104 protein-coding genes (2 of these 104 cut by a window edge) are annotated in these 114,029 nt (G+C 72.4%); 45 read left to right on the plus strand and 59 right to left on the minus strand.

Going from position 1 to position 114,029, the window contains the following annotated elements:
* Together J2S41_RS13785 and J2S41_RS13790 are read right to left on the minus strand one after the other, a co-directional pair.
* Positions 1-1,314: the 5' portion of a hypothetical protein gene (locus tag J2S41_RS13785; protein ID WP_310367623.1), read on the minus strand. 1,014 nt of this gene lie to the left of the window's left edge; only the first 1,314 of its 2,328 coding nucleotides appear in the window; its start codon is at positions 1,312-1,314; its stop codon lies beyond the left edge, outside the window.
* Positions 1,315-1,476: 162 nt separating this feature from the next.
* On the minus strand, positions 1,477-2,682 hold the full coding sequence (locus J2S41_RS13790) for an MFS transporter (RefSeq protein WP_310367626.1): 1,206 nt from the start codon (positions 2,680-2,682) through the stop codon (positions 1,477-1,479).
* Between the two features lie 65 nt (positions 2,683-2,747).
* Here J2S41_RS13790 and J2S41_RS13795 point away from each other — a divergent pair, with 65 nt between their 5' ends.
* Positions 2,748-3,746: an ArsR/SmtB family transcription factor gene (locus tag J2S41_RS13795; RefSeq protein ID WP_310367628.1), complete on the plus strand. Its 999-nt coding sequence runs from the start codon at positions 2,748-2,750 to the stop codon at positions 3,744-3,746.
* A gap of 58 nt (positions 3,747-3,804) precedes the next feature.
* On the opposite strand, the gene J2S41_RS13800 is transcribed toward J2S41_RS13795, so the two are convergent.
* Together J2S41_RS13800 and J2S41_RS13805 are read right to left on the minus strand one after the other, a co-directional pair.
* Positions 3,805-4,626 carry a nitroreductase/quinone reductase family protein gene (locus J2S41_RS13800; protein WP_310367634.1) on the minus strand — a complete coding sequence of 274 codons (822 nt, stop codon included), beginning with the start codon at positions 4,624-4,626 and terminating at the stop codon, positions 3,805-3,807.
* A 179-nt stretch (positions 4,627-4,805) separates the two neighbouring features.
* Entirely contained in the window at positions 4,806-5,201 is a 396-nt protein-coding gene (locus tag J2S41_RS13805) for an NUDIX hydrolase (protein WP_310367637.1), read from the minus strand.
* Positions 5,202-5,342: 141 nt separating this feature from the next.
* Here J2S41_RS13805 and J2S41_RS13810 point away from each other — a divergent pair, with 141 nt between their 5' ends.
* Positions 5,343-5,756, plus strand: coding sequence for a DUF6924 domain-containing protein (locus tag J2S41_RS13810; protein WP_310367639.1), 414 nt, complete (start codon positions 5,343-5,345; stop codon positions 5,754-5,756).
* Between the two features lie 49 nt (positions 5,757-5,805).
* Here the strand turns inward: J2S41_RS13810 and J2S41_RS13815 are convergent, their stop codons facing one another.
* Both J2S41_RS13815 and J2S41_RS13820 read right to left on the minus strand, forming a co-directional pair.
* Positions 5,806-6,552, minus strand: a complete 747-nt coding sequence (locus J2S41_RS13815; protein WP_310367642.1) for a class I SAM-dependent methyltransferase — start codon at positions 6,550-6,552, stop codon at positions 5,806-5,808.
* Between the two features lie 50 nt (positions 6,553-6,602).
* Positions 6,603-7,352 (minus strand): SDR family NAD(P)-dependent oxidoreductase, encoded by a 750-nt coding sequence (locus tag J2S41_RS13820; protein WP_310367645.1) that lies wholly within the window; start codon positions 7,350-7,352, stop codon positions 6,603-6,605.
* A gap of 101 nt (positions 7,353-7,453) precedes the next feature.
* Here J2S41_RS13820 and J2S41_RS13825 point away from each other — a divergent pair, with 101 nt between their 5' ends.
* The gene (locus J2S41_RS13825; RefSeq protein ID WP_310367648.1) at positions 7,454-8,302 is read left to right on the plus strand and encodes a helix-turn-helix domain-containing protein; all 849 of its coding nucleotides are present in this window, start codon (positions 7,454-7,456) and stop codon (positions 8,300-8,302) included.
* 428 nt (positions 8,303-8,730) lie between these two features.
* Here the strand turns inward: J2S41_RS13825 and J2S41_RS13830 are convergent, their stop codons facing one another.
* From J2S41_RS13830 to J2S41_RS13840, 3 genes are all read right to left on the minus strand, one after another.
* Positions 8,731-9,750, minus strand: a complete 1,020-nt coding sequence (locus tag J2S41_RS13830; protein ID WP_310367651.1) for an NADPH:quinone reductase — start codon at positions 9,748-9,750, stop codon at positions 8,731-8,733.
* Positions 9,751-9,854: 104 nt separating this feature from the next.
* Positions 9,855-10,412 carry a TetR/AcrR family transcriptional regulator gene (locus J2S41_RS13835; RefSeq protein ID WP_310367653.1) on the minus strand — a complete coding sequence of 186 codons (558 nt, stop codon included), beginning with the start codon at positions 10,410-10,412 and terminating at the stop codon, positions 9,855-9,857.
* Positions 10,413-10,655: 243 nt separating this feature from the next.
* On the minus strand, positions 10,656-11,747 hold the full coding sequence (locus J2S41_RS13840; protein ID WP_310367656.1) for a citrate synthase 2: 1,092 nt from the start codon (positions 11,745-11,747) through the stop codon (positions 10,656-10,658).
* Between the two features lie 67 nt (positions 11,748-11,814).
* Here J2S41_RS13840 and J2S41_RS13845 point away from each other — a divergent pair, with 67 nt between their 5' ends.
* From J2S41_RS13845 to J2S41_RS13855, 3 genes are all read left to right on the plus strand, one after another.
* On the plus strand, positions 11,815-13,002 hold the full coding sequence (locus J2S41_RS13845) for a citrate synthase family protein (RefSeq protein ID WP_310367659.1): 1,188 nt from the start codon (positions 11,815-11,817) through the stop codon (positions 13,000-13,002).
* Positions 13,003-13,056: 54 nt separating this feature from the next.
* The gene (locus J2S41_RS13850; RefSeq protein ID WP_310367661.1) at positions 13,057-14,805 is read left to right on the plus strand and encodes a hypothetical protein; all 1,749 of its coding nucleotides are present in this window, start codon (positions 13,057-13,059) and stop codon (positions 14,803-14,805) included.
* A gap of 208 nt (positions 14,806-15,013) precedes the next feature.
* Positions 15,014-16,486 carry a pectate lyase family protein gene (locus J2S41_RS13855; RefSeq protein ID WP_374728253.1) on the plus strand — a complete coding sequence of 491 codons (1,473 nt, stop codon included), beginning with the start codon at positions 15,014-15,016 and terminating at the stop codon, positions 16,484-16,486.
* 45 nt (positions 16,487-16,531) lie between these two features.
* On the opposite strand, the gene J2S41_RS13860 is transcribed toward J2S41_RS13855, so the two are convergent.
* Complete coding sequence (locus J2S41_RS13860; RefSeq protein ID WP_310367666.1) at positions 16,532-17,629, minus strand: hypothetical protein; 1,098 nt, start codon at positions 17,627-17,629, stop codon at positions 16,532-16,534.
* Between the two features lie 207 nt (positions 17,630-17,836).
* On the opposite strand from J2S41_RS13860, the gene J2S41_RS13865 reads away from it, so the two are divergent.
* Positions 17,837-18,583 (plus strand): dienelactone hydrolase family protein, encoded by a 747-nt coding sequence (locus tag J2S41_RS13865; protein ID WP_310367667.1) that lies wholly within the window; start codon positions 17,837-17,839, stop codon positions 18,581-18,583.
* Between the two features lie 265 nt (positions 18,584-18,848).
* On the opposite strand, the gene J2S41_RS13870 is transcribed toward J2S41_RS13865, so the two are convergent.
* Positions 18,849-19,991 (minus strand): right-handed parallel beta-helix repeat-containing protein, encoded by a 1,143-nt coding sequence (locus tag J2S41_RS13870; protein ID WP_310367670.1) that lies wholly within the window; start codon positions 19,989-19,991, stop codon positions 18,849-18,851.
* Between the two features lie 210 nt (positions 19,992-20,201).
* On the opposite strand from J2S41_RS13870, the gene J2S41_RS13875 reads away from it, so the two are divergent.
* On the plus strand, positions 20,202-20,975 hold the full coding sequence (locus J2S41_RS13875; RefSeq protein WP_310367674.1) for a phytanoyl-CoA dioxygenase family protein: 774 nt from the start codon (positions 20,202-20,204) through the stop codon (positions 20,973-20,975).
* Complete coding sequence (locus tag J2S41_RS13880; RefSeq protein WP_310367677.1) at positions 20,972-21,850, plus strand: TrmH family RNA methyltransferase; 879 nt, start codon at positions 20,972-20,974, stop codon at positions 21,848-21,850. The genes J2S41_RS13875 and J2S41_RS13880 overlap by 4 nt, the downstream gene beginning before the upstream one ends.
* Here J2S41_RS13880 and J2S41_RS13885 read toward each other — a convergent pair.
* Both J2S41_RS13885 and J2S41_RS13890 read right to left on the minus strand, forming a co-directional pair.
* Complete coding sequence (locus tag J2S41_RS13885; protein WP_310367681.1) at positions 21,775-22,350, minus strand: DUF4760 domain-containing protein; 576 nt, start codon at positions 22,348-22,350, stop codon at positions 21,775-21,777. The genes J2S41_RS13880 and J2S41_RS13885 overlap by 76 nt on opposite strands.
* Positions 22,351-22,396: 46 nt before the next feature.
* Positions 22,397-24,133: a DUF885 domain-containing protein gene (locus J2S41_RS13890; protein ID WP_310367684.1), complete on the minus strand. Its 1,737-nt coding sequence runs from the start codon at positions 24,131-24,133 to the stop codon at positions 22,397-22,399.
* 166 nt (positions 24,134-24,299) lie between these two features.
* Here J2S41_RS13890 and J2S41_RS13895 point away from each other — a divergent pair, with 166 nt between their 5' ends.
* The 12 genes from J2S41_RS13895 to J2S41_RS13950 all read left to right on the plus strand — a co-directional run bounded on the left by J2S41_RS13895 (position 24,300) and on the right by J2S41_RS13950 (position 36,768).
* On the plus strand, positions 24,300-24,668 hold the full coding sequence (locus J2S41_RS13895; RefSeq protein ID WP_310367686.1) for a hypothetical protein: 369 nt from the start codon (positions 24,300-24,302) through the stop codon (positions 24,666-24,668).
* Positions 24,665-26,185 (plus strand): caspase family protein, encoded by a 1,521-nt coding sequence (locus J2S41_RS13900; RefSeq protein ID WP_310367688.1) that lies wholly within the window; start codon positions 24,665-24,667, stop codon positions 26,183-26,185. The genes J2S41_RS13895 and J2S41_RS13900 overlap by 4 nt, the downstream gene beginning before the upstream one ends.
* Before the next feature lie 42 nt (positions 26,186-26,227).
* Entirely contained in the window at positions 26,228-26,632 is a 405-nt protein-coding gene (locus J2S41_RS13905) for an effector-associated constant component EACC1 (RefSeq protein ID WP_310367690.1), read from the plus strand.
* On the plus strand, positions 26,629-27,942 hold the full coding sequence (locus J2S41_RS13910; RefSeq protein ID WP_310367691.1) for a caspase family protein: 1,314 nt from the start codon (positions 26,629-26,631) through the stop codon (positions 27,940-27,942). Before J2S41_RS13905 ends, J2S41_RS13910 begins: the two co-directional genes overlap by 4 nt.
* A 16-nt stretch (positions 27,943-27,958) precedes the next feature.
* Positions 27,959-28,711 carry a PP2C family protein-serine/threonine phosphatase gene (locus tag J2S41_RS13915; protein WP_310367694.1) on the plus strand — a complete coding sequence of 251 codons (753 nt, stop codon included), beginning with the start codon at positions 27,959-27,961 and terminating at the stop codon, positions 28,709-28,711.
* 134 nt (positions 28,712-28,845) lie between these two features.
* Complete coding sequence (locus tag J2S41_RS13920; RefSeq protein ID WP_310367696.1) at positions 28,846-29,385, plus strand: hypothetical protein; 540 nt, start codon at positions 28,846-28,848, stop codon at positions 29,383-29,385.
* A gap of 524 nt (positions 29,386-29,909) precedes the next feature.
* Positions 29,910-30,452, plus strand: coding sequence for an SRPBCC family protein (locus J2S41_RS13925; RefSeq protein WP_310367698.1), 543 nt, complete (start codon positions 29,910-29,912; stop codon positions 30,450-30,452).
* Positions 30,449-31,687 carry a zinc-dependent alcohol dehydrogenase gene (locus tag J2S41_RS13930; RefSeq protein ID WP_310367701.1) on the plus strand — a complete coding sequence of 413 codons (1,239 nt, stop codon included), beginning with the start codon at positions 30,449-30,451 and terminating at the stop codon, positions 31,685-31,687. Before J2S41_RS13925 ends, J2S41_RS13930 begins: the two co-directional genes overlap by 4 nt.
* A gap of 388 nt (positions 31,688-32,075) precedes the next feature.
* Complete coding sequence (locus J2S41_RS13935) at positions 32,076-33,818, plus strand: TnsB C-terminal domain-containing protein (protein ID WP_310367704.1); 1,743 nt, start codon at positions 32,076-32,078, stop codon at positions 33,816-33,818.
* Positions 33,815-34,678 carry an AAA family ATPase gene (locus tag J2S41_RS13940; RefSeq protein WP_310367706.1) on the plus strand — a complete coding sequence of 288 codons (864 nt, stop codon included), beginning with the start codon at positions 33,815-33,817 and terminating at the stop codon, positions 34,676-34,678. Before J2S41_RS13935 ends, J2S41_RS13940 begins: the two co-directional genes overlap by 4 nt.
* A 19-nt stretch (positions 34,679-34,697) precedes the next feature.
* Positions 34,698-36,008, plus strand: coding sequence for a P-loop NTPase family protein (locus J2S41_RS13945; RefSeq protein ID WP_310367709.1), 1,311 nt, complete (start codon positions 34,698-34,700; stop codon positions 36,006-36,008).
* A complete protein-coding gene (locus tag J2S41_RS13950; RefSeq protein WP_310367712.1) occupies positions 36,001-36,768 on the plus strand; it encodes a hypothetical protein in 768 nt (255 codons plus the stop codon). Before J2S41_RS13945 ends, J2S41_RS13950 begins: the two co-directional genes overlap by 8 nt.
* Before the next feature lie 786 nt (positions 36,769-37,554).
* Here J2S41_RS13950 and J2S41_RS13955 read toward each other — a convergent pair.
* The gene (locus tag J2S41_RS13955) at positions 37,555-39,096 is read right to left on the minus strand and encodes a competence protein CoiA family protein (RefSeq protein ID WP_310367715.1); all 1,542 of its coding nucleotides are present in this window, start codon (positions 39,094-39,096) and stop codon (positions 37,555-37,557) included.
* Between the two features lie 218 nt (positions 39,097-39,314).
* On the minus strand, positions 39,315-40,091 hold the full coding sequence (locus J2S41_RS13960) for a hypothetical protein (protein WP_310367717.1): 777 nt from the start codon (positions 40,089-40,091) through the stop codon (positions 39,315-39,317).
* Between the two features lie 61 nt (positions 40,092-40,152).
* Between J2S41_RS13960 and J2S41_RS13965 the strand changes: the two genes are divergently transcribed.
* Positions 40,153-40,656 (plus strand): hypothetical protein, encoded by a 504-nt coding sequence (locus J2S41_RS13965; protein ID WP_310367719.1) that lies wholly within the window; start codon positions 40,153-40,155, stop codon positions 40,654-40,656.
* 152 nt (positions 40,657-40,808) lie between these two features.
* On the opposite strand, the gene J2S41_RS13970 is transcribed toward J2S41_RS13965, so the two are convergent.
* From J2S41_RS13970 to J2S41_RS13990, 5 genes are all read right to left on the minus strand, one after another.
* A complete protein-coding gene (locus J2S41_RS13970) occupies positions 40,809-42,407 on the minus strand; it encodes an ABC transporter permease (protein WP_310367721.1) in 1,599 nt (532 codons plus the stop codon).
* Between the two features lie 35 nt (positions 42,408-42,442).
* On the minus strand, positions 42,443-43,336 hold the full coding sequence (locus J2S41_RS13975; protein WP_310367724.1) for an ABC transporter ATP-binding protein: 894 nt from the start codon (positions 43,334-43,336) through the stop codon (positions 42,443-42,445).
* Positions 43,337-43,436: 100 nt separating this feature from the next.
* Positions 43,437-44,744 carry a Na+/H+ antiporter NhaA gene (gene nhaA / locus J2S41_RS13980; RefSeq protein ID WP_310367727.1) on the minus strand — a complete coding sequence of 436 codons (1,308 nt, stop codon included), beginning with the start codon at positions 44,742-44,744 and terminating at the stop codon, positions 43,437-43,439.
* Positions 44,745-44,847: 103 nt separating this feature from the next.
* Positions 44,848-46,134, minus strand: a complete 1,287-nt coding sequence (locus J2S41_RS13985) for a glycosyltransferase (protein ID WP_310367729.1) — start codon at positions 46,132-46,134, stop codon at positions 44,848-44,850.
* A gap of 51 nt (positions 46,135-46,185) precedes the next feature.
* Positions 46,186-46,848 carry a DUF998 domain-containing protein gene (locus tag J2S41_RS13990; RefSeq protein WP_310367732.1) on the minus strand — a complete coding sequence of 221 codons (663 nt, stop codon included), beginning with the start codon at positions 46,846-46,848 and terminating at the stop codon, positions 46,186-46,188.
* Between the two features lie 365 nt (positions 46,849-47,213).
* Between J2S41_RS13990 and J2S41_RS13995 the strand changes: the two genes are divergently transcribed.
* Positions 47,214-47,990: an alpha/beta fold hydrolase gene (locus J2S41_RS13995; protein WP_310367734.1), complete on the plus strand. Its 777-nt coding sequence runs from the start codon at positions 47,214-47,216 to the stop codon at positions 47,988-47,990.
* A 69-nt stretch (positions 47,991-48,059) separates the two neighbouring features.
* Here the strand turns inward: J2S41_RS13995 and J2S41_RS14000 are convergent, their stop codons facing one another.
* Positions 48,060-48,455: a response regulator gene (locus J2S41_RS14000; protein ID WP_310367736.1), complete on the minus strand. Its 396-nt coding sequence runs from the start codon at positions 48,453-48,455 to the stop codon at positions 48,060-48,062.
* 190 nt (positions 48,456-48,645) lie between these two features.
* On the opposite strand from J2S41_RS14000, the gene J2S41_RS14005 reads away from it, so the two are divergent.
* From J2S41_RS14005 to J2S41_RS14015, 3 genes are all read left to right on the plus strand, one after another.
* A complete protein-coding gene (locus J2S41_RS14005; protein ID WP_310367739.1) occupies positions 48,646-49,659 on the plus strand; it encodes a PP2C family protein-serine/threonine phosphatase in 1,014 nt (337 codons plus the stop codon).
* A gap of 620 nt (positions 49,660-50,279) precedes the next feature.
* Positions 50,280-51,413, plus strand: coding sequence for a tyrosine-type recombinase/integrase (locus J2S41_RS14010; RefSeq protein WP_310367741.1), 1,134 nt, complete (start codon positions 50,280-50,282; stop codon positions 51,411-51,413).
* A gap of 891 nt (positions 51,414-52,304) precedes the next feature.
* Positions 52,305-52,487, plus strand: a complete 183-nt coding sequence (locus J2S41_RS14015) for a hypothetical protein (RefSeq protein ID WP_310367744.1) — start codon at positions 52,305-52,307, stop codon at positions 52,485-52,487.
* A 244-nt stretch (positions 52,488-52,731) separates the two neighbouring features.
* Here the strand turns inward: J2S41_RS14015 and J2S41_RS14020 are convergent, their stop codons facing one another.
* Positions 52,732-53,421, minus strand: a complete 690-nt coding sequence (locus J2S41_RS14020) for a TetR/AcrR family transcriptional regulator (protein WP_310367747.1) — start codon at positions 53,419-53,421, stop codon at positions 52,732-52,734.
* 23 nt (positions 53,422-53,444) lie between these two features.
* Between J2S41_RS14020 and J2S41_RS14025 the strand changes: the two genes are divergently transcribed.
* On the plus strand, positions 53,445-53,882 hold the full coding sequence (locus J2S41_RS14025) for a nuclear transport factor 2 family protein (protein ID WP_310367750.1): 438 nt from the start codon (positions 53,445-53,447) through the stop codon (positions 53,880-53,882).
* A 91-nt stretch (positions 53,883-53,973) separates the two neighbouring features.
* Here the strand turns inward: J2S41_RS14025 and J2S41_RS14030 are convergent, their stop codons facing one another.
* The 4 genes from J2S41_RS14030 to J2S41_RS14045 form a co-directional block, all read right to left on the minus strand.
* Positions 53,974-54,162: a hypothetical protein gene (locus J2S41_RS14030; protein ID WP_310367751.1), complete on the minus strand. Its 189-nt coding sequence runs from the start codon at positions 54,160-54,162 to the stop codon at positions 53,974-53,976.
* Positions 54,163-54,211: 49 nt separating this feature from the next.
* Positions 54,212-54,604: a hypothetical protein gene (locus tag J2S41_RS14035; protein WP_310367754.1), complete on the minus strand. Its 393-nt coding sequence runs from the start codon at positions 54,602-54,604 to the stop codon at positions 54,212-54,214.
* A 17-nt stretch (positions 54,605-54,621) separates the two neighbouring features.
* A complete protein-coding gene (locus tag J2S41_RS14040) occupies positions 54,622-55,131 on the minus strand; it encodes a hypothetical protein (RefSeq protein ID WP_310367756.1) in 510 nt (169 codons plus the stop codon).
* Between the two features lie 392 nt (positions 55,132-55,523).
* On the minus strand, positions 55,524-56,390 hold the full coding sequence (locus J2S41_RS14045) for an SDR family oxidoreductase (protein WP_310367758.1): 867 nt from the start codon (positions 56,388-56,390) through the stop codon (positions 55,524-55,526).
* Positions 56,391-56,566: 176 nt separating this feature from the next.
* Here J2S41_RS14045 and J2S41_RS14050 point away from each other — a divergent pair, with 176 nt between their 5' ends.
* The 3 genes from J2S41_RS14050 to J2S41_RS14060 are packed head-to-tail and all read left to right on the plus strand — an operon-like array spanning position 56,567 to position 60,763.
* Entirely contained in the window at positions 56,567-57,175 is a 609-nt protein-coding gene (locus tag J2S41_RS14050) for a YdcF family protein (RefSeq protein ID WP_310376380.1), read from the plus strand.
* A 9-nt stretch (positions 57,176-57,184) separates the two neighbouring features.
* Positions 57,185-59,791 carry an Hsp70 family protein gene (locus tag J2S41_RS14055; RefSeq protein WP_310367760.1) on the plus strand — a complete coding sequence of 869 codons (2,607 nt, stop codon included), beginning with the start codon at positions 57,185-57,187 and terminating at the stop codon, positions 59,789-59,791.
* 57 nt (positions 59,792-59,848) lie between these two features.
* Positions 59,849-60,763: an SDR family oxidoreductase gene (locus J2S41_RS14060; protein WP_310367764.1), complete on the plus strand. Its 915-nt coding sequence runs from the start codon at positions 59,849-59,851 to the stop codon at positions 60,761-60,763.
* 228 nt (positions 60,764-60,991) lie between these two features.
* Here the strand turns inward: J2S41_RS14060 and J2S41_RS14065 are convergent, their stop codons facing one another.
* The 6 genes from J2S41_RS14065 to J2S41_RS14090 form a co-directional block, all read right to left on the minus strand.
* Positions 60,992-61,924 (minus strand): helix-turn-helix transcriptional regulator, encoded by a 933-nt coding sequence (locus tag J2S41_RS14065; protein ID WP_510183736.1) that lies wholly within the window; start codon positions 61,922-61,924, stop codon positions 60,992-60,994.
* Positions 61,845-63,725 (minus strand): ABC transporter ATP-binding protein, encoded by a 1,881-nt coding sequence (locus J2S41_RS14070; protein WP_310367767.1) that lies wholly within the window; start codon positions 63,723-63,725, stop codon positions 61,845-61,847. Before J2S41_RS14070 ends, J2S41_RS14065 begins: the two co-directional genes overlap by 80 nt.
* Positions 63,726-63,938: 213 nt before the next feature.
* A complete protein-coding gene (locus J2S41_RS14075; protein WP_310367771.1) occupies positions 63,939-66,233 on the minus strand; it encodes an FtsX-like permease family protein in 2,295 nt (764 codons plus the stop codon).
* On the minus strand, positions 66,230-66,904 hold the full coding sequence (locus tag J2S41_RS14080; RefSeq protein ID WP_310367774.1) for an ABC transporter ATP-binding protein: 675 nt from the start codon (positions 66,902-66,904) through the stop codon (positions 66,230-66,232). The genes J2S41_RS14075 and J2S41_RS14080 overlap by 4 nt, the downstream gene beginning before the upstream one ends.
* On the minus strand, positions 66,901-67,425 hold the full coding sequence (locus J2S41_RS14085) for a PadR family transcriptional regulator (protein ID WP_310367777.1): 525 nt from the start codon (positions 67,423-67,425) through the stop codon (positions 66,901-66,903). Before J2S41_RS14085 ends, J2S41_RS14080 begins: the two co-directional genes overlap by 4 nt.
* A gap of 627 nt (positions 67,426-68,052) precedes the next feature.
* Positions 68,053-68,715, minus strand: a complete 663-nt coding sequence (locus J2S41_RS14090; RefSeq protein ID WP_310367779.1) for a maleylpyruvate isomerase N-terminal domain-containing protein — start codon at positions 68,713-68,715, stop codon at positions 68,053-68,055.
* Between the two features lie 22 nt (positions 68,716-68,737).
* Between J2S41_RS14090 and J2S41_RS14095 the strand changes: the two genes are divergently transcribed.
* A complete protein-coding gene (locus tag J2S41_RS14095; protein WP_310367780.1) occupies positions 68,738-69,271 on the plus strand; it encodes a hypothetical protein in 534 nt (177 codons plus the stop codon).
* A gap of 3 nt (positions 69,272-69,274) precedes the next feature.
* Here the strand turns inward: J2S41_RS14095 and metH are convergent, their stop codons facing one another.
* From metH to J2S41_RS14125, 6 genes are all read right to left on the minus strand, one after another.
* A complete protein-coding gene (metH, locus tag J2S41_RS14100) occupies positions 69,275-72,877 on the minus strand; it encodes a methionine synthase (protein ID WP_310367782.1) in 3,603 nt (1,200 codons plus the stop codon).
* Between the two features lie 220 nt (positions 72,878-73,097).
* The gene (locus J2S41_RS14105) at positions 73,098-74,708 is read right to left on the minus strand and encodes an efflux permease Rv1217c-related protein (RefSeq protein ID WP_310367785.1); all 1,611 of its coding nucleotides are present in this window, start codon (positions 74,706-74,708) and stop codon (positions 73,098-73,100) included.
* Entirely contained in the window at positions 74,705-75,589 is an 885-nt protein-coding gene (locus J2S41_RS14110) for an ABC transporter ATP-binding protein (protein ID WP_310367788.1), read from the minus strand. Before J2S41_RS14110 ends, J2S41_RS14105 begins: the two co-directional genes overlap by 4 nt.
* A 28-nt stretch (positions 75,590-75,617) precedes the next feature.
* Positions 75,618-76,289 (minus strand): TetR/AcrR family transcriptional regulator, encoded by a 672-nt coding sequence (locus tag J2S41_RS14115; RefSeq protein WP_310367791.1) that lies wholly within the window; start codon positions 76,287-76,289, stop codon positions 75,618-75,620.
* A gap of 117 nt (positions 76,290-76,406) precedes the next feature.
* On the minus strand, positions 76,407-77,036 hold the full coding sequence (locus J2S41_RS14120; protein WP_310367793.1) for a carbonic anhydrase: 630 nt from the start codon (positions 77,034-77,036) through the stop codon (positions 76,407-76,409).
* 138 nt (positions 77,037-77,174) lie between these two features.
* A complete protein-coding gene (locus J2S41_RS14125; RefSeq protein WP_310367796.1) occupies positions 77,175-79,073 on the minus strand; it encodes an ABC transporter ATP-binding protein in 1,899 nt (632 codons plus the stop codon).
* Between the two features lie 261 nt (positions 79,074-79,334).
* Between J2S41_RS14125 and J2S41_RS14130 the strand changes: the two genes are divergently transcribed.
* On the plus strand, positions 79,335-80,441 hold the full coding sequence (locus J2S41_RS14130) for a serine/threonine protein kinase (protein ID WP_310367799.1): 1,107 nt from the start codon (positions 79,335-79,337) through the stop codon (positions 80,439-80,441).
* A 213-nt stretch (positions 80,442-80,654) separates the two neighbouring features.
* Positions 80,655-80,999: an RNA polymerase-binding protein RbpA gene (locus J2S41_RS14135; protein ID WP_306829562.1), complete on the plus strand. Its 345-nt coding sequence runs from the start codon at positions 80,655-80,657 to the stop codon at positions 80,997-80,999.
* Between the two features lie 54 nt (positions 81,000-81,053).
* On the opposite strand, the gene J2S41_RS14140 is transcribed toward J2S41_RS14135, so the two are convergent.
* The 7 genes from J2S41_RS14140 to kdd form a co-directional block, all read right to left on the minus strand.
* Positions 81,054-81,611 (minus strand): FxsA family protein, encoded by a 558-nt coding sequence (locus tag J2S41_RS14140; protein WP_310367804.1) that lies wholly within the window; start codon positions 81,609-81,611, stop codon positions 81,054-81,056.
* 107 nt (positions 81,612-81,718) lie between these two features.
* Positions 81,719-83,347 (minus strand): apolipoprotein N-acyltransferase, encoded by a 1,629-nt coding sequence (lnt, locus tag J2S41_RS14145; RefSeq protein ID WP_310367805.1) that lies wholly within the window; start codon positions 83,345-83,347, stop codon positions 81,719-81,721.
* A 494-nt stretch (positions 83,348-83,841) separates the two neighbouring features.
* Complete coding sequence (gene kal / locus J2S41_RS14150) at positions 83,842-84,207, minus strand: 3-aminobutyryl-CoA ammonia lyase (RefSeq protein WP_310367807.1); 366 nt, start codon at positions 84,205-84,207, stop codon at positions 83,842-83,844.
* Positions 84,204-84,923 carry a lysine 5,6-aminomutase subunit beta gene (gene kamE, locus J2S41_RS14155; protein WP_310367809.1) on the minus strand — a complete coding sequence of 240 codons (720 nt, stop codon included), beginning with the start codon at positions 84,921-84,923 and terminating at the stop codon, positions 84,204-84,206. The genes kal and kamE overlap by 4 nt, the downstream gene beginning before the upstream one ends.
* A gap of 70 nt (positions 84,924-84,993) precedes the next feature.
* A complete protein-coding gene (gene kamD / locus J2S41_RS14160) occupies positions 84,994-86,559 on the minus strand; it encodes a lysine 5,6-aminomutase subunit alpha (RefSeq protein ID WP_310367812.1) in 1,566 nt (521 codons plus the stop codon).
* A 15-nt stretch (positions 86,560-86,574) separates the two neighbouring features.
* On the minus strand, positions 86,575-88,086 hold the full coding sequence (locus J2S41_RS14165; RefSeq protein ID WP_310367814.1) for an amidohydrolase: 1,512 nt from the start codon (positions 88,084-88,086) through the stop codon (positions 86,575-86,577).
* Positions 88,083-89,087: an L-erythro-3,5-diaminohexanoate dehydrogenase gene (gene kdd, locus J2S41_RS14170; protein ID WP_310367817.1), complete on the minus strand. Its 1,005-nt coding sequence runs from the start codon at positions 89,085-89,087 to the stop codon at positions 88,083-88,085. Before kdd ends, J2S41_RS14165 begins: the two co-directional genes overlap by 4 nt.
* Before the next feature lie 104 nt (positions 89,088-89,191).
* Between kdd and J2S41_RS14175 the strand changes: the two genes are divergently transcribed.
* Together J2S41_RS14175 and J2S41_RS14180 are read left to right on the plus strand one after the other, a co-directional pair.
* Positions 89,192-90,529, plus strand: a complete 1,338-nt coding sequence (locus J2S41_RS14175; RefSeq protein WP_310367819.1) for a KamA family radical SAM protein — start codon at positions 89,192-89,194, stop codon at positions 90,527-90,529.
* A 9-nt stretch (positions 90,530-90,538) separates the two neighbouring features.
* Positions 90,539-91,699, plus strand: a complete 1,161-nt coding sequence (locus J2S41_RS14180) for a flavin monoamine oxidase family protein (RefSeq protein ID WP_310367823.1) — start codon at positions 90,539-90,541, stop codon at positions 91,697-91,699.
* Here J2S41_RS14180 and J2S41_RS14185 read toward each other — a convergent pair.
* Entirely contained in the window at positions 91,671-92,681 is a 1,011-nt protein-coding gene (locus J2S41_RS14185) for a hypothetical protein (protein WP_310367826.1), read from the minus strand. The two genes, J2S41_RS14180 and J2S41_RS14185, sit on opposite strands and share 29 nt — an antisense overlap.
* Before the next feature lie 869 nt (positions 92,682-93,550).
* Between J2S41_RS14185 and J2S41_RS14190 the strand changes: the two genes are divergently transcribed.
* Complete coding sequence (locus J2S41_RS14190; RefSeq protein WP_310367829.1) at positions 93,551-94,117, plus strand: histidine phosphatase family protein; 567 nt, start codon at positions 93,551-93,553, stop codon at positions 94,115-94,117.
* Here J2S41_RS14190 and J2S41_RS14195 read toward each other — a convergent pair.
* The 3 genes from J2S41_RS14195 to J2S41_RS14205 form a co-directional block, all read right to left on the minus strand.
* Positions 94,092-94,553: an Lrp/AsnC family transcriptional regulator gene (locus J2S41_RS14195; protein ID WP_310367832.1), complete on the minus strand. Its 462-nt coding sequence runs from the start codon at positions 94,551-94,553 to the stop codon at positions 94,092-94,094. The two genes, J2S41_RS14190 and J2S41_RS14195, sit on opposite strands and share 26 nt — an antisense overlap.
* A gap of 17 nt (positions 94,554-94,570) precedes the next feature.
* Entirely contained in the window at positions 94,571-96,850 is a 2,280-nt protein-coding gene (locus tag J2S41_RS14200; RefSeq protein WP_310367836.1) for a hypothetical protein, read from the minus strand.
* A 150-nt stretch (positions 96,851-97,000) separates the two neighbouring features.
* Complete coding sequence (locus J2S41_RS14205) at positions 97,001-97,978, minus strand: aldo/keto reductase (protein WP_310367839.1); 978 nt, start codon at positions 97,976-97,978, stop codon at positions 97,001-97,003.
* 72 nt (positions 97,979-98,050) lie between these two features.
* Here J2S41_RS14205 and J2S41_RS14210 point away from each other — a divergent pair, with 72 nt between their 5' ends.
* Entirely contained in the window at positions 98,051-99,187 is a 1,137-nt protein-coding gene (locus tag J2S41_RS14210; protein ID WP_310367842.1) for an acyl-CoA dehydrogenase family protein, read from the plus strand.
* A gap of 9 nt (positions 99,188-99,196) precedes the next feature.
* Here the strand turns inward: J2S41_RS14210 and J2S41_RS14215 are convergent, their stop codons facing one another.
* From J2S41_RS14215 to J2S41_RS14230, 4 genes are all read right to left on the minus strand, one after another.
* The gene (locus tag J2S41_RS14215) at positions 99,197-100,210 is read right to left on the minus strand and encodes a class I SAM-dependent methyltransferase (protein ID WP_310367846.1); all 1,014 of its coding nucleotides are present in this window, start codon (positions 100,208-100,210) and stop codon (positions 99,197-99,199) included.
* Positions 100,211-100,219: 9 nt separating this feature from the next.
* Positions 100,220-100,771 (minus strand): RNA 2'-phosphotransferase, encoded by a 552-nt coding sequence (locus J2S41_RS14220; protein ID WP_310367849.1) that lies wholly within the window; start codon positions 100,769-100,771, stop codon positions 100,220-100,222.
* Between the two features lie 85 nt (positions 100,772-100,856).
* The gene (locus J2S41_RS14225; protein ID WP_310367852.1) at positions 100,857-101,117 is read right to left on the minus strand and encodes a hypothetical protein; all 261 of its coding nucleotides are present in this window, start codon (positions 101,115-101,117) and stop codon (positions 100,857-100,859) included.
* A gap of 25 nt (positions 101,118-101,142) precedes the next feature.
* Complete coding sequence (locus J2S41_RS14230) at positions 101,143-101,331, minus strand: hypothetical protein (RefSeq protein WP_310367854.1); 189 nt, start codon at positions 101,329-101,331, stop codon at positions 101,143-101,145.
* A 228-nt stretch (positions 101,332-101,559) separates the two neighbouring features.
* Here J2S41_RS14230 and J2S41_RS14235 point away from each other — a divergent pair, with 228 nt between their 5' ends.
* Together J2S41_RS14235 and J2S41_RS14240 are read left to right on the plus strand one after the other, a co-directional pair.
* Positions 101,560-101,787 carry a hypothetical protein gene (locus tag J2S41_RS14235; protein ID WP_310367857.1) on the plus strand — a complete coding sequence of 76 codons (228 nt, stop codon included), beginning with the start codon at positions 101,560-101,562 and terminating at the stop codon, positions 101,785-101,787.
* Between the two features lie 33 nt (positions 101,788-101,820).
* Positions 101,821-102,702 (plus strand): helix-turn-helix domain-containing protein, encoded by an 882-nt coding sequence (locus J2S41_RS14240; protein ID WP_310367859.1) that lies wholly within the window; start codon positions 101,821-101,823, stop codon positions 102,700-102,702.
* 9 nt (positions 102,703-102,711) lie between these two features.
* Here the strand turns inward: J2S41_RS14240 and J2S41_RS14245 are convergent, their stop codons facing one another.
* Positions 102,712-103,884, minus strand: coding sequence for an alpha/beta hydrolase-fold protein (locus J2S41_RS14245; protein WP_310367860.1), 1,173 nt, complete (start codon positions 103,882-103,884; stop codon positions 102,712-102,714).
* A gap of 279 nt (positions 103,885-104,163) precedes the next feature.
* Between J2S41_RS14245 and J2S41_RS14250 the strand changes: the two genes are divergently transcribed.
* Together J2S41_RS14250 and J2S41_RS14255 are read left to right on the plus strand one after the other, a co-directional pair.
* On the plus strand, positions 104,164-105,480 hold the full coding sequence (locus J2S41_RS14250; RefSeq protein WP_310367861.1) for an immunoglobulin-like domain-containing protein: 1,317 nt from the start codon (positions 104,164-104,166) through the stop codon (positions 105,478-105,480).
* Positions 105,477-106,325, plus strand: coding sequence for a family 43 glycosylhydrolase (locus J2S41_RS14255; protein ID WP_310367862.1), 849 nt, complete (start codon positions 105,477-105,479; stop codon positions 106,323-106,325). Before J2S41_RS14250 ends, J2S41_RS14255 begins: the two co-directional genes overlap by 4 nt.
* Positions 106,326-106,658: 333 nt before the next feature.
* On the opposite strand, the gene J2S41_RS14260 is transcribed toward J2S41_RS14255, so the two are convergent.
* Positions 106,659-107,345, minus strand: a complete 687-nt coding sequence (locus tag J2S41_RS14260; RefSeq protein WP_310367864.1) for a hypothetical protein — start codon at positions 107,343-107,345, stop codon at positions 106,659-106,661.
* Positions 107,346-107,463: 118 nt separating this feature from the next.
* Complete coding sequence (locus J2S41_RS14265; protein WP_310367866.1) at positions 107,464-108,165, minus strand: TetR/AcrR family transcriptional regulator; 702 nt, start codon at positions 108,163-108,165, stop codon at positions 107,464-107,466.
* A gap of 114 nt (positions 108,166-108,279) precedes the next feature.
* On the opposite strand from J2S41_RS14265, the gene J2S41_RS14270 reads away from it, so the two are divergent.
* From J2S41_RS14270 to J2S41_RS14285, 4 genes are all read left to right on the plus strand, one after another.
* Complete coding sequence (locus J2S41_RS14270; protein WP_310367868.1) at positions 108,280-109,530, plus strand: saccharopine dehydrogenase family protein; 1,251 nt, start codon at positions 108,280-108,282, stop codon at positions 109,528-109,530.
* Positions 109,531-109,902: 372 nt separating this feature from the next.
* A complete protein-coding gene (locus tag J2S41_RS14275) occupies positions 109,903-110,448 on the plus strand; it encodes an alpha/beta hydrolase (protein ID WP_310367871.1) in 546 nt (181 codons plus the stop codon).
* Positions 110,445-110,945, plus strand: coding sequence for an HAD domain-containing protein (locus tag J2S41_RS14280; protein ID WP_310367873.1), 501 nt, complete (start codon positions 110,445-110,447; stop codon positions 110,943-110,945). Before J2S41_RS14275 ends, J2S41_RS14280 begins: the two co-directional genes overlap by 4 nt.
* Before the next feature lie 55 nt (positions 110,946-111,000).
* Entirely contained in the window at positions 111,001-112,158 is a 1,158-nt protein-coding gene (locus J2S41_RS14285) for an EAL and HDOD domain-containing protein (protein ID WP_310367876.1), read from the plus strand.
* A 113-nt stretch (positions 112,159-112,271) separates the two neighbouring features.
* Here J2S41_RS14285 and J2S41_RS14290 read toward each other — a convergent pair whose 3' ends face one another.
* The 3 genes from J2S41_RS14290 to J2S41_RS14300 form a co-directional block, all read right to left on the minus strand.
* Positions 112,272-113,402 carry an RNA polymerase sigma factor gene (locus J2S41_RS14290; protein ID WP_310367878.1) on the minus strand — a complete coding sequence of 377 codons (1,131 nt, stop codon included), beginning with the start codon at positions 113,400-113,402 and terminating at the stop codon, positions 112,272-112,274.
* Positions 113,399-113,806 (minus strand): YciI family protein, encoded by a 408-nt coding sequence (locus J2S41_RS14295; RefSeq protein ID WP_310367881.1) that lies wholly within the window; start codon positions 113,804-113,806, stop codon positions 113,399-113,401. The genes J2S41_RS14290 and J2S41_RS14295 overlap by 4 nt, the downstream gene beginning before the upstream one ends.
* Before the next feature lie 106 nt (positions 113,807-113,912).
* A protein-coding gene (locus J2S41_RS14300) for a Dyp-type peroxidase (protein WP_310367883.1) crosses the window boundary here: on the minus strand, positions 113,913-114,029 show its end. It continues 927 nt past the right edge of the window; the window shows 117 of its 1,044 coding nt (coding positions 928-1,044); its start codon lies off the right edge, out of view — the gene reads right to left on this strand; the stop codon is at positions 113,913-113,915.

Consider the following 114,029-nt stretch of genomic DNA (forward strand, 5'->3'; position numbering starts at 1 on the left):
GGCCGCGAGCAGCCCGCCCCAGACCAGCCCGGCGATGACCGCGCCGAGCAGCGACGGCCCGGCCTCCACGGACGCGAACGTGATCTCCGCCGTGACCCGCCCGGCGACGGCGAGGAGCGTGACCGATGCGGCGGTGAGCCCGATGGTCGCGGCGGCACTCGTGCGCGCACCGACCGGGCGGGCCAGCGCGTGCCGGACCGCCGCGACCAGCGCGGCCACGGCCGGCACGAGCAGCAGCAGGCTCCACCACGACGGCCGCGTGACCAGCGTCAGCCCGTCTACGACCTCCACCATCGAGGGTACGGACACGGTGACCGGCACGCCGAGCAGTACCAGCAGCGCCGACGGCAACGCGACCAGGCCACCGAGGACCGCCCAGTGCGAACCGGTCGCGGCCAGCACGACCCCGACCACCGCGGTGCCGAGCAGCAGCGCGACCGTGAACCTGCCCAGCAGCGCGGCCGCATCGGCCAGCGGACGCAGCGACCGTGGCGCCACGGCGGGCGTGACCGTCAGCCGAGCCGCCACGGTGACGGCTATGACGAGGGCGAACACGGGCACGGCGGTCGGCAGCGGCGCCAGCCCGGCGGTCACCCGCCCGTCCACGGACTGCACGGCGTTCAGCACGCCGGCGCCGGTGACCAGCGCGGTGACCGTGCCGGCGGTGATCGCGGTGCGGGCGAGCAGCGCCCCCCGCACCGGGGACGGCCGCAGCCGCTCGTCCCGGATCGCGAGCCCGGCCAGCGGCCCGGCGATCGCGACCGTGAGCAGCACCGGGAGCACCTGCAGGCGCAGGTCGGCGACCACGGCGACGCCGGGCAGCAGGTCCGCACCGGCGCTCAGCGAGCCGCCGAGCGCGAGCCCGATCAGCGTGACGGCGGCGGTCAGCCAGCCCGCGAGGTCGCTGTCGGAGCCCCGCAGCAGCGTGGCCGCGGCCGTGGCGAACACCGCGGTCAGTACGGCGCCGGCCGTCACCGTGACCGCCGCGCCGTGCCAGGCGCCGGAGAACAGGTCACGCCAGCGCAGCGCGGGCGTCGCCGCCGGCGGCGTGGACGCCGGGGCGGGCGTGGAGATCAGCAGCGGCTGCGGTTCGGGCTCACGGTCGACCGGCCCGTTCTGCCGCGAGGGCGGCACCACGATCCCGTCCAGTACCGTGACCGATCCGCCGCCGGCCTGCCCGGCGAATGAGCCACCACGTTGGGTCGCCAGCGGCGTGAACCGCCCCGGGCCGCGCGACGGGAAGCGGGCGCCGCAGTTCGCGCAGAGCACGGCGGCGTCGGCGGGTCGCGGCGACCCACACGCAGAGCAGGACATCTGGGGCACCTCGCGCGCTGATCCGGGGTTTCGCGCAACTGTCGGCACCCCCACCCCGCACCTGAGCGGAAACCGAACCCACCACCGTTCCCCGACAGGTGACGGGCAGCCGCGACGCGGAAGGGCGCACCCGGTGGACCGCGCCGCTCATCCGCGGCGATGTCAGCCGTGTGCATGACCGTCAGCCTGCGCCGTGCGCAGCCGTGGGACCGGCGTGCGGACCCGGGCCGCGACCAGCAGGGTCACCGTGATGGACAGCACCGCCATCACCGTGATCGCGGACGCCGCCGAGCCCAGCACCTCCGCGGCCACGCCCGCGATGCCAGCGCCGACCGCCTGCATGCCCATCATCAACGACAAGTGCAGGCCCAGCGCCTGGCCCCGCAGGTCGTCCGGGGTGAGGGCGATCAGCCGCTCCTGCAGCACCAGCGTGCCCGAGTAGCCGACCGACGCGACCGCGGTGAGCGACACGGCGAGCCACAGCGGGAGGCCGAGCGCGAACAGCAGGTAGGGCGCGGCCAGCAGCAGGCGCAGGAACGCGCCGGCCCGCTCGCGCCACGCGGGCGGCAGGAACCGGCCGGCGAGGATGTCGCCGGCGAGCATGCCGAGCGCGGCGGCGGCCAGCAGCACGCCGGCGTGCCGTGGCGCGTAGGGGACGAACAGCGCCTCGCAGCCGACGATCAGGCCGTTCGGTACGCAGAGCGCGACCAGTACGTACCGGCGGGGCACCGACGAGAACAGTCGCGCGTTGGCCCGCCAGGTCGCCGCCGGTGAGGGCCGTCCGGACGCGCGCGGCGGACGGGAGCGCAGGCCGAGCGCGGCGATGACGGCGCCGAACAGCTGGCAGGCGGCGGCCAGCAGCAGCACGCCGCGTGGCGGGACGACGGCGAGCAGCGCGCCGCCGACCGTGAAGCCGAGGATCTGCACGGACCCGACCGCCATGTTGAGCACCGACCGGCCCAGCAGGTAGCCGTCCGCGGGCAGGATCTCGGTGAGCAGGCCGAGCCGGGCGCCGCCGGCTACGGACGCGACCAGGCCCATCACGCCGAGCACGCCGAACATCGCGGCGATCGGCAGGCCCGGGATCGCCAGCACGGCCAGGCACAGCGCGGACCCGGCGGCGACGGACGCGAGCGCGGCGCGTGGCGGCACCCGGTCCGCCACGGACAGCAGCAGCGTGGCGCCGAGTAACTGCGCGGCCGCGGGCCCGAACATGCTGATCGCGCTGAGCAGCGGCGAGCCGGTTGCGGCGAACACGACCGTGGCGAGCGCGAGCCCGCCGATCGTGGTCGCGGACGCGCCGGCGCAGGCGACCGCGAACAGCGGCGTGAACTCGGACGTCCGGAAGAGCGCACCGTAGGTATGCATGATCGGCAGTCTCCGGGGGACGTCGTGACCGCCGTTAATCTTTCGCGGGGAGGCGAAACGACACGATGACGTGGTGGCAGATCGACACCGAGACGCTGGCCGGCGCCCGGTTCGTGATCTCGCCGTGCGCGGAGGCGACCGCGACGCTGCTGCGCCTGCACAAGCGGGACGGCCCGGCCGGGGACGCGTACCGCCGCATGCTGGAGAACCGGCCCGACCTGCGACTGGTGCTCGCGGCGGCGATGCGGCCCGGCTGGGTCGCCGACTTCGTGACTCCGCCGCAGGCGGAGACCGAACGCCCGCTCGCCGAGGAACTGGACCTGATCCGGCGCACCCCGGACGCGCGTGCCCGCGCCGACATCGCCCGCGCCCTCGCGCTCACCGGCGGTCCCCCGCCACCGGACGCGCTCGACGGCCTCTCGCCCGGCCCGCTCGTCGCCGGCCTGCTGGAACGGGTCTGGGAGACGATCATCGCGCCGGACTGGGCACGCCGGCGGCGGATCCTGGAGGCGGACGTGGTCGCCCGGACCCGGCAGGTCACGCAGGGCGGCTGGGTCGCCGCGTTCGCGGACCTGAAGGCGGACATGCGGTGGCTCGGCAACGGCCGGCTGCAGATCAACGCGGCCCGGTACCCGTCGCGCGACGTGTCCGGCACCCTGCTGTTCGTGCCCGTCACGGTCGGACCCGGCTGGGTCGCCTGGGACGAGCACGACCCCACCCGTCACGCTATCGCGTATCCGGCGTCCGCACCGCTGGCCGAGACCGGGCCCGCGCGGCCCGCACCGGACGCGCTCGCCCACCTGCTCGGCCCGGTCCGCGCCCGGCTGCTCACGCTGGTCGACCCGCCGAAGTCCACCACGCAGCTGGTGGCGCTGACCGGGTTGGCGCTCGGCAGCGTCGGCCGTCACCTGGGCATCCTGCTCGATGCCGGCTTGGTCCTGCGCCGCCGCGCCGGCCGGTCGGTCCTCTACTCGCTGACCGAGGCCGGCCGCACGCTGCTGCGGGCATCACGAGCATCGGCGGGTACGCCGGCGCGGGGCAGACGTCCGCCCGCCCCGCGCTGACGGTCACGACGTCGTGGCGGCCGGGCCGTTCGGCGCGACGGACCGGGCGCCACGCTGATCAGCCGGCGGCGTCCAGCGCCGGGATGATCATCTCCTCCTCGTAGCGCAGGTGCGCCTCCAACTGCTCGATCAGGCGCTCCACCTGCGGCAGCGGGTTCTCCGTGCGGACCGCGGTCTCCAGCTCGTCGATCAGCGTGGCGATCGTGGCGTGTTCGGTGCGCAACCGGTCGACGACCGGCTCCAGCTCCGGCGCCCTGTCCAGCACCATCGGGAAGATGCCGCCGTCCTCACCCCGGTGGTGGAAGTGCAGGCCGCCGCAGACCGCCAGGCAGTTGACCCGCAGTTGCGCGGCCAGCGTGGCACCGCCGGAGCCGGCGACCTCCGCGCGGACCAGCTTCAGCTCCCGCCGGAACGCGTCGTGGATCGCCAGCAGCATCTGGCCGAACGAGCCGCCCACCAGCGGCGGGCCCTGCTGGGCGTTGCGCAGCGCCACGACGGGCAGCACCCGGGTGGTCTTGCGCTGGTAGTCGGCGTACCCGGGCAGCACCTCGACGATCCGGGCGAAGAGCCGGTCCCGCTCCGCGCCGGTGATCACCTCGGCGTCGGCCGGGTAGGTGAAGATGCCGTCCTCCACCGTGACCCGCGGATTGGCCCGGAGGTTGTGGTACCACTCCGGGTGCCGGTCGCCGCCGCCCGCGGAGCCGATCACGAGCAGCCGGCCGGGCTCCTCGTCGGGCACGTACCCGACCAGGACGGTGTGCGGGCGCCCGGTGCGGGCGCCGGTGGTGGTGAGCAGCAGCAGCCGGGCGTCGCCGAAGAACGCGACCCGGCCCCGGTTCGCCTGGAACTCGTCAATGTTGCGAGAATTGAAGTCAGACACGCGCGCTGTATCCCCTGTCTGTTTCGCGGCGCTCGGATGTGTGGTCGAGGCGTGCGGTGCAGACAGGGAGGGGCGGGCCACGGGCCCGCCGAGGGATCACGCGCCGGCCGGGCGCCCGATCCGGTAATGGCCAAAGGCCGACCCGGCAGTCACGGTTGGTGACTCTAGCGGTGCCCCGGTCAGCTCAGCAACCCGCTGTCCCTAAGGTGACCGATGATGCGGCGGGTGGCCGCGGACGTCCGGTCACGATCGTGGTAGCCGAGCCAGGCCAGCTCCGCGATCTCCGCCGAGGGCGTGGGCGCGCCGGCGCAGTCCGCGGTGTAGCAGGTCATCCGCACCAGCACGTCGGACTTCCCGTCGGCCGGCGCGTCGAACACGCCGGCCGGGACCGCGGTCGCCGGGTCGATCACCACGGTCAGTTCCTCGGCGATCTCCCGGACCAGCGTGTCCACGTCGGACTCCCCCGGCTCCCGCTTCCCGCCCGGCACGTAGAACAGCTCCCTGCCGTGCGAGCGGGCGGTCAGCAGCCGCCGGTTCTCGATGTGGAGCCAGGCGACCTTGTCGATGACGCGCATGGCGCGATTGTGCACCCCGGACCCGAAAGGGTGTGGCGCGGCGGACGGTCCACCGAAGGGTGCGCAGCTCACCGCGTTGTAGTCTGGCGCCCGCCCCGCCGCGCGGGGTACGGCACCTGACCCGATTTCCCCGAGGACACGATGACCCTCCCGATCCCCCCGGACGCGCAAGGCCTGCTGCTCCGCACCGACTTCACGGACGACGCGGCCTGGGACACGTTCCGGAAGACGCTGCAGCGTCACCTGGACGACTACCGCGCCTCGATGCTGTTCGTCGACGACCGCGCCCACGCGGGCCTGACCCCCGGTGGCCTGGTCCGGCTGGCCGAGGGCGACGAGGACCTCGCGTTCGCGTTCCTCGCCGACGAGGAGGCGATCAACGACCCGGAGCACCCGGTCATCGCGGTCGATCTGGCCGACGAACCCGGCCGGGCATTCCGCGTGGTCGCGTCCGAGCTGTTCAGCGTGCAGACCAACCTGGACCTCGCCACCACGGACTTCGCCGACTTCGCCCGGATGGCCGGCCGTGACGGCGTGTACCGCGGCGGCGCCTGACCCCGGTGTCGGCGTGACCGTTCGGTGATCGAGGCCGGCGCCGGATCGGTCACGCCGGCCGGCGGGCCTCGAGGAGGAAACGCGTGGAGTGGGCGATGAACGCGCCGTCCGCCTCGATCCGGTCGTGCAGGGCGCGCAGGCGGTCACGGTAGCGGTCCACCGTGAAGCCGGGCACGGTCCAGATGACCTTGCGGAGGAAGACGATCACGGCGGCGACGTCGTGGAACTCCATGCGCAGGCGGGCGGCGCGCACGTCCACCACATCCAGGCCGCACGCGGTCGCCTCGTCCCGTAGGCGTGCCGGGTCGCGGCCCGTGCCGACCGGCTGCGGGCCCATCATGGCGTCGGTCAGCTCGCGCACCGAACCGGGCCCCACCTGCTGCGACAGGTAGGTGCCGCCCGGTTCGAGCACGCGCGCCACCTCGTCGAACCGGGTCCGTACCGGATGACGGCTGGTGATCAGGTCGAACGAGTCGTCCGGGAACGGCAGGTCCGCGTCCTCCCGGACACACACCACCACCGCGTGCGGCAGCCGGCGCTGCGCGAGCGCGGCGTTCGGCGCCCAGCCCTCCGTCGCCACCAGCACCGGCGGCGGCGCGGTCACCTCGGACAGCACCTCACCGCCGCCGGTCTGCAGGTCCAGCGCCCGCCGCGCGCCGGCCATCCGGTCCGCCATCATCCGGGCGTACCCCCATGGCGGTCGCTCCTCCGTGGCGCGCCCCGAGAACCAGGAGAAATCCCAGCCCTCCACGGGTACGCGGGAACCCTCCGCGACCAGTTCCTCGAACGTGCTCATCGTCCGAGTCTGGTCCGCGGCGCGGCGCGCCTCAACCGGAATAGCGGTGCTCAGAACGCCAGGCGGGTGCCGATCAGGCCGCCGTCGACGAGCAGGCCGGTCCCCTGGATCATCGCGCCCTCCGGCGAGGCGACGAAGCGGACCGCGGCCGCGATCTGCTCCGGCCGCACGTAGGTGCCCGCCGGCGTGTCCGCGGTCTGCCGTTCGATCATGGCGAGGGCCGCCTCGTTGCCGGGCGTGAGCGTGATGCCGGGCGACACCGTGACCACGCGCACGCCACGCGGGCCGAACTCGGCCGACCACGTACGGGTCATCTGCGCGATCGCGGCCTTCGTCGCCGTGTACATCGCGCCGGCCGGCACGCCCACGTGCGACATCCAGGAGCCGATGTTGACGATCACACCGTCGCCGCGCGCGGCCATCGCCGGTGCCAGCGCACCGGTCAGCACGTGCGGCGCCCGGACGTTGACCGCGAGCATCGCGTCCAGGTCCGCGTCGGGCAGGTCGGCGGTCGAGGTGAACGGGTAGATGCCGGCGTTGTTGACCAGGATGTCGACGTGACCGCCCAGCCGGTCGGTCGCCTCGGCCGCGAAGTCACGGATCTGCCGGTACGATCCGGCCAGATCGACCGGCACGAACGCGCCGCCGACCTCATCGGCCAGCTTCTCGCCGCGCACGGCGTCGCGGCCGCTGACCACGACGCGGGCGCCGGCCTCGGCCAGCGCGCGGACGGTGGCGGCGCCGATGCCGCTGGTGGAACCGGTGACGACGGCGGTGCGGTGCTGCAAGGTGTTGTTCATGCGGTCAAGTAACCGCTGGTCACGGCGCGCGTACCAGTTCCTGGTCAACCTGGGCATGACATGACCACCCGGCGTGCGCGCGCGGGCCGTACCGTCGAGGGGTGTCACGAGATCGAGCGGAGCTCGGCGCCTTTCTGCGCGCCCGCCGCGGACAGCTGACCCCCGCGCAGGCCGGCATCACGCCGTTTCCCGGACCGCGGCGGGTGCCCGGGCTGCGCCGCGAGGAACTGGCCGTGGCCGCCGGCCTGAGCCCGGACTACTACAGCCGCCTCGAGCAGGGCCGGCAGGCGAACATCTCCCGCGAGGTACTCAACGCCCTGGCCCGCGCGCTGCGCCTGGACGACGTGGCCCGTGCTCATCTGCACGACCTCGCCGCACCGGTCACGATGTCCCGGGCACCGGTCCACGGCGTGCCGCAGCGCGCCGACCCGGGCCTGCTGCGGCTGCTGGACGCGCTCGGTCACCTGCCCGCGCTGGTCCTCGGCTGGCGTGGCGAGGTCCTGGCCCGCACCGGTCTGCTGCCGGCGGTGCTCGGACACCCCATGGACGCGGGTACGTCGTTCATCCGCTACATGTTGCAGGACCGCGGCGCCCGGGAGCGCATCGTCAACTGGGTCACGTTCGCCGAGTTCATGGTGGCGGCGTTGCGCCGCGAGTCGTCCCGGCACCCGCACGACCGCTCGCTGCACCGGCTCATCGACGAGATCCGTGCCACCGAGCCGCTGGTCGCCGGCTGGTGGGACGATCATGGGGTGCGCGACTACAGCTCCGTCGCCAAGCACATCCGGCACCCGGTCGCGGGCGACCTGCACTTCGACATCGAGGTGGTCGGCGCGCCGCACGAGCCGCTGCAACGCCTGATCGTCTACACCTGCCAGCCGGACTCGCAGACGGCCCGCATGCTGCCCCTGCTCGCGTCGTGGAACGAGACGACGGTGGATGCCCGCTGAACCTGCCCGCGCGGACGGTGGGCTCTGTTCACCGGCGAAGACGCATCGACGGTACGTGGAAGGGGGTCGCGCTCGGGTGGCGGATGCGGTGGCGGCCAGTTTCGCCGGCGGCGCGTGCCCGGCGGCGTGGGGCCGCGGCCGCGCGGTGCCGGGGCGGATAGTGGGGTGCCGAGCCGGCGAGATCTGCGGGCGGCCGATGCCCGAGGCCGGGTGGGCTCGCGGCCGGGGCGCCGAGTCGCCGGAGGCTCGAATGTCAGGATGCCGGCGAGACGCACCGGCGGCGCGTGCCCGAGGCGGGGTGAGCCTGCGGCGAGTCGCCGGAAACCCGGGCATCACGATGCCGGCGAGATGCGTCGGCGGCGGATGCCCGAGGCCGGGTGGTGCCTGCGGCCGGGCGGTGGGGCCGCCGCGTCACCGCAGGCCGGGAGTCACGATGTGACGTCGACCAGGACCTTGCCGACGGTGCCGCGCTCCACGGCCCGGTGCGCGTCGGCGGTGTGGTCGAGCGAGAAGCGGTGCAGCGGCAGGCCGTGCTCCTCGCCCACCCGCAGCGCGCCGTCCTGAACCGCGGCGGCGACGTCCTCGACGGCCGCGGCGCGCACCTGCGGACCGGCGGTGTAGAGCACCACGAACTGCAGGCGCGCGTTGAGAACGAGGTTCCGCGGCACGTCCAGGTCGACCGGCTTGCCGCCGTCGTTGGCGTAGACCGAGATCGTGCCGCGTGACCGCAGTACGGCCAGGTCCAGCGCGAGGTTCGTGCCGAGCGCCACCTCGGCGACGATGTCGACGCCGGCCGGGGCTATCGCGCGGATCTCGGCGGCCGGGTCACCCTCGCGATAGTTGATCACGTGGTGGGCGCCGGCGGCGGTGGCCAGCCGGGCCTTCTCCGGGCCGCTGACCGTGCTGATCACCGTGGCACCGGCCCATCGGGCGAGCTGGATCACCGCGTGACCGACCGCGCCGGCCCCGCCCGCGGCGAGCACCACCGTGCCGTCGAGCGCGCCGGGCCGCAGGCGGCGCGGACCGTCCTCGGCGACCGTGAGTGCGCGGTGCGCGGTGAGCGCGGGGACGCCGAGCGAGGCGCCGACGTCGAATTCGGTCTCGTCGGGCAGCGGCACCGCGTGCTCGGCCGGCACGATCGTGAACTCCGCGGCGGTACCGGTGGGGCGGCCGGCGGCGGCCAGGTAGAGCCAGACCCGCTGACCGATCCGGGACTGGTCGACACCCTCACCGACGGCGTCGATCGTGCCGGCGCCGTCGAGGTGCGGGGTGACCTCGGGGAACTGCGTGGGCTGGTTGACGCGTGCGCGGGCCTGCACGTCGGTCGGATTGACCCCGGACACGGCGACCCGGACCCGCACCTCGCCGGGGCCGGGGGCGGACACATCCCTGTCGACGAGGTGGAGAACGTCGGGACCGCCGTTGTCGCGGTAGATGATTGCCTTCATGATCCGTCCTTAGAGGATGGTGGAGGAGAGGTCGGCCGCACGGCGTGGCGGTCTGATCGCGCCGCGGCCGGCACGGAACACGGCGCGGCCGGTGAACGTCGCGGTCACGACGGCGTCCCCTCGGCCGGTGGATGCAGGGCGACGCGCAGCAGCTCGGCGAGGTAAAGCGCCGTCACCCGCTCCGCGATCGGCGTGGCGAGCCGGCCGGCCTCGGCCGGCTCGTGGTGCTCGACCTTGACCAGCCAGGCCACGACACAGTCGTGCAGCATCGCGCGCAACTCGTCGATCATGTCGACGACGATGGCCCGGATGGCCGGGTCGGTGGTCGCCTCACCCCACGTCTGGACGGCGACCCGGGCCGCGGCCGGGTCCTTGCCCGCGACGAGCCGGGCGGGCAGTTCGTCCGGGTGGGGTGGGGTGTCGCCGGCGGTCCACTCACCGATGATCGCCGCTCGCTCGGCCAGCGCCGCCCGGGCCGCGGCCTGCACCAGCTCGGCCTTGTTCCGGTAGTGGACATAGATCGAGCCGGCCGACAGGCCGGACTCGGCGGTGATGTCGGCGATCGAGGTCCGCTCCAGCCCGCTGCGGCCGAAGCAGCGCACAGCGGCCTCGGCGATCTGAGCCCGTCGCAGTTCCTTGCGTGCATCGGTGAGCCGCGGCACCGCACCCTCCCACAAACAGAATCGTCGCTCTGCTTGACGGACACTGTACAACAAGAACCGCGATTCTGTTTGGTGCGGTGCTCGGCTGTATCGGGAACGGTGCGGGGGCCCGCTCCGCCGACGCCGACCGGCGACGAGGGCCGGCTGCTCGGCGGATCGACAACGACGACGCGAACGTGGCCAGAGGCGCCGCCGGGACGACGGCCCGTCGTGCGCCGGTCCCGGCCAGAGCGGCAGGCGCGACTACCGGCGCCAGCCGGGCACTTCGGCGGGGTCTCGGTCGGCGGGGCCGACGTACGCGGCCGAGGGGCGGATGATCTTGCCGAGGCGCTTCTGTTCGAGGACGTGGGCGCTCCAGCCGGCCGTGCGGGCGCAGGTGAACAGGGGCGTGAACAGGCCGGCCGGGACGCCGGCGAAGTCCAGCACTACGGCGGCCCAGAACTCGACGTTGGTCTCGAGGACCCGGTCGGGCTTGCGTTCGCGGAGTTCGGCCAGGGCGGCCTCCTCCAGGGCCAGCGCCGCCTCGTAACGGGGCGCGCCGAGGTCGCGGGCGGCGGCGCGGAGGATGCGGGCGCGGGGGTCTTCCGCGCGGTAGATGGCGTGGCCGAAGCCCATCAGGCGGCGGCCGGAGTCGAGGACCTGACGGACGTACCCGCGCGGGTCCTGGCTCTCCTCGACGGCCGTGATCATGTCGAGTGCGCGTGCCGGGGCGCCGCCGTGCAGCGGGCCGGACATGGCGGCGACCGCGCCGGAGAGCGCGGCGGCGACGTCCGTGCCGGTCGACGCGATGACGCGGGCGGTGAAGGTGGACGCGTTCATGCCGTGCTCGGCGGCGCAGATCCAGTAGCGGTCGATCGCCTCGACGTGGCGCGGGTCCGGGTCGCCCTGCCAGCGGATCATGAAGCGTTCGGTGACGCTGCGGCCCTCGTCGATGCGGCGCTGCGGGACGGCGGGCAGGCCGACGCCGCGCGCGGCCTGAGCCACGAACGACAGCATCATGGTGGACGTGCGCGCGAGGTCGGACCGCGCCTGCGCGTCGTCGATGTCGATGAGCGGGCGCAGTCCCCAGTACGGCGCCATCATCGCGGTCGCGGCCTGGATGTCGGCGCGGATGTCGCCGGAGTGGACGGGCAGCGCGAACGGCTCGGCCGGCGGCAGCGGCGAGCCGAAGTCGCCGTCCGCGAGCAGGCCCCACACGTCCGCGAATCCGGCGTGGCCGATCAGCCTCTCCACATTGATGCCGCGGTAGCGCAGCGCGCCGCCGTCCCGGTCCGGCTCGGCGATGCGGGTCTCGAACGCGATGACGCCGGCCAGGCCCGGCTGCACGGTAGTCATGTATTGACTGTCGACCTGCACAATCAACCTGTCAATGTTGATCCAGTCAATATGAGAAGATGGCCACATGCGCATGCTGAGCACCGACGAGGTCGCCCGCCGGCTGGGCGTCAAACGCGCGACCGTCTACGCCTACGTCAGCCGTGGGCTGCTGACCGGGCTGCGGAACGGCAAGGGCAAGGAGACGCTGTTCAAGGAGGACGACGTGCGTGCGTTCGAGGCCACGCGCCAGCGTACGTCCGACAACGGCGGCTCCCCGGTTGTCCACACGGGCATCACGTTCATCAGCGACGGCAAGCTCTACTACCGCGGCCACGACGTGGATCTGCTCGCCCGTGCCGACTCGTTCGAGAACATCGTCGACCTGCTGTGGACCGGCGAGATAACCGACATCGCGTTCCCGCGCGACCATCGGCTCCACCTGCTCGCGAAGGCGGTCACCGCGCCGCTTCCCGCCTCCGCCCGGCTCACCGACCGGCTGCGGGTCATCGTGGCCGCCGCCGGCGCCGCCGACCATCTGCGGTTCGACACCACCCCGACCGCGGTCATCGGCACCGGCCGCAAGCTGCTCGACACGATGGCCACCGGCCTGCCGCAGTTGGGGGAGCCGGTCAACTTCTCGCTCGGGGCGCTGCTGTGGAGCCGGCTGACCGCGTCGCCGGCGAACGGTGACGACTACCGCGCCCTGGAGGCCGCGCTGGTGCTGCTGGCCGACCACGATCTGGCCGCGTCCACGTTCGCGGTCCGGGTCGCGGCGTCGACGCGCGCCAATCCGTACGCCGTGGTCGGCGCCGGACTGGCCGCGATGGACGGCCCGCTGCACGGCGGCGCCAGCGGGCTGGCCGTGGAGATGCTCTCCACCGTGCTCCGCGGCGGAGACCTGCTCCGCACGATCTCCGACCGGCTGCGGACCGGCGCCGGCGTGCCCGGCTTCGGCCACCCGCTCTACCCGGACGGTGACCCCCGGGCCGTCACGCTGCTCAAGCTGATCCCGAGGACGGTCGTGTCGGACACGGCCGACGACATCGCCGCGGTGATCCGCGACCGGGCCGGGGTGCGGCCCAACATCGACCTGGCGCTGGCCGTGCTCACACTCACCTACGGCATGCCGCAGGACGCGGGCGAGACCATCTTCGCGATCGCGCGTACCGCCGGGTGGATCGCGCACGCGATGGAGGAGTACGCGGATCAGCCCAGTCGTTTCCGCCCCATCGGCCGCTACGCGGGCCTGCCGCCGCTCACCGAGGGTGCCTGATCGTCCACGATCGGCGGACGGTGGGGTTGCCGGCGGCGCCTAGCATCGATCGTCATGGTGAGAGTGCCGTGGCGGCGGGAGCCGTCGCCCGACGAAGCCGACCGTCTCGTCGCGGTCGCGGACGAGCTGGCCATGCTGCACGGGCCCGGCCCGGGGGCGAACCAGGCCGCGATCCGCGCGGTCGAGGCGGCCCGCAAGCTGGCCGCCCACGGTGACCGCGCCGACCGGGGCCGGCTGCTGCACGCGCTCGGCCGGCTCGGCGTGAACGTGGCGATGGGCCGCACGCCCGACGACGCCACCCCGGTCGTGCAAGAGGTGATCGCGCTCGCCCGTGCGCTGATCGCCGAGCCGGGGCCGGGCGGCGACGACCCGGTCCGCGCGGAGGCGGTCGTCCGGCTGGTGCAGTCCGCGCAGATCGTGGAGAACGCGGGCGGCCGGGCCCGCGCGCGGGACATGGTCGAGGAGGCACTCGCCGCCGCGCCGGACGTGGAGGCCGGGCCGCACGCGCGCCGGGCCCGGGCCGCGGTGCTCGCCGCGCTGGTCCAGAACCGGGTGGTGGACCAGGAGGAACGCATCGCACAGCGGCGCGAGCCGGTGGACGGCGCGGAGACGATGCGGCTGGCGATCGAGCTGGTCGACACCGCGCGGGCCGTGGCGATCGCCGACGAGGGACCCGCGATCTACGATCTCGCGGAGGCGCTGAGTTTCCTCGGCCGGGCCGCGTTGGTGGTCGACCGGCCGGACCTGACCGGTGCCGCGTGGGCGGAGCAGTTGTCGATCCTGATGAGCTTCGACGGTGGCGGCGCCAAGGCGCGGTTCGCGCAGGCCAGCCAGGCGATCGGCGCGCTCGGCAAGGCGTTCCCCCGGGTCGAGGTGGTCATCCCGGGCCCGGACGCGTGGCGGCGGACACCGTCCTACGCGGACCGCTGGCGACAACCCGGGACCACCGCGCCGTCGTACGTACGAGCCGATGGTCTTGAGGATTTCGACCGGCGGCTGGAGGAGGCGATCGCGCTCTCCCGCGGCGGTGCCCGGCTGACCGAGGCGGAACGGTCGCTGGACCGGCTGGTCGCGGAGGTCACGGTGTCCGAGGCCGGCGCGCGTGGCACGCCGGAGCACCCGGAGTTCCAGCGGGTGCTGGCCCGGGCGCTGTGGCGGCTGGCCCAGGTCCGGCACGCGGCCGGCCGGGCCACGGAGGCGCTGGAGCCGGCCCGGCTCTCCACCGTGTACGCCGCGCAGCGCCTGGACCGGCTGCTCAACGGCACGCCCGCGCGACAGCGGGCGGTGGCGGACGCGATCACCTACCTGTGTGACGCCGGAGAGATCGCGTTCGCGGCCGGCCACCCGGAGGAGCGGGTGGAGATGCTGCGCGACGCGATCCGCCTGGGCGAGCGGGCCTCGGACGCGCCGGTGCGGCGTGCGGTCGGCACCGCGCTGCACAACCTGGCGACCGCGCACGCGGCCACGCTGTCGCGTGGCGCCCGGGACGCGCAGCTGCGCGCCGAAACGGTCGCGCTGTCCGACCGGGCGCGGACGATCCGGCGCGGGCTGGTGGACGAGGCGGAGCCGCTGACCGTGTGGGAGTACGCGAACACGCTGGTCATGTGCGTGGGCGTGGCCGCGCTGGGGCAGCGGTGGGCGGACGGCGTGGCCCACCTGACCGAGGCGGCACCGCTGCTGGCGCGGCTCGGGCCGGCCGCGTCGGAGATGACCGCGCGGGCCCGGATGCACGCGCAGATGCTGGGGATCGTGGCGCCCCGGCTGGTGGCGGAGGCGCGCGCCGCCGGTCGCTGGCCGTACTGAGCCTTGCCTTTTGAATTGACCCTTCTCTATTCTGAGCGCTCGGAAAGCGCTTTCCAGGCGTGCTCGTCGGCCTCGCCCAGGGCCACGGGGTGCACGCCGTCCAGCTCGGAACGAGAAGGGATCGACTGTGAAACCACGAGCGGCTCTTGGACTGGGGACGGCCGTCGCCGTCACCGCGATCGGAGGTGCGCTGGCCGTCGCGCTGCCCATGCGGGCGAACGCGGCGACCGGCGGCGTCACCGGATTCGCCACGCAGAACGGCGGAACGACCGGCGGTCAGGGCGGGCAGGTCGTCACGGCCAGCACCGGCAGCGCCATCCACACGGCCCTGTGCAACCGGGCCAGCAGCAGCACCCCGATCGTCATCCAGGTCTCCGGCACGATCAACCACGGCAACACGACCAAGGTCTCCGGCGACAGCTGCAACACCGCCGCCGACCGGATCGAGCTCAAGGAGATCAGCAACGTCACCATCATCGGCGTCGGGTCCGGCGCGGTCTTCGACCAACTGGGCATCCACATCCGCGACTCCAGCAACATCATCATCCAGAACGTGACCGTCCGGAACGTGAAGAAGTCCGGCTCACCGGTCTCGAACGGCGGCGACGCCATCGGCATGGAGAGCACGGTCCGCAACGTCTGGGTCGACCACGTCACGCTGGAGGCGTCCGGCGGCGAGGACGAGGGCTTCGACGGCCTGTTCGACCTCAAGGACGACGTCGAGTACGTAACGCTCAGCTACAGCATCCTGCGCAACTCGGGGCGCGGCGGGCTGATCGGCTCCAGTGAGAGCGACACCGGGAACAACTACATCACGTTCCACCACAACGCGTACTCGAACATCGACTCGCGGACGCCGCTGCTGCGTGGCGGCATCGCGCACATCTACAACAACTCGTACACCAACCTGGTCGAGTCCGGGATCAACTCACGGGCCGGCGGCCGGGCCAAGGTGGACAACAACCACTTCAAGGACTCCACGGACGTCCTGGGTACGTTCTACACGACCGAGGCCGGGTTCTGGCAGGTCAGCGGCAACATCTTCGACAACGTGACCTGGTCGGCGCCGAGCGGCGACCACCAGCCGGCCGGGCCGAACCCGACGTCGAACACCACGGTGAGCATCCCGTACTCGTACACACTGGACGGTGCGAGCTGCGTGCCCAGCATCGTGGCGCAGACCGCCGGCGCGAACAAGGGCCTCCAGGTGTCCAACGGCAACTGTGTGCCCACCTCGCCGACCGGCGGTCCGGCCACGCCGCCACCCACCACCGGCGGGCCCACCACACCGCCGCCGACGACACCGCCGCCCTCCGGCACGAACCTGAGCCTCAGCGGCGGGGCGGACGGGTCCAGCAAGGCCTCCGGGACCAGTTACGGCAACGTCAAGGACGGGAGCATGACCACGTACTGGTCGCCGAGCGGCACCACCGGGTCGATCTCCGTCAAGTGGTCGTCGGCCACGTCGGTCGCCCGCATCAGCATCCGTGAGGCGTCCGGCGCGACCGGGCTGATCGGGGCGTACCGGGTGCTCGACGGCGACACCGGCGCGGTGCTGGCCACCGGCAGCGGCGCGGGCACGATCAGCTTCGGCGCCACGTCGACCAAGAAGATCACATTCGAGATCACCGGCGCATCGGGTACGCCGCGGGTGGCGGAGTTCGAGGCGTACGCCTCCTGATTCCGGTCGTGGACGGGGGTCGCCCCACCAGGCGGCCCCCATCGCTCAGGCCGAGACCGTCGCCCGGAAACCGGTGATCACGGTGGGCGCGGCGGCGGACGGCGCGATCACCTGGACGGACGTGGTGGCCGACACCGTGATCGTGACCCGGGTGACCTGGCCGGCGGCGACCTGAACGGGCACGTCGACCGGCGGCGCGTCGATCTCCGGCGTGATCCCGGGCAGCGGGAGCGCCGACCACCGCTCGCCGATCGGCGCCTGCGCGGGCGGGCGCGGCGTGATTCGCAGCGTGTGCGGGCCGGCCGTCAGGCGGTATCCCCAGGTGCGGTAGCCGAACGGCCGCGGGTGGCCGTCGACGGTCAGCGCGGGCGCGGGCACCCAGGCGTTCGGGTCGCTGTCGATCGGCACCAGGCCGGTGCGGCCGTTCCAGCGGTGGTCCGGTTTCAGCACGCACGTGACGACCAGGGCGCCGTGTGCGGCGTCGGCGAGGCCGGCGGGCGCGTCACCGTCGCCGAGGAACATCGCCTCACCCGGGGTTCCGGGCGGGGTTTCGCGTGCCTCGGCCGAGGCCGCGACCCGGTAGCGCTGGTCGATGACGCGCTTCACCCGGCTGACCGCCCAGGCGAGGAGGAACGGGCCGACGACGGCCGCGGCCGTGGCGAGCAGCATGACGGGTGCGTTCGTCTGTGGATCGGACCGCGCCAGCAGGTAGAACGCGCCGAGGACCAGGACGGTGCACCAGAGCAGCGCCGGTCCGGAGCCCATGCGGCGGCGGGCGGGCGCCGGGACCAGCACGCCCTGCGAGCCGCCGTACGTGGCCGGTGTCCAGAACTCGAACTCCGCCACCTCGCCGGCGCGCACCCGCACGGTGCGCGCCGACTGGACGGCGCCCCGGTAGCGCACCTCCGCCCGGTGCTCGCCCGGCGGGACGAACGCGACCATGCGCCCGATCCCGTACCACATCGGCGTGTCGTCGACGCCGACCACGTGCCGGTGCCCCCAGTAGGGCGGATCGATCAGCCGGTTGCGGACCCACACCGAGACGCCCGCCATGCCGGCCGGTGGCTCCGGCGCCGGGGTGCGCAGCGGCCACTCCGCGACCGGGGCGCCCTCGAACGGGATGGTTCCCCAGGGCGCGCTCACGACGATCCGTCCCGCTCGATCACCTGGCGATGATACCGACGATCACCGCCTGGATCGCGGCCGTGGCAGCGTGATCGTGGTAGTTTGTGCGTCCGCCGTGCGCCACGCACCGACCGAGGAGGTGAGACCGATCAACGTTGTGATGAGTCGGGCCTCCCTCCCCCGCATGGCCTGAGGGAGACGTCCGCACGCTGCGAAAGGGCAGTCATGCGTTTCCTCTCCGAGACGTCGGCCGACGGCGTCCGCGAACAGATCTTCTCCCTCGACGTCGCCTCCGGTGAACTGCCCGGCGTGCTGTGGACGCCGGACGGTGCGACCGGACCACGCCCGCTCATCCTGCTCGGGCACGGCGGCGGCCAGCACAAGAAGGCGCCGGCGATGCTCGCTCGCGCGCACCGTTTCGTGACCGGTGGCGGCTTCGCGGTCGCGGCCGTGGACGTGCCCGGTCACGGTGACCGCCCGACCGACCCCGAGTTCGACCGGATCGCCACGGAGAACCAGGCGCGCGTCGAGGCGGGCGCGGACCTGGCGTCGGTGATCGCCGAGTTCCAGGCGCTCGTCGCCCGGCGGACCGTGCCCGAATGGTCCGCGGCGCTCGACGCGCTGTCGCTCGTGGAGCACGTCGGGGCGGGGCCGGTCGGCTACTGGGGCGTGTCGCTGGGCTGCGGCCTCGGCGTGCCGTTCGTGGCGGCGGAGCCGCGGGTGCGCGCGGCGGTGCTGGGACTCGGGGGTGCGCTCGCGTCCGCGGACGAGGCCCGGCGGATCACGGTGCCGGTGGAGTTCCTGCTGCAGTGGGACGACGAACGGGTGCCACGTGAGCAGGCACTGGCGCTCTACGACGCCTTCGGCTCCACCGAGAAGTCACTGCACGCCAACCCCGGCCCGCACGCGGCGATCCTGCCGTCGTACGAACTGGACAGCAACCTGCACTTCTTCCTTCGGCACCTGCTGTGACCGCGGCGCCGGGCGTGATCGCGACGGTCACGCCCGGCGCTCATCGAACTCGCTGATCGGGAACCAGCCGTCCGCGCCCACGACAGCACGATCACCTCGATCGTGCTGTCGTCCCACCCGGCCACTCCGGTCAGGCGTGCGACCGCGGAACCGCCATGAGCCGATCAACCCCGAAGGGCCACCGGCACCGCCATGTCGACGAGGCCGAGCATCGGCACACGCCGGCGGGATCGCGGCGGCGATGGAAAGCTGAGCGTCGCGGCCGTCAGTACGTGTTGCCCGCCGTGATCAGGCGGGTCTCGCCGGACGGGAGCGCCGGGCAGCCGGACGGGCCGGGCCAGGTGGCGCCCTCCGGGCTCAGGTACCAGACCGGCAGGTTCGCGGTGCTGCCGGTCAGGTACGTGCCGAGGTCGTTGTAGGCGAACCGGTTGTGGTAGGACGAGCACTCGCTCGCGCCGACCTCCTCCAGGTAGTGCACCGCCGGCGTCGAGCTGCGCGGCCACGCGTTCGCGCCGAACGTGTTCCGCTCGAACGTGTTGAAGTTGCTGGCGTCGCGTACCTTGACCGGGTCACTGCTCACCCCGGTGACGTTGTTGCCGGCGAACCGGTTCGACGAACTCTTGTGCGTGATGTAGACCGCGTGGATGTAGCTGGCCTCGGTGTTGCGCAGGTTCACGAAGTGGTTGTTCTCGATCCGGTTGCCGGACGACTCGGTCAGCACCACGCCGCCGTACCCGCAGCGCGGGAAGTCGGCACTGTCGCAGGCGCCACCGGTGTACGCGTTACCGAGCGACGTGAACACCATGCCGAACACGGTGTTGCCGTCGAGCCCGCGCGCGGACGGCTGCCCCGGGCCGGACGACGGCTGGTAACCGCCGCCGCACGGGCCGGCGGAACCGTCGAGCGAGAGCCCGCCGCTGGCGTACCGCTGGATCTGGAGATAGTAGAACCGCAGCCCCGAGTTCCCGCCGCTGGACAGCGGCCGGCCGGCCTCCGGCGCGCACGCGTAGAACCAGTACCCGGGCAGGTAGCGCTGCGACCCGGAGGCGCGCGCGTTCTCGAAGACCGGCAGCGCGGCGATGCCGTCCCGGCCCTCGCCCACGGTGTAGTCGTCCGGCATGAACGAGATCGTGTGTCCCGGCCGGTACGTGTCCCAGGTGACGCCGCCGGACACGTACGTCCCGGCGTGGATGCGAACCTCCACGTCCTGGTCCGCCGGGCCGGCCGCGACCAGCTGTTGCACGCGGGCCAGCGTCCGGACCGCGGTGGCCGGCGTGGCGCCGGAGGCGGCGTCCGAACCGGCGGCGTTCAGGTAGATGGTCTGCACGGCCGCGGCCGCGGGTGCGGGTGCGGGTGCGGCCAGACCGGCGGCGGCGACCGCCATGACGAGTAGACGACCGATGCTCATCAGCTTTCCCCCGTGGACGACTGTGGCAAGGCCCTACAGATCTACCACGGTCGCTGTGCCATGTACATCGGCGATGTAGCGGCGGCTGCGCATCCCGGCCGACGCGCCGGTCCGCCTGACGGTGCACCTGCCGGAGGTCGACGCCGGATAACAGAAGCGGCGCGGAAACTGTCGGGCGCCCGCGGCCGGCGCCACCGCACGATGGGCGGCATGGATGACACCACGCTGGTAGACCGCTTTCTGCGCGACGGCTTCGTGAAGCTGGAGGGAGCCGTCGCGCCGCGGGTGGCCGCGGACTGCGCGCGGCTGCTGTGGCGGGAGACCGGCTGCGACCCGGACGATCCGGCGACGTGGACCCGGCCCGTGCACTGGGTGGGCGGCATGGCGCAGGGCCCGTTCGCCGCCGCGCCCAACTCCCCGCACCTGCACCGCGCGTACGACCTGCTGGCCGGCCCGGGCCGCTGGGAGCCGCGCTACTCGCTGGGCACGTTCCCGCTGCGGTTCCCGCACCAGGACGAGCCGGACGACGCGGGCTGGCACATCGAGGGCAGCTACCTGCCCGACGGGGAGAGCTGGTACTTCACGAACCTGCGCTCCCGGGACCGGGCGCTGCTGATGCTGTTCCTGTTCAGCGAGGTCGGCCCGGAGGACGCGCCGACCCGCATCCGGATCGGCTCCCACCTGGACGTGCCGGCGGTGCTGGAGCCGTACGGGGAGGAGGGGGTCAGCGGGCTGGCCATCGCACCGGAGCTGGTGGCCGCCTCGGACCACCGGCCGGTCGCGCTGGCCACCGGTTCGCCGGGCGACGTGTTCCTGTGCCACCCGTTCCTGGTGCACGCGGCACAGCCACATCACGGGGTACGGCCGCGGTTCATGGCCCAGCCGCCGCTGCTGCCGGCCGCGCCGTACGAGTTGTCCCGCGCCGGCGGCGACTACTCCCCCGTCGAGCGCGCGATCCGCCGCGGCCTCGGGCAGCCGGGGTGAGCGCGCGGGTGGACGTCCGCGACGCCCGGTTCCAGCGGTGGCAGGCGCTGCTCGGCAACCGGGCCGCGCGGCAGCGCTACCGCGAGTTCATGGTGCAGGGGGTACGCCCGATCAGCATGGCCGTCGCGCACGACTGGGAGATCCGGGAACTGCTCCACGACGCGGGCGCGCGGCTGTCCGGCTGGGCGCGGCGGACGCTGGACGGCGTCCGGGCCGAGCGGATCGCCGTGTCCCGCGAGCTGATGCACGAGTTGGGCGGCAAGGCGGAGGCGGTGCCGGAGCTGCTGGCCGTGGCCGGGATGCGGGCGGACGACCTGGCCCGCATCCCGGCCGGGCCGGGCCTGCTCGCGGTGGTTCTCGACCGGCCGGCCACGCCCGGCAACCTCGGCACGCTGATCCGGTCCGCGGACGCGTTCGGCGCCTCCGGGGTCGTCGTGACCGGCCACGCCGCCGACGTCTACGACCCGAAGGCGGTCCGGGCGAGCACCGGTTCGCTGTTCGCCGTGCCCGTGGTCCGGGTGCCCGGGCACCGCGCCGTGCTGGACTGGGCGGCCGGCGCGCACGCCGGGGTGCGCGTCGTCGGCACCGACGAGCACGGCGCCGTGGACGCCGCCGCGCACGACTTCACCGGGCCGGCGCTGATCGTGATCGGCAACGAGACCACCGGCCTGAGCGCCGCCTGCGACGACCTCGTCCGCATTCCCATGTCCGGCGCGGCCAGTTCGCTGAACGCGGCGGCCGCGGCGACCGTGGTGCTGTACGAATCGGCACGCCAGCGCGCCGCGGGCCCACGCTCTGGTCAGGCGCCCGCCGGTGCGTCCGGGGTCTGCGGCGACCGGGCCGGGGGCACGGCGGGCGGGCGCCGCGACGGGTAGCGGTGCAGCTTGAGCTTCGCGTGGACCGCGGAGGGCGGGTTGCGGGTGGTGCGGTACGCCAGGTCCTCCAGGTAGATCCACAGCCCGCTGCGGTTCTTGTGGCGCTCGGCCAGCACGTACGGCTCGACCGCCTCCCAGATGCGCCGCGCCTGCACCCCGTTGGAGCCGATCACCAGCTCCTCCTTGATGATCCCGTGCGCCACCAGCTTGCCGAGATCGTCATAGAGGCCCGCCACCATCCGCAGGTGCGAGCGGGGCTCGACCGGCAGGTCGTTGAACGGGATCGGCTGCGCGAAGTCCTGGTGCAGCTGGTAGAACACGTATTGCTGGGCGTCGAAGAACTCCTGCGTGCGGAACTGGCTGAAGACGTTCAGCACCACGGGCAGGGCGTATCCGTCGGACGCGGTGCGCACCTGCCGCAGCGCCAGTGACGCGGAGACGCCGAGCGAGACCACGGAGATCACGATCGTGCCGATCGCGGTCGCGGTCGCGGTGTCCACGGAGGCAGGCTACGCCCGATCCACGCGCCGCGGGGTCCCGGCCGGCTCAGCCCGCGGTCTCGGCGATCCAGTGGCCGACCCGGGCGTCGAGCACGTCGAGCGGGAGCGCGCCGTCGCGGAGGACCGCGTCGTGGAAGTCGCGGAGGTCGAAGCGCGCGCCCAGGGTGGACTCGGCGCGGTCGCGCAGCGCCTGGATGCGCAGCTGGCCGATCATGTACGCGGTGGCCTGGCCCGGCATGCCGATGTAGCGGTCCGTCTCCTTCTCGATGTCCGCGCGGGACAGCGCGGTGTGCGCGGCGAAGAACTCGATCGCCCGGTCCCGGGTCCAGCGCTTGGCGTGGATGCCGGTGTCCAGCACCAGGCGGCAGGCGCGCCACATCTGCGCGGAGAGCATGCCGAAGCGCAGGTACGGGTCGTCGCCGTAGAGGCCCAGTTCGTCCGCGAGTCGTTCCGCGTACAGGCCCCAGCCCTCCACGTACGCGCCGAGGCTGTAGTCGGTGCGCCGGAACGCGGGCACGTCCGGGAGCTCCTGCGCGAGCGCGATCTGCAGGTGGTGCCCGGGCAAGGCCTCGTGGTAGACGATCGCGGGCAGTTGGTACCGCTGCGCCTCCGCGATGTTCGCCAGGTTCGTGTAGAACCGCGCCGGCCTCGCCACCTCGACCGATCCGGGCTCGTAGAACGCGATCGGCGCGGTCGCGGCCCGCCACTGCTCCACCGCGTGCACCTCGATCGGCAGCACGGGCAGCGTCCGGAACACGCGCGGCGCGGCCTCGATCCCGGCGGCGACGTCGCGGCGCATGTCGGCCAGGTACCGCGCCCGCCCGGCGTCGTCGCCGGGGTAGCGGAAGCGCGCGTCCGTGCGTACCGCCTCGCGGAATTCCCTGGCCGTTCCGGCGAAGCCGGCGGCACGGGCCACGTCGCGCATCTCGTCGTCGATGCGCGCCACCGCGTCCAGCCCGATCCGGTGGATCTCGTCCGCGGAGAGGCCGGTCGTGGTCCAGCGGCGCAGCGCGGCGGCGTAGTAGGCGTCGCCGTCCGGCAGGCTCCACACGCCGTCGTCCGCGCGCGGCCGGTCCGCGAGCTCGTCGATCGCCGCGCTGTACCGGTCGCGGCCCGTGCGCACCTCCTTGGCCAGCGCCGTCTCGGCCGCGGACAGCAGCGTGCTCGCCCGCGCGCCGTCCAGGCCGAGCGCCTCGACCTTCGCGGTCAGATCCGCCAGCAGCGGGCCGTCCTCGTACGGCGCGAGCGTCCGGCGCAGGTGGGCGATCTCCCGCACGGTCGGCGTGATCCCCAGCCGGCGCTGCGTGTCCAGCCCGGCCGCCAGCTCCTCCAGCGCGCGCCCGGCCTCCCGCAGCCGGGCGACGTAGTCCTCCGCGTCCCGCGCGGACGTGACCGGATGCCGGCTCATCAGGAACCCCGCGATCGAGTCCGCGCCGCTGCCGGCCGTGGACGACGGCAGGATCTGGTGCCGCGACCAGGGTGAGAGGTGGTGGCGCCACGGCTTCAGGTCCCGCACCCGCTCGACCCGCGCGGCGAACAGCTCCGCGTCCAGCCGCTCGGCCGCGGAGAGCGTCTCCGCCGGGAAGCGCTCGCGAAGCCGGCTGAGCTGCGTCTCGAGCAGCTCGGCGTGCCGCAGCCAGCCCGCGTCGCTGTGATCGTCCAGCCGGCTCCGGTCATGCTCCATCCCGAGCGTGGCCGCGGCCTGCGGACTGAGCGCGACCTCGTCCTCGAACGCGCTTCGCAGGAACGACCGAAGCCCTTTGCCGCCCACCGGATCATCCATTGTGTAACGCTCCCCTGCCGCTCTCCGACCGAATGTACACGGCGTCGTTCTGCCGGATATCCGCCACTTTCAGCACAAAGGTTTAAAAGCCGCAAACAGGTCATTCGGCCGTACGCTGGCCACGCGGTGCCGCCCGGCCCCGCGCGGCACGTCATCGGAGGCCGACATGCCCCCACTGCTCATTTCCATCGGTACGGACCCGAGCGACCCGCAGGACACGGAGGAGGCGCTGCACGCGCTCCGCCGCGAACTGGACGACATCGACGTCCCGGCCGCACCGCTGCCGGCCGGCCCCGCACCGCTGCACACCCGCGGCGCCGACGTCGCCGCGCTCACCGCGCTCGCGGTCGCGGTGTGGCACCCCGAGGTGCTGGCGCCACTGATCGAGCTGGTGCGGTCCTGGGCCGGCCGCCAGGGCCGCACCGTGCGGATCGAGATCGACGGCGACGTGCTGGAGCTGAGCCGGGCCGACGCCGACCAGCAGCGGCGGATCGTCGACGAATGGCTGCGCCGGCACGGCGGGGAGGCGCGATGAGCGCCCGCCGGGAAGCGCTGATCATCGCGATCGACGAGTACGCAGATCCCGGCCTGCGCCGGCTGCGCGCGCCCGCGCACGACGCCGACGAACTCGGCGCGGTGCTGGCGGACCCGGAGATCGGCGGGTTCACCGTGCGGCGACTGCGCAACGCCCCGGCGCACGAGATCAGCGAGGTGCTGGAGGAGTTCTTCGCGGACCGTACCAGCGACGACGTGCTACTCGTGCACTTCTCCGGGCACGGGCTCAAGGGCGCGGACGGCGCGCTGCACCTGGCCGCCACCAACACCAAACTGAACCGGCTCGCCGCCACCAGCGTCGCGGCGGAGTTCGTCAACCGGCAGATGACGGCCAGCCGGTCCCGCCGGATCGTGCTGCTGCTGGACTGCTGCTACGCGGGCGCGTTCGCGCGCGGGCTGCTGCCCCGGGCCGGCGCGGCCGACCTCGGCATCGAGGAGCAGTTGGCCGGCCGCGGCCGCGCGGTGATCACCGCGTCCAGCGCGGTGCAGTTCGCGTTCGAGGGCGACGCGGCCACCACGGTACGCCGTCGTCCCTCGGTCTTCACCGGCGTGCTGGTCCAGGGCCTGCGCAGCGGCGACGCCGACCGGGACGGCGACGGCATCGTGACGCTGGACGAGATGTACGACCACGTGTACGCCGGGGTGCGCGCGGTGACGCCACACCAGACACCCGGGAAATGGGTCTTCGACATGCAGGGCAGCCTGCCCATCGCCCGGCGTCCGGCCACGCCCCGCCCGGCGCCGTCCGCCCGGGTCCGTCCGCTGTCGCGGGTGACCGCCGCGGTCCGCCGCTCGCCGGGGCGGGCCGTGGCCGCGGGCCTGGCCTGCGCGCTGGCCGCCGGCACGCCGCTGCTGCTGACCGAGATCCGGCCGACCCGCGGCACGCCGGTCGACGCCGCCGCGACCACCGGCCGCACCATCTTCCGGGACGACTTCACGTCCCGCGCCAACCGCTGGCCGCACACCGGCGCGGCCGGCCCGCACGGCGGTTACTACGTGAACGGCGCCTACCGGTACGGCAGCCGGACCCCGGGTCAGACCTGGTGGGCGGTGCCGTCCACGCCGTCGGAGGTCTACCCCACGGCGCCCGCCAACCTCCGGATGAGCGTCGCCGCGCGGTGGACGTCGCCGGACGACGCGGCCTGGTTCGGGCTCGTCTGCCGGGCGAACGGCGACGAGGACGCGTACATCTTCACGGTCGCGGAAGGGGTGGCCCACATCGCCAAGATGAAGAACCGGATCTTCGACGAGCTGCGCGGCGAACCGCTCCGCGGGGTCGACCTGCACGCCGGAGTGACCCTGACCGCCGACTGCGCGACCACCGACGCCGACCACACCACGCAGCTGTCGCTGGCGGTCGACGGAAAGACCGTGGTCCAGTACCGCGACACGGCCGAGCCGCTGCCCCCGGGTGCCGTGGGCGTCACCGTGGAGATGTCTCCCCAGGCGACCGACGCGGAGGCCGAGTTCACCGGTTTCGCCACGTCCCGGCTGTGACGGCCGTTGCTACGATCGGGCACACACCATGGAGGTTCGTCGATGCACGAGGACATCCTGCTGTCGGTGGACGCCCGCAGCGACGACTACGATCCCGACGACGAGCGGTGGCGGCGCCAGGTCGCCGGACTGCACACCGAGCTCGACACGGTCGCCGACGTGCGGCGTTCCGCCCGGCCGGTGCCCGGCACCCGGGGTGCGGTGGAGCAGGTGATCATCGCGCTGGGCGGCGCGGGCGCGTTCACCGCGGCCGTGGAGTGCCTGCGCGCCTGGCTCGCCCGCGACCGCGGCCGGCGCGTCGACCTGCGGTGGAACGATAACGGCGTCGAGCGGTACGTGACGCTCACCGGGCAGGACGTGGACGCGGAGGCGGTCCGGGAGCTGTCCCGGGCGGTCTCCCGGCGGCTGGGAGGACCGGGATGGCCGGCCGATACCGAGCCCTCTTGATCGGCAACTCGACCTATCCGGCCGACGAGCACAACCTGCAGCCGCTCAAGGGGCCGGTCCGGGACATCGCCGCGCTGCACCGCGCGCTGGCCGATCCGCGCACCGGCATGTTCGCCGACCTGGACGTGACGCTGCTGCCGGAGGCGACGTCCGGCCGGGCGATCCGCGCGCTGGGCCGGTTCTTCGGCGCCGCGACCCGCGACGACGTGCTGCTGTTCTTCTTCAGCGGGCACGGCAGACTGGACCGCGACGGGCGCCTGCACCTGTGCATGCAGGACACCGACTCGACCGACCTGCTGGCCACGGCCGTGAGCAGCGCCCGGATCAACGAGTTCGCCGACGCGTCCCGGGCCCGGAACATCGTCATCATCCTGGACTGCTGCCACGCGGGCGCGTTCCGCGGCGGCGACGTGCCGGACGCCGTGGCCGGCCCCGGACGGTACGTGCTGACCAGCTGCCGCGGCACCCAGCTCGCCGACGACGCGACCGTGGACAACGGCACCAGCGTCTTCACCCAGCACCTGGTCGACGGCCTGCTGACCGCGGCGCCGGACCACGACGGCGACGGTTACGTCGGCTTCTCCGACCTCTACACCTACGTCGACCGCCGCATGCGCGCCTCAGCCAAGCAGATCCCGCAGCGCCGGGTCGACGGGGACGGCGACGTCCGCCTCGCCCGCCGCCCGGAGGGCGCCGCACCACCGGCCCCGCCTCCTCCCCCACGCGCCCCGGCGCGCCGATGGCGGACGCCGATCATCATCCTCGCCGCCGCCGGCGCCGTCGTGGCATCGCTCCTGATCTGGCGGTACGGAACGACGCCCACCGACGCGGACTACACGGCCACCGCGCCGTGGCGGCTGCGGATCGAGGGCAACCAGGTCAGCGACGGCTGCACGGTCACGCTCACCGACGCCCGGACCGGCGAGGAGATCCCGCTGCCGGACGACGTCTACGGCACCCGGACGTACCAGATCCACCACACCGGCTCGTTCCGGTGGCAGGCCAACGACGCGGCCTGCCGCATGATCCCGCTCGCCGGATCGGGCGGCGCCACGCTCCCGTTCGCGCTGCTGCAGAGCACCGGCGACAGCGACGTCTTCGCCGCGCCCGGCCGGGTCTCGGTGCAGGTGCGCGACTTCAACTCCAACCCACGGTGCGACATCAGACTCCACGACCCGGCCGACGGCGCGGCCGTCGACGTCGCCACCGCGGAGCCCGGCGCCGCCACCGTGGTGCTGGACCCGCGCGGCCGAGACCGGGTCTACGTCGGCGACACGTGGTGCGGTGTGCTGATCTCGGTGGCGCCGTAGCGGCATGCTTGGCCGGGTGACCACCACCGTTCAGGACCAGCGGCCACTGCCGCACCCGGCGCTGCGCCTCACCGCGGCCGGCGCGACCGCGACGGGCAACCGGTACCCGGCCAACTTCGACGTCCTGCACGTCGGCGACCGGCTGCTCGCCGTCGCGGACGGGATGGGCGACGGTGAGGGGAGCGCGGCCGCCGGTCGTACCGCCGTGGCGGCCCTTGTGGGTTCCGCCGGCGACGCCGGCGCGGCCACCGCGGAGACGTTGCGGGACGCGGTCGCCACCGTGCAGCGAGAGGTACGCGCGGCCGGCCGGCGGCTCGGCGGCCCGCTCACCGGCGCCACGCTCACCGCGCTGGCCACCACCCCGACCGACCTCGCGTGGATCGTGCAACTCGGCGACTCCCGCGTCTACCGCCGTCGCGGCACGCTGCTGGAACTGCTCACCACCGACCACACCGCGGCCTGGCTCGGCGCGGTCCACGGCTGGTACCCGCACGACTCGCCCCAGGCGCACGCGGCCCGCTACCACCTGCACCGGTACGCCGGCCACCCGGACGAGCCCGAGGCCGACCTCCTCGCGGTCACGCTCCGCCCCGGCGACACCTACCTCCTCTGCACGGACGGCATCGCCGACCAGGTCGACTACGCACGCCTCGACACCCGCCTGCGCGACCCCGGACCGCTCGACGGCATCGCCCGTGGCCTGGTCGAGGACTCGCTGGCGCGGGGCGGCCGGGACAACGCCACGGTCGCGCTGCTGCGCGTCGGCTAGCCGCCCGCTACGAAGCCGGACGTAGCGACGGCTACGCGGCGTGGCCGACGCGAGCCGGCGGCCGGACGGCGACAGTGGACGGCAGCGGATGACACACCGTCGCCGCATTCGTCGAGGCACAGGGAGGCACAGTGATGGGGCACATCAGAAACACCACGGCGGTACGCCGGTGGGCGACCGTCGCGGCGGGCATGGCGGTGGCCATGGTGGTGACCGCGCCGGCCGCTCAGGCGGCACCGGCGTCGACCGGCGAGGAGCACTGCGTGGTGGTGCTGGACAAGCTGCGCCCGGGTGAGACCACGTCCCGCGTGGTGTCGCGGCAGTGCGCGGACACCCCGGAGGCCGCGCGGCAGAAGCACCAGGAGGCGTACGCCGGAGCCGCAGCGGCGACGCTGCTGCTGACCCTCTACGCGGACATCAACTACGGAGGTGCCAGCACCGTCCTGGAGGGTAACGCCGGCGCGTGCGACACCGCCGGATACGGCTTCCGCGATCTCGGCTCCTGGCGGAATCGCATTTCGTCGTTCAAGCGCTTCAACTGGTGCCAGCGGGTCCAGGGCTTCGACCTGGTGAACTACGGCGGCGCCGCGTACGGGCCGTGGACCACGGACACCCCGTGGGTCGGCTCGGCCGCGAACGACCGCATCGACTCGCTGCAGACCCGTCGGCTCTGAGTACACCACGCACCACCGCCGCCCCTCAGCATCGCTGAGGGGCGGCGTCGCGTTCTCCCGATTCAGCGGGAGCGCTCCGCCAGTTCCGCACGGCGGACCAGAGATCCTGCGCCGCGGCGGATGCGGGGACCGGTGCCGCGAGCACGGCGGCCGGCGGCGATCGCGAAACGTCTCACAGACATCTCCGGGAAATTGAGGGCACAGAGCGCCGATCTCCGATAACCGGAGACCGCAGAAATGGCATAACCGTTGCGGGATCGGCACACGCGGATTGCGATTCACCTTTACGGCCGCGACGACATCACCGCCCTGGACAGCGTCACGGAAAGACCGGCACTTGGACGCTCATCAAATCCGAGCGGTGTACGCGCACCGTTTCAGCAGTTCCACCAGGGGTACGCAACAACGACCTAAATAGCCCTCGCTGCCATCGGCTGCCCGGCTTCACGCTGTGGGACCTCTACCGCGACGCCCGCCGGAAACGGTTCGGTGCCGTCGGCGCGGGCGTGAGCAGAGGAGTACCCATGGAACTGACAGCCGCCACGACCATTCGTAAACCCGGGACGGACGTGTACACGTTCTGGCGCGATCTGGAGAATCTGCCGACATTCATGGCGCATCTCGAACAGGTCCGCGTCACCGGTGACCGGACGAGCCACTGGGTGGCCGACGCCCCGTTCGGCAACGATGTCCAGTGGGACGCGGAGATCGTCGACGAGGTGCCGGGCGAGAAGATCGCGTGGCGCTCGACCGGAAACGCGGACGTGCCGAACGCCGGGACGGTGTGGTTCGTGCCCGCCCCGGACGGGGCGAGCACCGAGGTGCACGTCCTGCTGACGTACGACATCCCGGGCGGCACGATCGGCAAGGCGGTCGCCAAGTACTTCGGTGAGGAGCCGCATCAGCAGCTCGACGACGATCTGCGTCGGCTCAAGCAGGTGCTGGAGACCGGCGAGGTGATCCGCTCCGACGGCGCCCCGTGGGGTAAGCGGGCTCGCAAGGAGTTCCCGCAGCGCCCGGCGCAACCGCTGTCGGACGCCGAGCTCGCGAAGGGGGCGGACGCATGAGGGCGAACACCTGGGCGGGCCGCAACAAGGTCGAGGTCCGTGACGTACCGGATCCGAAGATCTTGAACGGGCGTGACGCCATCGTGCGAATCACCTCCACCGCGATCTGCGGCTCGGACCTGCACCTGGTCGACGGGTACGTGCCCACGATGCAGGACGGCGACGTCATGGGCCACGAGTTCATGGGCGAGGTGATCGAGGTCGGGCCGGACGTGCCCGCGGACCGGCTGCGGCCCGGCGACCGGGTGGTCGTACCGTTCCCGATCGCATGTGGTGCGTGCGCGGCCTGTGCCGCCGAGTTGTACTCCTGCTGCGAGAACTCCAACCCCAACGCGGGCATCGCGGAGAAGATGTTCGGGCATCCGCTCGCCGGAATCTTCGGCTATTCGCATCTGACCGGCGGGTACGCCGGTGGCCAGGCACAGTACGCCCGGGTGCCGTTCGCCGACGTGGGCCCGCTGAAGATCGATTCCGATCTGACCGACGAGCAGGTGCTATTCCTGTCCGACATCCTGCCCACCGGCTACATGGGCGCGGAGATGTGCGACATCCGGCCCAGCGACGTGGTGGCGGTGTGGGGCGCCGGCCCGGTCGGCCAGTTCGCCATGGACAGCGCCCGGGTGCTCGGCGCCGCGACGGTCATCGCCATCGACCGGGAGCCGTACCGGCTGCGCATGGCCGAGCAGGCCGGGTACAAGACGATCAACTTCGATGACGCCGACGTGCGGTCGAGGCTGCTGGAACTGACCGGCGGGCGCGGACCGGACAAGTGCATCGACGCGGTGGGCATGGAGGCCACCCACGGCAGCGCGCACATCGGCGCGTACGACCGGATCAAGCAGGCCGTACGGTCGGAGACCGAACGCCCGCACGCCTTGCGCCAGGCGATCCTGTCCTGCCGCAGCGGCGGCGTGGTCTCGGTGATCGGCGTGTACGGCGGCTTACTCGACAAGTTCCCCGCCGGCGCCTGGATGAACAGGTCGCTGACGCTGCGCACCGGCCAGTGCCACGTGCAGCGGTACATGAAGCCGCTGCTGGATCGCATCGAGCGGGGTGAACTGGATCCGACCCGGATCATCACCCACACCCTGCCGCTCGACCAGGCCGAGCGCGGCTTCGAGATCTTCAAGAACAAGCAGGACAACTGCGAGAAGGTCGTCCTCAAACCTGTCAAACGACATCGACACTTCAGCAAAAACGACAATGGATCTTCGGCCGGCGAGGTCGGGATCTAGATAACCATGTGCGCTGGCATGATCAAAGCCCATCGGTGGTCCCGTGGCTGAAGATTTTTGGCGTACCCAATGAGGGCTTGATGTCGCATTGACTGAAGATCTTTGTCGGATTGCGTGCTCCTCGGGAGGACGAAATAGTGCTTCCTACAGAAAGATCTTGTCTCATACGTTGCGTGCGGGGTCGTTTCTCTGTCAATCTATCGCCGGTTCCGGTGTCTCAAGCTGATCTGCCGGGAGGGTTGCGGCGTGGATGGCGGTACGAGCGACGAGCCGACTGGGCGCGATGCGCCGCCGCTGAAGGCTCACTCTCACGAGATCGCGGTGGAGTGTTCGATCGACAGCCGGACTCGGGTCATCAGGACGGTTGGGCCTTGGCGGGATCTGCGACATGGCTCGTCCTAGCCGGGAGCAGTGGCGGGCGGCGCTCAACCAGTTACGCGAGGCTAGGGCTGCGGGTCAGCTCACTTCTGGCAAGGTCCGGCTCGCGGCCGGTGGTCTAGGGGTTTCTGAACGGGCCGTATGGTATCGCCTTCAGGCGCCCGAGAGTCCCGAACACGGGAGGGCTTTTTGTCTGTCGGACGCCGATAGAACGGCCTTCAACGATTTTCACGGCAATGTTGCTGCGGTATATCGAGCCCGGACCGCCGCTATTCTAGGGCGGGATAAAGCAACCGGCGCTCCGATTGACCGGGAGTTGCTTGACGGGTGGAAGGGCGCTGCTCTGGTCTCATTGAGGACTTTGCAGCGGGCGTTTGAGAAGGAGTTCACACCGGCGGCCGCAGCGTGGGTAAGGGGCGGCGACCGGGCACGCCGGGCAAAGCTGACGTACTTGAGTCGCCAGGCAACCCGACGCAATGAGGTCTGGGAGGGTGATCACAAGCAGTTACCGGTGCTCGTCCTTCCGCCGCGACGAAAAGCGTGCAAGCCGTGGGTGACCACTTTTATTGATGATGCGACCCGAGCGATTGCAGGGTGGGCGATCGCTGATACGCCGCACGAGGGGACGGTTCTAGCCGCGTTGGCCAGGGCGATCATGCACGACGCCAGTGGCCCGGTTCATGGCCTTCCTGGACGAATCCGCTTGGACCGAGGCCTGGAGTTCGCGGCGAAGGGTGTGCAGTCGGCGGCAGCCACGTTCGTCGTCGATCTTCACGTGCTTCCGGCCTTCGCCTCCAATCTCAAGGGCAAGGTCGAACGCTCGAACCTCACCATCGATCAGATGTATAGTTCTACGTTGCCGGGTTACACGAAGGGCCGCCGCGACCTTTCCGGCAGGCTTTCCGGACCTCTGGATGATCGTTCAACGGCGCGTGCCGCGTATGAGGAAGCCGCTGCGGCCGGCGCAGACCCCGGCGAGCTGCCCATGTCATGGAAGACGTTCGTCGAGCATTTTTCGGATTGGGTTCGCTGGTACAACACCGAGCACCTTCATAGTCGCCTTCAGGGGTTGACCCCGACAGAGGCGTGGAACGCTGATCCGACGGCAGTGCGCGATGTATCGCCGGAAGATGTGCGGCACCTCTTCCGGTATGGCGGTACCAGGATAGTGAACAATGACGGAATCCATTTTGATAACGGCGTGTTCACCTGTCCCGAAGGGCTTCTCCGCGAGATCGGTGGTGTGACCGTAGAAGTTCGGTTCATGCCCCATGAAGACCGATACATAGACGTCTACCGCCACGGTTCGTTTCTTACCCGCTGTTATCTAGTGGACAAGCTCACGGAACAACAGCGTGACGACTACTACCGGTCGGTACGTGAGAGCGACCGTAAAGCAGCAGCGGTGAAGAGATCGGTGACAGCCCGGACCCGGCGAAGGCTTGCGGTCATGTCGCGCCCTGACGACCCGGTCGAGGAGGCCCGAAGGATCCAGCCGGCGGACATGGCCGCGACGCAGCGCCAGAACTCCGCTGCATCCGCGCAGCGGAGTCGGCCACGTGAATGGTCCACCAGCCTGCTGGGTATCGGTCCGGTCTCGGCGGTCGAGGAGCCGTCGGCGGAGCTGGACACGCTGTTGAGTGAACCGGGTAGTCCAGCGTTCGCCATCGATGAGCCGCCGGTCGTGCTGGACGACATCCTCACCGACCCTCCCGGCGGTGGCTACCTCGCCGGGGAGGAGGACTCCTGGTGAGACGCCGGCCGTCTCAGGGCCCACCAGGGGCCCGTCAGATCTCCACGGAGCAGTTCCAACGCGCTCAGCAGATCGTCGCGTACACCGCGCGCCACGAGGCTGTCAGCGTTATCTACGGCGACACCGGCCTCGGGAAGACCTACGCCATGCGGCGCGGCGCCAGAAAGCTGCTGGAGGCCAGAGCGCGCGGCGACCGGACCGAGGTCACACTCACTCAGTTCCCCATGGATTGGACAAGACTCCAAATCGCGAAGACGCTGCTGAAATCCATCACCGGCGAGGATTTTGTGGGAAACAACGGGAAGGCGACGAACCGGCTTCTCGACGTCCTCACCGCTACGCCGCGGCTGCTCATCGTCGACGAGGCTCAGCAACTCAACGAGAAGAGCATCGAGTTTCTCCGGTTCCTACATGATCACGATGAGACGAGGTTCGGCCTCCTCTTCGTCGGGGGTAACGGATGCTGGAGGGTGCTGTCGAGCAAGCCCATGCTCCGGTCCCGGATTTCCCAAAGGCAGGAGTTCAAGGCCCTCCTTCCGGTCGAAGTGCCATCCTTGATGCGTGCATACCACCCGCTCTACAGGGATGCCGATGACGACCTGATCACCTACGTCGACGAGTCGTATGCCAACGGGCAGTGGCGCTCCTGGGCAATCTTCTCCTTCAACGCTGTGGAGGTGGCGCAACGTGTCGGGCGTAGCCACATCGACTGGGAGATCGTCGAGAACACCTTCGCCATGAACCCGCCGGATGAGAGGCCCTCACACACCAGACGCAGACCTCCTGCCCGAACGGAGACCGCGGCAGAGCCCGTCGGCACCATCCTCGCCTCGCGCACGGCTGACGATGCCGCCCGGTGACCGGGCCCGCACTGTTCTGGTGCGCGACGCGGACGACAGTGTCATGACTCGACGGCTGCTCGACATCGTCGACGACATCGACCGAGGTGTCATCGTCGTAAGACCCATACCGGGTGAAAGCGACCGTGAGACCTTCGCGCTCTCAGTACTCTACGCGCTCGGCAAACACGTTGACCAGAAGGCCGCGTTCTCACTGCGAGGGCTCTGCTGGTGGTTCGCCGAGACCTGGCTCGCCGGGCACAGGATCACAACGGCCGTCGTGGACCGGGCTCACACTCTGTCGCGCGGGCTGCTGGAGGACCTCATCGCGATGGCGCGCCGCGCCGGGACCGATGTCTGGCTCCTGGACGCCTCACCGCGCTCCACCGCGGCGATGACCCGCCTCGCCGATGAGGTCCTCGACATGCCGGAATATCTCAGCAAGCTGGCGGCCCTCGAGCCGAAGTCAGCCACCAGAGGGCATGAACCCGACAGGCTGCAGATCCTTGACATCCACCTGCCCGACACGGGGTTTCTAAGCTTCCGCGCGGACTGCGCGCGACAACTGTCCGCCGACGTCTTCACCCAGGTGGACGCAGCCTGGCGGGAGACGTTCGATGCGATGTTCGGATGGAAGGAACGAGGCTATCGCGTGTTACGCGAGGCGCACCCGGGCGTGGACGACATCGGACTGCCCCACCTCGCCTCCAAACTGAGTGTCGATCTTGCCGACCTGATTTTCAGCGCACACAACCAGTCAACGGCGCTACTGCGGATCCGCGCCACCCAGGCGGCGCTCTTCCACGACGGACTGGTGCTGCATCATGAGCCCGCCGCAGCAACGGTCATGGCCCGCGAACTTCACTATCCCGTGAACGGCACCGCGCTTCAGCTCCTCAGCCGGGCCGTCTCGCCCAGCCTAGCTTTCTGGGCCCTCGATTACATGATTAATCCGATCATGAGCGTTCCGCTCAGGTATAGGCCGGCCGAGATGTTTCCCGGGACGGATCCCGAAGGCCTTTTCCTGACCACCCAGTACGGCCAGATATCCGTTCCACCCGGAGCCCGTCCTATCCTGCGAGCTCACCTCTACGACTGGACGCGAAGACCCGATGACTTCCCGCAGAACTCCGGCCGCGAGGCCCGCCGAAGAGACTACGAACGAGGCGAGAAGATCCACCTGCTCGCCCCGTTCCCGCAACGGTCACGAGCCGGCGTAGACATTCGACGGCACCGCTCGTACCTCCCGGCCCTCGGCTCAGAATGGATGCGGCAGAGAGGTTTGACACTCAGCCGCATCGAGGACCTGGCGCCGCGGCGCCCCATGACCGCGGGAACCGCCGATGCATGAACCCGACGCCACCACCTTCGGCGATATGCTCCTGAACCGGGCCCGTGAGCGCGGTGTCCGGCACGATCTGCTGCTCAGCCTACTGGGCATGACACCCCACCAGATTCGCCGCCTTACTCAACCGCGCGACCTCGCCGACTATCCGCTGGACGTCATCCGCCAACTCGCCGAGCGACTCGGACTCCCGTGGCCTGAATGGCTGGCCACGGGCACGGCCGAGCCGACGGCGACGCCCGAACCGAACGACGCCGCCATGGTCGACGCCGTACTCAGCGCCGCCATCGGCCTAACGCTGAGCTTCAGCGAACTCGCCTACATGCTCGACTGGACCATCGACCGTGTCCAGGTCGCAGTTCATCACCTGAAGAGGCGCACGCGGACTCCCGGGACACAGATCGTCGTGACCGGCGACTCCGTCGTGCGGGAACTGACATCCCGACTGCTGGACGATGACACCCGGCGGCGCCTCAACATGCGCCTGCACGCTCACGGTATCGGCCCTTCGCCCGATGTGCTATATCTCGTATATCATCTGATTAGCTCCGATTGGGCGGCTATCCAGCAGGCCGGACTGAATCCTGAGCAGAACGCCGACCTGTACGAGGAAGCCAGAGCGTACGGGTTAATCACATCACATGAGAGTTATGGCTTCATCCACGCAGACCTCACCCGCGACGTTCGGATCAGCCTCGGCGTACGAGGCTACCTACACTCCCGCGTGACGTACCTCGATGTACATGCGGACGATGACGACCCATAGCGGCCGCCGGCGTGTTCGAGCGCGGCGCGCAGCGCCGACGGCGGTCTGTGGCCGCCAGGCAAGGCCAACGATGTCGCGTTCGCCAGCCAGGCCAACGCCGGCCGTCGGCCGACTGCGAGGTCGCCGGCCCGCTCGGTGATCGGGCTCAACCCCTCGCCAGCACCCAGTTCAGGGACCGCGTCCCCCGAGCGAACCCCTACGCACGCCACGTTCGCGTGCACGGCCGAGGCGTACTTCGTTGCCGACGGCGCCACCGACGCCCGAGCTGACCGCTCGACCCCTGCAGGGAACCGCGAGGAACCTCGCCGCGGCGAGGTTCCTCGCCGCCTACGGTGTGCACGGGTGACGTGCGGCCTTCGCGCACCGGCGCGGCACGTGGCCGTATCCGGGCCGGCCGGTCGGATGGCGACGCGGCGTCTGCGGCGCCCCATGCTCCGGTGTGCCCTTTCGGCCCACGGCGCGGACCGAGCTCGCCGCCAGCGCCAGTCGGGTGCCGGAACAATCCGGCCTTGACTCGTTCCGGGCCGCTGTCTCGACCAACGAGCTCCTGCTGCGGTTGAACGACCGGCAGCCCGGCGAGCTCCGGGCCGCCATCGGCCGCGGTGCTGGCATCGATGCCCGCTACCGGCCTGCACCCGGATTCCCGATCCGTACCCGCCTCCCACGACAGAACGAGCTGCCCGCAGACCAGTGGGAGGTCTGGCTGCCAGGCACCGCCTCCCCGCCCGTCTTCTCGGGCGCGGCGGCGTGAGAGCCGACACGACTCCGACCGTCGGCACCTACGGATCAGGACGGCCACTGCGAGGAGAGCGGCACCGCAGCCGTGGCCGCGATGTCCCACCACCAGGGATCGCCGTTCACGATCACGCAGGGCGGTGAGTCGTTCATACGGCGGAGCTGGCCGAGGCCGTCGCCGGGCATCAGGATGGTTTGACTGTGGCCGTTGACCACCAGGGTCCATCCGAACAGGCCGTCCTGGTCGATGGACGGGTCCCGCATCGGCCTACCGACCGCGACGGGGTACATGCCGGGCCTGCCATACGCCCGCGCGCGGGTCTCGGCCTCCAGTAATGCCCGGTCGCGCACCTCCTCAACGAATACGTGCATGTTCGCGATGGCCACCTCCAACCGGACGCTGGCGGTCCGAAACCCGGATATGACCGGCTGGACGGCGTGATCCGGCCCGGCCGGAGTACGGATGTCGGCCAGGTCGCTCGGGCGCGGCAGCTCGGGACGGCCGCCATGTGCGTCGGCCGGCCGGGTGCCGGTGGACGGCTCGCAGACGCGAGCCGTTGACCGGTTGCTGGTGGCTACCGGGGGCGGCCGTTCCGCCGTACCGACATCGCCGCCGCGTTCGGTGACCACTTTGTCGTAGTCCTCGGCGGGGATCCACGTGATCCGGCGAGGCCGGACCGGGTAGGGCCGCCAGGTGTCGTTGAGGATGCCCTCCAGCAGGTGGTCGAGGTGCGGCGCGGCGACGCAGGGGAACCGGGCGTTCGGGTCGGGCCGGTAGGCGTGCGGGTTGAACGTGGGATACAGGTGTCTGCGGCCGCACGTCGCTAGTCGCTTGGTCACGGGACAGCGGGTGGTGCCGCTCCACACGTCGGTCCATCCGCAGCGTTGCTCCTCGAAGAGCGTCCAGCCGGATATCACCTTCAGCTGAGGGCTGCGATGCTGCCGGTACAGGCGGTGGTCATCGAGCGCGGGCACCGCGAGGTGGGGCACCATGCGGAGGAAGTCGACATCGGCGGAGTCGCGGTCGGTTGTCCATACGACGCGGTTACCGGCGCCGGCGAGCGCTTTCTGCCGGCGGACGACGTCCTTGGCCGGGAGAGTGGTGTGCTGGATCTCCCCCGCCACGGTCAGCCGGGTGCCGACCGCCAGCACGTCGGGGCGGCGCCTCGCGCGGGGACGCCAGGTCTCGACGGTGACGGCGGTCGCGCCCGCCATCTCCCAGGTGCGGGCCTCACGCTCTTTCAGGGCTTTGTGGATGTCGCTTTCGGGCATGTGTTCGGCGTGCGGGGACCGGCAGTTCTCGTGCCGAAACGTCGGCCCGTACCGACCGTTGACGAAGGTCATCCAGACGGGTGCCGGTGGTCTGCCCTGTTCAGCGTTCACGCGCATGCACAGCAGGCAGAGCAGCTTCTGCCCGCTGGCGCCGTGTGGCCGATCGTCGGCTACCTGCTCGCGCAGGCCGGTGCGGTCGGGGTGGCCCCAGTCAGATTCCCTGGGCTGGATTTCGATGCCGGCGGGGAGGTAGAAAACACCGTCAGAGAACTGGCGCGGGTCGATATCCCAGGTGGTGCGCGGCGAAGAGACGGCGGACACGTTCCTCCTATGAGGTGCGTGTTGCGGCGTGGGCGGCTTCGGGAGCGGGAACGGCCACGACTGTCTCCCATGGTGGCACGCTGATGCACCGCGTGCCGGGGCGTCGTCGGCGTCTTCGGATAGCGGTGTGGTCGGTCGGTCCTGCGTCCGTCAGCGCGGATGCAGGACCGGCATCACCAGATCGACGCGGCCCTGCCTATCGGATCCGGGGCCGCCGGTCAGCGGTACATCGACATCATCTCGGCGGCCTGGGCCGCCTGCTGGGCGGCCTGCGGCAAAGTCCGGCTGACCTGCGCCAACTGGCCGGCCACGTCCGGCAGGCTCAGCGAGCTGAGGATCTCCGCGGCCTGGGAGAGCCGGGTCGCGCTCGATGGCAGGTTGATGAGGCTGAGGATCTCCGCGGCCTGGGAGAGGGTCAGGGCGGTCTGCCGGTCGGGCGCGCCCGCGGTGTCCTGCATAACGGTGATGATCTGCTTGAGGTCGGCGAGGTTCTGGCGGGTCACCGTGCCGGTCCGTTCGAGCTGGGTGGCGAGGTCTTCCAGGCGTTTGAGCGGCGGGGAGAAGACCTCGGTGAGCAGGTCAGTAAGGTCGTCCTCGTCGATGCTGCCCAGGGCGGCCAGAGCTTGCCGGTTGCCGCCCTCGTGGAGGCGTTTCCAGTCGAGGAGGGTTTCGGGCGGGAAGTCACGCTCGCCGGTCTTCTTGTCGTCGACCAGGCTGTGGTGCGGGGTGCAGAGCAGCAGCAGGTACTTGAAGGAGTCCCGGTCCGGGATGTTCTCCCGGTACCGAGGCGCTTTCGGGCGTACGCCGTAGACGTGCGCGACCTGCGCGTTCTTCTTGTAGATGCCCGGCATGACCTCGACGACGACCGGCGCGGTGCAACGGGGCGCGTAGCAGACGCCGTTGCTCAGTGCCCAGACGGCGGCTTCCGTGGCAGCGGCGATGGCCTTCCGCTTGCCGTCCGGTGCCGGCGTGGACGAGAGAGGTGAAGTAGTCATGCTCGCGAGTATGTACGGAGGGTATGACAAAACCGCCCCCAAGATCACTTAAAGTGATCGTTTGGGTGGATGCCCGGCCGCCGATGACGATCAGCGCGGCCCTCGGCAGGCGTCAGAGGGCCACGTCTGGTACTGCGCCGTCCCGGTCGCCCTCGTCCAGAGGGCACATCGCGCGTACCTGCACGCCGCCGACGCGGTCCTCGCCGCCCGGCACCCGCACCAGGATCCGGCCGATCCGGTCACGGCCCGAGTCACGGCCGACATCTACCTCGCGCTGCCCGACAGCGAACGCGACGCCATCACCCACACCGTCGCCAGCCGGCTCGGCGACGACTGGCTCGGACCCCGCCACAGCAACGCCGACACCCTGATCACCGCCCCGGCCTACGCCGCACACCTGCACACCGCACTCGTCGAACGCTGCCACCTCCTCTCCGGGCCCGGCCCGGTGCCGCTGCCGGTGCCGACTGCGCCCGTGGTGGCACCGCGTGCGGCCCGGCAGATCCAGGTGGCCGTGCCGATGGAGCACCAACAGCCGCAGGCCGGCGTCCACCTCACCTACTGAAATCAGCACCACCCGGACCGGGGGTCACAGCACCGCGGCATCAAGCCGCGCCGTTCCACCGTGCCCGCGACATCGGCCCGCGCCGCTCACCTCCCTGACGGGGGCCTGGATCACCAAGTCGCTCCGCGTTCAGCACGCTGGTCATGGCGGTGTCAGAGGCGCAAGTCCCGTCGACGGTAGGCGATCGCTCCTGCAGTAGTCATGACCACCGCGATGCCGACCATCACCAGTGTGGTCGGCCAGGACGCGTCGCTGAGCGGTACGGGTGCCAGGTGCGCGAACGGTGAGATGTCGCGTATCCAGGTCGGTGCTGCGACGCTTTCGGCTACGACCAGCAGCAGGAATCCGCCGACGGTGGGAATGCCGCCGAGAGGTCCGGTCCAGCGGGGCGCCCAGCCGGCCGCGAACACCGCCGCGCCAAGGCTGAGCAACACGATCGGCAGCACGTTCCAGGTGCCGCGCAGCGCGTCGTTGATGGGCAGCTCGCCGCCGATCGCGGTGACTCCCAGCCAGGTCGCCAGGCCGGTGCCGGTGATCAGAATCGCCGCGGCTGCGGCGGTGACGGCGATCTCGGCACCGATCAGCCGGATTCGGCTGATCGGCTGACTGGCGAGCAAGGTCAGCTGCCGGTCGGACTCGGCCGCTACGAAGGCGGTCATCCGGGCGGTGACGAAGCCACCGACCGGCATGGCGAGGATCGCGAACAGTGTCGCGGTGAACCCGGCGATGCTGCCCAGCCCGTCGAAGCCGACCTGTGAGGCCTCGCCGGCCAGGGCCGGGTTGTCACGCAGGAAATCGATGACCGATACCGCGGTCAGCCCGATCAGCAGGTAGTAGGCGCCGATGCCGATCATCCAGCCGGTCAGCGGCCGCAGGACCCGGCGTACCGCGAACAGCGCCACATTCCCCAACAGCAGCGTCCGGGGACGCCGTCCCGCAGCCGTAGCGAGCACCCCGCCGCGGGCGTCGCGCCGGCGGGCCACGGCGAGCGCCAGCACCGTAACAAGCGCGGTCGCGGCGGCCAGCAGCAGCAGCGGCACGACACGGTCGTGGACGTAGGGCCCGCTGAGCGACAGCAGCCCGAACGGTGATAGCCATTGCAGCCAGCCGAGCGCGGTGACCCCGTCTCCGATCATCCGGGCCAGCAGGCCGACGCCCAGGACCGCCACGGCTGTCCCGGTCGCGGGCGGGCGGGCGGGGAAGACCTGGGCGGCCAGCGCGGCCACCGCGACGAAGAACATCCCGAGCAAGCCGGTGCCGGCGCCGTGCACCACCGCGCCCGCCGGTGCGGTGCCGGACAGCAGCAGAACGGCCGTGATGGCGGTTCCGGTGGCGGCCCCGACCGCCATCAAGGGTGCCAGGTGGCGCAGCAGGACGGCGGGGCCGGGTACCCGGCCGGACAGCAACAGATCCCAGCGCCCGGCGTCCTCCTCGCCGCGGGTGATCCGGGTGGTCGCCAGGATCGCCCAGGCGCCGAGCAGGACCGCGATGACGGTACCGACCCGCCACACGGTGAACCCGCCGGCGGTGTCGAGCCCGATCGGTACGCCGAACAGTGTCCGGATCGCCGGGTTGCCGGCCAGAGCCTGCAGACTCCCGGCTGCCGCCGGGTCGGCCATGACCTGCGAGTAGGTGGCGGCGACCATCGCGGTCATTCCGGCGGCCAGCCCGGCGACGATGAGGGCGCCGCGCCGGATCTGACGGACGGCCAGCCACGTGACAGCCCGGCCCGGCGCGGGCTGCGATGTCATCCGGAACCCAGCCGGGGCGGGGCGGGTGCTGAGGCTCATCGGGCCGTCCCCGTCCCGTAGTAGTCGAGGAAGATCTCCTCCAGGCTGGGCTCCCGCATGGTCAGGGCGGTGACCTCTGCGGCGGCGAGCGCCCGCAGCGCGGGAGCGGGCTGGCCGGTCAGGGTGAACCGCAGCCGTCGTTCTCCGGCCGCCTCGATCGTCTCGACGCCGGGGATCATGCTCAGATCGGGTGCGCTGCCGGTGTAGTTGATTGTCACTTCGGACCGATGCAGACCTCGTAGGTCGCTGATCGTGGAGACGTCGGCGAGCCGGCCGGCGCGCAGGATGGCGACCCGGTCGCAGACCGCCTCGACCTCGGCGAGCTGGTGCGAGCTGAGAAAGACGCTCTGCCCGCGCCCGCGCGCCTCGGCGACCGCGGCCCGGAACTGCTGCTCCATCAGCGGGTCCAGGCCGCTGGTCGGCTCGTCCAGCACCAGCAGCGGAGCGCGGGTGGCGAACGCGGCGACCAGCGCGACCTTCTGCCGGTTGCCGGTGGAGTAGGTACGCGCCGGCCGGGACGGGTCCAGATCGAACCGTTCGACCAGGGCGTCGCGGTAGGCGATGTCGGTGCCCGGGCCGGTGCGGGCCAGCAGGTGCAGGATCTCCGCGCCGGTCAGCTGCGGCCACAGCGCCACGTCAGCCGGCACGTACGCCAGGTGCCGGTGCGCGCGGGCGACGTCGGCCGCGTCGACGCCGGCGATCAGTGCCCGTCCGGCGGTCGGGCGGGCCAGGCCGAGGATCATGCGGATCGTGGTGGATTTCCCGGCGCCGTTGGGGCCGAGGAAGCCGAAGACCTCACCGGCGCCGACGTCGAGGGAGAGGTCGTCGACGGCGGTCAGCCGGCCGTACCGTTTGGTGAGGTTGATGGTGCGCAGCACGGACTCGTCCATCGGAGGAAGCCCTTCGGTCGCAAGCGGATCATGACCGCCGACCAGACTTCCCGGCACACCTGTTGCTCACCGTACTCCCGCCCGCACCGGCGGGGAAGTGTCAGGACCGCGACTCGCCCTGGTACACGTCCGGGACACCGTCGGCGTCGGCGTCGCGTTCCTCGATCTCGTGCAGTCGCCGGTGGTGCCGGTTCCGTACGCGCAGCACCACGGTCGCCAGCAGCGCCGAGAGGAACGAGCCGGCCAGGATGCCGATCCGGGCGTGCTCGTCCTTCACGCTGCCGGCCCCGAATGCCAGCTCACCGATCAGCAGCGACACCGTGAAGCCGATCCCGGCCAGCAGCGACAGGCCCAGCACGTCCCACCAGCCGAGCTGGTCGCCGAGCGTGGAGCGGGTGAACCGCTGCACCAGCCAGGTCGCGCCGAGCACGCCCACCGCCTTGCCGGCCACCAGCCCCACGACGATGCCGATAGTGACCGGGTCGCGCATGGTCGCGCCGAGTCCGCCCGCGCCGGCGACCGAGACGCCGGCGGCGAAGAACGCGAAGGCCGGCACCGCCACGCCCGCGGAGAGCGGCCGCCACCGGTGCTCGAAGTGCTCGGCCAGCCCCGGACCGTCGCCGCCGGCCCGGCGCACGACCGGGACGAGGAAGCCCAGCAGGACGCCGGCGACGGTGGCGTGGACGCCGGAGGCGTGCACCAGCGCCCACGCGGCGGCGGCCAGCGGCAGCAGCAGCCACCAGGAGCGGACCCGGCGCTGCACCAGGAACCCGAACAGCCCCAGCGGGACCAGCGCCGCCGCCAGCGGCAGCAGCTGAAGCGAGCTGGTGTAGAACACCGCGATGATCAGGATGGCGAGCAGGTCGTCGACGACCGCGAGGGTGAGCAGGAACGTGCGCAGCGCGGCCGGCAGATGCGAACCGACCACGGCGAGGACCGCGAGCGCGAACGCGATGTCGGTCGCGGTCGGCACCGCCCAGCCGGACAGCGCGCCACCGTCCGTGGTCGCGTTGATCGCGGTGTAGATAAGCGCGGGTACGGCCATGCCGCCGACCGCGGCCGCGATCGGCATGACGGCGCGGCGCGGGTCGCGCAGGTCACCGGCGACGAACTCGCGTTTGAGTTCCAGCCCGGCGACGAAGAAGAAGATCGCCAGCAGCCCGTCCGCCGCCCACTGCGCCAGCGTGAGGTCCAGGTGCAGCGCGTGCGGGCCGATCGTGACCTCGCTCAGCGTCCGGTACGCCTCCGACCAGGGCGAGTTCGCCCACAGCAGCGCCAGCACGGCCGCGCCCAGCAGCAGCGCGCCGCCGACTGTCTCCGCGCGCAGGATCTCGGCGATCCGCCGGGCCTCGGGCCAGCTGCGGCGGCCGAACAGGTGACGGGCGGGACGTGGCGGCACACCGGACATGAGACTCCCTCAGGAAGGCACGACGAAACCCATCGCCGACCAGCCTTCCCGGCACACCTGCCCCCAACCTACCGTGACCGGCCGGCCGGTGCAGCGGCACAGATCACCGGCGCACGCCCACGACCCGCTCCAATGCGTCGACAGCGTCCGCGGCACCGTTCTCCGCCCGGATCCGCTCGCCGAGCAGCCGCGCCGCCTCCGCCATCCCCGCGTCCCGGGCCGCCTGCCGGATCGCGGCGCCGAGCGCGGCCGCGTCCAGGCGGGTCTGCGGCACCGGTGGCGGGGCGACACCGAGCCGGTGCATGCGCCGGCCCCAGAACGGCTGGTCGGCCACGAACGGGCAGATCACCTGCGGGACACCGGCACGCGCGGCGGCCGCGGTCGTCCCGGCACCGCCGTGATGGACGATCACCGCGCACCGCGGGAACACCACCTCGTGCGGCACATCACCGGCGACGAACGCATGCCGGTCGGAGACGAACCGTTGCAAGCCGCCCCAGCCGCCGGCCACGATCCCGGGTACCCCGGCCAGGTCGAGGGCCTCCAGCACGGTACGGGTGACGGCGGCCGGAGCCGGGCCGGCCATGCTGCCGAACCCGACGAACACCGGCGCCTGCCGGCCGTCCAGCAGCGCCCGCACATGTGGTTCGACAGTCCCGCCGACGGTGGTGGCGGCCGGTGGGGTGAACCAGTAGCCGGTGACCCGCGCCGTGGCGGGCCAGTCCGCCGGTCGCGGCAGGACCGCCGGGCTGACCGCGTGCAGCACCGGCGCCGGCCCGCCGTCCGGGCGCCGCGCCGGATCGTGCCGGCCACGCCGCCGCGGCAGGCCCAGCCCGGCACGCCACCGGTCGACGGTCCGGCCGAACATCAACGCCGGCGCCTGCATCCCGACGTAGGTGGCCCGGTTCAGCCAACCAGGCAGCCGATCCGAGACGTCCTGGCCCGGCCACGGGAACTCACGGGTCGGCACGTACATCGGCAACGGCAGCCCCAGAACCGCGGGCACGCCGAGTTTCTCGGCCACGTGCTGCCCGGCGATCACCTGACCGTTGTGCACGACCACGTCCGCGCCGGCACCCTCGCCGGCCGAGGCCACCTGCCAGCAGTCGTCGAGGACCCGGCCGAACATCGCCGGCATCCGCCGCATGAGCGCCGCCTTCCCCCGGATCCCGCCCTTGGCGACGTCCTCGACGCCCGAACCGTCGTCCAGCACCCGCAGCGGCCCGTCGTCGAGCACAGCGAAGGGCACGGCGTGGACGGCGGCCAGTGCGGCGAACCGCGCAGGTGCCGCGACGAGCGCCTCGTGACCGCGGTGCCGCAGGTGGTGGGCGAGGGCGATGAACGGCTGCACATCGCCGCGGGTGCCCAGCGTCAGCATCAGAACCTTCATGGGTGAGCCCTTCGTCGCACGCAAAATGTCGCGCCGACCAGACTTCCCGGCTCACCGGCCGTCAGCGTACGCCCACGACGACCTGTCGCGCAGCATGGCGGCGCTGACCCAGCACAGTCCGCACGCCATCGACAGCAGTTCCAGCAGCCCGGCCGGCCCGGTGCCGATAACGTCGCGCTGCATCAGCCGGAACACCACCCCGGCCGCGACCGCCAGCCCTGTCACCGCCCAGGCCACTACCACGCACACGGTCGCCCACCGGAGGCGGCCGTGTCGCCGCGCGTTGCGGGCGGCGACGACGGCCGCGGCGATCGTCCCGACGAACAGCATCGTGCCGCCCACCTGGTGTGCCGCACCGGCCGCGCTGATCGCTTCCGGGGCGCCGGGCGGGTATCCCAGGGCCGGATCCGTCGGAAACACCCCCGCGACGACCAGGCCTACCGCCACCACACCCAGCAGACGCCACTGCCATACCGGTCCCGACACGGGCCGGCGGCCGGTCATCAGCACCGCCGCCAGCAGCAGCGCCCCGCAGATCGCGAACAGCAGGCGGATCATCATGCCGCCGTCACCCAAGGTGAGCTGGCTGACGCCATGACGCATCTGGTCATAGTCGTCTCGGGTCGCGCCGGCCCAGCACAGCCCGGCGAGCAGCAGCAGCGGACATACCGCACCGCAGACGAAGATCGCTCTCATCATCGTGACCGCGCGCATGGGAACTCCGACGCCGACCAGACTTCCCGGCACACCACTAGACGACATCGATTGCCGTGCACAGTAGACCAGCCGGGTGTGCCTTGTCACGACGCAGCTCACCGACGTCCCGGCCGGCGTGCGGCGGGCCGTCCGGCTGTGCGGTGTGGCACCCGTGTCGCGCACGACCGACCGCCGCCCGGGCGGCCGGTGGCAGGACGCCACGCTACGGTGAGGGGCAGGTGTGCCGGGAAGTCTGGTCGGCGTTCGATGACGCGACGCCACGACCGGAGACTGTCATGCCGGACCTGCACCGACCGACTCATACCATCCTTCTCCCTGACGGCGAGGTCGAGTACCGGCTGGAACGACGAGGCGTAGAGGTCGTGCTGGTGTTTCACGGCGGGCATGCGCGGGCCGGGCTGGCGATGGGCGAGGACGTCTACGCCGGCGCCGGCTACAGCATCCTGGCGCCGTCACGCCCCGGTTACGGCCGCACGCCGGTGTCCACCGGCCGGTCGGTCGGCGCGTACACCGATGTGGTCCGGGATCTATGCGCCCGGCTCGATATCACGCGGGTCGCGGCCGTGGTCGGTGTCTCCGGCGGCGGGCCGGTCGCGGCGACGATGGCCGCCCGGCATCCCGATCTCGTGGCACGCCTGATCCTCGTCAGCGCCGTCGGGTTCCTGCCGTACCCGGACCTCGGCACCCGGCTCGGCGCGCACGTCGCGTTCGCCTTCCCGGTGGAACGGCTGACCTGGGCCGCCGTCCACACGCTCGCGCGGCTCGCCCCGGACACCTGTCTGCGGCTCATGCTGGGACGCCTGTCCACCCGGCCGGCCGGGCAGGTGCTGGCCGCGCTGGACGCCAGCGCCCGCGCGGAGCTGCTAGACCTGTTCGCCCGCATGCGCTCGAGCCGGGGTTTCGTCAACGACCTACGCCCCGTACCGGATATCACCGACCGGATCGTCCAGCCCACCCTCGTCATCGCCACCCCCACCGACGGTGGGGTTCCCTACATCCACGCCCGTGCCCTGGCCGCCTCCATCCAGCGTGCGGTCCTGGTGCCCAGCATGGCGGACAGCCACTTCGTCTGGCTCGGCGCCGACTGGCCCGACATCACCCACCGGATCCGGGCGTTCCTGGCCACGAACGAGAGCTGACCACGCCGCCACGTCACATCGCCGCTCGCCCGTAGCCTTGGTCGAGCGGGCGTCCGCCACCGCGCATGGTCAGCTGCACGTAGATGTCGTGCCCGGCTGGTGCCCGGCCGTGAGGGCCCGTGCGACGCAGTTTCTCAGTTCGGTGAGGGTGAACGGCTTGCGGAGGCAGCTGGTCGCGTCTACCCGGACCATCCGTTCGTCGCCGGGGATGATCGAACCACTCATCAGGATGACCGGCACCCGTGCGAGTCGCGGGTCGGAGCGCAGCTTGGCGCACAGTGACAACCCGTCCATGACCGGCATGTCGATGTCGCTGACGAGCAGGTCGGGTGTCTGCGCCGCTGCCGCCTCCCAGGCCGCGTGGCCGTTGGCCGCGGCGGTGCAGCTGTGGCCGGCGCGGTGCAGACCGGCCATGACCACCATGCGGACGTCGTCATCGTCCTCGGCGACGAGGATCGAGGCCATGACAGAGTCCTTCCTCCGTTTCGTGCGGGCGGTCAGTACCGGAAGCCGCCGACGAGGGTGTTGAGGTCGCTGGACATGCGGGCGAGCTCTGGGCAACCTCGGCTGGGGCGAAGCCGACCTGGTCACCGGCCAGATCACCTGGTCGGACGAGCTGTACCGTATCTACGGCAGAGATCCCGCGCTCGGACCGATGCCCAGCGAGGAACAGAACGCGCTGACCGTGCCCGAGGACGAACCGATCCGCCGGCAGGCCGCCGAGGCGTTCGGCCGCGGCGACACCGTCGATGTCATCTACCGGGTGAGTATCGCCGGCCGGGTCAAACATCTGCGCACCATCGTCGACGCCGTCCGTGACGTGCAGGGCCGGCCGTTGAAGGTGTACGGCATCGTGCAGGATGTCACCGCCGTGGAAGCCGGCCGCGCGCGCCTGGCCCAGGTGGAACAGCTGCTGCGCGACCGTCAGCACGAGCTGGCCGCGGAACATCAGCTCGCCGTCCGGCTGCAGCAGATCATCCTGCCCGTGCCCGCCGAGCCGTTCGACCTGGCCGGGCTGCGGGTGGCGGTGCGCTATCTGCCCGCCGAGCAGGCCAGTCATGTCGGCGGGGACTGGTTCCACGCCGAGGCCGCCGCCGACGGCACGGTGGTCCTCGCCGTCGGGGACGTGACCGGGCACGGCATCCACGCTGCCGCCACCATGGTCCAACTGCGCCAGGCCCTCGCCGCGCTGACCGCCCTGACCACCACCGACCCCGCCCAGCTGCTGGCCTACCTCAACCGGCTGGTGCGCCGTGGCGGGCCTGCTGCTGACGCCGCCACTGCCGTGATCGCCCGCTATCATCCGGAGACCTGCACCTTGCAGTGGGCCCAAGCCGGCCATCCCGCCCCGCTGCACAGTCGCGCCGGCACCACCACTGAACTGGACCGCCCTCGCGGCATCCTGCTCGGCGCTGCACCCGACGCCACCTACGCCACCGCCACGACCACGATCGGCCCCGACGACGTGCTGTTGTTCTACACCGACGGGCTGATCGAACGCCGCGGCCGGTCACTCGCTGACGGCCTCGCCCCGGTCACCACCACCCTCAACCGGATCACCGGCAGCGGCACCCGCCAACCCCTGGCCGACATCCTCGGCCAGCTCGACCGGGCCAACCCCGACGACGACACCTGCATAATCGCCATTCGGCGCCTGCCCACCAACTGAGCCGGCGGCTGTCGCGGGCAGCCCGCTCGGTCAGCGCTGAAACACCCTGTTCGCGCGGTTACGACGCTCGACGCGTCGCCTGGCGTGATGGCACGGTCCTTGAGTCCCATCCATGGCCGGCGGGCGGTGCGGCCGACGCCGCACCGCCCGAGAAAGTACCGTTCAACACATGCTGCGATGGGATAGTCCAGCAGGTTGCCGCGACGTACCACCGTCATAGGGCACCGTGCAGCGGGTACGGTCACCTGCCCACATCCGCGATCGTGACGCATGGCCCGGCGCCCGAGATCATGATGGCGCGCATCCGACGGCCCGCCCTTGGCATCGGCTTTGTCGTGCCGTCGGCCAGCGAACCGCGGGAACGGTCGGGCAGACACGCGGCAGCAGCGTCTGCCCGGACGGTCGCCGCACCCGTCTCCTATGCTCACAGACGTGTCGCCGCAGCATGCCGCCCAGCCCGCCGCGACGGCCACCGGAATCGGCGCGGACCGCCGTTGCTGCGGGCGCAGCGGAAGGCGACAACCGCTGGCCGTAGCGCCGGGCGGTCGCGTGGCACCCGACGGGCGACACAGCGCGCACCGGACGCCAGTCCTCCGCACACCGACCGCGGGAGTCCGACCATGACCGACCTGCAGCCGACCGGCCAGCATGTCCCCGTGCCCGGGCAAGCCCGCCAGTCAGCGCTGGCGGACCGGATGCACCGCGTCGCCACGCTGGTCGCCGCGCTGCCCGGGCTGCCCGCCGACGACGGCACCCGCTACGGGGTGCGCCGGCTGACCGCGGCATGGCTGCTGGAGGCAGAGTCCCCGCACACCGAGAAGGCCTACGGCCGCGACCTGAGCACCTTCCTGCACTGGTGCGCCACCGAGCGACTGGACCCACTGACCGTTCGGCCCACCGACCTGGGCCAGTTCCGGACCTGGCGCGCCCAGCACGGCTACGACGGCCGGCCGGCGGCGGCCAGCACCGTCGCGCGGGCGCTAGCGGCGGTCGCCAGCTGGTACACCCACCTGATCGCCAACAGCGACGGGCTGGTGCGGCACAACCCGGTCGCCACCGTGAAACGGCCCAAGGTCAACCAGCACACGTCGCCGACCGCCGGGCTGACCATGACCGAGGTCGACGCGCTCCTGGCCGCCGCGGACGCCCAGGCAGCCAGCCGGGCCCCGGTCGCCGGCCGCACACCGACCGGACACGCCCGCTACCTGGCCGCGCTGCGCGACCGGGCGCTGCTGCGGTTACTGGCCGACCTCGGCCTGCGCATCAGCGAAGCCCTCGACCGTAACCTCGACGACCTGAGCCACAACGCCGGGCATCGCACCCTGCGCTACCGCGGCAAAGGCAACCTGCCCCGGGAACGGCCGCTGCCAGCCCACACCCTGCAAGCGCTGGATGAGTACCTCACCGCACGGGCCGCCTGCGCCGGCACGAGCACCGACCGGCTGACCGGGCCGTTGTTCGCCACCACCGGCGCCGCCGGCGACGGACGACTCGCCGAACCGAACGTGTTCCTGACCATCCGCCGCCTGGCCGGCCAGGCCGGTATCCCATCGGCGGGCCGGCTGTCCCCGCACTCGCTGCGGCACGCCTTCGCCACCGGCGCCCGCGACGCCGGCGTACCGCTGGAGGACGTGCAGGACGCCATGGGACACGCCGATCCGCGCACGACCCGCCGCTACGACCGGGACCGGCACAACATCGACCGGGACCCGGCGTTCCTGCTGGGCGCCCGCCGGGCCAGCCGGACGGCGTAACCGGTCAGCCCGACGGCACCAGCCCAGCAGCTGGCCGGCTGGCAGCGAACGCGAAGTTCTCCAAGTAGCGCACCAGCCGCACCAGCGGACCACCGGCAAGAAGGTTCCGAGCCGTAAGCGCGGGCTGGCGGTCAATACGCTGCGCTGATCATCGCGGTGAACGTGACCGCCCGAGAGCGCTCAGAAAACCAGCCGAAGTGATGCTTGATCATCCGTCGGAAACACACCACTGAAGATTCTTGACGCATGCTCACTGAAGTTTCACGTCGTGCTCACTGAAGTCTCGTGACCGCTGCAACTGCAGAAGCAGTGTCGTTCGACAAAACCCTAACGATCACCGCCGCATGCCCTGTCCGGGCCGTCAGCCATGCGCAGCGGTCCGGACAACATAACTGTCATTATGGTGTGATGAGCCTGGCGCCCGTTATGTCCGTTTCTGCGAGCCGGTCGGTATTAATGAATTATCGGAAATTGCAATACCGTAATCACGGCGGCATTGTGGGGCCGGACTGTCGGAGCTCGGTAGGCCCGCCCGTGGTTTCCAGACCAAAACAACGCAAGCAGTTGATCTAGGGCATCACCTGGGACGACTTCCTTAAGGCAGCCGGTTTGCCGGGCGCCGTTTTCCGTGGTCCCGGTCGGTGGGAGGCAAGGTCAGCGGCGGTGCTCGTCGTTCTCGGCGGTGATGCGGGCGGAAGTTTCCTAGCCGGGCCGGACGTAGATACCGAGGGTGGCCAGGTGCCGGTGGCGGGACTTGGCCTGCAATTCGGAGGCGCTGCGGCCCTTAGCTGCCAGGGGGTCAGCCCGGAGTGGCGCAGCTGGCGCCGTGCGGATCGTGGAGCTTGGACGCCTGCTTGAACAGGAACTCGGCGCGCGGGTAGGACCGCGCAGATGCTGATCCGGGGCGGGTGTTCATTCTGGGCCGGGCTGGCCGTCGACGCCACGGTGGCCCCGGTGTGGGGCATCCTGCCGGAGAAGTTCACCGCCCGCCCGCAGTGGCGCCGCACCATGCAGCGGGTCTCCGCCGTCGTGTCCGGCGGCCTGGCCGCCCGCTTAGTGATCGAAATCAGGTGACGGCCCGGCAAAGCTGGTGACCAGCACCGACGAAAACCGACGCCGCCTCGGTGCTCGCAAACGGATTCGCCCCGCGCCCAGTCCGGTCGCAGGGCGGATCCGTTCAGGCCGGTCGTTCGCCCGTGCCCGATCCCGCGAGACGTCGCGACCGGTGGCTGGCGGCGGCGAGCTGACGCAGTTCGTCCTCGACCTCATGGCTGGTGCGGCGTAAGCAAGCCATGTCGAGGCCAGATGTTTCTGTGGATCAGCATCGCTCCTCAGCGGATGGTTCACGAAGTGCGGCCAGCACGACGCCGTCGATGATCGAGAGCATGAACTCCTCGTCGACGACCTGCTGCATGAAGAACGCGCGGTAGGCCGCCATCGACGGAATCACCCGCGCCAGAGCGTCAAGGCTGTGCGGCGGGGCGTACTCGCCCCGATCGACGGCCCGCTGGATCAGGAACCGGTACGCGGCCGTCGACGGGTCGACGATTGCCTTGATCACGGCGTCCACGGCCCCGGGAGTGCGGGTGATCATGGCCGAGACACTGCTCAGGATGCGCAGACGCCGCTCGCTGCCGCCCATCCAGTTCGGGTCCAGCAGAGCCAGGAAGTCCGAGCGCAGTGTGCCGGTGTCCGGCAGGCCCTCCGGGCCCAGGTCGGCCGAGTCGGTGCAGGCGATGGCGGCCAGGATCAGCTCGTCCTTGCCTTCCCAGCGGCGGTAGATGGTGTGCCTTCCCGCTCCGGCCCGAGCCGCGACCAACTCGATGGTGACGTCGGCGTAGTCCGTCTCCGCGAGCACGTCGAGGGTGGCCTGCAGGATCTGCGCGTCTTTCTCAGGGTCGCGCCGGCGTCCGGCCTTGCCCGCCGTGGGAGTGCTGGTCATCCCGTGATGGTACGCACCATCGATTGCGGCACTGATCAGTGCCGTATTAGCGTCGGAGCGTCCCACCGATCCGATCCAGGAGAACCTTCATGCCCAGCAACGACGTTCAGGAACTGCTCGACCGCGCCGCCATCACCGACACGCTGTACCGGATCGCCCGCGCGATGGACAGCAAGGACTGGGACCTGCTCGCGGCCGGCTACACCGAGGATGCCCAGGGCGACTACGTCAACGCGGCCGCCAGCGGGCGTACGGAGATCGTCGAGGGCACCCGGGCTTTCCTGGGGTCGCTCGATGCGACCCATCACGCCGTGCACAACATCGAGGTCAGCATCGACGGCGACGTCGCCACCACCCACGCCACGATGACGGCCCAGCATGTGCGGGGTGGAGAGCAGTTCCTGCTGGGCGGCACCTATGACGACACCTTCCGGCGCACCGAGCAGGGCTGGCAGATCAGCAACCGCCGCATCCGGGGCCTCTGGAGCACCGGGGACCCGGCCGTTCTCACGGTGCCTGTCTCCTGAGTCGATCGGTGCATGAGGGCGTGTTCGGCGGACCACGACGCTGGCCGGTGGCGGTCCGCCGAACACGTCCTACGTGGCTGGTGAGGGACGGTCAGCTGCCCGCCCCGCCGGTCTCGGCCATCCGCAGGGGCCGGTAGCCGTCGGTGTCAAGCTGGGCGAGTTCGCCGCCGATGTCGACGGAGTGGGTGCCGTAGAAGTGCACGTTCTCGTGGTGGGTCGGCCAGATGCGCGCCAGCACCTCGCCGTCGACCTGGCGGCCGGTGCGGCGCAGAGCGGCCACGCCGAGGCCGTGACACTCCGTGGACCAGCAGACGCCGCCGGCTACGAGGCTAGGGCGCCCGCAATCCGTCCAACGGGACCGTGAATTCGATCGCCAACGGGAGGATCACGAACTCGGCGACGGAACCGTCGGGAATGCGCGTGCCGAAGCCGCGAAAACGAACGGTCTCGAAGACGCCCCGCTTGGTGATTTTCTCGCTGACCGATCCGGCGATTTCGGGCCCGTCGCCGGCACGCGCCGTCGCGCGGACGGGGAATTCCTCGCGCGCCATCAGGTCCCACGCCGGATCGGTCAGGAAATCGTGTCCGCTCCTGGAGGAGACCTCCAGGAGCGTGACGAGGTCACCGTGGGGGCTCAGCACGAATCCGGAGTGCCACACCAGAAAGCCGTCACGATCGTGCACGGTCTGTGGAGGCGCTGCCATTACCGGAGCCGATTCCACGGGGCGAATCGTACTCCTCAGTCAACGTCGCAGTCGAGGAGCACCTCGCCGGAAATGGCGGTGGCGGTGCCCGCGCCGCCCCGGGCGAAAGCGTTGACGACCACGCGGATCTTCCGCTGGTCGTTGTCCACACAGGTGTCCGCCTCGGCGACCCGCACGACACGGGTCAGTTCCTCCCAGGCCGGGCTGCGCACCTCCGCGTCCGTGTTGAAGACGATGCACCAGGACTGCGGGCAGGTCTCTTCGAGCTTGACGACGATCCAGTGTGGGCGGTCGGAGGGGTTCTCGCAGGTCTGCTCCGCGCCCCACTCCAGCCGGTTGTTGACGACCCTGATCGGGGCGAAGTTGCCGGAACAGTAGGAGATGCTCTCGGCGAGGGCGTCTCCCTCCGCTCCGCTGGAGGTGATCTCCCAGTCCGCCGCGTTCGCCCCGGCGTCCGCATGGGCCGGCGTCATGGCCGACGCGGCGAGCAGTACGGCACCTGCGGCGACGGTCAGCGACCGCCGAATCCACGATGACAGCAACACGCTTCTCCTCCGGTGCGGCGCGGCAATGATATGCACGCGCATCGATGGAACATCGTAGGGATCGGCGCGGACCGGATCGGTGAATCGAAGGTGAAGCCTCACCCAAGGACAGAAGCCACGGAGGCGGCACTCGCGATGATTGACGTGAGTCGGCGAAGCGTGAATCCCGCCGGGCCCGCCCGCGGTCCTCCCGGCACTCCCCTACGCGCCCGGGCCGGCCCCACCTCTGAACGAGTTCGGCGGGCACGGACCGGGAGGTTCCTACGACGCGGTGGCCGTGCGGTCCGGCGCAGCGGTACCTGTCGCCCGACCACGCGGCCGGCTGGGTGGAGGACCAGCCGGACGGCGACTTCGCCTCCACCTACCTGTACGACCTGCACCCGACCGGGCGGTCACCAGGTGGGCGCGGTGTCCCGCACGTACTCCTCGTACGTGCGCGGCGGCCGGCCCAGCAACTCCGTGATCGCGGCCACGTCCCGCGGCGCCGTGGGCACCGCGATGCGGGAGATCAGCCGGTACGTGTTCGTGAAGTCCGCCAGCTTCTGGCCGGACAGGCCGCGGGCCAGCGCGGCCCGCCACTCCGCGTCGCCGGCCCGGTACTCGACCTCGCGCCCGAGCGCGCGCGACCAGGTCTCCGCCGCCTCCCGGCCGCTGACCGAGGCCGGGCCGACCAGCGGGCCGCGGTAGCGCGGCAGGTCCGGCCCGGTCAGCGCGCGGGCCAGCACCTCGCCGACGTCGCGCAGATCGATACGGTTCACGCCGCGCGGGTGTGAGGGCAGCGGGTAACGACCGGCCAGGATGTCCGCGCGGACGATCTCGTCGTTCTGGTAGAAGTTGGTCGGCGCGCCCACGAACGCGCAGACCGGCGACCGGTGCGCGCGCGTCCCGACCCGGATCTTGCCGCGATAGTGGCGGGCGAAGGCCGTGTAGAGCAGCCGGGTCGCGCCGCGCTGGAACGGGCCGCAGTAGACCAGCCGCACGCCCTGCCGCTCGCACGCGGAGATGAACGTCTCGGCGAGCCGCTCCTCGTCCGGGTCGTGCGGCGTGACGTACAGTGCGGCGCTCACGCCGGTCAGCGCGGCACGCACCGCGTCCCCGTCGCGCAGGTCGCCGACCGCGGCCGGGACGCCGACCGGCAGCGCGGCGGCCCGGGCCGGCGTGCGGACCAGCGCGCGCACGCTCGCCCCGCGGGCCAGCAGCGCGGACGTGGTGGCGGCGCCGACACTGCCGGTCGCGCCCATAACCAAGATTTCGGACATCTGTTGTTCCTTCGCCGGATGGTCGTCCAGGTACCGGGCCATATGACGTGCGGGACCACGAACGGTTCACCCGGCGAATCGATGGCGCGACAGGATCAGGAGCACAGGTGCGACTCGGCGTGACCACCCCGCGGATCGTTCAGGACGATGACCTCGACGGAATCCCGGCCGGGCGGATGCTCGACGTGATGCGGGCGATGACCGGGGTGCTCAGCCTGCCGCAGGCCGCGGCGGAGCGGGCGGACGCGCTGGTCGTGCCGAGCGGGCAGGGCGAGGAGTGGCGGCTCACGCACGCGATCCGGCTCTGGGAGCGGCACCCGGGGCCGCGGCTGCTGCTGGTCGCGAACGGCAACCCGGCCGAGGCCACCTACGACGAACTCAGCCTGGACCACCTGCGCGGGCTCGGACTGTGTCGCCTGGAGGGCGTGCACGTCCAGGCGGAACCGGCACCGAACACCGCGTTGCAGGCGGAGTGGATCGCGGACCGGGTCGCGGCGCTCGGGATTCGCAGCCTGGCGCTGGTCGTGTCGCCGTACCACCTGGTCAGGGCCTATCTGACGGTGCTGAAGGCGCTGGACCGGGCCGCGCTCAGGGTGCCGATGTGGCCGGTGCCGGTCGCGGTCGCACCGGACACGCCGGTGCCGGAGACCGGCGCGGACGCGTACCGGCTGCTGCCCGGCGAGGTCGCGCGGATCATCACGTACGCGGACCGCGGCTGGCTGGCCACGACCGGCGAACTGCGGGCGTACCTGCGCTGGCTGTGGGCCCAGCATCCGCCCGGCTAGAGTCATCCGGTGCACCTGGGAGTCGACTTCGGAACGTCGAGCACCGTCGCGATGTTCACCCGCCCCGGCGAGGCGGCCCGGCCGCTGCTGTTCGGCTCGTCGCCGCTGCTCGACTCCGCCGTCGCCGCCGCGGCCGACGGCACCATCCTGACCGGCGCGGACGCGGCCGCCACCGCCGCCGGCACACCCGAGGGCTTCGAGCCGCACCCGAAACGCCGCGTCGACGACGGCACGATGTGGCTCGGCGGACGCGAGCTGCCGGTCGCCGTCACCATCGGCGCGGTCCTGCACCGCGTCGCGTCCGAGGCCACCCGGGTGCTCGGCGCCGGCCCGCGGCAGGTCACGCTCACCCACCCGGCCGCGTGGGGCCCCGCCCGCGTCCGTGTCCTCGCCGACGCCGCCGCGTTCGCCGGATTCCCCACGGTACGGATGCTGCCCGAACCGCTGGCCGCCGCCGCGTTCTTCGCCGCCACGCTCGGCCACACCGTGCCACCCGGCCACGGCCTGGCCGTCTACGACCTGGGCGCCGGAACCTTCGACCTCAGCGTGGTACGCGCCGACCCGGCCGGTTTCGCGGTCGCCGCGTCGGACGGGCTCGTCGACGTGGGCGGCCTCGACCTGGACGCGCTGGTCGTCGGCCTCGCCCGGCGCCGGCTGGCCACGCGGGCACCGGCCGAGTGGTCCCGCCTCGACCAGCCCCGCACGATGGCCGACCGGCGCTCCCGGTCACTGCTGTGGCAGGCGGCCCGCGCCACGAAGGAGCAGCTCTCCCGGCACGACGACGCGCCGCTCTACGTGCCCCTGCTGGAGACGGAGATCCGCATCGCCCGCCCCGAGTTCGAGGCGGAGGCGGCACCGCTGCTCGAGCGTACGGTCGCGCTGACCCGCGCGACACTCACCCGCGCCGGCGGCCTGCCGCTGTCCGGCCTGCTGCTGGTCGGCGGCGCGAGCCGGGTGCCGCTGGTGGCGTCGCTGCTGCATCGGGCGTTCGGTGTGTGGCCGATCGCCACGGAACAGCCGGAGCTGGTGGTGGCGCAGGGCGCGCTGGCGGCTGTCCACCTTCACGGCGCCGCCGGCCCACCGCCACCGTCCCCGGGCTGGCCGCCGCGACCCGGCGTCCCCGCACCGGCCGGCTATCCGGCGGCGCCGCCCGGCATGCCGGTCTCCGGCGCTTCCGCACCACCCGGTTTCCCGGCGCCCCCGCCGGTTTCGGGCGTGCCCGCGGCTCACGGCCCTGTGCCACCCGGTCCGGCTGCCGGTGCTCCGACACAGCCCGGCTGGCACGGCGGACCGGCGCAGGGCCCGGTGTCCGGCCCACCGGTTCCGCACGGATGGCCCGCGCCCGTACCGACGCCGCCGAATTCGCAGCCCTGGCCGCCCCAGCAGCCGGTGTCCGGCCCGCCGGTTCCACCGGGATGGCCGGCGCCGGCTCCGCACACTCCGATGTCCGGCGGGCCGGGACAGCCGGGTCAGCAGACCTGGCCGACGCACGGACAGCCGCCCGGGACATCTGCTCAGCGGGGATGGTCGACGCCCCCGCATCCGCCTTCCGGTTTTCCGCCACAGTCTGGCTGGACACCGGCACCGGCGGCCTCGCCTCCGCAGCCTGGCGGCGGATCGGTGCCGGAACCGGCGGCGCCACCGGCCTTTCCCCAGCAGCCCGGCCGGCCGCCGGTCCCCGGCGCTCCAGCGCCACCGGTCCCCTATCCGCAGCCCGGCCGGCCGCCGGTCTCCGGCGCTCCAGCGCCACCGGTCCCCTATCCGCAGCCCGGCCGGCCGCCGGTCCCCGGCGCTCCAGCGCCACCGGCCCCTCCTCTCCAGCCCGGCCGGCCACCGGTCTCCGGCGCTCCGGCGCCATCGGCCTATTCCGCACAACCCGGTTGGGCGCCGATCCCCGGTGCCCAGGTGCCGCACGGCCCTCCCTCGCCGCAGGGCTGGACGGGACCCGCCTCTCCCACGGCACCGGTCGGGTGGCAGCAGCCCGGGCCGCCGCCTCCGTGGCAGCAGACCGTGGCCTATCCGCCGGCCGCCGTGCCGATGTCCGGGCACGGTTATCCGCGGGTCGAGCCGGTGGAGATCGCGATCGGGGGGACTGCGGGGGTGACGCTGCGCTGGATCGAGCTGGCGCCGGACGGGGACGGCGGCGGTGGCACGCACGAGGAGCCGATGTTCCTCGCGGCGGGCGGGCGCCTGCAGCTGTTCGAGTCGGCGGACGCGCTGGTCGCCTACGTGCGCGGCGGGCCGGCCCACGATCTGGCGGCGCGTCCCGGGTGGCCGGAGTTCGCGCGTTGGGTGGTCCCGCCGGTGCTGGTGCCGGCGCCGGAGCACCGCTACGAACTGGATCTTGTCGTCGACAACGTGGTCGGTGGCCGCGACGCCTGGATGCCGGAGTTGCTCATCCCGGCCGGGGTCATCGCCCGCGACCTCGCCTACGCGCTGCGCCTCACCGTGTGGCGGCTGCTGGAGCCCGGCTCGCTGCTGGACACGTTCGACGACGCGCTGCGGCAGAACAACAAGCGCCGCCTGCGTGGCCTGGACTTCAACCGGCTGATCTACGAGTGGCGCACGGTCGTCGACGCGCTCGCGGAGGCGGTCGACATCCACGCGATCCAGTAAGCCCCCGGAATCCGTACCCTGCCATGGGTTGTCAGGTTTTCCTGCGACCGTGACCGCATGGAACGAACCCTGGAAGGAAAGGTCGCGCTGGTCGCCGGCGGGACACGCGGTGCCGGTCGCGGGATCGCGGTCGAGCTGGGCGCGGCCGGCGCGACCGTTTATGTCACCGGCCGCAGCACCCGGGAGTCACGATCGGAGATCGACCGCCCGGAGACCATCGAGGAGACCGCGGAGCTGGTCACCGCCGCCGGCGGCACCGGCATCCCGGTGCGTGTGGATCACCTGGTCCCGGACGAGGTGCGGGCGCTCGTCGCCCGGATCGACGCGGAGCAGGGCCGGCTGGACGTGCTGGTCAACGACATCTGGGGCGGCGAGCTGCTGTTCAGCTGGAAGGACCGGCTGTGGGAGCACTCGCTCGACGACGGCCTGCGCATCCTCCGCCTCGCGATCGACACCCACATCGTGACCAGTCACTGTGCGTTGCCGCTGCTGCTGCGCCACCCCGGCGGGCTGGTCGTGGAGATGACGGACGGCACCGCCGACTACAACCGGGACACGTACCGCGTCTCGTTCTTCTACGACCTCGCGAAGACGTCCGTGCTGCGCATGGCCTTCGCCCAGGCCAAGGAGATCGGCCCGCTCGGCGGTGTCGCGGTGGCGCTCACCCCCGGCTGGATGCGCTCCGAGATCATGCTCGACCACTACGACACCACCGAGGGTACGTGGCGGGAGGTCCTCGACCGTGTCCCGCACTTCGCCATCTCCGAGACCCCGCGCTTCACCGGCCGCGCCGTAGCCGCCCTCGCCGCCGACCCGGATCGTGCCCGCTGGAACGGCGCCTCCCTCTCCAGCGGCGGTCTCGCTCAGACGTACGGCTTCACCGACCTCGACGGCAGCCGACCCGACGCCTGGCGCTACCTCGTCGAGGTCCAGGACCCCGGCCACCCCGCCGACGTCACCGGTTACCGCTGACCGCACATTCCACCCGCCACGCGTCCGCGCGCCGGCAGCCGCCGGCGCGGCCGGGGTGCCGGTGACGCCGCGCGGTCCGGACCACCGCGGGACCGGCTCCGATGCGGCGTCGGAGCGGCGGCGGAGGCGCCGCGAGGTTGGCCCGCGGGAGCGTGCGGGCCGCGACCACGCCGGGAGCGGGAAGAACAGGCTCTTGATCTTCAGGCTGACGGTGTGGCGGGGTCGCGGTCAGCGGTAGAGCGCGGCCATCCGATTCGCGGCCGTGCGCATCCGTTGCCGCAGGCCGGGCGGGGACAGCACCTCGACCAGCGGGCCCAGCCGGAGCAGTTGCGTGTACGCGACGTCGATCGACTCGACCGGGAGGTGGGCGCGGGTCCAGCCGTCCGCGTCGGTGCCGATCACCCGCAGGCCGGTGACGGCCTGCGGCTCGACGGCCCAGCGCAGCGCGCGCATGCCGTCGGGGTGCAGGCGGATCGTGACCGATTCGGCGAGCATGCCGCGGACGAACTCGTCGGATCGTTCGGCCCAGGCGCGGGCCAGTTCGAAGCCGGTCTCCCGGGTGAACGGCTGATCGGTCACGGTCAACGTGGTGATCCGGTCGACGCGGTAGACGCGCAGATCGTCACGGACGCGGCCGAGCAGATACCACACGCCGGCCTTGAGGACCACGCCGTACGGGAGGACGCGCCGGTCCGCGGTCCGGTACCGCAGGTCGACCGCGAGGTCGCGCCAGACCGCGGAGGCGAGCGCGGCCAGCAGCGGCGGCGCGGCCCGGTCGTCGAACCAGCCGGGCACGTCCAGGTGGAAGCGCTGCACCGCGCGGGCCGACGCGGGCAGCGCGGCCACCACCTTGAGGTGCGCGGCCGTGACGAGTTCGCCGAGGCCGAGGTCGCGGGCGGGGCCGGGCAGGCCGAGCAGGAACACGGCCTCGGCCTCGGTCGTGGACAGCCCGGTCAGCCGGGACCGGTATCCGTCGACCAGCCGGTAGCCGCCGGCCCGGCCCTGCTCCGCGTAGACCGGGACGCCCGCGCCGCTGAGCGCGGTGACGTCCCGGTACACGGTCCGCTCGGATACGCCCAGCTCAGTCGCGATCTGGGCGGCGGTCAGCGTGCCCCGCGCCTGTAGCAACAGCACCAGGTTCATCAGCCGGGACGCGCGCACGGTCCCGATTGTCCCCGAGGAACCCGCCGGACTGCCGCGCCCACAGGTGCGCGTACAGGCCGCCACGTTCCAGCAGCGCCGTGTGCGTGCCCTCCTCGACGATCCGGCCCTCGTCCAGGACCACGATCCGGTCCATGCGGACGAGCGTGGACAGCCGGTGCGCGATCGCGATGACCGTGCGGTCACGCATCACCTCGTCCAGCGTGTCGTGGATCGCGGCCTCCGCCTCGGAGTCGAGCGCGGACGTGGCCTCGTCCAGGATCAGGATCGGCGCGTCCCGGTAGAACGCCCGGGCCAGCGCGATCCGCTGCCGCTGCCCGCCGGACAGCTTCACGCCACGCTCGCCGACCTGCGCGTCCAGGCCGCCCGGCAGCCCGGCGACGAACCCGGCGGCGGCCCGGCGCAGTGCTTCCGTGACGCGTGCGTCGTCGGCGTCGCCGGGGCCGGCGACGTTCTCGCGGATCGAGCGGTGCAGCAGCGTGGCCTCCTGCGCGACCATGGCGATCCGGGCGCGCAGGCTCTCCTGCGTCACGTCCGTGATGTCGGTGCCGTCGATCGTGATCGTGCCGGCGTCCGCGTCGTGGAACCGCACCAGCAGGCCGGCCAGCGTGGACTTTCCGGCCCCGGACGGCCCGACGATTCCGACACGTTCTCCGGCGCCGATCCGCAGGTCGAGCCGGTCGAGCCCGTGAACGTGACTGATCCGCCGGAACGTGATCGCCCCGCCCCGTACCCGCAGCGGGGTCGCCTGTGGCTTGTCCGCGACCGCGAGGGGTTGCGCGATCGTGCGCAGCGCGCGCCGGAGCGCGCCCACGGCCCCGAACAGCGACGACACGGCGTCCAGCAGCCACTCCGCGGTCGCGGTGATCCGGAAGCTGAGCGCCAGCGCGGCCGCGACCAGACCGAGCGGTGCCGCGTCGGTACGCCACAGCGCGATCCCGTATCCGACCAGCCCGACCAGCAGCGCGCTGCCCAGCGCCGTCATGGTGCTGTTGATCGTCACCTCGACCCGTTGCAGGTCCAGATGCGCGCGCCGCGCGCCGGCGAACACGTCACGATCATGCCGCCGCTGGGCCGCCCGGTCGCCGAGCAGCGCGAGCGTCTCGACATTCGCGTACGCGTCGACGAGCAGCCCGGTCAGCGCCGACTCCGCGTCCTGCAGCCGCTCGGACGCGCGCCGGTAGCGCGGCACCGCCCACAGCATGAGCAGCAGGTACGCCACGATCCACGCGCCGAGCGGCAACAGCAGCCGCACGTCGATCGCGGACATCACCCACACCGACCCGGCCACGTAGGCGGCCACGTAGATGATCGTGTGGAGCACGCTGTACGCCGCGGTGGCGGCCGCGTCGCCGCCGTCCCGCACGTAGGAGGCGACGCGCCCGGCCAGGTCGTCGCGGAACCAGCCGACCGACTGCCGCGACACGTGCCGGTGCGCCCGCCAGCGGGCGAGCGGCCGGGCGTTGGCGCGGAACGCGATGTCGTCCAGCGCCTCACTGACCGCGTTGATCGCGGGCCGGACCAGCAGCGTGAGCGTGCCGACCGCGATCAGCTCGGTGCCGTGCACGGCCCAGAACGTCTCCGGGGTGCCGGCCGCGAGTGTGTCGACCAGCCGCCCGGCGTACGCGATGAGCCACACCTCCAGCACGGCACACAGGATCGTGGCGGTGACCGAGGCCGCGACGACCCAGCGCAGCGGGCGGAATTCCTGAACGATGAACTGCCGCGCGCCCCGCGGCGGGGTCCGGCTCTCGTGGTGGATGGGGAACGGATCAGTCGGGTTCTCGAAGAGACGTAGCACGAAGCGCCTTTCCGGCGGTGGAGTCGAATCGGATACCGGGATGACCGCCGGGCGTCCTCATGATCGATCTCCTTCCTTCGCACGGTCGTCTCTACCGCGAGGCTAGACACACCCCGCCCTCGAACGCGCGGCAATTTCTCCGCTCGACCGGCCGGACGCAGACACCACCATCCACGGCGCCATGATCCGATGCCGGGGCGACGACCCGCGGGGTCACTCGGTGCGCAGGCCGGTCGGCTTGGTGAGGCGCCAGAGCAGCGGCAGGCTGGCGATCGTGGCGAGCAGGATCACCAGGACGGCGGCGCCGGAGGTGAGGGCGATGCCGGGCCAGTCCAGGCTGACCGGCGCGCCGGCCGCGGTCTGCAGGATGACGCCGAGGCCGGCGCCGGTGAGGATGGCGAGCACCATGCCGAGCAGCACCGGGATCGCCACCTGGTAGAGGATGGAGCCGGTGAGCGTGGCGCGGCGGGTGCCGAACGCGACCAGGACCGCCAGCGGCCGGCGGCGCTCGGTGAGCTGCTCGGCGACGGTGACGACCAGGCTGGCACCGATGAGCAGCAGCAGCGCGGTGGCGAGCACGAGCAGTGCCTGACGGATGCCGGTCAGCACGGACTCGATCACGCGGTCCTCGATGAGCGAGACGCCCGCGGTCGGGTCGATGCCGGTGGCGGTGTTGCGCAGGCGCTCGATCGCGGCCGGGTCGCCCGGGTCGAGCGCCACGTAGTACTCCACGTTGTACGGCTCGAACGCGACCCCGGTCAGCGCGCCGGGCGTGGCCAGCAGCACGGGCGGCGTGGCGGTGAGCAGGCCGGGGATCGGCGCGACCGCGGGCACGTCGGCGGGCAGCGTCCACCGTGCGCCGGTGCCGCCCAGGTCGTACACACCGCCGGGCGTGACCTGGACGCCGGTGGCCACGAACGCGTCGCCGTCCGCGCAGGTCTCGATCGACGCGAACTGGCGCAGCACCGTGCAGTCGCCGATCTGGAGCATGGCGTTCTCGCTGGTGGAGGTGTCGGTGGCCATCACGACGGTCTCGGTGGAGACGGCCCGCACGCCGGGTGAGTCGCGCAGCGCCGGCAGCCAGCGGCCGGTGTCCAGGTCACTGGGCCAGACCGAGGCCTGGAAGTCGCCGGTGCCGCGGCCGGTGTCGTGCGCGTACTGCGCCTGGACCGCGACGAGCAGCCCCTGCAGCGCGATCGCGCCGGCGACGGAGACCGCGATGCCGGAGACCGCGCGCACGGCGGTGCCGCTGTCCAGCTGGAGCCGGCGGATCGCCAGCTCCCAGGCGACGCTGCCGCCGCCGAGCCGCCGCACGGTCGCCTCGACCCACCAGGGCAGCAGCAGCGCGACGCCGACCAGCAGCGCGATCAGACCGCCGAGGATCTGGATCTCGAAGCCGGCGTCCTCCTCGCCGATGCCGTCGTAGAGCGGCTCCAGCATGATCAGCCCGAGGATCGGCAGGACCAGGCGCCACCACAGCCGCCGGTGCCGGTCCGGGTGCAGCCGGACCACCCCGAGCGGCTCCACCACGACGCGGCGCAGCGCGGAGAGCGTGACCAGCACGGCCGCGACCGGGACCGCCAGCACGGTCAGCACCGCGAGCGCGGGGACCGGGCGCGCGTCGGCCGGGTAGAAGCTCATGCCGGCCGGCACCAGCCCGCCCGCGGTGACGGCGGCGAGCAGATAGACCAGGCCGCCGGTGAGCAGGCCGAGCAGCGCGGCGGTGAGCGTCTCGCCCGCGGCGATCCGGCGGGTCATGCCCGCGTCCGCGCCGACCAGCCGCACCGCGGCGAGCCGCCGGTCGCGGGTCTCGCCGCCGAACCGGACGGCGGTCGCGACGAACACGCCGACCGGAACCAGCAGCGCGGCCAGGCCGACCGCGCCGAGCAGCACCAGCACCGGGTCGAGGCCCTCGTCCAGCTCGGGCCGGCCGAACCGGTCGGCGCGCTGCGCGGTCTCCTCGGTGAGCCGGTCGGTGCCGAGGTACACGACCAGCTCCGCCGGCCCGGCCAGCCCGGCGGGGCCGATCTCGCCGACCACGCGCGCGTCCCACCGCTCGCGCAGCACCGCGCCGTCGCCGGAGTCCATCAGCGCGGCCAGCGCCGGGGACACCACCATCTCGCCGGGCGCGGGCAGGACGGTCACGCCGGGCGGCAGCACCGGCCGGGTGCCCTCGGCCTGGAGCAGCCGCCCGTGCACGGACCGGCCACCGAAGTCGGAGTTCGCGACCGCGACCAGCACGGTGGTGTCGCCCCGGCGCACGGTCTGCTCCGCCGAGACCGGCTCGGCCCGCTCGGCGAGCCGGGCGCTGCGCGCGGCGACCAGCGTGGGGATGGTCGCGGTGATCAGCAACATCGCCACGCCGAGGCCGACACCGACCGTGATCAGGCCGAGCCGCGTCCAGCCGGCCCGCCCGCCCGCGACGGACAGCCGCGCGCCGAGCGCCAGGTCGGCGGCCCAGCGGCGCACGGCGGACCGCCGCCGCGGCGAGATCGGCGGCGGCGTCATCGCACGAAGGCCTGCTCGCGCACGCGGCCGTCGCGGACGATCGCCTCCCGGTCGGAATACGCCGCGACGCGCGCCTCATGCGTCACCAGCACCACGGCCGCACCGGTCTCCCGCGCCGCCGCGGTGAACAACTGCATGACCCGCTCACCGTTGAGCGAGTCGAGCGCGCCGGTCGGCTCGTCCGCGAACACCACGCGCGGCCCGGTGACCAGCGCCCGCGCGACCGCGACCCGCTGTCCCTGACCGCCGGAGACCTGGCCGGGCCGCTTGTCCGCGACGTCGGCGACCTCCAGCCGCTCCAGCCAGCCCGCGGCCGCGGCGCGCGCCTCCCTGCGGCGGGCGCCGTTCAGCCGCAGCGGCAACGCCACGTTCTCCAGGCAGGTCAGCTCCGGCACCAACTGCCCGAACTGGAACACGAACCCGAAGGTGGTGCGCCGCAGCGCGCTGCGCTCGGCGTCGGACATGGCCGCCAGGTCACGCCCCTCGAACTCGACCCGCCCCGACTCGGGCGCGAGGATGCCGGCCAGGCAGTGCAGCAGCGTGGACTTGCCCGACCCGGACGGCCCCATCAGCGCCAGCACCTCACCGGCGCGCACGGTCAGCGAGGCGCCGTCGAGCGCGGTCGTCGGCCCGAACGTCAGCCGCAGGTCGCTGGCGGTGAGCAGGGTCATCGCGCGATCCCCTCGGCGAGTTGGTCGAGCCGCGCCGCGGTCAGCTCCAGCCAGCGCAGATCCGCCTCCAGGTGGAACAGCGCGTGGTCGCAGATCAGCGCGTCGGCCAGGTCGCCCCTGGTCTTGCGCTGGGTCAGCTCGCGCATCAGCCGCAGGTGCTCGTGCCGCTGCGTGTCGAGCAGATCGTTGGCGTCGCGCCCGGTCATCAGCGCGAGCACGACCTTCGTGAACAGGGTGGTCTGCAGATATGGCTCCGGCTTCTCCGGCCGGCCCAGCCACTCGGCCACGTCCGTGATGCCGGCGTCGGTGATCGCGTACCGCTTCCGCTCGGGCCCGTCGCCCGGCTCGGACTCCACCTCGACGAGCCCGTGCTTGAGCAGCCGCGCCAGCGTGGAATAGACCTGCCCGTAGTGCAGCGGTGCCCGCCCGGCCCCGAAGCGCTCGTCATATGTCCGCTTCAGGTCATAGCCGTGCGCGGGCCCGGCCTCCAGCAGCCCCAACAGCGCGAAACCAACCGACATGCCCGCCACTATACACACCGTTTATAGGTGCGGTGTCCACGAAGAAAAACCGACATTCCTTGCCCGCTTCCGGCGCGGTCGCGATCCGCACGCTCCCGCGGGCCAACCTCGCGGCGTCTCCGCCGCCGCTCCGACGCCGCATCGGAGCCGGTCCCCGGGCGGTCACGGAAGACCCGCGACGTCCGTCGTGCTGCTCACCCGCGGCGCGTCGCGGGTGAGCAGCGCCAACCCGGTGGCGCCGCGCCCCCACCACGGGCAGGTGCTTGTCGTTCCACGGTACGGCAACACCGAGGTAAGCAGAGCAAAGCGACCGCGCCGCCGGGCCACGGCCGGCACGTCAGCAGTGCAAAGGGGCAGCGCCGCCGGGCCACGCCCGGCATGTAAGCAGTGCAAAGCGACGGCGCCGCCGGGCCACGGCCGGCGAGGTAAGCAGAGCAAAGCGACGGCGCCCGGACCACGCCCGGCACGTAAGCAGAGCAAAGCGACGGCGCCGCCGGACCGCGACCGGCGAGGTAAGCAGAGCAAATGGACGGCGCCGCCGGGCCACGGCCGGCGAGGTAAGCAGAGCAAAGCCGGCGGGGACGCGGTCCCGGGATGCCGGGTGAGCAGTGCGAAGGCGCACGGGTGTCAGCCCAGCGCGAGCCAGCGCACGCCGTGCCGGGCGGCCGCCTCCCGCTCCCCCGGGGTGATCTGGGCCCGCCCGGTCGCCTTGCGGATGAACGTGAGGTGGTCCCAGCCCAGTGGCACCGCGGCGTCGCCGAGGAGCAGGGTGCGGAGCGCGTCCGCGGCCTCCGTGGTGAGCCAGGGACGGCGGTCGAGGGCCGCCGCCAGGTCGAGGCCGTGGACGGCGACCTCGACAACGCGGGTCAGCAGGAAGTCGGTGAGCAGCATGGCGTCGCCGTGGCGGGTGCGGACCAGCCGGCCGGGCGGTTCGCGGCGGCACAGCTCCTCCACGTACCCGCTGGTGGTGGCGAACTCGGTGACCAGCGACGGGCCCGGCAGCGCCGCGCGGTCGCCGCCGGCCGCGATCCGGGCGGCGTTCGTGGCCGGGGAGAAGCGCGCGTCGGGCCGGTAGTAGCCGGCCGCGTCGACGGTCGCGGCCGATGGGGCCGCGCCGTCGATCATCGCCGGCACCCGGCCGACGGTCACGATGACGTGGCCGAACAGGCCGGCCACCGTCCACGGCGGACACGGCGAGGGCAGGTTCCAGGACTGCGCGGGTACGGCCGACATGGCCGCGGTCAGCGCGGCGGCCTCGGCCGCGAAGGCCGCGAGCACACGATCTTGCATAGTCGGCGAGCATAATGCGGGCATGGGTACGCGTGTGCTGTCCACGCTCGCCGCGATCTTGCTGACCGGCACCGGCTGCACCGTCACCGTCGACAACGCACCACCGCGTCCGACCGCGTCCGCCGTGCCGGGCAGCGTGGTGCTGGACACGACGATCCCGGGCTGGACCGTCGAGGCGTGGCTGACCGATTCGTCCGGCTTCTGCGTGCGCGCGATAGACCCGCGCCGGTTCGAGCAGGGGTCGGCGTGCCGTGGGCTCGGCGCGCTCGCCGAGGACGGCCCGCCCGCGCTGGGCGGGAAGCCGGCGCCGCAGATGACGCCGCACGACTACGACCGGGACCGCATGCTGATGGTCGGCACGGTGCGCGGGGAGATCGCGGAGGTGACCGTGACGATGTCCGGCCACGCCGCGACCGGCGCGGTGGTGCCACTGACCGCGTCCCGGGTCGGCGCGTACGCGGTGTGGCTGCCCGCCGGTGACGGGGTCGGGTCGGACCACATCACCGGCGTGGTGGGTTACGCCGCGGACGGCACGCTGATGACCGTGCTCCGCTGAGGGTTACGCCGGGTCGTAGGCCAGGTTCGGCCGCAGCCAGCGCTCGATCTCCTCGACCGGCATGCCGCGCCGGGCCGCGTAGTCCTCCACCTGGTCGCGGCCGATCCGCCCGACCGTGAAGTAGCGCGACTGCGGGTGGGCGAAGATCAGGCCGGAGACCGCGGCGGCCGGCGTCATCGCGAACGACTCGGTCAGCCCGATGCCGATCGATTCCGCGTCGATCAGGTCGAACAGGTCGCGCTTCTCGCTGTGGTCGGGGCTGGCCGGGTAGCCGAGCGCGGGCCGGATGCCGCGGAACCGCTCCGCGTGCAGGTCGGCCAGGTCCGGCTGGGCGTCCGGCTCGAACCACTCGCGGCGCGCCTGGAGGTGCAGGTACTCCGCGAACGCCTCGGCGAGCCGGTCGGCCACGGCCTTCACCATGATCGCCTTGTAGTCGTCGTGCTCGGCCTCGTACGCCGCGGCCAGTTCCTCCGCGCCGTGGATCGCGACCGCGAACCCGCCGAGGTGGTCGCCGGCACCGGCGGGCGCCACGTAGTCGGCGAGGCACCGGTTCGCGCGGCCGTCCGGCTTCTGCGTCTGCTGGCGCAGCATCGGGAACGTGACGCCGGCGTCCGGGAGCACGATGTCGTCGCCGTCGGAGTGCGCGGCCCAGAAGGCGTACGCGCCGGACGCCCGCAGCGTACCCTCGGCGATGATCTTGTCGAGCATCGCGTTGGCGTCGTCGTAGAGCTCGCGCGCGACCGGCTGGTCCAGGATGGCCGGGAACTTGCCCTTCAGCTCCCAGGCCAGGAACAGGAACTGCCAGTCGATCATCTCGCGGAGTTCCGCGATCGACGGCGTGACGCGGCGCAGGCCGGTGAACGCGGGCGTGGGCACGTCGTCGAAGGCGACGCGCTCGCGGTTGTCTCGGGCGGCGGCGAGCGTGAGCAGCGGCTGGGAGTGCCGGTTCTCGTGGGCGACGCGCAGCCGCTCCTGCTCCTGCCGGTTGGCCGCGTCGAGCGTGGCGGCGCGGCCGGGGTCGAGCAGGTCGGAGACGATGCCGACGACCCGGGACGCGTCCAGCACGTGCACGGTCGAGCCGGCGTAGGCGGGCGCGATCCGTACCGCGGTGTGCTGCTTGGAGGTGGTGGCGCCGCCGATCAGCAGCGGCATGGTCATGCCGCGCTTCTGCATCTCCTGCCCGACCGCGACCATCTCGTCCAGCGACGGCGTGATCAGCCCGGACAGGCCGATCGCGTCCGCGCCCTCGGCCAGCGCGGTCTCCAGGATCTTCGCGGCCGGCACCATCACGCCGAGGTCGATGACCTCGTAGTTGTTGCAGCCGAGCACGACGCCGACGATGTTCTTGCCGATGTCGTGCACGTCGCCCTTGACGGTGGCGAGCACGACCTTGCCCTGCCCGCGGCCGGACGCCTTCTCCTTCTCCATGTACGGCTCCAGGTAGGCCACGGAGCGCTTCATCACGCGCGCGCTCTTGACCACCTGGGGCAGGAACATCTTGCCGGAGCCGAACAGGTCGCCGACGACCTTCATGCCGTCCATCAGCGGGCCCTCGATCACGTCGAGCGGCCGGGGCAGTTCCTGCCGGGCCTCCTCGGTGTCCGCCTCGACGTAGTCGACGATGCCGTGGACCAGCGCGTACGACAGCCGCTCCGCGACCGTGCCCTCGCGCCAGGAGAGGTCGACCTCGCGCTTGGTGCCGGAGCCGGTCACGGTGGACGCGAACGACACGAGCCGGTCGGTGGCGTCCGGCCGCCGGTCGAAGATCACGTCTTCGACGAGTTCGAGCAGGTCGGCGGGGATGTCGGCGTAGACGGCGAGCTGGCCGGCGTTGACGATGCCCATGTCCAGGCCGGCGCGCACCGCGTGCAGCAGGAACGCGGAGTGCATGGCCTCGCGGACCACGTCGTTGCCGCGGAACGCGAACGACAGGTTGGAGATGCCGCCGGAGGTGCGCGCGCCCGGGCACCGCTGCTTGATCAGCGGCAGCGCGTCGATGAACGCCTTCGCGTACCCGTTGTGCTCGGAGATGCCGGTCGCGACCGCGAGCACGTTCGGGTCGAAGATGATGTCGTCCGGCGCGAAGCCGGCCTCGTTGACCAGCAGGTCGTAGGCCCGCCCGCAGATGTCGACCTTGCGGGAGGTGGTGTCCGCCTGCCCCTGCTCGTCGAAGGCCATCACGACCACGCCGAGCCCGTAGGACTTGATCACCCGGGCCTGCGCGAGGAACGCCTCCGGCCCTTCCTTCAGGGAGATCGAGTTCACGACCCCCTTGCCCTGGACGCACTTCATGCCCGCTTCGAGCACGGAGAACTTCGAGCTGTCGATCATGATTGGGATCCGGGCGACCTCCGGCTCGGTCGCGATCAGGTTGAGGAACGTGGTCATGGCCTTCTCGCTGTCGAGCAGGTCCGCGTCCATGTTCACGTCCAGCAGGTTCGCCCCGCCGCGCACCTGCTCCAAAGCCACGTCGACCGCGGCCTGGTAGTCCTCGGCCTCGATCAGCCGCCGGAACTTCGCCGAGCCGGTGACGTTGGTCCGCTCGCCGATCATGACGAAGCCGGTGTCCGGCCCGATCTCGAACGGCTCCAGGCCGGAGAAGCGGGTGGTCGGCTTCGGCGGGTTGATCGCGCGCGGCGGGAACGACCGCACCGCGTCCGCGATCGCCTTGATGTGTGCCGGGGACGTGCCGCAGCAGCCGCCGACGATGTTGACGAACCCGGACTCGGCGAACTCCGCGACGAGCGCGCTGGTCTCCGCGGGCGTCTCGTCGTAACCGCCGAACGCGTTCGGCAGGCCCGCGTTCGGGTGCGACGACACGTACACGTTGGACAGCTTGGCCAGTTCCGCGACGTGCGGGCGCATCTGCGTGGCGCCGAGCGAGCAGTTCACGCCGACCGCGAGCGGCTCGGCGCGCTCGACGGAGCGCCAGAACGCCTCCACGGTCTGGCCGGACAGCGTCCGCCCGGACAGGTCGACGATGGTGACGGAGATCCACAGCGGGATCTGCGGCGCGACCTCGCGCGCGGCCGAGATCGCGGCCTTCAGGTTCAGCGTGTCGAAGATCGTCTCGATCAGGAAGATGTCGACGCCGCCCTCGACCAGCGCCGACATCTGCTCCGCATAGGTGGCCTTGACCTGGTCGAACGTGACCGCGCGGTAGGCCGGGTCGTCAACGCGCGGGGACAGCGACAGCGTCACGTTGAGCGGCCCGACGCTGCCGGCGACCCACTTGTCGCCGACGGCCTCGTCCGCGGCCTGCCGGGCGAGCCGCGCGCCCTGCACGTTCATCTCCCGGACCAGGTGTTCGAGGCCGTAGTCGGCCTGGGCGATGCTGGTCGCGGTGAACGTGTTGGTGGTGGTGATGTCCGCGCCGGCCGCGAGGTACTGCCGGTGCACGTCGAGGATCAGGTCGGGGCGGGTGAGGATGAGCAGGTCCGGGTCGCCGGCGACGTCCTTCGGATGGTCGGCCGGGATCATCGGGCCGTGGTAGTCCTCGGGGGCGAGCTTGGCGGCCTGGAGCATGGTGCCCCACGCGCCGTCGAGGACCACGATCCGCTCGCTCAGCAGCCGCTTCAACGCATCGATGCGCGTGGTGTCACTCACTGTCGACCCCCTCCGAAGTCTGTCTCGGAGGCGCCCTTGTCGAAGTCGATCCAGGTCGAGCGTGGCGGGGGCCGGCCCCGTCGCAGCGCCTCTCGGCCCGGTGGTCAAGACTACCCGACCCGGCATCTGCTCCGGCTCCCCGGTTCGGGCCCCGATGTCCCGCCGGAAAAGCCGCAAACCATGACCAGGGGGTACGGCCGCGCGACGCGGCCGTACCGTCTCAGTGTCTGAGATCCCGGCGGGTGAGCCCGGCCGCGCCGACGAGCAGTCCCCCGGCGGCGAGGATCAGGCAGGCGGTGACGCCGGTGACGTCCCAGTCGCCGACCATCGGCCGGCCGAGGTGCGCGGTGAGCGCGATCTCGCGCACCCAGTCCGGCATGTCGAGCGCGGGCGCGACCAGGTCGATCAGGTACGTGACCACGACCGCGATGCCGGCGACCGTGCCGGCCGCGGACATCCGCGCGAGCCCGCCCGCGGCCACGCCGACGCCGACGACCGCGGCGGCGAAGAGGCCGAGCACGCCCGTACCGGCGGTGGGTCGCAGGATGTCGGCGCTGCCGGCGGCGACGGCGCCGAGCGCGACCCCGGCGGCGGCCAGCCCGGTGACGACCGCGACCGCGCCGAGCAGCCCGAGCCCGCCGCGCAGGATCAGGCCGGCGCGGGTGACCGGCGTGGCGAGCAGCATCTCCATCCGCCCGGTGTCCTCGTCCGCGCCCCAGCCGCCGAGCAGGCTCACCGCGGCGAACCCGGCCAGCACGAACATGAGCTGCATGACCAATTGGAGGAATCCGCCCGGTGTGCTGACGTCGAAGTCCGGGAACATCGCGCCGAACGACTCCGCCAGCGACGGCGACCGGACGAACTGCTCGGCCATGGTGGCGCTGGACGCGGCGAGCACGAAGCCGAGCACGGCGAGCCCGCCGCCCCAGCCGAGCGCGGCCGGCAACCGGTCCGCGAAGACCCGCCCGGCCACGCCGCGCACCCCGAACGCGGGCGGCGAGACCCGGGGCAGCGACAGCACCGCGCCGAGATCGCGACGCGCGAACGCCTCCACGCCCGCGCCGAGCAGCAGCACGCCGGCCAGCAGCGGCCAGGCGAGGGACGCCCAGTCCAGCCGGCCGGCCAGCGGCAGGTGCGCGTACGTCCAGTCCCACGGGGTGAACGGCGCGATCGCGTCCAGCACCGGGCTGAAGTCCCGGTAGCCGACCGCGACGAGCCCGCCGATCAGCAGCGCGCCGGCGATCCACGCTCCGACCGCGCGGCCGAGCCACTGGGCGAGCGCGAACGCGAGACCGCCGAACGCGACCGCCATCGTCCACAGCCAGGCGCCGAGCCCCGCCGCGTCCGCGACCGGCACGGCGTCACCGGGCAGCCGGGCGAACGCCTGCCCACCCAGCCAGGCGCCGGCCGTGGCCGCGGCGCACCCGGCGGTGAGCACCGCGAGCAGCCCGCCGAGCTTGGCGAGCGCGAGCCGGCGCCGGGACAGCGGGGTGGCGGCGAGCACGTCCAGGCTGCCGCGGCCGGCCTCACCGGCGAGCGTGCCGGTCAGCGCCAGGATCGCCCAGATCCCGGCGATCACGACGAGGACGGTGCCGTACTTCCACTGCACGTAGCCGCCCATGGTGCCCACGTTGACCGCGGGCCCGGTCAGGCCGGTGGAGGCGGCGCCGAGCGACTCGGCGATCCGGGAGATCTCCGTGCGGGCCGCCACGGTCGGGTAGGCGGACGCCACGCCGCCGAGCACGGCGAAGACCAGACCGCCGAGCAGGATCAGGAGCGTGATCAGCCCGCGCCGGGCGTCCCGGAGCGTGTGCCGCACAACCATGATCATGACGCCGCCTGGTACGCGCGCAGGAACGTCTCCTCCAGCCCCGGCTCCCGGGACTCGAAGTCGAGCAGGTCGTATGCCGCGGCCGCGCGCACCACCGGCGTCATCGGCCCGCCGACCCGCAGCCGCAGCGTCCGGCCGGTGACCTGGACGTCGGAGACACCGGGGAGGTTCTCGAACGCGGCGACCGGCACGTCGCCGGCGAACCGCAGCAGCACCTGGTGGTGGGCGAGGTCGCGCAGCGACTCGACGCTGCCGGTGCGCACGATCCGCCCGTCGCGGATCAGCGCCACCCGGTCGCAGACCGCCTCGACCTCGGACAGCACGTGGCTGGAGAGGAACACGGTGCGGCCCTCGTCGCGCGCCTCCCGGACCAGCGCGTGGAACTCCTGCTGGACGAGCGGGTCCAGCCCGGACGTGGGCTCGTCCAGGATGAGCAGGTCGGGCCGGTGCTGGAACGCGACGACCAGGCCGACCTTCTGCTTGTTGCCCTTGGACAGCTCCCGGAACCGCCGCCCCGGGTCGACGCCGAGCCGTTCCATCAGCCGGTTGCGGTAGCCGCGGTCGACGCCGCCGTACAGGTGGGCGAAGTAGTCGGCGGTCTGCGCGCCGGTGAGCCGGTCGTAGAGGCCGAACTCGCCGGGCAGGTAGCCGAGGCGGCGGTGGATCGCGACCGGGTTCGCGGTCACGTCGTGCCCGAAGATCCGGGCGCGGCCGGCGGTCGGGCGCAGGTGGCCCAGGAGCGTGCGGATGGTGGTGGTCTTGCCGGCGCCGTTCGGCCCGAGGAACCCGAAGATCTCCCCCTGGTCGATGCCGAGCGTGACGTCGTCGATGCCGCGGCGGCGTCCGTAGCGCTTGGTGAGCCCTTCCGTTTCGATGATCATTGCTGCCCTCTCTCAGCCCCTGAGGTGATCAGGCGATCGCATCGAACCATTCCCGGACGGCGTCGAGCCGCCGGTCGAACCGCAGCGCGCCCGGCGCGGCGCCGAGCACCCGCTCGAACGCCGTGCCGAACGCACCGAGCCGGTCGATGACCTGCTCGTACGTGGCGTGTTCGCCGATCAGCGCGGTGGTGGCCTCGTTCGCGCCGAGGACCATGGCGGCGAACACGGCGGCGGTGGCGTCCGGGTCCGTCACCGCGAAGACGCCCTCGGCCGCGCCCTGGCGGATGATCTCCGCCAGCACCGGCGTGATCGCGGCGATGGCGCGGCGGCGGAAGTGCTCCCGGACCACCGCGTTCTCGTCGGACATCCAGACCCGGATCATCGCGACGATCAGGTCCTTCTGCCCGGCCTTGAAGTCGGCGAGCCCGCCGAACACCGCGTCCAGCCGGTGCAGCGCGCTGCCGCCGGGCGGTGGGAACCGCGCCGCGCCCTGGTCGACCATGCGGGCGACGATCGCGTCGAGCAGCGCGGCCTTGCCCCCGAAGTAGTGGTAGAACGCGCCCTTGGACGCGCCGGTCGCGTCGAGCACGTCCTGGATGCTGAGCGCCTCGTAGCCCTTGGTCTGGATGATCCGCTGCGCCGCGTCGAGGAACGCGTCCCGCCGCGTCGAGTGCGCCACCGGGTCCACCGTCCGTGCCACGAGTCCTCGCTTCATAACCAGACCGACCGTCGGTCTGACAATACGCCGGTCCGGGGCCGCGCACAACGACAACCGCCCCCGGCCGGTGGGCCGGGAGCGGTCTCCGCGAGGTGAGGGTCAGCGCGGGTCGGGCGTGACCAACTGGGCGCGGCCGGCGCCGAGCTGGTACGACATGCCGACGATCGCGCAGGTGCCGGCGTAGACCGCGGCGGCGAGCGGGGCCGAGTTCGCCCGGAGCCGGTCGACCGTGTTCTGGATGTGCACGTCGACGATGCCGTCGACGTCGGTGACCCCGCGCGCGGCGGACAACTGCACGCTCGGGATCAGCGCGTCGACGACCGCGCGCAGGTGACCGGTCGGGGACGCGCCGGTCGCGTCGGCCTCGCGGGCGGCCTTGACGGCACCGCACGAGTTGTGGCCGAGCACCACGATCAGCGGCGTGCGCAGCACGGACACCGCGTACTCGATGCTGCCGAGGACCTCACTGCCGATCACGTGCCCGGCGGTACGGACCACGAACAGGTCACCGAGCCCCTGATCGAAGATGATCTCGGCGGCGAGCCGGGAGTCGGAGCAGCCGAACAGCACGGCCTTGGGCGCCTGCGCGTCGACCAGCGTGGCCCGGCGTGCCGCGTCCTGGTTGGGGTGGACGCTGACGCCGGCGACGAAGCGCTCGTTGCCGGCGATCAGATCGTCGAGTACCCCGGCCGGGGTACGGAGGGTGTCGGGTGCCGTCACGTCGCTCACGTCCGCCTCCGCCGGTGCGATGTCATGCCGCCCGGCCCGCCACACACCAGGGCCGGAAGTCCTGAGAGTGGCAGACCGCGCACATACTGTCGCGCATACGCTCCGGTAACGGCAGGGAACGTGACGCTGACCACGCGCCTACGCGGGCACGGCGGCCTCCTCGGGGGCGTCGCCGGTCGCGGAGGCGAACTGGGTGCGGTACAGCTCCGCGTACCGCCCGCCGGCCGCGAGCAGTTCCTCGTGCCGGCCGCGCTCGACGATGTCGCCGGCCTCCACGACCAGGATCTGGTCGGCCGCGCGGACCGTGGACAGCCGGTGCGCGATCACCACGGCGGTCCGCCCGGCCAGCGCCTCGGCCAGCGCGGCCTGCACCGCCGCCTCGGACGTGTTGTCCAGGTGCGCGGTCGCCTCGTCCAGCACCACGACGCGCGGGCGGGCCAGCAGCAGCCGGGCGATGGTCAGCCGCTGCCGCTCGCCGCCGGACAGCCGGTAGCCGCGCTCGCCGACGATCGTGTCCAGCCCGTCCGGCAGCGAGGCGACCAGGTCGTCGAGGCGGGCGCGGCGCAGCACGTCCCACAGCTCGTCCTCGCCGGCCTCGGGCCGGGCCAGCAGCAGATTCGACCGTACGGACTCGTGGAACAGGTGCCCGTCCTGGGTGACCAGGCCGAGCGTGTCTCGCAGGTCGGCGAAGGACAGGTCGCGCACGTCGACGCCGCCGATCCGCACCGCGCCGGCGTCCACGTCGTACAGCCGGGGCAGCAGCTGCGCGATCGTGGACTTGCCCGCGCCGGACGAGCCGACCAGCGCGACCATCTCGCCGGCCGCGGCGGTGAACGACACCTCGTGCAGCACCTCGGTGCCGCCGCGGGTGTCCAGCACCGCCACCTCCTCCAGCGAGGCCAGGGAGACCTTGTCCGCGGACGGGTAGGAGAACCGCACCCGGTCGAACTCGACGGACAGCGGCCCGTCCGGGACCGGGCGGGTGTCGGTGCGCTCCTCGATCAGCGGCCGCAGGTCCAGGATCTCGAAGACCCGGTCGAAGCTGACCAGCGCGCTCATCACCTCGACGCGGGCGGACGCGAGCGCGGTCAGCGGCGCGTACAGCCGGGTGATCAGCAGCGCGAGCGAGACGACCGCACCGGGGTCGAGCTGGCCGCGCAGCGAGTAGAAGCCGCCGACGCCGTAGACGACCGCGAGCGCGAGCGTGGAGACGAGCGTGAGCGCGGTGATGAACGCCCACTGGACCATGGCGGTGCGCACGCCGATGTCGCGGACCCGGCGGGCGCGCGCGGCGAACTCGGCCGACTCGTCCGCGGGCCGCCCGAACAGCTTGATCAGCGTGGCGCCGGGCGCGGAGAACCGCTCGGTCATCTGCGTGCTCATCGCGGAGTTGTGCGCGGCGGCCTCCCGCTCCAGCCGGGCGATGCGGCCCCCCATCCGCCGGGCCGGGAGCACGAACACCGGCAGCAGCACCAGCGCCATCAGGGTGATCTGCCACGAGATGCCGATCATGACGATCAGCGTGAGGATCAGCGTGACGGTGTTGCCGACCACGCCGGACAGCGTGTCGGAGAACGCCCGCTGCGCGCCGATCACGTCGTTGTTGAGCCGGCTGACCAGCGCGCCGGTGCGGGTGCGGGTGAAGAACGCGATCGGCTGCCGCTGCACGTGGTCGAAGACGGCGGTGCGCAGGTCGAGGATGAGCCCCTCGCCGATGCCGGCGGACAGCCAGCGGTTGAGCATGCCGAGCGCGGCCTCCGAGATCGCGATCACGCCGATGGCGATCGCGAGCACCAGGACGGTGTCGAAGGGCGCGCCGTCGACGATCGCGTTGACCACGCGCCCGGCCAGGATCGGCGCCGCGACCGCGAGCAGCGCGGTGACCACGCCGACCGCCAGGAACGCGGCGAGTTTACGCCGGTGCGGTCGCGCGAAGGCCAGGATGCGCCGCAGCGTGGCCTTGCTGAACGGCTTCTTCCCCTGCTGCGCGTTCATCGCGTGGTACAGCGAGTTCCACGCCGTCATCTCCATGCTCATGCCGGATCTCCCCCAACGCCGCGGTCACACCGTGGGCGGCGCCGAGCCGATGATGCGCCCGTGCCACCGCTATCCCCCATGCCGCGGCACCGCCGGGCCGATTCGCTCACCATGTCTGTCCCCCCTGGACCGTCTTCACGCCCCGGACCGTAGAACCTCACCCCGGCTACAGGTCAAGTCGGTTTGCCGGGCGGGCCCGAATTCCGACACCCGTGAGCCTTCCACGGGGGTACGACACTTTGCCGCTAGACTCCGGCCGCGATGGAGACGCAGGCGGAGGAGACGACGCGTCCGTGTGCGCACTGCGGCCGGCCGGTGCCGCAGCGGGCGAGCGCCGGGCGGCCGTTCCGCTACTGCCGGGACAACGACGGCGAGTGCCAGCGCGCGTCCCGCGCGTCGCGGATGCGACAGCGCAGCGCGCCGGGCCTGGCCGGGCAGGTGGCCCGCACCTGGGAGGCGGTCGACCGGCTGGATCAGCTGGTGGAGACGCTCAGCGACGCGCTGCACGCGGAGCTGTCCCCGGCCGGGGTGGAGCGGCAGCTGGCGGAGGTGCGGGCGGAGACGGCCGCGCAGGTCGCGGCCGCGCACTCGGCCCGGGACGAGGCGCGCGAGGAGGCGGAGGCGGCCGGGACCGCGCGGACGCTGGCCGAGCACGCGGCCGCGGCGGCCGAGGAGCGGGCCGCGGAGCAGAAGCGCCGCGCCGACGCCGCTCACGACCGGGCCACCGCGGCGGACCGGGCCGCGCAGGACGCGCGGGCGGCGCGGGTCGCGGCCGAGGAGCGGGCGACCGGCGCGGAGGCGCTGCGCCGGCAGGCCGAGGACGACCGGGACACCGCGCGCGCCGAGGCGCTGGCGCTGCGGCGTGAGCTGGAGTCCGAGCGCCGCTACCAGGACGAACTGTCCCGGGAGCTGGACACGGTCAAGGCCGCGCGGGCCGCGCTCGCCGCGGAGCTGGAGCGCGCCGGGGAGTCGCTGACCGCGGCCGAGGCCCGGCTGGCCGAGTCCGCGGACGCGCTGGCCGCCTCCCGCGAGGAGACCGCGCGGGCCCGGCGGGAGACCGCGGACGCGGTCCGGCGGATCGGCGAGCGGGAGGCGGAGACCGCGCGCGTGCGCGAGGAACTGGCCGGGCAGACCGCCCGGGTGGCGCAACTCACCGCCGAGCTCGCCGGCGCCCGTACCGTCGCGGACGCGCTCGCCGCCCGGGACCGGGAGGTCGCGCAGCTGACGGCGCAGCTCGACGCGGTCCGCGCGGAGCGGGACGCGGCGGTCGCGCACGCGGGCCAATTGGCCGGTCAGGTGTCGAACCTGGCGTCCGCGCTGGCGAACCTCGGCACCCGGGCGACGAATGGCGGCGCCGATTCGGGGTAGTCATGTATGCAACGGCCGTACCGGGCGGTTTGCCCTAGATCGACGAACCGTCTACCGGCCGGTTACCCTCAATACCGTTAACACTGCCGACACAACAGCCGATCCGAGGGGAATCGTCGGGGCGGCCGGCTCGTTGCACACCCTGGGCACGGGTTGCACACCATCGATACCTTGTAGTACAAGCAAGATCAGCACCGAGCGAGGGGAAGCTTCATGGGCGAGCGCATGTTGCGCGGCAGCCGTCTGGGCGCAGTCAGCTACGAGTCCGACCGCAACACGGAGCTGGCGCCCCGGCAGACGCGCGAGTACCTGTGCGCGAAGGGCCACCGCTTCGAGGTTCCGTTCGCGGTCGACGCCGAGGTCCCGATCACCTGGGAGTGCAAGTTCGACGGCAGCGTCGCCCGGCTGGTCGACGGCACGGAGCCGGAGCAGAAGAAGGTCAAGCCCCCGCGCACGCACTGGGACATGCTGCTGGAGCGCCGCTCCATCGCGGAGCTGGAGGACATTCTCCAGGAGCGTCTGCAGGAGGTCCGGGCCCGTCGCGGCCAGGTCGCCTGACCCGCACGACATCGAAAAGCCCTCCACCGTACGGTGGAGGGCTTTCGTGTGCGCTCAGACGATCTCGCCCTCGATGACCTCGTCACCGCCGGCCGCCCTGCCCGGCTCCGGCCCGGTGGCGGTGCCGGCCGCGGGTGCGGCGGTGCCGGCGTGCGCGTAGTCGTTGGCCGGCCGGACCCGGCGCGGCCCGAACAGGTCACCGGCCTGGGCCGCGGTCATCCGCCGCTCGGTGCGCCGGATCAGCGCGTTGCGGGTGAGCACCCGGACCGGCGGGACGATCAGCAGCAGCCCGATCAGGTCGGTGATGAAACCGGGGACGGACAGCAGCAGCCCGGCGATGATGCCGACCACGCCGTCCATGCCCTCGGTGCCCGGGTGCCGGCCGCTGCGGGCCGCCTCCCGGAACCGCCGCCAGCCGCGCAGCCCCTCGCGGCGCAGAACGGCGGCGCCGACGATGGACAGGGCCATGCCGACGAGGATGGTGAGCAGGTATCCGATCTGCTGCGCGATGAGGATGAACACGGCGATCTCGGCGACCGCAAGCCCGGCGAGGCCGAGTGGCGCCCAGGTGCGCAGCCGGCTTCGCGGACGGGTCACCGGCGTGGCCTGCATGGCTGTCTCCCTATGTGAAAGGTTGCCACCGAGGATCGTTCAGCGCGGCGCCGAACAACTCTCATCGACAGCATGCCACGCGTTCCTGATGTCCCGCTGTGAGCCCGCTATGCCGCGGTGCGCCGCCGCCGGACCACCGCCGCCGCGGCGAGCAGGCCCAGGCCGAGCAGGGTCAGCAGCAGCTCCGGCCAGTACCCCAGCCGGGTCGCCACGGTCCGCTCGGTGCTCTCGGTCAGCTCCCGGACCACGACCGCGGCGGTGTTGAACTCGGTCTGGTCCTGCACGTGCCCGTCCGGGGCGACGAACGCGGACACCCCGACCGTGGACGCCATCAGCGCGTGCCGCCCGTGCTCGACCGCGCGCAGCTGCACCATGGCCAGCTGCTGCTCCGCCTCGGCGGTGTTGAACGTGGCGTTGTTGGTCTGGACCGCGATGATCTGCGCACCGCCGGTGACGACGTCGCGGACCACGTCGTCGTAGGCGATCTCGAAGCAGATGACGTCGCCGATGACGGTGGCGCCGCTGTCGACGACACCGGGCCTGGCGCCGGCCTCGAAGTCGCGGCTGACCCGGTCGACCTCCTTGCTCACCATCCGGGCGATCGTGCGCATCGGGATGTACTCGGCGAACGGGACCGGGTGCCGCTTGGCGTAGAGCTGGTCGAGGTCGGGGCCGGTCTTGCCGCCGCCGGAGCCGATCGGCCACCACAGCACGCCGATGTTCCGCACGGTTCTGTCGGTGCTGCCGCCGGTGACGCCGCCGACCAGGATCGGCACGCCGATCGCCTCGGTCGCGCGGGTGATCTGGTCGGCCGCGACCCGGCTGCGCAGCGGGTCGACGTCGCTGGCGTTCTCCGGCCAGACCACCAGATCGGGCTGCTTCTCCCGGCCGGCCGCGACCCGCTCGGCGAGCGCGAGCGTGCCCCGCACGTGGTTGTCGAGCACCGCGAGCCGCTGCGCGTTGAAGTCCAGGCCGAGCCGCGGCACATTGCCCTGCACGAACGCGACGGTGACGGTGTCCCCGGACGGCGTCGCGGTCGGCACCAGCGTCCCGGCGACCGCGGCCGCCACCGCGCCGGCGACCCACGCCACCGGTACGGCCGGCGCCGTGCGCACGCCGCGGCGCAGCAGCGTCAGCACGGCCGTGGCGAGCAGCCCGCCGGTGAGCGCGACCATGAACGTGACCAGCGGCGCGCCGCCGATCACGGCCCACCGCAGCAGCGGCACCTCCCCCTGCCCGAACGCCAGCTTCGCCCACGGGAACCCGCCGAACGGGGTGCGGGCGCGGGCGGCCTCCTGCGCCACCCACAGCGTCGCGATCAGCAGCGGGGTCAGCGCCCGGCGCCGGTCGGCGAGCGGCGCCGCGAACGCGTACGCCGCGCCCATCGCGGCCAGGTAACCGGCCTCGGCGACGGACAGCAGCGTCCACGGCAGGTAGCCGGTGTGCAGGTTCGTCCAGCTGAGCATGGGCATGAACAGCACCACGCCGGTGACGAACCCGAGCCCGGCCCCGGCCCGCGCGCGCCGGCCGTGGATCGCGGCCGCGAGCAGCGCGACACCGGCCGGGGCGAGCCACCACTGCCCGTACGGCGGGAACGACAGCAGCAGCGCGACGCCGGCCGCGACCGCGGTGAGCAGCGACGCCCACAGCGGCCGGATGGCGGGGTGCGTGGACGTGGTGGCGGGCTGCGTGCCGGCCTCGGGCTCCCCGCCCGGCGCGCCGGCTGTGTCGACCATGGTCACCCGTGCCTCACCTGATGCTCTCGTCGTCGCGGCGCTCAAGGGTACCGCCCGGCACCGCCGAGGGGGTGAGGCACAACGAGGCGGGCCGGTTCCCGGCGATCGGGACGCCCGGTCCTCGTGGATGAGAAAGCGGGGCCCGGCCGTGCTCGGCCGCGCCCCGCTGCTCCCTGGCCCAGAGCGGTCCGGCGCGTCGGACGAGGTGACGAGACCTTCGGACCGACCTCACGACGGCTGGTTGCCCCCGTATGGCCGTTGTCTACTGGCCGCGCGTTCCTCGCCGTTCGTTCCGCCGGCGACGCCCCCGGTTCGCGCCGCCCCGCCGACCCCCGCCTGCGTGGCCTGGTCGGCCAGCGGACGAAGGGGCTGGAGCGAACGTGGAGTCGCCTGCCCGCGTATGGACTAAAGAACTCTACGCGTCCGGGTCGGTTCCCCGTCAACCGGGGTTTGCTTTCTCTTTGGTTTCGTTTCCCCACGTCCTGATCGCCCGGTCAGGGGACGACGACGGTGGCGCGGGCGGTGACGGCCGGCAGCGGCGGGTCGAGGACCTCGGCGGCGGACGGGCGCACGTCGCGGCGCGCCCGGCACAGCACGGTCAGGCGCAGGTCGAGCGTGCGGGACCGGGCGCCGGCCGCGACGACCACGGCGGTCGCCTCGACCACGTCCCCGGCCCGGACCGGCGCCAGGAACCGCACGTCGGCGTAGCCGGCCAGCAGGCCCTCGTCGCCGTCGGTGCGGATGCACACCTCGGTGGCCACGTCACCGAAGAGCGCCAGCGCGTACGCGCCGTCGACGAGCCCGCCGCCGTAGTGCCCGTCGGCCACGTACCGGCGATGGCTCACGGTCGTCCCGATCATCGCGGCTCCGCGAGCCGGTGCACGAGGTAGGAGGCGACCTCGCGGGGTGTGGTGCCGCGGCCGAAGATCCGGTCGACGCCGAGGTCGGCGGCCATCGACTCGTCGAAGCGCGGGCCACCCGCGATCAGCAGCGGCCGGCGCCCGGCCGCCCGGAACGCGGCGGACAGCTCCCGCACGTTACGCAGATGCGCGTCGCGCTGCGTGACGACCTGGGAGACCAGGACCGCGTCGGCGCCGGCCGCGGCGGCGACCAGATCCGGCACCGGAACCTGCGCGCCGAGGTTGGTGACGGCCAGTTCCCGGTAGCACTCCAGGCCCTTCTCACCGGCGACGCCCTTGACGTTGAGGATGGCGTCGATGCCGACCGTGTGCGCGTCCGTGCCGATGCAGGCGCCGACGACGGTGAGCTTGCGGCGCAGCCGCCGCCGGATCGCGGTGTTGATCGCGGCGGCGGACAGCAACGGATAGTCGCGCTCGGCCACCCGCACCGCGTCGAGGTCGACGGCGTGCCGGACCCGTCCGTACACGACGAAGAACGTGTGCCCGTCGCCGACCGGCCGGGCGTGGACCAGCATCGCCGGGTCCAGGCCCATCGCCGCGGCCAGCGCGAGCGCGGCACCGTCGGCGCGCCTCCCGGCCGGCACGGGCAGCGTGAACGACGTCTGCACCATCCCGTCCCCGGACGTGTCCCCGTACGGCCGCACCACGTCGCTCATGCCGGACTCCCTTCACGGCTGCGGTTCCGGCGTGGCCGGCGCTGAGCCAACGATTCGTTCGCACGCTCGCTCATGACAGCAGCTCCGCGAACGGGTTGTAGTAGACGTCCGACACCCGGGCCACACCGGACAGTCCGCGCCCCCGGTCCGGCGGGCGTCTCATGATGCCGAACGTGCCGTGCGCGATCGCGGTCAGCAGCGACTCGCCGGCGATGCGTTCCAGCAGCGTCACCGCCTCCGCCAGCACCTGGTGGGCGCGCCGCTGCACGAAACCGCCGGGTGCGGGCACGAAGTCCTCCGCCATGTTCCCGGCCGCGTGCAGCACGTAGCGGACGTTGCGCAGCGCGACGTCCCGGTCGGACAGCCACGGCGTCACCACCGCCTCGGTCATCATCCCGACCAGCAGGATGCCCTGCCCGGTCAGCGCACCGACCAGGTTGAACATGCCGTCGAGGAGATTGCCGTGGAACACGTCGCCGGTCATGTGCTTCGTCGGCGGCATCCACTTCAGCGGCGCGTCCGGGAACAGCTCGCGGGCCAGCAGCGCATGCGCGGTCTCCAGCCGCAGCGAGTCCGGCAGGTCCGGGTCGATCTCGAACGCGTGCCCGAGCCCCAACTGCGCGTCGCTCAGCCCGGCCTCGTGCGCGAAGTACTCGTTGAGCAGTTGCGACACGGTCACGGTGTGCGCCTCCGCGACCGCGTCCGCGGTGGTCAGGTAGTTGTCCTCACCGGTGTTGATGATGATCCCGGCGCGCGCGTGGATCTGCCGGGAGAACCGCTGGTCGACGAACGTCCTGATCGGGTTGATGTCGCGGAACAGAATCCCGTACATGCTGTCGTTGAGCATCATGTCCAGCCGCTCCAGCCCGGCCAGCACCGCGATCTCCGGCATGCACAGCCCGCTGGCGTAGTTGGTCAGCCGCACGTACCGGCCGAGGTCCCGGGAGACGCCGTCGAGCGCGGCCCGCATCAGCCGGAAGTTCTCCTGCGTCGCGTACGTGCCCGCGAACCCCTCCCGGGTCGCGCCCTCCGGCACGTAGTCCAGCAGCGACTGCCCGGTCGACCGGATCACCGCGATCACGTCCGCGCCGGCCCGCGCGGCCGCGACCGCCTGCGGGATGTCCTCGTGGATGTCGCCGGTCGCCACGATCAGGTAGATCCACGGCCGGCGCGGCGCGTCCCCGTACCGCCGGATCAGCCTGTCGCGTGTCGCCCGCGCCGCGTCCAGCCGCCGCACCGCGCGCCGGGCCAGCCGGGCCGCCGTGCCCCGCGCCGACGCCAGGTCCCGGCCGGTGGGCAGCGCGACGTCGACCGGCTTCTCCGCCAGCCGCCGCAGGCCGTCCCCGAACGACGCGGCCGGCGCGGACAGCGGCTGGAACCGGCGCAGCGCGTGCAGCGCCGGCAGCAGCACGCCGTGCTCCAGCCCGGTCTGCCCGGCGATCCGGTCGGTCAGCCGGTTCACCCAGGGCGTGCCGTCCGCGTCCGCGCCGGTCAGGCCGCACAGCCGCAGGATCGCCCGTTCCACGGACACGGTGGTGTGGGTGCGGGCCAGCTCGACGACCGGCCGCCCGGCCTCGGCCGCGAGCGCCCGCGCCCGCGCCACCGTCGACGGGTCCAGGTTCAGCTTCCCGGCCATCGCACCCCTTCCGTACTACTCCTCGTGGATCGTGACCCCGTGCACCACCGTGCGCCGGCAGGCCGGCGTCGCCTCGATCGCGGCGTCCAGCCCGCCGACGCCGTCCCAGACCGCGAACGTGGCCGGTGCGCCCGGCTCGACCGCGCCGCCGGCCATCGCGCCGGGCAGCGCCCGCCAGCCGCCGCGGGTGTGGGCCGCGAACGCGGCGCGCACGCCCATTCGGCTGTGCGGCGTGTGGTGGGCGACCGCGGCCCGCACGCCGCCCCACGGGTCCAGCGCCGTCACCGGCGCGTCCGAGCCGAACGCCAGCGGCACGCCGACGTTGTGCATCGCGGCGAACGGGTTCGCGGTCAGCGCCCGCTCCACGCCCAGCCGGGCCGCATACATCCGCGTCCCGCCGCCCCACAGCCGGTCGAACGCCGGCTGCACGGACGCGACCACCCCGTACTCCACCATCCGCGCGATCAGCGTCCGGTCCAGCAGTTCCGCGTGCTCGATCCGGTGCCGGGCCGCCCGGACCACCTCGATGCCGAGCCGCGCCGCGACCTCGCCGATCCCGGCCAGCACCACGGCGATCGCCGCGTCCCCGATCGCGTGGAAACCGCCCTGCATGCCGTGCGCGTGACAGTCGAGCAGATGGTCGCGCACCTGGTCGACGCTCAGGTAGCCGTGCCCGCGGCTGCCCGGCTCGTCCGCGTAGTCGTGGCCGAGGAACGCGGTGCGCGACCCGAGCGCGCCGTCGGCGAACAGGTCACCGCCCGCGCCGACCGCGCCCAGTTCCCTGGCCTTCGCCGCGGCGCCGAGCTCGCCCCAGTAGCCGAACACCTCCGGATGCCCCCGCTGCGGCCCACCGGCCGCGAGAACCTCGGCGAAGTCGTCCTCGCTGGAGATCCGCGGGCCGCCGCACTCGTGCACCGCACCGATCCCGAGCCGCGCGGCGTGCCGCAGCGCGGTCCGCTGCGCCGCGCGCCGCTGCGCCGGGCCGACCGAGCCGAGCGCCAGATCGCGCACGGTGTGGTGCGCGTCGACGCGCAGCCAGCCGGACGAGTCGAACCCGGCCGCCGCGTGGATCGTCGGGTCCGCCTCCAGCAGCGCCGACGACACCAGCGCCGAGTGCACCGACACCTGCGACAGGTAGACGCGCCGCCCGCCGGCCGCCACGCCCAGCTCGTGCGCGGACGGCAGCGCCGGCGACTCCCAGGTGGACTCGTCCCAGCCGTGGCCGAGCAGCACACCGTCGGCCGGCAGGTCCCGCGCCGCCTTGTCCACCGCGTCCAGCACCTCCCGGGCCGACCGGGCGCCGGTCAGGTCCAGCCCGGCCAGGTTCAGCCCGGTCGACGTGGTGTGCACGTGCGCGTCCACGAACGCGGCCGTGAGCAGCCCGCCGTCCAGATCGACCACCCGGTCCGCGGCCGGCGCGCCCGCGTCGTCGCCGAGCCAGGCGATCCGGTCGCCGTCGGCCAGCAGCGCGGTCGCGTGCGGGTCGGCGGCGGAGTACACGGTCCCGCCACGGTAGAGGATCCTCATGACGCACAGTCTGCCCGCAGCCGGGCGGCGAACAGTTCCCGCAGGCCCGGCGTGGCGCGCACCAGCCCCAGCGCCATCTCCGCGTGACCGGGCAGGTAGCCGTTGCCGATCAGCAGCGTCACGTCCGCGGCCAGACCCTCCGCCCCGAGCGCCGCCGCGGAGAAGCTCGTCGCCATCGAAAAGAAGATCACCGTGCCGCCGTCCGCGGTCGCCAGGATCGCCGCGTGCTCACAGCCGGGCACGTCCACACACACCACGGTCACGTCCGCCCGCACCCGCCCGGCCACCGCCGCCGGATCCCGCGCGTCCGCGACCACCACCTCGTCCGCCAGCCCGCGGACCCGCGCCGCCTCCGCCTCGTCCGGGCAGACCGCCACGGTACGCACCGCGCCCGCCCCCTTCGCCGCGACCAGCGACAACGACCCCGACTTCCCCGAACCGCCGAGCACCGCCACCGTCGGCCGCGAATAGCGCGCCACCACCCGGGCGGTCAGCGCGGGCGCGCCGCACACGTCCAGCACCGCCAGCGCCAGCCGCGGATCGAGATCATCGGGCAGGACCGCCGCCACGGTCCGCCCGTGCAGGATCGCGTGGCCGTCGCACGGCACCTGCTCCGACCGGCCGTCCCACCGCGCCAGCCCGTCCGCCAGGCGCAGCGGCGTCAGCGTCAGGCTGACCAGCGTCGCGATCCGGTCGCCGGGCCGCACCCGCAGCGTCGCCTCCGGCCCGACCTCCTCGACCACGCCGATCAGCATGCCGCCGGAGCCGGTCACCGGATTGTGCATCTTGCCGCGCGCCGCCACGATCCGCAGCACCTCGTCACGCACCCGGTCGCCGTGCGCCTCCCGCAGCTGCCGGAAACTCGCCGCGTCCAGGTTCAGCCGCTCCACCCGCACCCGGACCTCGTCCGGCGCGATCTCCGGCTCGGCATCCAGCCGCCAGGCCGCCTGCGGCAGCACGCCCACCGGCTCCAGGACGCGGCGCCCACCCGGAACCCACACCGCATCCACCTCCGACGAGAAAACTTACGGCAGAATATTCTGAACGCCGGAAGATTTCCAGTAGTCTGCGCCGTACGGAAGAAAAAACACTCGCTGGAGGCGTCGTGACACACACCCCAACCAGCACCCGGCAGCCCTACGCCTACACCCGCCGCACCCTCACCGAACCCGACTGGACCCGCTACCCCGGCTGGCGCCACATCACCCGCGACCAATGGGAATCAGCCCAATGGCAACGCGCCCACTGCATCAAGAACATCCGGCAGCTCCACCACGTCCTCGGCCCCCTCGCCGACGACACCTTCTACGACGACCTCGCCACCGACCAGGCCCGCACCGCCACCATGCCCATGCTCCTACCACCACAAATGCTCAACACCATGGTCCCCCACGGCCCCACCACCACCGACGCCCTCCGCGCCGACCCCATCCGCCGCTACATGCTCCCCCTCCACACCGACCGCATCCCCGACCACCCACTGTCCACCCGCGACTCACTCCACGAACACGACATGTGGGCCGCCGAAGGACTCACCCACCGCTACCCCACCAAGGTCCTCGCCGAACTCACCGCCACCTGCCCCCAGTACTGCGGCCACTGCACCCGCATGGACCTCGTCGGCACCAACACCCCCGCCGTCACCAAACTCAAACTCACCCTCACCCCCGCCGACCGCCACGACGCCCACCTCCACTACCTACGCCACCACCCCGAGGTCCGCGACATCGTCGTCTCCGGCGGCGACCTCGCCAACATCCCCTGGCCCCGCCTCGAGACCTACCTCATGCGACTCCTCGACCTCGACACCATCCGCGACATCCGCCTCGCCACCAAAGCCCTCGCCGCACTCCCCCAACACTGGCTCCAACCCCACATCGTCGAAGGACTCGAACGCGTCGCCCGCACCGCCGCCCGCCGCGGCGTCAACCTCGCCCTGCACACCCACGTCAACCACGCACAGACACTCACCCCACTCGTCGCCCGCGCCACCCACACCGCACTCGCCGCCGGCATCCGCGACGTCCGCAACCAGGGCGTCCTCCTCCGCGGCATCAACGACACCGCCGACGACCTGCTCGACCTCTGCTTCGCACTCCAGGGCGAGGCCGGCATCCTCCCCTACTACCTCTACCTCTGCGACATGATCCCCGGCGCCGAACACTGGCGGCTCCCCCTCCACCACGCCCAGACACTCCAGCACGACATCCTCGGCTACCTGCCCGGATACGCCACCCCACGGATCGTCTGCGACGTCCCCTACGTCGGCAAACGCTGGGTCCACATGGCCGCCGCCTACGACCGCGTCCTCGGCATCTCACACTGGACCAAGAACTACCGCACCCCGCTCACCGACGACACCGTCACCACCGGCTACCCCTACTACGACCCGATCGACACACTCCCCGAAAAAGGCCGCGCCCACTGGGCCACCCGCTGCTAGCGTCCGCCCATGCCGATCATCGCCAGCGCCGTCACCCACTGGGCCGACGACCCCTGGACCCGCGGCGCCTGGAGCCTCATTGGCCGGCACGGCACCCCCGCCGACCGCACCGCGCTCGGCACCCCCGTCCACGACCGCCTCCGCATCGCCGGCGAAGCCACCCACCCCACCCGCGCCGGCATGACCCACGGCGCCTACGAACAGGGCATCACCGCCGCCGACTGGGCCGCCACCCACGGACACCGCCACGTCACCGTCGTCGGCGCCGGCATGGCCGGCCTCGGCGCCGCCCAACGCCTGCGCGACCACGGCATCACCACCCGCGTCCTCGAAGCCCGCGACCGCATCGGCGGCCGCACCACCGGCATCGACCTCGCCGGCTTCACCTTCGACCTCGGCGCCAACTGGCTCCAGCAGTACGACGACAACATCCTCGCGCGCCTCGCCGAAAAACTCGCGCTCCCCGTCGTACCCACCGAATTCGGCTCCGGACACCCCGAACTCGAAGACACGCTCCGCCAACGCCTCGCCACCGCACCCGAACACGCCTCCGTCGCCGACGTCCTCGCCGCCTGGCCCACGCCCCCGGACGAACTCCGGCGCCTCGTCGACACCGAGATCACCATGGACACCGGCGTGTCACTCGACTGGCTCAGCGCCCGCCACGGCTTCGAACCCGGCGTCGGCCAAGGCGACCGATGGATCATCGGCAGCTACCAGCGCCTCGTCACCCACCTCGCCGACGGACTCGACATCACGCTCCGCACCCCGGTACACACCATCGACCTGCTCCCGGACCACGTCACCATCAACGGAACGCTCCGCTGCGACGCCGTCATCGTCACCGTCCCCATCGGCGCGCTCCCGGCCATCACCATCACCCCACCACTACCCGCACCACACCGCCTCGCCCTCACCCGGCTCGGCATGGGACGCGTCGAAAAGATCATCATCCGCGCCACCACCCGCTTCTGGCCCGCCACCGCATACTTCCGCATCCACGGCCCCGCCACCGGATCGATCAGCGAATGGCTCGACGCCACCGACGCCGACGGCACCCCCACACTCGTCGGACTCCTCACCGGACCCTGGCTCGACACCCTCTGGACCGGCACCGACACCGACATCACCCGCCGCGTCCTCACCCACGTGCTGCACGCCGACGCATGATCGCCGCATCCAACCGCCCCGCCACCCCCCGCGCCAAACCCAACGCCCGCAACCGCTCCAACTCTCGCAACGCCGCCACCGACCCGAACGACTCCAGCGCACGCACCGCCGCGTACGCCACCACCTGACTCCGCGGCCCGTGCCCCGGCACCTTCCGCGCCGCGAACTCCCCCAGCCCACCCGCCACCGGCACATCCCCCTCATCCACCGGCAACACCGTCAGCACGAACAACAAACCCCGCAAAGCCCGCGCGTTGTACGGATCCAGCACCCCGTTCCAATCCGGCTCATCCGCCGCCCGCCGCAACACGATCGTCCGGCCCGCCGGCACCAGCCCACACCAGCGGTGCACCAGCCTCCGGCACCCCACCACCCCCCACTCATCCGCGAGCACCGCCACCCGCCGCGACCACCCCACCCCCGGCCGCGGACCCGACACCTCCAGCGCCGCACCCAGCAACCGCCGATCCGGGCACTCCGCGTTCGCCGCCTCCGCCCACACCTCACCGGCGTTCAACGGCTCCGCCACCGACGCCAGCCACGGCCGCAACGACGTCCCACCCCGCCCCAGCCACCGCTCCGTCCGCCGCATCACCGCCACCAGCCCCGGCGGCACCACCCCGGTCTCCCGCACCGCCACCCGCGCCAACACCGCCAGATCGTCCACGAACGCGGTCATCCGCGCGGACGCCGCCTCGATCAGGATCAGACCCGCGCGCCAGGACAGCGCGTCCGCCTCCAGGCCGTACCCCAGCCAGCCCAGCAACCCCACGACCTCGTGCACCGGGGCCAGCTCCGCCACGTCCAGAATCAGCGCATGCCGGCGCGCCGGCGACAACCGCCACACCACGGCACGGACCGCGGCCGCGTCCTGCCGCCACACGTCACCGTTCCGCACGGCCAGCCCGACCAACTCGGCGGCCAGCGCCCGGCCGTCGCCCGCCGCGGCCAACTCCCGCACACGCCGCAGGTCACCGGACATGGCGCCGAGAATACGACGATCCACATACGACGGGGGTCCGGATTCACCTGTCCGAGCCCCCGTCGTACGTGTGCCGTCCCCTCGATCAGCGAGCGCGTCCCCGACGCGTCCTTCGCGTGCTCACCGCCCGGCGGATTCGCGCGGCGGCCGCCACGGCCCGTGGCCGCTCATCGTCGGTGGCGTCGCCGCACCGCCCCTCGCCTTCTCTCCCCCGCGCGACCGGCAAACAAAAGATGTTCTTTGGTCATCGGTGCCGAAGGCACGTTTTTGCTTTTCAGAGCCTTGTGGTGCGGAGCACCACGTGTAGTGCGTCCTAGGAAGCTAGATTGAATCCCCAGCCGCCTGCTCGCCTGTACCGACGGTGGCGGGCCTGCCGACCACGCCCGCCCGGACCCTGTTCCGCCGTCGTCAGATTCACTGTCCTGTGTCGCTCCGCCGTCCTGTGCCTTGCTGGCCGCGCCCACCACCCGGCTCCCCGCTGGCCGTTGACCACGCCCGCCCACCACCGGCGCGTCCCGCGCACCCCCCAATCGCGTCGATCTAGGCCGCATTCGCGTGATTGGAGATCAACGTACGGGAATACGCCCTAGATCAACGCGGGGTTGGGGTTGGGGGCAGCGGGAGGCCGGATCGCCGCACGCGGCTGTCGACGCCGCTGCTCGCCGCGCAGCCCGGCTCGCCACGAGCAGCGGCGAGCCGGGCTGGTCGGCGAGTTGGCCGATGCCCGGGCAACGATTCCGCGAGCACCAGCGCCACTCCCCGGTCGCCTGCCGCATCACCCCGCCTACGGCATCCTAGGAGGCTAGCTGGATTTCCGGTGAGGGCCGCGCCGAAGGCGCGGGCCGGGAGGCTCTGGTTGACTAGGGATCATGGCGGAGATCGTTCTGGTACGGCATGGGCAGACCGAGTGGAGTGTGGCCGGGCGGCATACCGGCAGCACCGACATTCCGCTCACCCCGGTCGGGGAGGAGCAGGCGCGGGCGATCGGGCAGAGGATCAAGGGGCGGGAGTTCGCGCAGGTGCTGTGCAGCCCGCGCGTGCGGGCCCGGAGGACCGCGGAGCTGGCCGGCCTCCGGGTGACCGAGATCGTCGAGGATCTGGCCGAGTGGGACTACGGCGACTACGAGGGGATCACCACGAAGGAGATCCACGAGACCAGCCCGGACTGGTACCTGTGGACGGACGGCGTGCCCGGCGGCGAGTCACCGGAGCGGATCGGCGCACGCATCGACCGGGTGCTGGCGAAGGCGCGGGCGGCGCTGGAGCACGGTGACGTCGCGCTGGTGGCGCACGGTCACGCGCTGCGCGTGGTGGGTGCCCGGTGGATCGAGGAGCCGGTACGCGTGGGCGGGCGGCTGCGGCTGGACACGGCGACGCTGTGCCGGCTCGGGTTCGAGCACGGCCGGCCGGTCATTCTGGAGTGGAACTCGCGCTGACCGCGGGCGGGCGTCCCTCGTACGGGGTGGACAGCACCACGGTGGTACGGGTGGTCACGTTCGCCGCGGTGCGGATCTGCTGGAGCAGGCGCTCCAGCTCGCCGGGGCTGGCCACCCGGACCAGCAGCATGTAGAAGTCCTCGCCCGCCACCGAGTAGCACGACTCGATCTCGGGCAGGTGGGCGAGCTTCTCCGGCGCGTCGTCCGGCTGCGACGGGTCGAACGGCCGGATCGCCACGAACGCGGTGAGCTGGAGGTCGAGCGCCTCGTAGGAGACGCGCGCGGTGTAGCCGCGAATGACGCCGCGCTGCTCGAGGCGGCGGACGCGCTGGTGCACGGCCGACACGGACAGTCCGACGCGCTCCGCGAGGTCCGTGTACGACAGCCGCCCGTCCGCGGTCAGCGCCGTCACGATCGCCCGGTCGATCTCCTCCACGCGAAGAACCTACCCCGCTAACCGACAGTGCCGTCATTCGGGGATGTCGTCACGGACGGTGCCGGGGAGGAGGACGGTGCGGGCAGCGCGCCGGCCCCGGTCTCCAGCATCGCGGCGCGCAGCACGTCCGCGCCGGCCTTCAGGCGCTCCGCGTAGTAGACCCGGTTCCACGGCTCCCAGGTGATCTCGTCCAGCGGCTGCAGCGCGCCGTCGGCGGCCAGCCGGACGCGGACGCCGGTGGCGGTGCGCGTGGTGGGCACGTTGCCGTCCGGGACCAGCACCTGCAGCGACGACGGGTCGGCGAACCCGGCGAACGCCCACGGTACCCGGATGGTCAGGGTGCCGTCGCCGGTGAGCCGCCACAGGTTGCGGTTGTCCGCGTTCTGCGCGGCCGGATCCCACACGCCGTGGTTGAGCACGCCCACGTCGAACAGCTCCGCGGGCAGCTTCCGGCCGGTGGTCGGCACGGTCAGATCCCGGTTGATCACCAGCTGGTACCGCTGCCAGCCGTTGACCGCCTTCGCCCGCAGGCCCGCCGGCACCTGGTAGTCCAGCGGCAGCGGGTCCAGCCGCTCGCGCACCCACACCTGCCCGGTGAGCTTCGCCAGGTCGAGCTGGATCGCCAGGTCCGCGCCCTCGTCGGTGGAGCCGGGCGGCGGGCTGCCGGCGATCTCCGGGAGCACGTCCAGGCCGATGGTGAGCGCCTTGGGCGCGGGCTTCGCCAGATCGACACCCAGTTGGAGGTACGCCTCGTCGACGGCCGCGACCGCGCGGGTGGCGATCGGCGAGTCGGGTTCGTCCAGCACCTGCCGCGGCCAGCCCTCGGGCGGCCCGGTCGGATCGGTGGCGATGATGCCGAAGTGCTGCTCGTTGGTGAGCGGGTCGTGCCACAGTTGCCGCCGCTCCGCGGGCGCCTGGTGAGCGATGGTGTTCCAGGTGAACTTGAACCACTCGTCGGCCCAGCCGAACAGGAAGCCGCCGGCCATGCCCGTGCCCCGGATCACCCGCAGCAGCTCCGCCCCGATCGTCATGGCCTCGCGTTCGCCGTGGTCACCCTGGCCACGGCCGAGCGGTCCCGCGTGCGCCGTGCCGAGACTCGACGGTACGCCGAACTCCGTCACCATCACCGGCATGCCCTTGTGGTGGCGGCGCAGCGCGGTCAGGTAGCCGGCGTACGGGTCCGGGCGGCCGTTGAAGATCGCCTTCTGCAGTGCGGGCTCGTGCCGCTGGAAGTCCGGGTAGTACGGATACGCGTGGTAGCTGGCGAACGTGCCGCCGGGCCACTGTTCCGTGGGCAGCACGTGGTTGGCGTCCACGCCGGCCAGGTCCTCCTGCGGCAGCGGCTCCTCCGGGTGGCGCAGCGGGTCGGTGGTCGGCCAGTTCACGAACGCGACCGGGGCGCTGCGCCCGCGCGCGGCCTCCGCGGAGGCGAGCTCGTCCATCCGGGTGGCCAGCCACCGCTCGGTCGGCGTCGCCTCCGGCGTGCTGCGGAAGTACCTGCCGGTGAAGGACGGCCGGCCGGCGTTCTTGCGGTCCGACTCGTGCACGCCGCTCGGATCCCACTCCACGCCGATGATCCAGGCGGCCAGCCACGGGCTGACGTCCGCGGTCCAGGTGCCGTGCGAGCGTCCCCGCCGCGGCTCGCGTTCGAGCCCGCCGGAGACCGCGGCGGAGGCGTCCCTCAGCTCGTCGACGAACGCGGTGGTGACGGCCTCGTCGTACAGGTCGCCCTTCCGCGCGTACGACTCGTCCGGCAGGTAGACGCCCTGCACCAGGTAGAGCGCGCGCTCCGGGTGCGTCCGGTTGTAGGCGGCCAGCTCCTGGTAGAACGCCGGCGGGTGGATCGTGTAGACGCGCACCACCCGGATGCCCATCCGGTCCATCGCCGCGAACCACGTCCGGTAGTCCTCGGCCGTGACGGCCAGCTCGCCCGGCTGGTGCCCCGGCGTGGTGGAGCCCAGGTTGACGCCGGGCAGGAACGTCTTCGCGCCGGACTTGGTGTACAGCACGAACTGCTCGCCCATCGCCTGCGCCGCGACCTTCAGCCCGTTCGGCGCGGTCCGGCGGTCCGGCGCCCAGCTCGGCCCGTCCGGCGGCTCCGGCAGCGCGCTCACACCGGTGATCCGGCTGGTGAACTGCTCGACCGGCGCCGGGGGCGGTGTCTCCTCCGCCAGCACCTGGTGCACGCCGAGCGCGCCCAGCGCGACCACCGCCCCCATGCCCACGAGCCAGCGCCAGCGCTGGTTGCCCGGCTGGTTCTGGTGGTGCCGGCCCGGAGCACGGTGCGATCCCGTCACCGATTCATTTTGTCGCCCTGTTCACTTCCGTCCCTCGGTTTCCGGGAAAGTCGCCCGGGCTCTTGCGGCCACGGATGCCGCAGGGAGGCCGGCCACGGCCGACCGGTGCCCGCGGGAGCATGCGGAACCGGACCCGCCGGAAGCGGGAAACTAGGAATGGTCCGTCACCACGTGCGGCCGGTACGGCGCCTCGAGCGCGGCGATCTCCTCCGGGGTCAGCGTGACCGAGACCGCGGCGACCGCGTCCTCGATGTGGCCGGTGCGGGACGCGCCGACGATCGGGGCGGTGACGACCGGGCGGGACAGCACCCAGGCCAGCGCGACCTGGGCCACGGGCAGGCCGCGGGCGTCCGCGATCCGGCGGGCCTCCTCCGCCACGGCCAGGTCGTCGTCGCTGTAGAGCTCGCGCGCGATGGCGTCGGTGCGGGCCCGGGTGGTGTGCTCGCCGTCCCGGGTACGCGAGCCGGCGAGCAGGCCGCGGGCGAGCGGGCTCCACGGGATGACGCCGACGCCCTGGTCCGCGCAGAGCGGCAGCATCTCGCGCTCCTCCTCGCGGTAGACCAGGTTGTACTGCGGCTGCATCGACACGAACCGGGTCCAGCCGTGCACGTCCGCGGCGTGCTGCGCCTTGGCGAACTGCCAGGCGAACATGCTGGACGCGCCGAGGTAGCGGGCCTTGCCGGCGCGCACCACGTCGTGCAGCGCCTCCATGGTCTCCTCGATCGGCGTCTCGTAGTCCCAGCGGTGGATCTGGTAGAGGTCGACGTAGTCGGTGCCGAGCCGGCGCAGCGAGTCGTCGATCGAGGCCATGATGTGCTTGCGGGACAGGCCGCGCTCGTTCGGCCCGTCGCCCATCGGGTGGTAGACCTTGGTCGCCAGCACGTAGTCGTCGCGGCGGTGGAAGAACGCGCGCAGCAGCCGGCCGGTGACCTCCTCGCTGCCGCCGAGCGAGTACATGTCCGCGGTGTCGTAGAACGTGACGCCCAGTTCGGCCGCGCGGCGCACGATGGGCTTGGCCGCGTCCGCGTCCAGCACCCACTCGCGCCAGGACGGCGAGCCGTAGGTCATCATGCCGAGACAGATCCGGGACACCTTCAGGCCGGTGGTGCCGAGCCGCACGTACTCCATGGTCTGCAGACCCTACCGTCCGGCCGCCTCGGTTACTCGCCCGTACTCCCTAACGACCGTTAAGCTTCGCGCATGTGGATCCCGCCCACCGACGAGGCCCGCGACCTGCTCGGTCTCGTCGAGGAGATCGCCGACGGCGAACTCACCCCGCGAACCGCCGCCGACCACGAGTCGCGCGGCGAGTTCCCCCGCGAGATCGTTCGTACGCTCGGCCGCGCCGGCCTGCTCGGACTCCCCTACCCGGCCGAGCTCGGCGGTGCCGGCCAGCCGTACGAGGTCTACCTGCGCGTGCTGGAGCGCCTCGCCTACCGCTGGCTGACCGTCGCGGAGGCGGTCAGCGTGCACACACTGTCCTGCTACCCGGCCGCGGTGCACGGCGACGACCGGCTGCGCAAACTGGTGCCCGACCTGATCGGCGGCGAACTGCTCGGCGCGTACTGCCTCTCCGAGCCGGCCGGCGGCTCGGACGCCGCCGCGCTCACCACCCGGGCCGTGCCGGACGGCGACGGGTACGTGGTGACCGGCACCAAGGCGTGGATCACCCATGCCGGGTACGCGGACTTCTACACCGTCTTCGCGCGCACCGGCGGGCCCGGCCCGGACGGCATCTCCTGCCTGCTGCTCGACGCGGCCACGCCCGGCCTGGAACCGCAGGCCCGCGAACGGCTGATGGGCCTGCGCGCCGGCGCGCCCGCGCAGGTGGTGCTGGACGGCGCGCGGGTGCCGGCCGAGCGACTGGTCGGCACCGACGGGCAGGGCTTCCGGATCGCGATGTCCGCACTGGACGCGGGCCGGCTCGGCATCGCCGCGTGCGCGGTCGGGCTCGCCCAGGCCGCGCTGGACTACGCGGTCGGCTACGCGCGGGAGCGCACCCAGTTCGGCTCGCGGATCATCGACTTCCAGGGCATCGGCTTCATGCTGGCGGACGCGGCCACCTCGATCAGCGCGGCCCGGGCACTGCTCTACACCGCGGCCCGGCTGCGCGACGCCGGGCTGCCGTTCCGCACCGAGGCCGCGCAGGCCAAGCTGTTCGCCACGGACGCCGCCATGCGCGTCACCACGGACGCGGTGCAGGTGCTCGGCGGCGCCGGATACGTCACCGACCATCCGGTGGAGCGCTGGTTCCGCGAGGCGAAACTGCTCCAGATCGTCGAGGGCACCAACCAGATCCAGCGGCTGGTCATCGCCCGCGCGCTGGCCCGCCCCTGAGGCCGCCGCTCACGGCGCCATCCGGTCGCGGAACGCGCGCTTGCGGCGCTCGCGCTCCTCGCGGTCGCGGCGCCGCCACTCGTCCATGTCCGCCTCCGACCGCGCGCGGACCTCGCCGGCCGGATCCCAGTCCAGCCCGGCCGCCGCCGCCGCGGCCACCACCTGGTCCAGCGCGACCCCCATCAGGCGCAGCCGGGCGATGATCTCCAGGGAGTCGTCCGGCATCGGCACCCGCGCCGGGCGCCCGCTGTCGTCGTCGACCACCGCCCACAGCCGTCCCGCGACCCGCTCGAAGCACAGCCCCGACGCGCGCCGCGGCGGCCCGGCCGTGGCCATCACCACCAGCCCCGGCGCGTCGTCGTCCACCGGGTCGACCCGGAACCCCGCCTCGGCCAGCACGGTCGCGTACCAGACATCGGACCGCAACCGGATCTCCCGCTCGAACGTCAGCTCGGTGCCGTCCGCCAGCCGATAGCCGGCCAGATAGCGAACCCGGTCGCCGAGCACCCGGGCATCCTCGCGCCACACGGCCGCACCGTTGGCCAGCCGACGGTACGAACCCGCGCGCGTCCACCCCGTCCAGTCCCGCGCCGTGAACCGCCGCGCGTCGAACGCGAGCCGCCCGCCGGGCCGCAGCGCCCGCCGTACCGCCGCGAACGTGGCGATCAGCTCCCGGTCGTCGGTGATCTCCGCGACCACGCCGCCGGCCAGCACGACCAGCTCGAACGCGTTCTCCGGCAACACGCGCGCGTCGCCCAGCCGCCAGCTGACCAGCGCGCCGATCGGCCGCCGCCGGGCCAGGTCCAGCATGGTCCGGGACGGATCGACCGCCGTGACCCGATGACCGCGCCGCGCCAGCTCCGCCGCCAGCCGCCCGGTGCCGCACCCGACGTCCGCGACCGACACCGCCGGCAACTGCGCCGCCACGTCGACGTAGAACGGGTGCTCGGGCGGATCGGGGTGCAGCGCGTCGTACAGCGCCACGGTCCGGGGATCGGTGTACTCCGCGGAGGTGGCGCTCATCGGCCCAGTCTAGGTTCGTGGTTCGCTCAGGTACCGGGGCGGTACGGCGTCGGTCAGCCAGACCCCGTTCGCACTGCGGAAGAACGTGTGCCCGTCCCGCGCCATGCGCGCCGCCGCCACCGTCAGCACCACCGGCCGCCCGTGCCGGGTGCCGACCGTGCGCGCCGTTGCCGGGTCCGGCGAGAGGTGCACGTGATGCCGTCTGCCCTTGACCAGCCCCTGCTCCCGGATCGCCGGCAGATTCCGGTCCGCCGTCCCGTGATACAGCGTCTCCGGCGGTCCCTGCGCCTCATAGCCGAGCTCGACGTCGATCGAGTGCCCCTGGTTGGCGCGGATGCGCTCGCCACCGCCGGGTGCGCCCTCGATCGTGAACCGCTTCTTGTCGTTCTCGTCGACGACCCGGCCGAGCTGATCGCGGGTCAGGGTGAGGCCGTGCCGGGCGAGAGCCTCGAGGAGGGTGGGGACGGCGACCCAGCCGTCGGGCGTGAGGGTGATGCCGACGCTGTCCGGGCGATGCCGGAGGATGAGGGAGAGCCGTTTGCTCGTTCGCTTGATATCCATTACACGCTCAGAATATCGAGCCCGGTCCAGCGATATATCGCGCGTGGCCAGCGACCATCGAGGCTGGAGCGACCCCGTGCGAACGTCACCACCATCGAGCGCCGTACCGGTCGGCGCGGGATCGGCACGTCCGGCGGCGGGCCGCGACGGCCGCCCGCAGCGCCGGCCAGATCCGCAGGCGGCGCCGGCGATCCAGCGCCGCCAGCACCTCCGCCAGCTCGCGCCGCTCCCCCGGCGGCACCAGCGTGACCACGATCAGCAGCGGAAGCGTCGCCGCGGCCAGCTCCACGAGCACGAAGAAGACGACTATCGCCGCAACCACGACGAACGCCACGAACGTCGACATGCCGATCCCCCCAGACCTTGCCTGGTCACGCGGTGAGCGCCGCGGCCAGTACGAAGACGAAGGCGACGCCCATCGCGAACGCCACCACGAACGTCGCCCTGAGCATCTCGGCGACCACCCCGACCGGCTCTGGCGCACGCCGCATCGATTTCATCGCGACCACCAGGCAAAGCACCGCAATGAGCACGTACAACCCAGGCTGTTCCGGCAACATGATTCTTTCCCTTTCGCCCCGACACCGAAGTCCTGGTGAAAATGTTATTCAAGCCGTCATGAATGAGGAGGCCCTACGCAGACTACGAAACAATCAGCTTGAATATCACCAGGTCAGCAAGGTTGCCAGCGGCTAGTTCGCGGGCCGCGAGGTAGCAGTCAGCCACCCGGCATGCGGACTCGGGTTCACACTAGACAACTCGCGTAACATGAATGAAGGTATGATCTCGTGACTAGAATTGCGAATGACGCGCGCACTACGACCCTCCGAACGCTCGCCGCCACCGATTGCGGGACAGGTAGCTGCCCGACTGTTTACGAGGGCGATCCAGGAAAGATCGTGGTTCAGGGTTACATCGTCTCCGCGGCCGACGCCGGCATCACCCTTCCTGCCGGAGAGATGCTGGTCGAGGTTCCGCGACGGTTGTTGATCGACGCGCTTCGCACGATCTCCTGATCGGTACGCACTGAGGCGAGGAGGGGATCTTCGATGACCCGGCAGGGCGGGACCCCTCCGAACCGGCATGAGCCAGTCGGCGTCGTACTGGCACGCCTGCGACGCGCGCGCGGCTTGTCGGGAGCCGAGTTGGCGGCCGCGGTCGGGATGAGTCAGCCCAAGATCTCACGGATCGAGCGGGGGAGAGGCTCGCCGGATCCGCGGGATATCGAGGCCATAGCCCGCGCTCTCGGCGCGGACGACGTCGTGGTGAAGGAACTGGTGCAGCGTACGGCGAACGCGCACAACCGTATCGTGGAGTGGCGATCGGCCCCGGACAGCATCGTCGACCGGCAGGAGGTGGTCGCGGACTGGGAGGCCGCCGTCGACGATGTGCGGGAATTCGAGATCACCCTCATCCCCGGCCTGCTTCAGACCAGCGGGTACGCGAAGGCCGTTCTCATCCTGTTCGAATCGCTCGTCCGGTCCCGCCGGACCCCGGTCGACGAGCGGGCGATCCTCGCGGCGGTCGCCCTGCGGATCAAGCGGCAGGAGGCATTGGCAGACCCGGCCAAACGCCTGCACGCCGTGATCGCGGAGATCGCGCTGCGCCGACATGTCTGCTCCGCGGTGGAGATGCTGGCCCAGATCGATCATCTGCGCGACATGGCGGCGCTGCCGAACGTGACCGTTCAGATCATCCCCGATGAAGCCGAGATAAACATGCTGCTCAACCACGGCTTCGTGCTCTTCGGAGAGGACCTTCTGTTCATCGAGCTGTACAACACCGGCCTGGTCTCGCGGGGCGAGCAGGACATCAAGTACTACCGTCGCGTCTTCGACCTCGCGGTTGCGTACGCTACCGACGACATCGACCCGATCCTGGATCGGCACCGGCGCCGCTGCATCGATAAGATTCAGCAGGATCTCGGCTGACGCGCCGCCTCAGCGGCCCAGCAGGCCGATCAGCGCGTCCGGGAAGAGCCGCCGCCAGTTGACGTAGTCGTGGCCGCCCAGGTACTCCCGGTACGCCAGCGGGTAGCCCCGGCCGATCAGCACGTCCCGTATGCGCCGGTTCACGTCCACCTGTGAGGCCGCGCCGCCGGGGCCCGGGCCGGTCTCCCGGTCGCCGACGTCGAGGTAGAGGCTCAGGTCGGCGCGGGGGCGCCGGGCGTACTCGCGGGTCAGCCACTCCGGTTCGCCGTCCGGGCCGGCGCGCCAGAAGCTGCCCGAGTGCGACAGCGCGCGGCCGAACACGTCGGGGGCGCTCAGTGCCACGTACGCCGCGGTCAGCCCGCCCAGCGACATGCCGGCGGCGGCGGTCCGCGCCGGGTCCGCGGTGAGGCCGAACTCCGCGTGCGCCCACGGGATCAGCTCGCGCGCCACGAACTCCGCGTACGCCGGCGTGGTGCCCAGTTCCTGGTCGCGGGTCGCGTCCTCGACGTGCACGTAGAGCGTGACCAGCGGCGGGACCCGCCCGGCGGCGACGAGCCGGTCGATCAGGTCGGGCATGCGCATCACGGTCTGCGAGAGGTGCCCGTCGAAGACGACGAGCGCGGCGGCGGGCGTACCGGTCGGGCGGTGGACCGTCACGCGGCGCGCGCCGCCGAGCGCGGCGCTGGCCACCTCGGTCTGCTCGCGCACGCCGGCCGGGACCGGCGGGCCGGACAGCCAGGGCTCGGGCGGTGCGTCCGGCAGTTCCAGCAGCGAGACCCAGCAGTCGCGGTCGGTCGGGTCGCCGGGGTCGCGGGGGAACAGGAACGTGTGCGGGTTGAGCGGGTCGACGTGGGTGGCACCCACGCCGGTCGTGTCGCGCGGGGAGACGGCGGCGGCGCCGTGGCCGAGGTAGTAGAGCGTGCGCAGCCGGGACGGCAGCGCCACGGTCGCGTGCCACAGGTCCGTGCCGGGCACCCGGTCGAGCGGGGCCTCGACGCCCCAGCGCACCGCGGTGGTCTCCGCCTCGCCGCGCCAGCAGAACGTCACCAGCGACGTGCCGCCCGGGCCCGGGGAGATCAGCGGCCCGCCCGAGGCCTGGGCCGTACGCCAGAGACGGTCGGCCGCCTCGGGTGCGCCGTCGCGAACCTGTGCCAGCAGCGCGCCGATCCGCTCGTCGATCATGAAGCCACTCCCCGGGTCGCTCCTCCCGGATCACTGTGGTAGATCCGACCGCCGCGAGTCACGAGACGGACACGCTTTGTTGCGGGGTTGTCACCGATGCGAACCGTGCGTGATCGATACCGCGTTTTCGTGACCGATCGTCGTGTCGGATCGGCACACATCGCCCCAGCTCGCATCGGCGAGTCGGGCCATAGACGCATTGACATCGCTCTTGACGAGCGCGTCGAGGCTGGTCGAGACTTCCGCCAACCAGGTCCCACCACGTCTCGGAGGCTCGCCATGGACCGCCGGCTGCTGGCGCTCACGCCGCTGCTGTCCCTGCTGCTCGCCGCCACTCCGGCGACCGCCGCGGAGCCGCCGCCGGACCGGGCCGCGGTCAAGGCGGCGGCGGCCGCCATCACCCTCCACGACCTCGGCGACGTGCGCGGCAACCTGACGCTGCCGGCGGCCGGGCTGCACGGCACCGCGATCCGCTGGCGATCGTCCGCGCCCAGGATCATCACGCCGACCGGCGAGGTGCACCGCGGCCGGCACGCCGCGCGCGTGGTGCTGACCGCGACGGTCACCCTCGGCGAGGCACGGGCCCACCGCACGTTCACGGCGACGGTGCGCGCCCGGCCGCGACCCGAGCCGATGGCGGGCTACCTGTTCAGCTACTTCACCGGCGAGGGCACGGCCGACGGCGAGCAGGTCTACTTCGCGCTCAGCCAGGGCAACGATCCGCTGCACTGGCAGGAGCTCAACGGCGGCGCGCCGGTGCTCACCTCCACGCTCGGCGAGCAAGGGCTGCGCGACCCGTTCATCATCCGCTCGCCCGAGGGCGACAAGTTCTACCAGATCGCCACGGATCTGCGCATCTACGGCAACGGCGACTGGGACGCGGCACAGCGCACCGGCAGCCGGTCCATCATGGTGTGGGAATCGACGGACCTGGTCACCTGGACCGATCAGCGCCTGGTCCAGGTGTCGCCGGAGACCGCGGGCAACACCTGGGCGCCGGAGGCGTACTACGACGAGGCCCTCGGGGCGTACGTGGTGTTCTGGGCCTCGAAGCTCTACGCCGCCGACGATCCGCGGCACACCGGCGACTCGTACAACCGGATGATGTACGCGACCACCCGCGACTTCCGCACGTTCAGCGAGGCCCGGGTCTGGAAGGACCCCGGCTACTCGGTCATCGACTCCACCGTGATCAGGGACGGCGACACGTACTACCGGTTCACCAAGGACGAGCGGAACCCGAGTTCGTCCACGCCGTGCAGCAAGTTCATCATCGCGGAGCGGTCGGGCACGCTGCTGGACACGGACTGGGACTTCGTCGCCGAGTGCATCGGCAGCGGCGCGCTCGCCCGCGGCGAAGGCCCGCTGGTCTTCAAGTCGAACAGCGAGGAGAAGTGGTACCTGTTCATCGACGAGTTCGGCGGGCGCGGCTACGTGCCGTTCGAGACCACGGATCTGAGCTCCGGCGGGTGGACCGTGTCCGCGGACTACGCGCTGCCGTCCCGGCCCCGGCACGGCACCGTGCTGCCGGTCACCGCGGCCGAGCACGCGGCGCTGCTGGCCAGGTACGGGCCCGCGTACAGTCCGGGATCATGAACAACCCCGTGCTGCCCGGATTCACCGCCGATCCGCACCTGGTCGTCTACGGCGATACGTACTGGCTGTACCCGACCACGGACGGCTTCGACGGCTGGTCCGGCACCCGGTTCCGCGCCTACTCCTCCACCGATCTGACCCGCTGGACCGACCACGGCGTGATCCTCGACCTGGCCACGGACATCACCTGGGCTGACGCGCACGCGTGGGCGCCCGCCGCGGTCGAGCGCGACGGGCGCTACTACCTGTACTTCTGCGCGGACCGGGCGATCGGCGTCGCGGTCGCCGACTCGCCGGCCGGCCCGTTCCGCGACGCGCTCGGCAAGCCGCTGATCGCCGCGGACGCGTACCCGGATCAGATGATCGATCCGATGGTCTTCACGGACGACGACGGCCGCGCGTACCTCTACTGGGGACAGGGCGCGGCCTACCAGGTCCCGCTGCACGACGACCTGGTGTCGTTCGACCCGGCCGAGGTGAACGTGCACACGCCGGAGGGCTACAACGAGGCGCCGTTCGTGATCAGGCGCGGCGACGTCTACTACCTGATGTGGTCGGAGAACGACACGCGCAGCGCCGACTACCGGGTCGCGTACGCCACCTCGGACGGACCGCTCGGCCCGTGGAGCCCGCGCCGCGGCGTCATCCTCGCCAAGGACGAGTCCCGCGGCATCCTCGGCACCGGCCACCACTCCGTCGTCCGCGAGCCCGGCACCGACGACTGGCACATCGCCTACCACCGATTCGCCGTCCCCGGCGGCGACGGCACCCACCGCGAAACCGCCATCGACCGCCTCCACTTCACCGACGACGGCGCCATCGTCCCGGTGGTGCCGGCCCGCTAGCGTTCCACGGATCTCCGGCGGCGGCTTTTCCCGCTTCCGGCGTGGTCGCGGTCCGCATGCTCCCGCGGGCACCGGTCGTCGCTGGCGCTCCTCCCTGCCGGTCCCGCGCGTCGCCGGCCTCCACCCCCACGCCCCCTCCGCCCCGCCCCTCTCTGCCGCGTCGATCTAGGGCGGATTCCAACGTTTCGATCTCCAATCACGTGAATCCGCCCTAGATCGACGCGGCGGGGACCGGCACGCGGCAGGCACCGGCACGCGGCAGGCACCGGCACGCGGCAGGGACCGGCGCACGGCAGGGACCGGCACGCGGCAGGGACCGGCGCGCGGTGGGGGCTAGCGGAGGATGTCCAGCGCCATCAGGGTGGTCAGGGTTGCCGCGACCAGGAGGAATGGGGTGCCGGTGAGCAGGAGGCGGCGGCGGTAGGACGCGTAGCGGCCGCGGACCTCGCGAGGGTCGCCGTGGGCGGTGCCGTCCGCCCAGCCGCCGCGGATCAGGCGGCGGGTGCCGTCCGGGTCGACGAGGAGCGTGCCGGTGACCACGACCGCGGTGGACGGGCGCACCAGGTGCTCGGCCACCGAGTACGGACGACGGGCGCCGGACGGCTCCCGGCCGTTGTCCTGATAGGACCGTTCGATCATCGGTGCGCGCAGCGCGAACAGGCCCTGCCGCGCCAGTTCCTCGTCAACCTCCACGCGGACGCCGCCGTGCCGGATGCCGCGGTCTCCCTCGCCGCGCTCCACGTCGGTGCGCCACTCCACGTAGCCGCCGTCCTCACGATAGCCGCGCCGGACGGTCTCGCCGTGCCACGCGCACGGCAGCCGCGACCACGGCCCGACCCGGCCGTCGTCCGCCGCGGTCGTGCCGCCGACGGTGACCGGGCTGCCGTCCTTGACGCCGGAGAGCTGGTCGCAGTGCAGCACCGGCCGTCGTCGCAGCCGCAGCCAGCGCACCCAGGACCGGCCCCAGAGCAGCGCGGTCACCCCCACCCCGGCCCACGCCACGACGACAAGCACGATCACCCTGACAGCATGCCGCGTCCGCGCTCGCCGCGCGTGCCCCGGTCCCGCGCGCCGGGCGCACGCCACAGCGCCCGCACCGCATCGACGGGCGCACGTGCGTACCCGGTAGGCTCGGTCCTCAGGCCCTGCGCATGCGGGCCGCGACGCCGTCCAGCAGCAGCTCGAGCGCGGCCGGGAAGGCGCTGGACACCATCTGGGTGGCCAGCAGCGGCGCCGCCTCCGCGATGTGCGGGTGGGTGGCGGACGGCAGCCGGGCGTAGGTGGACCGCCACACCTCCTCCTCGGCGAGCAGTGCCGCGTTCGGCAGCGCCAGCGACGCCGCGTCCAGCGCCGCGAACGCCAAGGTCTGGTCGATGAACGCGTGGTACACCCCGACCGCCTCCGGAACCGGCAGCCCGGACGCGTGCAGCACCGCCAGCACCGCCTCGTCCGCGGCCAGCTCGTTCGCCTTGCCGGTCACCCGGCTGGTGGTGAGCACCGCGGCCTGCGGGTGCGCCACGTAGGCCGCGTGGATGCGCAGCCCCAGGGTGCGCAGGTCCTCGCGCCACGAGCCGGTCGGCGACCAGCCGTGCAGCGCCTGACCGATCAGTGTGTCGCCGATCGCAAGCGTGAGCTCGTCCATGCCCCGGAAGTAGCGGTACAGCGCGCTCGGGTCGCAGTCCAGCGCCAGGCCGAGCCGCCGTGCACTGAGGCCCGCGCTGCCATGCTCCCTGAGCAGGCGCAATGCGGTGTCCACGATCAGTGTCTCGGACAGCACGGTGCCGCTGCGGGTGGGCCGCCGGCGTCGCCGTTTCTCCTCCGGTACCACCGTCTTCGGCATCGGACCTCCCCGGAACTCTTATGCCAACACAGTTGACCTTACGCGAGGGGGACGCGTTTGATCAGCGGCGGGGCCCCACAACATTGACGTGAGCTGGATTGGAGTCTCTCCCCCATGCGAGTCCTGCTGATGGGTGCAGGCGGTGTCGGAACGGCGATCACCCGAATCGCCGCCCGGCGACAGTTTTTCGACGAGATGGTCGTGGCCGACTACGACCTCGCCCGCGCGCAGGCCGCCGTCACCGCGGTCCGCGACCCCCGGTTCCGCGCCGAGCGGGTGGACGCCGCCGACCCCGCGGCGATCACCGCGCTGATCCGGCGCACCGGCGCCGGCGTGGTGCTGAACGCGGTCGACCCGCGCTTCGTCATGCCGATCTTCGAGGCGGCCCGCGCGGCCGGCGTGACCTACCTGGACATGGCCATGTCGCTGTCCCGGCCGCACCCGGACGCGCCCTACGCGCAGTGCGGCGTGAAGCTCGGCGACGACCAGTTCGCGCAGTCCGAGGCGTGGGCCCGCGACGGCCGCCTCGCGCTGGTCGGCATGGGCGTCGAGCCCGGCCTGTCCGACGTGTTCGCCCGGCACGCGGCGGACGCGCTGTTCGACGAGATCGACGAGATCGGCGTCCGCGACGGCGCCAACCTCACCGTGGACGGCCACGAGTTCGCGCCGTCGTTCAACATCTGGACCACCATCGAGGAGTGCCTGAACCCGCCGGTGGTCTGGGAGTCCGGCCGCGGCTGGTTCACCACCGCGCCGTTCAGCGAGCCGGAGGTCTTCGACTTCCCCGAGGGCATCGGCCCGGTCCAGTGCGTCAACGTGGAGCACGAGGAGGTGCTGCTCATCCCGCGCTGGGTCCCGGCCCGCCGGGTCACGTTCAAGTACGGCCTGGGCGAGGAGTTCATCCGCACGCTCCGCACGCTGCACCAGATCGGCCTCGACCGCACCGACGCGATCATCGTCCCCGGCCCCACCGGCCCGGTCACCGTCTCCCCGCGCGACGTGGTCGCCGCCACGCTCCCCGACCCCGCCACGCTCGGCGCCCGCATGCGCGGCAAGACCTGCGCCGGCACCTGGGTCCGCGGCACCCGCGACGGCGCACCGCGCGAGGTCTACCTCTACCACGTGGTCGACAACGAGTGGTCGATGGCCGAGTACGGCTGCCAGGCCGTCGTCTGGCAGACCGCGATCAACCCGGTCGTCGCGCTGGAACTGCTGGCCACCGGCGCCTGGTCCGGCACCGGCGTCCTCGGCCCCGAGGCCTTCCCGGCCCGCCCGTTCCTCGACCTCCTCACCGCCTACGGCTCCCCGTGGGGCATGCGCGAGCTGACCCCGGCGGCGCTTCCCGCCGGCCTCCAGGCGGCATGACCGGCCACGCGGCACCGTCCGGCTCTCGCACGGTGCCGCGTCCCGCGCACACCTGTCCCGATCTTCCCGCTCCCGGCGTGGTGCGGCCCACGTGCCCCGCGACCCCGATGTCCCCGCTCCCGGCGTGGTCCCGGCCCACCGACTCCCACGGGCACCAAGCCCAAGATCCATGTTTCCCGCTCCCGGCGTGGTCGCGGCCCGCATGCTCCCGCGGGCCAACCTCGCGCCGGCTCCGCCGCCGCTCCGCCGTCGCATCGGAGCCGGTCCCGCCGCTGGTCACCCCCACCCCCGCGAGGCCCGCCGCCGCTCACCACCCACGCGCGACCGGAAATCGGGGATCGCCGAAGCGCACCGGCCCACTACAGTCGGCGCATGGCCGACGCACTGGTGATACCCGGGGGCCGGTACGGGTCGACGACCGGGATGCTGCTCTACGCCGGCGACGTGGCGGAGCGCCGCGGCGCCACCGTGCACCGCCACACCTGGACCGGCGCCCCTCCGGACCCGGAGCGGGCCACCGTCGAGACCTGGGTGCACGGCGAGATCGCCGCCACGCTCGACGCCATGACCGAGCCGCTGCTGATCGGGAAGTCGCTCGGCAGCAACGCCGCCGCGGTGGCCGCCGACCGGGGGCTGCCCGCGATCTGGCTCACCCCACTCCTGTTCCACCCGTGGGTCGTCGCGGCGCTGGAGCGGACCACCGCACCGTTCCTGCTGGTCGGCGGCACCGCCGACCCGTGCTGGGACACGGCGGTCGCGCACCGGCTCACCCCGCGCGTGGTGGAGATCGAGGGCGGCGACCACGGCCTGTACGTCCCGGGACCGCTCAGCGAGACGCTGGACGCGCTGGCCCGCGTCGTCACCGAGGCCGACCGCTTCCTCGCCGAGATCGGCTGGCCGGGAGCGACCGGGGCATGACCGCGCCGGTCTGGCTGCTGGACGTGGACGGCGTGATCAACGCGAAGCGCCCTGGCTGGGGTGGGCCGCCGCTGCGCCGCGAGGTCTACTCCGCCGAGGACGACTACGCCTATCCGATCCGGTTCGCACCCGCGCTGATCGTGCGGATCAAGGAGCTGATCAAGGCGGAGGCGGTCGAGGTGCGCTGGTGCACGACGTGGTGTCCGGAGGCGTACCGGCTGGAACGGCTCTGGTCCCTGCCGCCGCTGGGCTCCGCGCTCACCCGGAGGCCGCTGCCGCGCGGGGCGGAGTGCTGGCCGCTGAAGCTGGCGGCGGCGCGTGACGTGGTGCACACCGAGGGGCGGCGGCTGATCTGGACCGACGACGAGGCGCTGCCGCCGCCGGGGCCGGACCGGGACGCGCTCACCGCGGACGGGCGCGGGCTGCTGATCGCGCCGGACTCGCGGCGCGGGCTTCAGCCGGAGCACCTGGACGAGATCGCGCGGTTCGTTCGGTAGCGGGGACGGTGCGGGAAAGGTTCAGCTCCGGGAGCGGGCCGCCGATACAGCGGCCATGTCCAACTCCCCGGAAGGTGCGCGCGCCGCGCGGACCGTACACGTGGGCCGCCAGGCGGTCCTCGACCGCAAGCGGGCGGTCATCGGTCACGAGCTGCTGTTTCGCCGCGACTCGGCGTCGCTGGAGGCCACCCACCGTGACTCCGGCGCGACCAGCCAGGTGATCGTCACCTCGATCACGGACATCGGGCTGGAGTCGCTGGGTGGCGGCGCGCGATGCTTCCTGAACCTGACCCGCGAGTTCGTCACCGGTGAGCTGCCGCTGCCGTTCGGGCCGGACAAGGTGGTCCTGGAGATCCTGGAGACCATCGACGTGGACGACTCGGTCGTCGACGGCGTGCGCCGGCTGGTCAACGACGGCTACGAGGTGGCGCTGGACGACTTCGTGCCCGGCACCGGGGCGGACCGGCTGCTGCCGCTGGCCGCCTACGTGAAGGTCGACGTGCTGGAGTCGACGCGCGACGAGATCCTCGAGACGCTGGCGCTGTGCCGCACGTACCCGCAGATCACGGTCATCGCGGAACGCGTCGAGAACGCGGAGCACATGGAGTTCGCGCTGGCCGCGGGCTTCGACGGCTTCCAGGGCTACGCGATCTCCCGCCCCGAGGTGGTCTCCGCCGCCGCGCTGCCCGCGCCGCGGCTGCGCGGCATGGAACTGCTCGGCATGCTGGTCGACAACAACCTGCCCCCGTCGCAGGTCAACTCGCTGATCACGTCCGACGCCACGCTCTCGGTGCGCATGCTGGCCGCCGCGAACGCGGACCCGCTGGGCCTTCCGGTGCAGGTCAAGTCCGTGCAGGAGGCGATCCTGCTGCTCGGCGAGGACCGGCTGCGCGACTGGACCACGCTGATGCTGGCCGGCGACACCGTCGGTGACGAGAACGTGCTGCGCCAGACGCCGGCCGGGCTCGGCCGCGCCCGGATGGCCCAGAACCTCGCCCGCCGCCTGAATCTGCCCGCGGACGAGGCGTTCGTGGTCGGCCTGGTCTCCTCCGCCGCGGAGGCGCTCGGCACGCCCACCGCGGAGCTGGCGCCCCGCCTCTCCCTCAACGCGGAACTCACGGACGCGCTCACCGAGGGCACCGGCGCGCTCGGCAACCTGCTCGGCCTGATCACGGCGTACGAGGTCATCGACCCGCCGAGACACGATCAATAACCTCATGTACCCGCTTCCGGCGTGGCCGCCGGCCGCATGCTCCCGCGGGCACCGGTCGGCCGTGGCCGGCCTTCCTGTCAGATCCGTGGCCGGTCACCACGACCCGAGCTGGTTCATCGGGTGTTGAGGCGGGCGGCCTGGCGGGTCAGGTGGTCGCGTTCGGCCAGGTTCGTGGCCTTGCGCGCGGCCTCCGCGTAGAGCCGCGCGGCCGTGGCCGGGTCCCCGGCACGCTCGTGCAGGTACGCCGCCGCCGCGGTGTGCCGGGGCAGCGACGGGTCCAGTTCCGCCAGCGCGGCCAGGCCGGCGTGCGGGCCGTCCGCCTCGCCGAGCGCCACCGCGCGGTTGAGCAGCACGACCGGGCTGTCCGTCAGGCGCACCAGCTCGTCGTACCACTCGAGGATTTGGATCCAGTCGGTCTCCGCGGCCGTGGGCGCGTCCGCGTGCAGCGCCGCGATCGCGGCCTGCGCCTGGAACTCGCCCAGCCGGTCCCGGGCGAGCGCGGCCTGCAGGATCTCCACCCCCTCGGCGATCATGGCGGTGTCCCACCGGCCGCGGTCCTGCTCGGCGAGCGGCACCAGGCCGCCGTCCGGCGCGGTCCGCGACGCGTGCCGTGCGTGGTGCAGCAGCATCAACGCGAGCAGGCCGGACACCTCCGGATGGCCGGACACGGCCGCGAGCTGCCGGGTCAGCCGGATCGCCTCGGCCGCGAGGTCCACGTCGCCGGAGTAGCCCTCGTTGAAGACCAGGTAGAGCACGCGCAGCACGGTGGCGACGTCGCCCGGCTGGTCGAACCGCACGCCCGCGACCGTGCGCTTGGCCCGGCTGATCCGCTGCGCCATGGTCGCCTCCGGCACCAGGTACGCCGCCGCGATCTGCCGCGTGGTCAGGCCGCCGACCGCGCGCAGCGTGAGCGCGACCGCGGAGGACGGCGTCAGCGACGGGTGCGCGCACAGGAAGTACAGCCGCAGCGTGTCGTCGGTCGCGGACGCCGGGCCGGGCGGCGGTTCCGCGTCGATCACGTCCTCGCGCCGGCGGCGGGCCGCGTCCGCCCTGGTCGCGTCCACGAACCGGCGCCACGCCACGGTGACCAGCCAGCCCTTCGGGTCGCGCGGCGGGTCGTCCGGCCACACCCGTACCGCCTCGACCAGCGCGTCCTGGACCGCGTCCTCGGCCGCCGCGAAGTCGGCTCCGCGGCGGACGAGGATGCCGATCACGGCCGGGACGAGGCTCCGGATCTCGTTCACTCGGTGATCAGCGGCGGCGCGGCCAGGAACGGGCGCACCTCCAGCCACTCGTGGATCGGCCGGCCACCGGCACCCGGCGCGGCGGACAGCTCACCGGCCAGCTCGATCGCGCGCTCGTGGCTGTCCACATCGATCACCATCCAGCCGGCGATCAGGTCCTTGGTCTCGGCGAACGGCCCGTCCGTCACCGGCGGGCGGCCCTCCCCGTCGTACCGCACCCACTCGCCCTCCGGCGCGAGCGCGCTCTCGGTGACGAACTCACCGGTCCGCTCCAGCCGGCGCGCGAAGTCCCGCATGTAGGTCACGTGCGCGGAGATCTCCTCCGGTGTCCATTTCTCCATCGGTACGTCGTTCACCGCCGCAGGCGCGCCGCGGTAGTGCTTGAGCAGCAGGTACTTGGCCATGACGTCTCTCCTCGGTGCGGGTGCGACCCATTGTCGCCACATCCGCCCCGGGGACGGAGCCGCCCACCCGTTCTCGACATCCCCGGCCGATTCGTTTTCACCGGCGTCACGCCAGCATGGCCTCGCCGATGAAGTCCCCGCCGCCGGGCGGCACGAAGTAGTAGCCGCCGCCGAAGGTCCGCACGTACCGCTCCAGCGCCTCGCCGGCCAGCCGGCGCTGCAC

Origin of the sequence: Catenuloplanes atrovinosus (genome assembly GCF_031458235.1) — a bacterium.
GTDB classification, from domain to species: Bacteria; Actinomycetota; Actinomycetes; order Mycobacteriales; family Micromonosporaceae; genus Catenuloplanes; species Catenuloplanes atrovinosus.

Coding starts and splice junctions, on each gene's coding strand:
- J2S41_RS13810 (WP_310367639.1), top strand. CDS start 5,343: ATGACCCTCCCGATCCCCCCGGACGCGCAAGGCCTGCTGCTCCGCACC.
- kal (WP_310367807.1), bottom strand. CDS start 84,207: ATGATCGGGACGACCGTGAGCCATCGCCGGTACGTGGCCGACGGGCAC.
- J2S41_RS13985 (WP_310367729.1), bottom strand. CDS start 46,134: ATGAAGGTTCTGATGCTGACGCTGGGCACCCGCGGCGATGTGCAGCCG.
- J2S41_RS13790 (WP_310367626.1), bottom strand. CDS start 2,682: ATGCATACCTACGGTGCGCTCTTCCGGACGTCCGAGTTCACGCCGCTG.
- J2S41_RS14025 (WP_310367750.1), top strand. CDS start 53,445: ATGCCCAGCAACGACGTTCAGGAACTGCTCGACCGCGCCGCCATCACC.
- J2S41_RS13850 (WP_310367661.1), top strand. CDS start 13,057: ATGGTGAGAGTGCCGTGGCGGCGGGAGCCGTCGCCCGACGAAGCCGAC.
- J2S41_RS13960 (WP_310367717.1), bottom strand. CDS start 40,091: ATGACTACTTCACCTCTCTCGTCCACGCCGGCACCGGACGGCAAGCGG.
- J2S41_RS13865 (WP_310367667.1), top strand. CDS start 17,837: ATGCGTTTCCTCTCCGAGACGTCGGCCGACGGCGTCCGCGAACAGATC.
- J2S41_RS13990 (WP_310367732.1), bottom strand. CDS start 46,848: ATGCGCGCGGTCACGATGATGAGAGCGATCTTCGTCTGCGGTGCGGTA.
- J2S41_RS14205 (WP_310367839.1), bottom strand. CDS start 97,978: ATGGAGTACGTGCGGCTCGGCACCACCGGCCTGAAGGTGTCCCGGATC.
- J2S41_RS13920 (WP_310367696.1), top strand. CDS start 28,846: ATGGGGCACATCAGAAACACCACGGCGGTACGCCGGTGGGCGACCGTC.
- J2S41_RS13870 (WP_310367670.1), bottom strand. CDS start 19,991: ATGAGCATCGGTCGTCTACTCGTCATGGCGGTCGCCGCCGCCGGTCTG.
- J2S41_RS14015 (WP_310367744.1), top strand. CDS start 52,305: ATGCTGATCCGGGGCGGGTGTTCATTCTGGGCCGGGCTGGCCGTCGAC.
- J2S41_RS14050 (WP_310376380.1), top strand. CDS start 56,567: ATGCTCGACGTGATGCGGGCGATGACCGGGGTGCTCAGCCTGCCGCAG.
- J2S41_RS13895 (WP_310367686.1), top strand. CDS start 24,300: ATGCCCCCACTGCTCATTTCCATCGGTACGGACCCGAGCGACCCGCAG.
- J2S41_RS14095 (WP_310367780.1), top strand. CDS start 68,738: ATGGGTACGCGTGTGCTGTCCACGCTCGCCGCGATCTTGCTGACCGGC.
- J2S41_RS13925 (WP_310367698.1), top strand. CDS start 29,910: ATGGAACTGACAGCCGCCACGACCATTCGTAAACCCGGGACGGACGTG.
- J2S41_RS13930 (WP_310367701.1), top strand. CDS start 30,449: ATGAGGGCGAACACCTGGGCGGGCCGCAACAAGGTCGAGGTCCGTGAC.
- J2S41_RS14285 (WP_310367876.1), top strand. CDS start 111,001: ATGTCCAACTCCCCGGAAGGTGCGCGCGCCGCGCGGACCGTACACGTG.
- lnt (WP_310367805.1), bottom strand. CDS start 83,347: ATGGTCGACACAGCCGGCGCGCCGGGCGGGGAGCCCGAGGCCGGCACG.
- J2S41_RS14215 (WP_310367846.1), bottom strand. CDS start 100,210: ATGAGCGCCACCTCCGCGGAGTACACCGATCCCCGGACCGTGGCGCTG.
- J2S41_RS13890 (WP_310367684.1), bottom strand. CDS start 24,133: ATGGATGATCCGGTGGGCGGCAAAGGGCTTCGGTCGTTCCTGCGAAGC.
- J2S41_RS13795 (WP_310367628.1), top strand. CDS start 2,748: ATGACGTGGTGGCAGATCGACACCGAGACGCTGGCCGGCGCCCGGTTC.
- J2S41_RS14210 (WP_310367842.1), top strand. CDS start 98,051: ATGTGGATCCCGCCCACCGACGAGGCCCGCGACCTGCTCGGTCTCGTC.
- J2S41_RS14245 (WP_310367860.1), bottom strand. CDS start 103,884: ATGATCGACGAGCGGATCGGCGCGCTGCTGGCACAGGTTCGCGACGGC.
- J2S41_RS13830 (WP_310367651.1), bottom strand. CDS start 9,750: ATGAAGGCAATCATCTACCGCGACAACGGCGGTCCCGACGTTCTCCAC.
- nhaA (WP_310367727.1), bottom strand. CDS start 44,744: ATGTCCGGTGTGCCGCCACGTCCCGCCCGTCACCTGTTCGGCCGCCGC.
- J2S41_RS13815 (WP_310367642.1), bottom strand. CDS start 6,552: ATGAGCACGTTCGAGGAACTGGTCGCGGAGGGTTCCCGCGTACCCGTG.
- J2S41_RS14085 (WP_310367777.1), bottom strand. CDS start 67,425: ATGTCGGTTGGTTTCGCGCTGTTGGGGCTGCTGGAGGCCGGGCCCGCG.
- J2S41_RS14255 (WP_310367862.1), top strand. CDS start 105,477: ATGAACAACCCCGTGCTGCCCGGATTCACCGCCGATCCGCACCTGGTC.
- J2S41_RS13935 (WP_310367704.1), top strand. CDS start 32,076: ATGGCTCGTCCTAGCCGGGAGCAGTGGCGGGCGGCGCTCAACCAGTTA.
- J2S41_RS14090 (WP_310367779.1), bottom strand. CDS start 68,715: ATGCAAGATCGTGTGCTCGCGGCCTTCGCGGCCGAGGCCGCCGCGCTG.
- J2S41_RS14060 (WP_310367764.1), top strand. CDS start 59,849: ATGGAACGAACCCTGGAAGGAAAGGTCGCGCTGGTCGCCGGCGGGACA.
- J2S41_RS14185 (WP_310367826.1), bottom strand. CDS start 92,681: ATGTCCGGTGACCTGCGGCGTGTGCGGGAGTTGGCCGCGGCGGGCGAC.
- J2S41_RS13975 (WP_310367724.1), bottom strand. CDS start 43,336: ATGGACGAGTCCGTGCTGCGCACCATCAACCTCACCAAACGGTACGGC.
- J2S41_RS13950 (WP_310367712.1), top strand. CDS start 36,001: ATGCATGAACCCGACGCCACCACCTTCGGCGATATGCTCCTGAACCGG.
- J2S41_RS14225 (WP_310367852.1), bottom strand. CDS start 101,117: ATGTCGACGTTCGTGGCGTTCGTCGTGGTTGCGGCGATAGTCGTCTTC.
- J2S41_RS13805 (WP_310367637.1), bottom strand. CDS start 5,201: ATGCGCGTCATCGACAAGGTCGCCTGGCTCCACATCGAGAACCGGCGG.
- J2S41_RS14075 (WP_310367771.1), bottom strand. CDS start 66,233: ATGACGCCGCCGCCGATCTCGCCGCGGCGGCGGTCCGCCGTGCGCCGC.
- J2S41_RS14240 (WP_310367859.1), top strand. CDS start 101,821: ATGACCCGGCAGGGCGGGACCCCTCCGAACCGGCATGAGCCAGTCGGC.
- J2S41_RS14130 (WP_310367799.1), top strand. CDS start 79,335: ATGGAGACGCAGGCGGAGGAGACGACGCGTCCGTGTGCGCACTGCGGC.
- J2S41_RS13845 (WP_310367659.1), top strand. CDS start 11,815: ATGCGCATGCTGAGCACCGACGAGGTCGCCCGCCGGCTGGGCGTCAAA.
- J2S41_RS14265 (WP_310367866.1), bottom strand. CDS start 108,165: ATGCCGAAGACGGTGGTACCGGAGGAGAAACGGCGACGCCGGCGGCCC.
- J2S41_RS14080 (WP_310367774.1), bottom strand. CDS start 66,904: ATGACCCTGCTCACCGCCAGCGACCTGCGGCTGACGTTCGGGCCGACG.
- J2S41_RS14250 (WP_310367861.1), top strand. CDS start 104,164: ATGGACCGCCGGCTGCTGGCGCTCACGCCGCTGCTGTCCCTGCTGCTC.
- J2S41_RS14275 (WP_310367871.1), top strand. CDS start 109,903: ATGGCCGACGCACTGGTGATACCCGGGGGCCGGTACGGGTCGACGACC.
- J2S41_RS14140 (WP_310367804.1), bottom strand. CDS start 81,611: ATGCAGGCCACGCCGGTGACCCGTCCGCGAAGCCGGCTGCGCACCTGG.
- J2S41_RS14230 (WP_310367854.1), bottom strand. CDS start 101,331: ATGTTGCCGGAACAGCCTGGGTTGTACGTGCTCATTGCGGTGCTTTGC.
- J2S41_RS13840 (WP_310367656.1), bottom strand. CDS start 11,747: ATGACTACCGTGCAGCCGGGCCTGGCCGGCGTCATCGCGTTCGAGACC.
- J2S41_RS13820 (WP_310367645.1), bottom strand. CDS start 7,352: ATGAACAACACCTTGCAGCACCGCACCGCCGTCGTCACCGGTTCCACC.
- J2S41_RS14125 (WP_310367796.1), bottom strand. CDS start 79,073: ATGAGCATGGAGATGACGGCGTGGAACTCGCTGTACCACGCGATGAAC.
- J2S41_RS13875 (WP_310367674.1), top strand. CDS start 20,202: ATGGATGACACCACGCTGGTAGACCGCTTTCTGCGCGACGGCTTCGTG.
- J2S41_RS14010 (WP_310367741.1), top strand. CDS start 50,280: ATGACCGACCTGCAGCCGACCGGCCAGCATGTCCCCGTGCCCGGGCAA.
- J2S41_RS14270 (WP_310367868.1), top strand. CDS start 108,280: ATGCGAGTCCTGCTGATGGGTGCAGGCGGTGTCGGAACGGCGATCACC.
- kamE (WP_310367809.1), bottom strand. CDS start 84,923: ATGAGCGACGTGGTGCGGCCGTACGGGGACACGTCCGGGGACGGGATG.
- J2S41_RS13970 (WP_310367721.1), bottom strand. CDS start 42,407: ATGACATCGCAGCCCGCGCCGGGCCGGGCTGTCACGTGGCTGGCCGTC.
- J2S41_RS14295 (WP_310367881.1), bottom strand. CDS start 113,806: ATGGCCAAGTACCTGCTGCTCAAGCACTACCGCGGCGCGCCTGCGGCG.
- J2S41_RS13905 (WP_310367690.1), top strand. CDS start 26,228: ATGCACGAGGACATCCTGCTGTCGGTGGACGCCCGCAGCGACGACTAC.
- J2S41_RS14190 (WP_310367829.1), top strand. CDS start 93,551: ATGGCGGAGATCGTTCTGGTACGGCATGGGCAGACCGAGTGGAGTGTG.
- J2S41_RS14180 (WP_310367823.1), top strand. CDS start 90,539: ATGCCGATCATCGCCAGCGCCGTCACCCACTGGGCCGACGACCCCTGG.
- J2S41_RS13855 (WP_374728253.1), top strand. CDS start 15,014: ATGCGGGCGAACGCGGCGACCGGCGGCGTCACCGGATTCGCCACGCAG.
- J2S41_RS14220 (WP_310367849.1), bottom strand. CDS start 100,771: ATGGATATCAAGCGAACGAGCAAACGGCTCTCCCTCATCCTCCGGCAT.
- J2S41_RS14105 (WP_310367785.1), bottom strand. CDS start 74,708: ATGATCATGGTTGTGCGGCACACGCTCCGGGACGCCCGGCGCGGGCTG.
- J2S41_RS14000 (WP_310367736.1), bottom strand. CDS start 48,455: ATGGCCTCGATCCTCGTCGCCGAGGACGATGACGACGTCCGCATGGTG.
- J2S41_RS14045 (WP_310367758.1), bottom strand. CDS start 56,390: ATGTCCGAAATCTTGGTTATGGGCGCGACCGGCAGTGTCGGCGCCGCC.
- J2S41_RS14005 (WP_310367739.1), top strand. CDS start 48,646: ATGCCCAGCGAGGAACAGAACGCGCTGACCGTGCCCGAGGACGAACCG.
- J2S41_RS13900 (WP_310367688.1), top strand. CDS start 24,665: ATGAGCGCCCGCCGGGAAGCGCTGATCATCGCGATCGACGAGTACGCA.
- J2S41_RS14280 (WP_310367873.1), top strand. CDS start 110,445: ATGACCGCGCCGGTCTGGCTGCTGGACGTGGACGGCGTGATCAACGCG.
- J2S41_RS14135 (WP_306829562.1), top strand. CDS start 80,655: ATGGGCGAGCGCATGTTGCGCGGCAGCCGTCTGGGCGCAGTCAGCTAC.
- J2S41_RS14165 (WP_310367814.1), bottom strand. CDS start 88,086: ATGAGGATCCTCTACCGTGGCGGGACCGTGTACTCCGCCGCCGACCCG.
- J2S41_RS14110 (WP_310367788.1), bottom strand. CDS start 75,589: ATGATCATCGAAACGGAAGGGCTCACCAAGCGCTACGGACGCCGCCGC.
- kamD (WP_310367812.1), bottom strand. CDS start 86,559: ATGGCCGGGAAGCTGAACCTGGACCCGTCGACGGTGGCGCGGGCGCGG.